General features: G+C 49.8%; 54 protein-coding genes and 1 pseudogene (1 of these 55 running past the window's edge). 30 read left to right on the forward strand and 25 right to left on the reverse strand.

Annotated features, from left to right (window positions below; translation table 11 throughout):
- A partial coding sequence (locus NH568_RS00005; protein ID WP_253043494.1) for an IS4 family transposase occupies positions 1-566 on the forward strand: 566 nt, incomplete at its 5' end.
- Positions 567-678: 112 nt separating this feature from the next.
- On the opposite strand, the gene NH568_RS00010 is transcribed toward NH568_RS00005, so the two are convergent.
- Complete coding sequence (locus NH568_RS00010; protein ID WP_253043496.1) at positions 679-1,062, reverse strand: ribonuclease E inhibitor RraB; 384 nt, start codon at positions 1,060-1,062, stop codon at positions 679-681.
- Between the two features lie 647 nt (positions 1,063-1,709).
- Here NH568_RS00010 and NH568_RS00015 point away from each other — a divergent pair.
- A complete protein-coding gene (locus NH568_RS00015; protein WP_253043499.1) occupies positions 1,710-2,573 on the forward strand; it encodes a hypothetical protein in 864 nt (287 codons plus the stop codon).
- 158 nt (positions 2,574-2,731) lie between these two features.
- Here NH568_RS00015 and NH568_RS00020 read toward each other — a convergent pair.
- The 9 genes and pseudogenes from NH568_RS00020 to NH568_RS00060 form a co-directional block, all read right to left on the reverse strand.
- Positions 2,732-3,832 (reverse strand): annotated as a pseudogene (locus NH568_RS00020) (IS3 family transposase).
- A 156-nt stretch (positions 3,833-3,988) separates the two neighbouring features.
- Positions 3,989-6,427, reverse strand: a complete 2,439-nt coding sequence (locus NH568_RS00025) for an ABC transporter permease (RefSeq protein ID WP_253043501.1) — start codon at positions 6,425-6,427, stop codon at positions 3,989-3,991.
- A 1-nt stretch (position 6,428) separates the two neighbouring features.
- Positions 6,429-7,136: an ABC transporter ATP-binding protein gene (locus NH568_RS00030; protein WP_253043504.1), complete on the reverse strand. Its 708-nt coding sequence runs from the start codon at positions 7,134-7,136 to the stop codon at positions 6,429-6,431.
- A gap of 19 nt (positions 7,137-7,155) precedes the next feature.
- Complete coding sequence (locus NH568_RS00035) at positions 7,156-8,406, reverse strand: HlyD family efflux transporter periplasmic adaptor subunit (protein WP_253043506.1); 1,251 nt, start codon at positions 8,404-8,406, stop codon at positions 7,156-7,158.
- Positions 8,407-8,455: 49 nt separating this feature from the next.
- Positions 8,456-9,811 (reverse strand): MFS transporter, encoded by a 1,356-nt coding sequence (locus NH568_RS00040; RefSeq protein WP_138546546.1) that lies wholly within the window; start codon positions 9,809-9,811, stop codon positions 8,456-8,458.
- Between the two features lie 15 nt (positions 9,812-9,826).
- Entirely contained in the window at positions 9,827-14,470 is a 4,644-nt protein-coding gene (locus NH568_RS00045) for a non-ribosomal peptide synthetase (RefSeq protein WP_253043508.1), read from the reverse strand.
- 12 nt (positions 14,471-14,482) lie between these two features.
- Positions 14,483-20,764, reverse strand: a complete 6,282-nt coding sequence (locus NH568_RS00050; protein WP_253043510.1) for a non-ribosomal peptide synthetase — start codon at positions 20,762-20,764, stop codon at positions 14,483-14,485.
- Between the two features lies 1 nt (position 20,765).
- Positions 20,766-27,206 (reverse strand): non-ribosomal peptide synthetase, encoded by a 6,441-nt coding sequence (locus NH568_RS00055; protein WP_253043515.1) that lies wholly within the window; start codon positions 27,204-27,206, stop codon positions 20,766-20,768.
- A 41-nt stretch (positions 27,207-27,247) separates the two neighbouring features.
- The gene (locus tag NH568_RS00060; protein ID WP_253043520.1) at positions 27,248-30,583 is read right to left on the reverse strand and encodes an amino acid adenylation domain-containing protein; all 3,336 of its coding nucleotides are present in this window, start codon (positions 30,581-30,583) and stop codon (positions 27,248-27,250) included.
- A 793-nt stretch (positions 30,584-31,376) separates the two neighbouring features.
- Between NH568_RS00060 and NH568_RS00065 the strand changes: the two genes are divergently transcribed.
- Genes NH568_RS00065 through NH568_RS00075 form a run of 3 tightly spaced genes read left to right on the forward strand, consistent with a single transcriptional unit; the run spans position 31,377 to position 60,459 of the window.
- Positions 31,377-58,913, forward strand: coding sequence for a non-ribosomal peptide synthase/polyketide synthase (locus NH568_RS00065; RefSeq protein ID WP_253043524.1), 27,537 nt, complete (start codon positions 31,377-31,379; stop codon positions 58,911-58,913).
- 1 nt (position 58,914) lies between these two features.
- Entirely contained in the window at positions 58,915-59,664 is a 750-nt protein-coding gene (locus tag NH568_RS00070) for an alpha/beta fold hydrolase (RefSeq protein ID WP_253043528.1), read from the forward strand.
- A 33-nt stretch (positions 59,665-59,697) separates the two neighbouring features.
- Positions 59,698-60,459 (forward strand): hypothetical protein, encoded by a 762-nt coding sequence (locus tag NH568_RS00075; protein ID WP_253043532.1) that lies wholly within the window; start codon positions 59,698-59,700, stop codon positions 60,457-60,459.
- A gap of 102 nt (positions 60,460-60,561) precedes the next feature.
- Here NH568_RS00075 and NH568_RS00080 read toward each other — a convergent pair whose 3' ends face one another.
- Positions 60,562-60,837 (reverse strand): hypothetical protein, encoded by a 276-nt coding sequence (locus tag NH568_RS00080; protein ID WP_054016509.1) that lies wholly within the window; start codon positions 60,835-60,837, stop codon positions 60,562-60,564.
- Between the two features lie 256 nt (positions 60,838-61,093).
- On the opposite strand from NH568_RS00080, the gene NH568_RS00085 reads away from it, so the two are divergent.
- Together NH568_RS00085 and NH568_RS00090 are read left to right on the forward strand one after the other, a co-directional pair.
- Positions 61,094-61,846, forward strand: coding sequence for a transporter substrate-binding domain-containing protein (locus NH568_RS00085; protein ID WP_253043535.1), 753 nt, complete (start codon positions 61,094-61,096; stop codon positions 61,844-61,846).
- Positions 61,847-62,040: 194 nt separating this feature from the next.
- A complete protein-coding gene (locus NH568_RS00090) occupies positions 62,041-62,271 on the forward strand; it encodes a hypothetical protein (protein WP_253043537.1) in 231 nt (76 codons plus the stop codon).
- A 319-nt stretch (positions 62,272-62,590) separates the two neighbouring features.
- On the opposite strand, the gene NH568_RS00095 is transcribed toward NH568_RS00090, so the two are convergent.
- On the reverse strand, positions 62,591-64,621 hold the full coding sequence (locus tag NH568_RS00095; RefSeq protein ID WP_253043539.1) for a transcriptional regulator: 2,031 nt from the start codon (positions 64,619-64,621) through the stop codon (positions 62,591-62,593).
- Between the two features lie 262 nt (positions 64,622-64,883).
- Between NH568_RS00095 and NH568_RS00100 the strand changes: the two genes are divergently transcribed.
- From NH568_RS00100 to NH568_RS00115, 4 genes are all read left to right on the forward strand, one after another.
- Positions 64,884-67,151, forward strand: coding sequence for a DUF5916 domain-containing protein (locus tag NH568_RS00100; RefSeq protein ID WP_253043544.1), 2,268 nt, complete (start codon positions 64,884-64,886; stop codon positions 67,149-67,151).
- Positions 67,152-67,251: 100 nt separating this feature from the next.
- Entirely contained in the window at positions 67,252-68,157 is a 906-nt protein-coding gene (locus NH568_RS00105; RefSeq protein ID WP_253043548.1) for an SMP-30/gluconolactonase/LRE family protein, read from the forward strand.
- A 67-nt stretch (positions 68,158-68,224) separates the two neighbouring features.
- Positions 68,225-68,806 carry an ATP-binding cassette domain-containing protein gene (locus NH568_RS00110; RefSeq protein WP_253043552.1) on the forward strand — a complete coding sequence of 194 codons (582 nt, stop codon included), beginning with the start codon at positions 68,225-68,227 and terminating at the stop codon, positions 68,804-68,806.
- Positions 68,807-68,813: 7 nt separating this feature from the next.
- Positions 68,814-69,890: a DUF6136 family protein gene (locus NH568_RS00115; protein ID WP_253043556.1), complete on the forward strand. Its 1,077-nt coding sequence runs from the start codon at positions 68,814-68,816 to the stop codon at positions 69,888-69,890.
- A gap of 51 nt (positions 69,891-69,941) precedes the next feature.
- Here the strand turns inward: NH568_RS00115 and fadE are convergent, their stop codons facing one another.
- Positions 69,942-72,392 carry an acyl-CoA dehydrogenase FadE gene (gene fadE / locus NH568_RS00120; protein WP_253043561.1) on the reverse strand — a complete coding sequence of 817 codons (2,451 nt, stop codon included), beginning with the start codon at positions 72,390-72,392 and terminating at the stop codon, positions 69,942-69,944.
- A 209-nt stretch (positions 72,393-72,601) separates the two neighbouring features.
- Between fadE and NH568_RS00125 the strand changes: the two genes are divergently transcribed.
- From NH568_RS00125 to purF, 10 genes are all read left to right on the forward strand, one after another.
- Positions 72,602-72,892: a DUF6419 family natural product biosynthesis protein gene (locus tag NH568_RS00125; protein WP_054016517.1), complete on the forward strand. Its 291-nt coding sequence runs from the start codon at positions 72,602-72,604 to the stop codon at positions 72,890-72,892.
- A gap of 62 nt (positions 72,893-72,954) precedes the next feature.
- Positions 72,955-74,088, forward strand: a complete 1,134-nt coding sequence (locus NH568_RS00130; protein WP_253043566.1) for a 4-phosphoerythronate dehydrogenase — start codon at positions 72,955-72,957, stop codon at positions 74,086-74,088.
- Between the two features lies 1 nt (position 74,089).
- Positions 74,090-75,106 carry an aspartate-semialdehyde dehydrogenase gene (locus tag NH568_RS00135; RefSeq protein ID WP_054016519.1) on the forward strand — a complete coding sequence of 339 codons (1,017 nt, stop codon included), beginning with the start codon at positions 74,090-74,092 and terminating at the stop codon, positions 75,104-75,106.
- A gap of 326 nt (positions 75,107-75,432) precedes the next feature.
- Complete coding sequence (locus NH568_RS00140) at positions 75,433-81,438, forward strand: FimV/HubP family polar landmark protein (protein WP_253043571.1); 6,006 nt, start codon at positions 75,433-75,435, stop codon at positions 81,436-81,438.
- Between the two features lie 93 nt (positions 81,439-81,531).
- Positions 81,532-82,329, forward strand: a complete 798-nt coding sequence (gene truA, locus NH568_RS00145) for a tRNA pseudouridine(38-40) synthase TruA (protein WP_138546843.1) — start codon at positions 81,532-81,534, stop codon at positions 82,327-82,329.
- A 166-nt stretch (positions 82,330-82,495) separates the two neighbouring features.
- Positions 82,496-83,371, forward strand: coding sequence for an acetyl-CoA carboxylase, carboxyltransferase subunit beta (accD, locus tag NH568_RS00150; RefSeq protein WP_054016523.1), 876 nt, complete (start codon positions 82,496-82,498; stop codon positions 83,369-83,371).
- A gap of 22 nt (positions 83,372-83,393) precedes the next feature.
- Complete coding sequence (folC, locus tag NH568_RS00155; protein WP_253043575.1) at positions 83,394-84,656, forward strand: bifunctional tetrahydrofolate synthase/dihydrofolate synthase; 1,263 nt, start codon at positions 83,394-83,396, stop codon at positions 84,654-84,656.
- A gap of 12 nt (positions 84,657-84,668) precedes the next feature.
- Positions 84,669-85,361 (forward strand): SPOR domain-containing protein, encoded by a 693-nt coding sequence (locus NH568_RS00160; protein ID WP_253043580.1) that lies wholly within the window; start codon positions 84,669-84,671, stop codon positions 85,359-85,361.
- A gap of 61 nt (positions 85,362-85,422) precedes the next feature.
- On the forward strand, positions 85,423-85,917 hold the full coding sequence (locus tag NH568_RS00165) for a CvpA family protein (protein WP_253043584.1): 495 nt from the start codon (positions 85,423-85,425) through the stop codon (positions 85,915-85,917).
- A gap of 18 nt (positions 85,918-85,935) precedes the next feature.
- Entirely contained in the window at positions 85,936-87,462 is a 1,527-nt protein-coding gene (purF, locus tag NH568_RS00170) for an amidophosphoribosyltransferase (protein WP_253043589.1), read from the forward strand.
- Positions 87,463-87,582: 120 nt separating this feature from the next.
- Here the strand turns inward: purF and NH568_RS00175 are convergent, their stop codons facing one another.
- Positions 87,583-88,182, reverse strand: coding sequence for a Yip1 family protein (locus tag NH568_RS00175; protein ID WP_253043593.1), 600 nt, complete (start codon positions 88,180-88,182; stop codon positions 87,583-87,585).
- A gap of 505 nt (positions 88,183-88,687) precedes the next feature.
- Here NH568_RS00175 and miaE point away from each other — a divergent pair.
- Positions 88,688-89,479 carry a tRNA isopentenyl-2-thiomethyl-A-37 hydroxylase MiaE gene (gene miaE / locus NH568_RS00180; RefSeq protein WP_253043597.1) on the forward strand — a complete coding sequence of 264 codons (792 nt, stop codon included), beginning with the start codon at positions 88,688-88,690 and terminating at the stop codon, positions 89,477-89,479.
- Between the two features lie 10 nt (positions 89,480-89,489).
- On the opposite strand, the gene NH568_RS00185 is transcribed toward miaE, so the two are convergent.
- Both NH568_RS00185 and NH568_RS00190 read right to left on the reverse strand, forming a co-directional pair.
- Positions 89,490-90,212: a UDP-2,3-diacylglucosamine diphosphatase gene (locus NH568_RS00185; RefSeq protein ID WP_253043601.1), complete on the reverse strand. Its 723-nt coding sequence runs from the start codon at positions 90,210-90,212 to the stop codon at positions 89,490-89,492.
- Positions 90,213-90,310: 98 nt separating this feature from the next.
- On the reverse strand, positions 90,311-90,805 hold the full coding sequence (locus NH568_RS00190) for a peptidylprolyl isomerase (protein WP_054016531.1): 495 nt from the start codon (positions 90,803-90,805) through the stop codon (positions 90,311-90,313).
- 206 nt (positions 90,806-91,011) lie between these two features.
- Here NH568_RS00190 and cysS point away from each other — a divergent pair, with 206 nt between their 5' ends.
- The 3 genes from cysS (at position 91,012) to NH568_RS00205 (ending at position 97,846) form a co-directional block, all read left to right on the forward strand.
- Positions 91,012-92,391: a cysteine--tRNA ligase gene (cysS, locus tag NH568_RS00195; protein WP_253043603.1), complete on the forward strand. Its 1,380-nt coding sequence runs from the start codon at positions 91,012-91,014 to the stop codon at positions 92,389-92,391.
- Positions 92,392-92,552: 161 nt separating this feature from the next.
- A complete protein-coding gene (locus NH568_RS00200) occupies positions 92,553-93,017 on the forward strand; it encodes a hypothetical protein (protein WP_253043605.1) in 465 nt (154 codons plus the stop codon).
- A 2-nt stretch (positions 93,018-93,019) separates the two neighbouring features.
- Positions 93,020-97,846, forward strand: a complete 4,827-nt coding sequence (locus NH568_RS00205) for an RHS repeat-associated core domain-containing protein (RefSeq protein WP_253043607.1) — start codon at positions 93,020-93,022, stop codon at positions 97,844-97,846.
- 895 nt (positions 97,847-98,741) lie between these two features.
- Here the strand turns inward: NH568_RS00205 and NH568_RS00210 are convergent.
- The 5 genes from NH568_RS00210 to NH568_RS00230 all read right to left on the reverse strand — a co-directional run bounded on the left by NH568_RS00210 (position 98,742) and on the right by NH568_RS00230 (position 106,914).
- Complete coding sequence (locus NH568_RS00210; protein WP_253043609.1) at positions 98,742-101,135, reverse strand: hypothetical protein; 2,394 nt, start codon at positions 101,133-101,135, stop codon at positions 98,742-98,744.
- 295 nt (positions 101,136-101,430) lie between these two features.
- A complete protein-coding gene (locus NH568_RS00215) occupies positions 101,431-102,690 on the reverse strand; it encodes a hypothetical protein (protein ID WP_253043611.1) in 1,260 nt (419 codons plus the stop codon).
- Between the two features lie 3 nt (positions 102,691-102,693).
- Positions 102,694-103,521, reverse strand: a complete 828-nt coding sequence (locus tag NH568_RS00220) for an outer membrane lipoprotein-sorting protein (RefSeq protein ID WP_253043613.1) — start codon at positions 103,519-103,521, stop codon at positions 102,694-102,696.
- A gap of 93 nt (positions 103,522-103,614) precedes the next feature.
- The gene (locus NH568_RS00225; RefSeq protein WP_253043615.1) at positions 103,615-105,966 is read right to left on the reverse strand and encodes an MMPL family transporter; all 2,352 of its coding nucleotides are present in this window, start codon (positions 105,964-105,966) and stop codon (positions 103,615-103,617) included.
- 192 nt (positions 105,967-106,158) lie between these two features.
- Positions 106,159-106,914, reverse strand: coding sequence for a TetR/AcrR family transcriptional regulator (locus NH568_RS00230; RefSeq protein WP_253043617.1), 756 nt, complete (start codon positions 106,912-106,914; stop codon positions 106,159-106,161).
- Between the two features lie 219 nt (positions 106,915-107,133).
- On the opposite strand from NH568_RS00230, the gene NH568_RS00235 reads away from it, so the two are divergent.
- The gene (locus NH568_RS00235; RefSeq protein WP_253043621.1) at positions 107,134-108,000 is read left to right on the forward strand and encodes a DUF45 domain-containing protein; all 867 of its coding nucleotides are present in this window, start codon (positions 107,134-107,136) and stop codon (positions 107,998-108,000) included.
- Positions 108,001-108,029: 29 nt separating this feature from the next.
- On the opposite strand, the gene phaC is transcribed toward NH568_RS00235, so the two are convergent.
- The 3 genes from phaC to NH568_RS00250 form a co-directional block, all read right to left on the reverse strand.
- A complete protein-coding gene (gene phaC, locus NH568_RS00240; RefSeq protein ID WP_253043626.1) occupies positions 108,030-109,799 on the reverse strand; it encodes a class I poly(R)-hydroxyalkanoic acid synthase in 1,770 nt (589 codons plus the stop codon).
- Between the two features lie 125 nt (positions 109,800-109,924).
- Positions 109,925-110,272, reverse strand: coding sequence for a phasin family protein (locus tag NH568_RS00245; protein WP_046006440.1), 348 nt, complete (start codon positions 110,270-110,272; stop codon positions 109,925-109,927).
- 90 nt (positions 110,273-110,362) lie between these two features.
- Entirely contained in the window at positions 110,363-111,112 is a 750-nt protein-coding gene (locus NH568_RS00250; RefSeq protein ID WP_253043629.1) for an SDR family oxidoreductase, read from the reverse strand.
- A gap of 598 nt (positions 111,113-111,710) precedes the next feature.
- Here NH568_RS00250 and NH568_RS00255 point away from each other — a divergent pair.
- The gene (locus NH568_RS00255; RefSeq protein ID WP_253043631.1) at positions 111,711-112,106 is read left to right on the forward strand and encodes a rhodanese-like domain-containing protein; all 396 of its coding nucleotides are present in this window, start codon (positions 111,711-111,713) and stop codon (positions 112,104-112,106) included.
- Between the two features lie 55 nt (positions 112,107-112,161).
- On the opposite strand, the gene NH568_RS00260 is transcribed toward NH568_RS00255, so the two are convergent.
- Positions 112,162-113,205, reverse strand: coding sequence for an alkene reductase (locus tag NH568_RS00260; protein WP_253043635.1), 1,044 nt, complete (start codon positions 113,203-113,205; stop codon positions 112,162-112,164).
- A gap of 127 nt (positions 113,206-113,332) precedes the next feature.
- Between NH568_RS00260 and NH568_RS00265 the strand changes: the two genes are divergently transcribed.
- From NH568_RS00265 to NH568_RS00275, 3 genes are all read left to right on the forward strand, one after another.
- Positions 113,333-113,914, forward strand: a complete 582-nt coding sequence (locus tag NH568_RS00265; RefSeq protein WP_253044492.1) for a TetR/AcrR family transcriptional regulator — start codon at positions 113,333-113,335, stop codon at positions 113,912-113,914.
- 142 nt (positions 113,915-114,056) lie between these two features.
- Positions 114,057-114,746, forward strand: coding sequence for a DUF4336 domain-containing protein (locus NH568_RS00270; protein WP_253043637.1), 690 nt, complete (start codon positions 114,057-114,059; stop codon positions 114,744-114,746).
- Positions 114,747-114,904: 158 nt separating this feature from the next.
- Positions 114,905-115,343, forward strand: the 5' end (the start) of a protein-coding gene (locus tag NH568_RS00275; protein ID WP_253043639.1) for a winged helix-turn-helix domain-containing protein. It continues 470 nt past the right edge of the window; 439 of the gene's 909 nt are visible here — the first part of the coding sequence; the start codon lies at positions 114,905-114,907; its stop codon lies beyond the right edge, outside the window.

Consider the following 115,343-nt stretch of genomic DNA (forward strand, 5'->3'; position numbering starts at 1 on the left):
ATATTGGTGAGGTAAAACTTGGCCGAAAAAGCCCTATCAACTGCCACCTTCATTTATATAAAGCCAAACCAAAAGGCCGCACTGACAAACGTTCTTCAAAAGCTGGCAGGCGTCATACCGCCCAAAAAAGTTATCGAACTGGTAGTAAAGAGCCCTGGCTATTGGTCACCAACCTGCCCGCAGACTTGTTCAAACCGAAACGTGTTGTCTCACTTTACGCCAAGCGCATGCAAATCGAAGAGAGCTTTCGAGACCTGAAAAGCCCCCAATACGGTATGGGTCTGCGGCATAGTAAAAGTCGATGCCCCAACCGGCTCGATATATTGTTATTACTCTCTTTGCTGGCGACCATTATTCTCTGGTGGATAGGCCTGTATGCCCAACACTCAAATTGGCAACGAAAGTTCCAGGCTAATACCATCAGAGAGCGTGCTGTGCTGTCGACTGTCAGACTTGGCAAAGAGGTTAGACGACGAAACGATTATGTTATGACAGGAAAGCAACTGCGCTGGGCTATACGTGAATACGTGCGCTTGATACATCTGCTCGGGAGGCCTCAATTATGAGGGGATCCCCCAGCGCCGCAAATAAACGGCAAAAATTAGTTGGCTAAACTTGTGAGGAACGAACAAAGCCAACTGGTTTTTGTCCGCCCTTTTTGATTTGCCTTGTTAGGTTTTATACTATTTCAACCATTGGTTCATCAGGGTCAAGGATATCAATCCAACCGTACTTACCCTCATGCTTTTCTGCTGCATTTATCAATTTAGTTTCTAAATCAATGTAATAGTTAGAAACAGGTCTATCTTTCATTGAAAACCTTGCCCACCATTTAGCTTTGTTTTGTGATTGAGTAACTTCAACGTCAACATTTTCCAATTGTAGAGAAGATACAAGTGCTTCAGCTTGCGTTTTAGAATCAAAGACAAATACGTAAGTGAATGTATATAACTTATTTGGATCAAGTTTCTTTTCTTTGGAGGTGCTTTGTTTTCTTAGATATATAAATACACCGATCACTACAGCGACAATAACACCACTCAAAAGTATGGAAAAATCCATCAATACTCCCCATGAAACCTAACAATTTATTCTACCCCAACATGTCGGAACATAAACCGACAAAACGGACTGTATTACATAACCTTATGATCCCACGGAATAAACTCAAAGTAAACAATCTGTTGCAACTGTCAAAGTCACATCTGTGTGGAATTTGGACAAATTGGGGCGTAATAATGTTATTGGACAACAGCCCTAAAATGTTTAGGCATCCGGCATCGAACTTGCCGGGTAAAGCACTTATAAAAACCGCAGGTACCCAACTGGAACCTGTTAATAACCGCAGACACCCAACCGAAAAATAGTGCAGGTTCAATTCGAAAGTGGAGATTTACTCAAGGGTAGCTTTGGAGAAGAAAAAGCTCAGCTCTGACATGGTTAATTCAAGTAATAGTGCGTGTCTACCAAACACACCTTAACTGGGCGTTATAAATAAAAAGAAAGATAATTGCAAAGACACCCAAGCTAATTACAAAGACATCCAGCCAAATTTATCGATATTTTTTGGGCAGTTTCAAGTTGAAACTGCTTTTGAGTGAGTGTCCGAACAAAACTCCGCACTTCGAGCTAAGCTTTCGCTGATGGTGCAGGTGCAAAATCTGATAAAATTACAAATTAAGTTAGCCCTGCAGAAGGGAGGAATGTTGATGAGTGAAAGTAATGTAAAATATAAACTTTTACATGATGACTCAGTAAACGGAGTCAAGATGCAATTATTCAGCGATTTTGATGGTGAAATTGCTGACGTGATCAACCGTGAAAATGTAACTTCTCTGATGCTAAATCAATGGCTGGGTTGGAAGTGTGAGCCTTTGGATTTTTTGACAGAGCTCACGCAACTTAAAGCGTTGTATATCTTTGATTCGACAATCACAGATATCTCAAAAGTATCCCATTTAGTGAATCTGGAAGTGCTATATTTGGAGTGCCCCAAATTAAAGGTTGGATTTGATGTTTCACAACTTTGTAACTTAAAAGATGTGCGGATCGACTGGAAACCTTGCTTAAAAAATATTTCTGAGAGCACTTCAGTTAAGGTTTTATTGTTGAATGGATTTAAGGAGGAATCGCTAAGTTGTTTATTACCATTAACCATCCGCAGATTAGATCTCATAAAGCCAAGTAAGTTGAAGACCTTAGATGGGTTAGAAAAATTAAGTGAGCTAAATTCTATTTCGTTATATCAATGTAGAAAGTTGGAGAGCATTGATGCCATAACTTCGTTAGGCCTTGCTAGTGTTGAAATAGAAGGATGTAAACAGGTCAGAGGGTTATCAAAACTACTCACTCTATCTGGGTTAGAAGGTTTAGTAATTGAAAATTGCTCGACCATTGAATCTATTTCTGGCATTTCTAAGCTGCGTAAACTGCAAAAACTACGAATAGCTTCAACTACGATATTGGACGGTGACTTGTCTGAACTGGTCGGCATGAGGCTTAACAGTCTGTTTTTAGAAAGAAAAAAATCGTACTCTCATAGCCTGGAAGAAATTAGAAAATCTTTGATTTAAAGAAATATTGTTACGAACAAATACAACCCAATAATTTTTGAATCCAAAGCCTCACACTTGCGGGGCTTTGCTTTTCCTGGCTTTGGAGAAGAAAAAGCTCAGCTCTGACATGGCAAAAAAAGGACAAGAGCGTGTGTCTATTTGTAACTCCACCCAACCTAGTACAGCTCATTAGTAGAATTATGCAGCCTCAAGGTAGCCAACTGGAGTCATGTCTTCCAGTGCATCGTGAGGCCTTTCATAATTGTAAATTTCTAGCCATTCATCTGTGATTTCGCGCACTTGTTGTAGTGAATCGAACAGATATAAATCTAATACTTCTTCTCGATAACTGCGATTAAAGCGCTCCACAAAACCGTTTTGATAAGGGCTACCAGGCTGAATAAACTCTAGCTTTATGTTTTTCTCCTGCGCCCAACTTTCTAACAGGCTGGATGTAAATTCAGGTCCATTATCAACCCTTATTTGCGACGGCTTTCCTCGCCAGGCAATCACTCGTTCAAGCGTTCTAATAACTCGCTCTGTGGTCAAGCAGGTGTCAACTTCGATGGCCAGTGCTTGCCGATTATAATCATCAATAATATTTAATGTTCTGAAGCGATGTCCAAAGCTTAAAGCGTCGCTCATGAAATCCATAGACCAAGAATCATTGTGCTTTTCCGGCGTACTCAATGGCTCTGGGTTACGTGTAGGAACACGGCGCTTTCCTTTTCGCCTCAAGTTGAGCTTTAGCATATTGTAAACGCGTTCAACACGCTTCTTGTTCCATTTTTTACCCTGATGCCTAAGCCGTTTAAACAGCTTAGGTAAACCCCAGCGAGGATGACGCTCCACAAGCAACAGCAACGCATCGATTACCTCATCATCTGGTGGCCGTTTATGCGTGTAGTAATAGACACTTCGATTTAGTCCTGCAACCTCACAAGCAAGTGCCACACTTACCTCATACTGCTCTAGGAAGTGCTCAACCCACGCTCTACGCCTGCTTGTGCTTACAGCTTTTTTGCAACGATTTCCTCAAGCATAGTGTGTTTCAGACTCAGTGTTGCAAACATGTCCTTGAGCTTGCGATTTTCTTCTTCAAGCTCTTTCAGACGCTTTACATCCGACACTTCCATGCCGCCATATTTGGAGCGCCATTTATAAAATGTGCTCTGTCCAATTCCATGTTTTCGGCAAAGATCTGGAACCGATATACCCGATTCAGCTTCTTTGATCATGGCAACAATTTGTGACTCGGTGAACTTGCTTTTTCTCATCGTAAAACTTCCTTCTTTTGTTAATGGAAATTCTACTCAAGAACTGTTGCAGTTTATGGGGGAGTTACATATTGAGTACAGATTAACTGGGTGTTGGATAACAAAGGTAAGTTCAAGAAGATAAAGCCACCTGTCACACAGGTGGCTTTTTTGTGGTTAGTCGCTGCCGCGTAGTGAATAGATCACTCGGTTGCGGATCAGCGGGCTGCTTGCATAGATAGCAGACAACACAGATGTGCCTACAATCACCAGCAATGACAGCAGTACGCTGACTATATCCAGCTCTACAAAGTAAGTGCTGTGGTTGCTCAGGTAATAGTAAATCCCAACCAGGCCAAGCAGTGCTATCACGATACCACTCAGCAGAGGTGTCATCGCATCTTTAAGCAGTAAAGAGATGATACGATTTGGCGCCGCACCAATGGCCATACGCACGCCCAGTTCAAACTTTCTGAGTGTCACACTGTAGCTGAACATACCGTACAGACCAATGGCTGCGAGCAGGATAGACAAGACACCCAGCGAAGCTGAGATCCAGGCAAAGATGCGATCCAGTGCCAGTTTCTGGTCATGGATACTGGTCATGTCATAGGCGTCGTACAGATATACCTGAGAGTGTACTTGCTCTGCCAGCTGGTTGTACTCCAGAATGCTGACTCGGTTGTTCGGCTTATACTTCACCATAAAGCTGGCCGCCGAGATGCTTGGAATATAAAAGCGTGGACTATTTTCCTGTGCAGGTACCTGCATATCTTCAACGATACCTACGATAATGTAAGGGTCTTTTTGACGAGGTAAATACACAGGGCGGTCAAGCACGTTACCACTTGGGTCAATTTGCTCGGCCATGGTGCGGTTGATGATCGCAACCTTCTGGCGATTGGCAACATCTTCAGCGGTAAAGTTACGGCCCTGATGCATTGGCAAACCAATCAAAGGTACGTATTGCTCATCGATGAGTGCCACCCCCGGGCTGATGCGGTCACCACCGCCTTGCTCCGTGGTCACCGCTATGGTCCATTCCATGTTTTTAGTACGGGCCATAGGTGCATTGGATCCTATGCTGACTTCAGCAACTGACGGATGCGTGGCAATTTTATCTTTCAGGTCCTGTACCAGGCTCATCCATTGCTCACGGGTTTGCAGGTCGACTCCACCCAGCTCCATAGACACATAGGCAACCTGTTCAGATTCAAATCCAAGCGGGCGCTGGATATTGTCTAACGCTTTGCTCAGGACATAGGCATTACAGGTTACCAGCAGGGCGCTGAGGGCTACCTGGCTGGCCATCAGGGTCGTGCGCAGGCTTCTTGAAATTTGCAGGCCGCTGCCTTTACCACTGGTTTGAATGGCACCCGCCAGAGCACGGTACTTGATCTGTTGTGTGGTAATGGTGGCAAACGCAAACGCAAGTAACCAGGCAACCGCAAATGAGAAGACCACAGTTGCTACATTCAGGTGTAGCTCTGCGACGCGCGGAATATGATTTTGTGCAAAGCTGACCAGCAGATTGTTTGCAATCAAAGTGATCACGACAGAGAAAACCGCCGCGGCTGTCATTACCAGGCCAATTTCAGCCAGAATCGCAGAGAAAATATGACGCTTGTTGGCGCCCAGTGCGGCCTGAATACTGAATTTACGATGGTTGTTGGCAGCACGGGCAAGTACCAGGTTGGTCACGTTAACCGCCGCAATCAACAGCAGGATGATCATACCCGCCAGCATCAGTAAGGTTTGAGAGCGGGTATCACCCAAAATGACCGTTTCAAACTTTTCTAAAGTAACGTCAATTTTGCGCGATTCAAAGTAAGCCACGCCTGCGTTCTCGGCGCGGAATTTGGTATTAATAGCGTTGCTCAGTACCAGTTCAGCCTGTTTAGGCGATTGATCTGCTTGCAACTTAGCAACCATAAAGATATCGATGAAGAACAGTCCCCAGTCGGTATCGTCTTTTTCACTGACCGGGTTGAAGTCCCATGGCATCCACACCTGCGTTTTATTGTCTACCGACATTAACTGCGGCTCAACGAATTGAGGGCTGGTCACACCAATTACCGAGAACTTAGTTCCCTGAATTTCCAGAGTCTGGCCCAGCACATCCTGGCTGCCGGCATAAAAGTCCTGCCAGAAATCATAGCTTATCACGGCAACCGGGTTGTGGCTGTCTTTGCGTTCAGTGTCCTGAAAGCCACGACCCAGCGCATATTCAGCCGCCAGCAATTGCATGAACTCCGGGCCCGTGTATGCCGCTTTGAGTTTGCTCTTGCTCGGGTCATTTTGCAGTATCTCTTCACCATATTTAATAAAGGTGTGTTGCTCAAAGAGCTCTGCGGAGTTGGCCATTTCGCGCAATCCCGGGTAGTTCTGGGCATTGGCGAATTTAAGCTTGCCATCGTCGGTATGACGCCAGTTACTGATCACCAGTCGTGACTGATCCGGGTAGGGCAAAGGTTCGAAGCTTAACAGGTAATTGAGGTTAAAAATGGACGACAGGGCACCTAAGGTGATCCCTAAGGTCAGCACTATGGTGATAAAATAACCTGGTGCACGCAGCAGGTTATTCAGCGCGTTGCGCAGATTCTTTTTGAATAACATATCACACAGCCTCCGCAACCTGCTCAATGTGCTGCTCAATGAGGCCTTCACTTAAGCGGAATTGCTTGTTGGCGTGATCTGCATACCGAGGGTCGTGCGTAACCAGACAAATTGTGGTGCCATTGTCGTTGAGTGATTTCAGCATCGCCATCACCGCATCACCATTTTTGGAATCCAGGTTACCGGTGGCCTCATCAACCAGTAGCAGAGCTGGTTCACATACCAGTGCCCGGGCAATCGCCACACGCTGTTGCTGACCGCCCGAAAGCTGGTTTGGCTTGTGACCAGCGCGGTTCAGCATATCAACCGTCGCCAGACATTTTTCAACGCGGGTGCGGATCTCTTCGTCGCTATATTGTGTATTCGCATAATCCAGTGGTAATGCAACATTGTCGTATACACTCAGCTCATCGATCAGGTTAAATGACTGGAAGATAAAGCCGATTTTCTGGTTACGAATGGCTGCCGCTTCTTTAATCGAAAGGCTGCTGACGTCCATGCCATCGAGCATATAGGTGCCCTCTGAAGGAATATCCAGCAGACCCAAAATAGACAGTAAGGTTGATTTACCGCAGCCAGAAGGGCCACAGATTGAAACAAACTCACCTTCTTTGATTTCTATATTCACGCCACGCAGTGCATGGGTTTCCATTTCTTCCGTCGCGTAGACTTTTTTGATCCCGTTAAGGGTGATAATTGACTTGGACATAAAATGCTTCTCCCGGCTCCTAGTTGATGATGCCTATTGTTTTTGATTCTTTAAAACTGGCCATATCCGATAAAATAAAGATGTCGCCCAGTTTGGCTCCTGAGGTAATTTGTAAATAGCGTCCGGCGTCTTCGCCAAACGTGACCTGCGCCCGATAGGCCGCATCGCCACTGTCATCCAGTTTGAACAGGGTTTGTGTCGACTGGGTTCTGACGTTGACCGGACGTTCGATATAAAGGGTATTTTCTAGTGCTTTAGTGAAGATTTTTGCATCGACACTGAGTTCAGGCCGCGCTGAGCTGGATAGCTCTGCAACAAATGCAACTTCGACCTCAACCATGCCATCCTGTACTTCTGGGGTAATGCGCTGTACTTTCGCAGCAACCTGATCGTTGCGAATTTTAACGGTTGCAGCCTGACCAATCTGAACGCGTTCAGCCTGCGACTGGGACACTTTGATCAGACCAACCAGGTCATCCTCACTGCCTACCAGCGCCAACTCCTGGCCTGCGATAACACTTTGACCCAGCTCAACAGGTGAGCGCTGCAAAATACCGCTCATGCCCGCTTTGACGGTTAGCCTGTTGACCCGATCCTGGATTGCCTGATGCTGGGCTTTTTGCTGTTCCATCTGACCTTCCTGAATGGCATAGGCCTGTTCGTGAACCAGTTTGAGCTGCGCCATCCGATTCTCCTGAATATCGATGGACTCTTGCAACTGCTCATATTCAAGTACAGTGGTGTTGTAGCTCAGTCGCGATACTATCCCTTTCTCTACCAGCTCAGTTTCGGCGGTTTTTTTCAGTGCCAGTTTTTTATACTCAGCACGTAGTTCGCTCAGCTTAGAGGATTCGGTAAGTAACTCTCGTTTATTGTCCAGTGCCAGGCGTTTGAGATTGGCTTCTTCTTTTGATAATGCCATCAAAGAGCGCTCTAACTCTTGCTCCATTTCCGGGTTGCTCATCCGTAAAATAACGGATTCCGGGGTGACCCGGGCGCCGGGCTTGAGTACCACTTCGTCAATGGTGGCAGGGTAGCGGGCTGTGATCAGCTTTTGACTGTTTGATCTGAGTACACCAAAGCCGGTGATTTCAGCTTGCAGCGTGCCCCGTTGCACTTGTGCTGTCACTATGTCGTTGCGTTGGATCTTGCGTTCGCCATCGGGTTTTAAGGCAACCCAGCCCAGGATCGAAACACACAGTAATGCGGCACCTGTCATCAGATACTTTTTATTCGATTGCTTTTTAGCTTTGTGTTTGACTACATCCATCTCTATTCCTTAAATGACGTTCCCGGGCCCTGTCGGGCCCGGCATTACGTTATGCGGTTTGCGCTTTAGTATCGTCAGCTTCCTGGTCAGGGCTGGCATCATCGTCATCATTGGCTTCGTCAATGTTGCGAATGTGCTTGTTCATAAAGCCCAGAACAGCAAATAGTACTGGCAGTGCCGCGAGCAGGATCAGCATTAAGCCAATACCACGACCCGGGCCGGTGCCAATGAGTGGTCCGAAGAAGTTTGATACCGCATTCTCACTACGCATAACCGGCTCAAACACATAGTCGGCCAGAGGTCCGGCGAGGAAATCACCCAGCGGAATGGTAAATTGTGCAAACATCCTTCTCAGAGCAAACACACGTCCTTGCATTTTTGGCGGGATACGTGTTTGCCAGATAACCTGGCTACTGCCGTTAATGGTAGGAACACAAAACTGGAACAGAAACAGGCCGATCATAACGACCCAGATCATATTGCTCATACCCATGATGAACAGACAAATGCCCATGGCCAGACCGCCGAACAGAATACCGTTGATCTTGCGTTGTGGACCGCCACTCCATGCCAGGTAGCTGGCACCAACCAGCGAGCCGATACCGCCAACGGATAACACCAGGCCTGTTTGCCAGTTTTCGGCAGTGAAGTTCACCATAGGAACAATGGAAATTGTGCCCATACTTACTACGAAGTTAACAAGGCAGAAAAATAATAGCAAATAGACGAGATCTTTTTGCTGGAACAGGTAGTTCCAGGCCACTTTGATCTCCTGCCACATGTTAGATTCTTCTTCTGCGCCCTCGTAAGGTTCTGGTTTAGGGATTTTCACCAGTAGCAGGGTGCACAGGGCAAATACAAAGGTCACTAAATCAATGATGAAGATAGTGAACAGATCCACAAAGGCAAGGAGAGCACCTGCTAATAGCGGGCCTGCAATCAGAGAGATAGAACCAATCATCTGCATCAGGCCCGATACCCGGCCATAATCCTTACGTTCAATCAGGGTAGTAATGGCTGCGATATTCGCCGGTCCCTGGAAGGCTGTGGCGATGGCAGAGATACCAACACCGATAAAGATGATCCACATGTTCAGCATGTCGAAGTAGAAACACGCAGCTAAGCCAAGCGTGACCAATGCGCTGAGGGTGTCAGCAAAAATCAAAATCAGCTTACGATCGTAGCGGTCAACCAGCGCACCGATAATGGGAGAAAAAATAATGGCCGGCAGGCCGGTTATCACGGCAACCATAGTAAAGCTGGTTACTGAGTCGGTTTCGCCCAGTAGCCAGATACCGACGGCAAAGCTGGTGATCCCTGAGCCCAGTACAGATACCATCTGTCCCAGCCACATAAGGTAGTAGGTTTTCATCCCACTACTGGAGTTTTTGATTGTCTCAAACATGGAAAAATCTCTTCATTATAATTGGTTATAGGTTGCAAGGATCTCTTTTAAACACGCTTCACAATGCTCAGCAAGGCGCGCTATTTTGGCTTCTTCAAACTGATTACTACTGAATTCCCAGCGCACACTCAGTTGGTTCTGCTTGATATAAACACCCACGGCAAGAGGACGCAGACGCTTGGTTTCTTTATCCAGACCATAACCGCCGAAGCCATCTTCACGTTGTAACACGCGCAGATCGGCGACATTGTCATGGCCGAAGTAGTTAAAGAACACCTGAGGTTCAGGGACGGTATTAAAGTGGTCGATTAGCTCCTTATCTTTTGCCAGATAGCGCAGTACGCCATAGCCGATACCGCCGTTAGGAATGGCTCTGAGTTGTTCATTGATATATTTCATGGCACCAACCGGACTGCGGTTGTCGCCATAGCTGAGAAAAGCGGGGTAAATGGTATTGAACCAGCCCACGGTGCGAGACAAGTCGACGTCATCAAACAAAGGTTCACGACCATGACCGAGCAGGTCGATCATCAGACAGTTTGAGTCACACTCACGCATAAAGGCGTAAACGATACTGGTCAGCAGAACACTGTCTATCTGTGCGCCCGTAACCTTAGTCACTTCTGTTGTCAGCAAGGTGGTTTCGGCTTCATCGAACTGCACATAAACACTTTGCGACGAGGCCATGCTGTTGACGCCATCCGGGTAGTCCTTTGGCAAATCGGCGGCATGTTTACGCTCTTCGAGCATCCAGTAATCACGCTGCTTCAGGGCGTCCTCCGACTGGCTCCACTGGGTCAGTTTCTCCACCCACTGAGCAAAGGAAGTGCCTTTTTTGGGCAGCTCCAGAGGCTCGTCGCGACTGATCTGACGATAACAGGTTTCAAAGTCATCTATGATGGTATGCCAGCTGCCAATGTCCGCCAGCATAAAGTGGCCGATCAGGAACAGCATAGGTTTTTCACCTGGGCTTGCCGGGTAAAGGATGGCGCGAAATAGCGGGCCATTGGCCAGGTCCATGGCGGTTGCCGTATCGAATATATGATAGTTAACCTGCTGTGCCAGCGTACGCTCTTGGGTTTCTTCAAGGCTTGCCAGCGTCAACGGCGCCTTGGCTGGTAGTTCATCACCTATCAGCTGATGCTGACCTGTAGCATCTGTGGTCAGGCGCATTCTCAACGTGTCGTGCTGTGCCATCACATGTAGTAAAGACTGCTCAATTGCTGAAATATCAAAGTCTTTGTCTCTGGGTAGCAGGAATACACCCAGAGTGTGATATTCCGGATGAGTATGAGACAACTCCAGGAAGTGCTTTTGTGCCGGTGTCATGGCAACCGGGCCAACCACAGGCTCGACCTGACGCAGGATCTGCGTGGTCAATGATGCTTCGGCCAGGGCACGTACGGTTTTATGCTGGAACACTTGCTTTGGCGTGATCTCGATATCAAACGGTTTGGCTTTGGCAACCAGGCGGATCACCAGTAGTGAGTCACCTCCCAGACTGAAAAAGTCGTCGTCTATGCCTACTTGCGGCGTTTTAAGAATTTCGCTGTACAAGCGGCACAGCGTGGCCTGCAAGTCATTTTCCGGGGCACAGTAGGGCACTTTACTGCTCATCGCGCTCATGTCTGGCACCGGTAATGCACGACGGTTCAGTTTACCGTTGGGCGTCAGTGGGATCTGCTTAAGGTATACAAATAAGCTGGGTACCATGTATTCGGGCAGCTTTTTCTTAAGGTGACGAACCAGCTGTTCCTGCTCCAGTTCACCTGCGGCACTGCTGTAATAAGCGATGAGTTTTTTATCACTGCCAAATGTGTGCACCTGACAAACCGCTTGCTCTATGTCGTTGTGGCTGTTCAGTGTGCTTTCAATTTCGCCCAACTCGATACGATAACCGCGCACTTTTACCTGATCATCGGCACGGCCCAGGAAGATGATCTTGCCGCTCGGGTCGTACTTGGCCAGGTCTTTGGTACGATACAGTCGCAGGGTCTGGCCTTTATAGTCATGGCTGATAAATGCCTCGTCAGTCAGGTCATCACGATTGAGGTAACCACGGGCAAGACAGTCACCAGTCACGTACAGTTCGCCGGGCACGCCAGGCGGTACGGCCTGCATCTGGCTGTCGAGCAGCAACATAGTGACATTTTCTATCGGTTTACCTATGGTCACTGCACCGGTTTCTCCGTCACCACTTTCAATACGGTGGCGTGAACACCACACGGTGGCTTCGGTAGGGCCATAAAGGTTCCAGAATGACGAGGATTTAAGCAACAGGTCTTCTGCCAGCTCAGGCGGGAGAGCTTCACCGCCACAGAGGATCCGCATGTCGCGTTTACCCTGCCAGCCCAGTTCCAGCATCATACGCCAGGTCGACGGGGTGGCCTGCATCACGTCGATATCGTGGCGGTCAATCAATGCGATAAGCTGGGTTGGATCCAGCACTTGCTCTCGTTGTGCCAGTACCACAGTGGCGCCGCTGATCAGGGGCATAAAGATCTCAAGCACCGCAATGTCAAAACAAATAGTGGTACAGGCCAGCAGCTTCTCGCCTGTGCGCATGCCGGGTGCCTGCTGCATAGCAAACAGGAAGTTACTGACACTGTGATGTGGGATCATCACCCCTTTGGGGTTACCGGTCGAGCCGGATGTGAAAATCACATATGCCAGCAGGTCTAGTTCATTGGCCACATCAAAGCTCAGCGCGATATCCGCATCAGGCTGCGGTGCAGCTGTGCTCAACAAGCCATCGGGGGTGATCAGAGTCAGCTGACTATACTGGCTGAATTTCTCACTGAGCGAGTCATTGGTGATAACAAACTCAGTCTGAGCATTGTCCAGCATATAGCTGACCCGTTCTTTCGGATAGTCGGTATCAAGTGGAATGTACGCGGCGCCGGTTTTCAAAATCGCCAGCATGGCGACTATCATAGACGCATTGCGGTGCGTGGCCATGGCCACAAAGTCACCCGCACGCACACCTTGCTGATAAAGGTGGTTCGCCAGGGCATTAGCACGGTTTTCTAACGCCTGATAGCTCAGGGTGAGGTCGCCATCGATGATGGCACTGGCATTGTGGGTACGGTTAACCTGCGCACTGACCAGCTGGTGTAGCGGCTGATGGTCAAAGGTGTGTTGTGGCCCATCCTGCCATTGCTCTGTGATGGTCTGTTGCTGCTCCTGAGAGAGCAATGAAAACTGCTCAATTTTTTGTTCAGGCGCGGCTATCACGCGCTCCAGCAATAATGCAAAGTGACCGGCAAGTCGCTCAATTGACGCCATATCAAACAGATCAGTGTTGAACTCGATAAAGCCACTCAATGTATCTGACTGACTAAAGTAGAAGGTCAGATCAAGTTTGGACGTTTTGTTCTCCGAGCTCATGGGCGCAAACAGGGGTTGCTGCCCTGACGATGCCGGATTACCCATTGATGAGGTGGTGTTATCGAGGATCAGCATGACCTGGAAAATAGCGGCGCGGCTTAAATCCCGGGTCGGGTTTAACTCATCCACCAGTTTTTCAAATGACACGTCCTGATTAGCATAAGCATCAAGCAGCGTTTGCTTTTCCAGATCCAGCATCTGAGTGAAGCTTAGCTCGGGCTCCACCTGGGTGCGAAAGGCCAGAGTGTTGGTAAAAAAGCCCAGAGCCTGCGCCAGGGTGGGTTTTTCACGGTTGGCAATCAAGGTACCGATGGCAAAGTCGCTCTGACGCGTGTATTTGTGCAATAAAATGCGCAGTACACACAGCAGCAGGTTATAGGTCGTGATACCACGTTGCTCGCAAAACGCACGTACCCGTGCAGCCAGGTGTTCTTCCAGTGGCAGTCCGCAGGCATCGCCGTTAAAAGTGCGCTCGGCCGGGCGAGGGCGGTCGCAATAGAGTTCAATCGGCGGAACGGCTTCGAGCTGTTTCAGCCAGTACTGCAGTTTGCTTTTCAGTGCTTCCTCTTGCTCAGGCATACGTTGCCAGCAGGCATAGTCAATATAGCTGGCCTGCGGTTTAGCAGGCTGCTCGCCTTTGCCCGACAGTGCGGCATAGGTTTGGTTGACATAGCGAATAAACAGATTGTGCGACCAGGCGTCAAATCCGATGTGGTGCACATTGACATACCAGATGTAGTGATCGCCGGCGAGCTTGAACAGGCGAGTGCGGAAGATGCCTTCGCGAGTAAGATCGAATGCGCGTTCGCAATCTTCTTCAATTTCTCTGAGTGCATCCTGTTTACCTTGCTCCAGAGTACGCTCAGAGAAATCGACAATGGGCAGCACCCGGTATTTGTCCTGTGCTTTAAGCTCATCCATGCTAAGGATGACCTGATGCGCTTCGCCCTGATCTTCGTCAAACCGACAGCGCAGAATGTCGTGATCTGCCAGAGTTTGCTCAACGGCCTGAGTAAAACTGTCCAGATCCAGCGGTTGTGTGCTCTGGTATAGCTGAGGAATGCTGTATTCCGGGCTCTCTGGTTCGTAGCGAGACAAGAACCAGATCCTTTGTTGTTCATGCGAGAGTGGAAAACGTTGCTGCGCTGCTTTAGCCACGACGGGAATGTCGTTGGCCACCGCTTTGGCTGCTTTGTTTTTTTCCGCAAGTTGTTGCAGTAACTTAGCCCGTTTTTCGGGGCTAAGTGCACTGAGTTTCTGTTGAATATCCATAATGCCTCATTGTTATTCTTGTTCTAGTTCCATCAGTAATGCAGCTAAATCGGCGTCATCCACCTGACTTAACTGTACTTGCTCAATGTGACTGCTTAGCTGGCTTACGCTCTGATAGGCCAGCACATCAGCAATCGTCAGGCTGCTCAGGCCAAATGCCTCGTTCAGTCCTGCGACCAGTTGCATGGCCAAAATAGAGTTGCCCCCGAGTTTAAAGAAGTTGTCACTGAGCCCGACTTTGTCCTGGCCGAGAATGTTCTGCCATAAGTCACAAATGGTTCGCTCTGTCTCACTTTGTGGTGCCTGGTAGGGCATTAACTGGGTGAGCTGATAGCGACCCAGTGCCTTTTTATCGACTTTACCGCTGGGCGTCAGTGGCAGCGCGTCCAGTGCTATCAGATGAGTCGGAACCATAAAGTGAGGGAGCTGTGCTGATAAACCGGTGACCAGCTGCGTCTCTTCCAGTGCGCTCTGGGCGACATAAAACGCCGCCAGCACAGGCTCGGTCTGGGTCTGGTTGATGACCACAGCACACTGACTGACACCACTTTGACCTTCAAGTACCGCTTCAATTTCCTGAAGCTCGATACGGTAGCCACGCAGCTTCACCTGATCATCCAGGCGCTGCAGGTAAGCCAGTTCACCATTGCCAAGCTGACGAACTAAATCTCCGGTCAGATAGGCATCGACAGATTGACCGTCAATATCCAGAGTAACGAACTTTTCGGCATTCAGCTCTGGGCGGTCACGGTAACCCATGGCCACGCCCTGGCCCGCGATAGCCAGTTGTCCCATTGCACCAAAGCGTGCCAGCTGATTATGCTCATTAAGCACATACAACTGGGTATTGTGGATCGGGCAACCTATGGTTACGCGCTCACCGGGCAGGATCTGTTTGATGCTGGACCAGACGGTGGTTTCAGTCGGGCCATACATGTTCCACAGTGCCTGATTATCCTGTGCCAATTGTTGTGCCAGCGCATCGGGCAGAGCTTCACCACCAACCAGACAAGTGAGGTTAGATTTGCCTTGCCAGTTTGCGCTATACAGCAGACGCCAGGTGGCGGGCGTGCCCTGCATCAGGGTAATATCCTGCTGTGTGATCAGGGCACAAAGTTGTGCGCCATCTTTGCTTTGTACATCGTTCGCCAGTACCAAAGTGGCACCACAGTACAGTGGCAAGAAAAGTTCCAGCACAGAAATATCAAAGGAGTAGGGGGTAATGGCCAGCAGCTTGTCTGTGGCGGTGCACCCTGGTTTTTCAGCCATTGCGTACAAGAAGTTATTCATGTTGGCACGGCTGATATCAACCCCCTTAGGCAGACCCGTTGAACCCGAAGTGTAGATACAATAGGCCTGATTTTCAGGGCGATACTCAGGTGTTGTTAATGCACAGTTGGCCGCATCGAGCTGATTGATGTCAACAAGCTGGCAGTCTGCGCCAAGGCTAAAGCCGGACTCTGTACTATCGCTGAGTACAAATCTGACTCCCGCATCTGTTGCAATAAAGCTCAGACGCTCGCTGGGATAGTCTGGGTCCAGTGGCAGATAGGCTGCACCACAATGAAGAATGGCAAGCAGGCTGATCAGTAAGTCTCCCTGGCGTGGCAGTGAGACTGCGATAAGGTCGCCCGGTTGTATGCCAAGCTGGTGGAGTTGCATGGCACGCGTTTCAACCGCCTGCTGTAATGCTTCATAACTCCATTGTGCTTCGCCACAGATAAGCGCCGTCTGCTGCGGGTGCTGCGCGGTGTGGTGCGCCAGCTGTGCCAGTAAGTCAGGGATCTGCGCGGGGGCGATTGCAGTTCCTTGCGGCAGATTTGCCAAAGTGTCTGACTGAGCTGTGCTTTCTAATGTCTCTACCGAGCCGTCAAGGCTGCTCGCCAGCTGCGTCATGATCGCAATATAGCGTGCACGTAGCAAAGCGATAGTATCGGCAGAGAATAACTCTTCGCTGTATTCCAGGTGTCCTTTTATCCCCGCAGGAGAGGCGACCAGAGTTAAGGTCAGGTCAAATCTGGCGGTGTCATTGGGCGTATCCGGCAAAGACAGTGTCAGCGTATCCGTGATGGGGTGTGACTGCTCCCCGGTGCTGCTTAAAAAGTTAAAGAACACCTGAAATAGCGGGTTGTAATTTAAAGCCCGGTCGACGTCCAGTAACTGGACTAACGATTGTAACGGCAGGCTTTGGTTGTCAAACCCAGACAAGATACGTTCCTGCGTTTGCGCAAGCAGCTCAGTCAGAGTTTGCCCTGGCGTCAGTGTCATGCGAATTGGCAGGGAGTTAACAAACAACCCCACAACCTGATCCAGCTGATGGCCCGGGCGTCCGGAAACCGGAATGCCAATGGCGAAATCCTGCTGCCTCGATTGCTCTTGCAATAAGAGTGCATAAGCACACAGAGACAGGGTATATAAAGAGACACCAGCGCGGCTTGCCTGCTGTTCCAGCTGCTGACTTTGCGCCGCTGGCAGCGTCAACTCTAGACGACTTCCCCGGAAGCTGGGACGGGCCGGGCGAGGTGCATCGAGCGGCAAGTCCAGAGTATGCGGCATTCCGTTTAACGCATCGAGCCAGTATTGCTGGCTGTGTGCTAAAAATGTCTGGCCCTGCTCTGTGTGCTGCCAGTGGGCGTAATCCAGTAACTGCACCGTCAGATGTTCTGGCTGCCAGTGATTACCCTGTAGCTGCTGATAATAACAGGCGGTCAGTTCTTTGATCAGCACATCCATTGAGGCGCCATCGCAGAGAATATGGTGGATCACTAACCCCAGCCAGTGACGGCCATCCTCTAGCTGATACAAGACCCAGCAGTAGGCTGGTTTGGCCAAATCGAACTTCTGCTTGAGCAGAGTATGAAAGTGCGCTTTTGCCTCTGTTTCACCCAGTTGCAGCGTTTGTACAGGCAGTTCAACGGTGTTGAGCACTTGCTGACGGGCCTCGCCCTGATGCTCAACAAAACAGGTGCGCAGTGCTTCGTGCCTGGCTGTCAGGGCTTGCAGTGTGCTGATGAGCACGGTTTTATCCAGCGGGCCATCAAGCTGCACTAACAGCGGCATATTGTACAGTCCGGCTTCACCGGCATACGCATCCAGCACATACATCTGCTGCTGGCTGTGAGTCAGTGTGCCTGCTTCTGTGCGAGAAACCGGTTGCAATGCACTCATACGCTGCTCGGTTTGCTGCTGCTCTAGTAATTGCGCTTGCTGTGCAATACTTGGCGCTGCGAAAAACTGCTTCAGTGTGAGTTCTTTATCTAACTGCTGCGTGATCTGACTGAGCACCTTGAGTGCTGCCAGTGAGTGACCCCCTTGCAGGAAAAAACTGGTTTCACAACAGAGCCCTGTCTTATTCAGTACCGTCTGCCAGATGGCCTGCAATGTCGCCTCAAGCTGCGAATTGGGCGCAGCACGCTGAGTCAGTGCGTTAACCACATCGGCTTTAGGCAGGGCTTTTTTATCAATTTTCCCCCGTGCGGTCAGCGGTAGCGCATCTAGTTGAATAATGTGCTCAGGGAGCATATAAGCGGGTAAAGTCTGAGCCAGCACATAGTTGAGCTTGTCTTGCTGTAACTGTGCCTGACTGACGACATACGCAACCAGGGTTGGCTGAGGTGTTTGTTGCACTACGCAAATACTGGCGGTCACGCCTGTGATGTTGTTTAGCTGACGGCTGATTTCTTCCAGCTCAATCCGGTAGCCCCGGAATTTCACTTGCTCGTCAATGCGGCCTTTGAAATAGAGCAGCCCCTGTTGATCGTAATATGCCTGATCGCCCGTTGCATACAAACGTTGCTCGAGCAGAGGGTGGACAGCAAATTTTTCGGCGCTTACCTCTGGCAGGTTTTGATAACCTTGCGCCAGGTTGTCACCACCAATATAGAGCTGGCCAAGCACATAAGGTGCAACTGCATGACCTTGCTGATCCAGCACATAGATCTGGCTGTGTGGTAGCGCAGAGCCAATTGGTACTGGCGAGCGGTGAATATCAAGCTGATTGACTTCGTGGGCACTGCAGCTGATAGTGGCTTCACTCGGTCCGTAGGCATTGATAAAGCGCTGGGTTTTGGGGTTGGCCAGCGCGAACCAGTTGGCAACGGTGCGATTTTGCAGTTGTTCAGTGCCGGTTACGACCAGTTTGATCTCACTCGGCAGCGGCTGATCTGCATGACGTAGTTGCTCCATCCAGGCATGCAAATAGCCTGTCGGCAGGCTCAGATGATTGAGTGCGTAGCGCGCAATCAGGTCACCCAAATCGGCAAAAGAGGGGGTGTCCTTTGCCGGACGCAGCACGACCTGACCACCGTGATACAGGATCGGGAAAAACTCTTCCAGTGCCAGGTCGAATGACAACACCGAAAATTGCAGCGCTTTGGTATGCGCCCCCAGGTGATAGAGCCCGGCCACCGCCTGACAGTGGTTGTTGAGCGCTTGTCTGGTTACGCGTACCCCTTTGGGCGTGCCCGTAGAGCCTGAGGTATATACCAGATAACCCAGCTCAGGATCTGTGCTCGCCTGTGTATTAAGCACGGTCAGTGCAAGTTGGTTCGTATCATCAGTTAACATTACGCTTGCCTGAGCATCCCGGGCAATAAACTCACGTCGTGACTGAGGTAAAGCAGGGTCAATGACAACGAAGGCACAATGAGCAAACTGGGCCGCCAGCATGGCTATCACGCAATGGTAGCTTTGCTCACAGCTAATGGCGACGGTCTGTCCGGTCTGTGCAACAGAGCGCAGCTCACTGCTGACGCTGCGCACCACCTGGAGTAACTGGGTATAAGTAAGACTGGTATCCTGATCCGGTTGTACGCCGGGCGCAACCAGTGCAATGGACTCTCCCTGATGCTCAGATAACGCAATGAGTCGCTCACTGAAGCAGGGCACCAGATGCGATGGCTGAGGTTGATTCAGCAGCGCCGACTGTTGTGCGTAATCGAAGCTGTTAAGCTCACCAATAGTGCACTCAGAGCGGCTCAGCATCACATTGATGATAGTGGCGAGCTGGTGCTGCCACTGACGTACCTGCTCTTTCGTAAACAGCGCCGTGCGGAATTCAAAGTAGCCGCTAAACGTGTCACTGCTTTGCTGAATTTCCAGCGTAACATCCAGTTTGCTGTAGTGTCTTTGTACCGGGTAGGGCTGCCAAATTGGCGCTTCCTCAGAGTTTGATGGCGTGCTGCTGCCCAGGTTATTAAATGAAAACATCACCTGGAACAGCGGATTCGTGCCACTGTCACGATCTGCCCCGAGCAAATCGACCAGTCGCTCAACCGTGACCTGATTACATTGCAGATCCTGATAGAAATGCTGCTGCAACTGGGAAATAAAAGCGCTAATCGGTGTGTTTGCGCTCACGCCTGCGGGGATCAGTAAGGTGTTGGCAAAGTTGCCCACCATAGCCCGTTGCTGCTGATTGGCTCGTGCCAGCTCAGGCATGCCTACGATAAAATTATGCTGACCGGTCAGCTTATGTAGTAACAACTGATACGCAGCAAGAAAGAACACACATGGCGTGATAGCAAGTTGTTGGCAGCAAACAGTAATTTGCTTGCTGAGCGCGTTATCAAAGCTGAAGTTGACATAACTGCCTTGCTGTAAATCCTGCTCCGGTGATGCCGGGTTGAGCGCCAGAGACAAAGTATGCTCAGTGTCTGCAAGGCGGCTCAGCCAATATTGTTCCATTGCACTGCGGTCGCCGCTTTGGGTGGCGAGTAACTGAGTCAGCGTGTAGGCGGGCTCTGTCGGTACACTTACAGCACCCGAGTACAGAGCCATAATGGCGCGTTCAACCATCACCACCGAATAACCGTCCAGCGCAATATGGTGGAAACACAAGGTCAGCACGTATTCGTCTGCGGCCTCAGTGTTATGGAATAACCGGAACCGACACGGGTACTGACGACTGAGCTCAAACGGCACTTTTGCCTCGGCTTCAATCGCGTGTTTCATTTCGCTTGCTGAGTTCACCGGCACCTGCTCAAACGGGACCTTTTCCAGAGGCTGACTGAACTGTCTGGGCTCGTCTTTAACCATCACAAATTTACTGGTCAGGGCCGGGTGTTGGTGCATGACAGCGGCAATTGCCTGTTGCAATGCCGCAGTATCTGGTCTTTCAGCAAAGCGGTAGGCACGAAAAATATTATTCATGCCGCTGGTGGCATCCAGCTGATGACTGAACCAGAAGCGTTGCTGCTTATCGCTCAGTCCCAACAGGGTCAGACCCGCCTTTTGCTGTTGCAGTTGTTTCAGCCGCGCGAGTTTTTCCGCGCGGCTCAGAGTCGAGGCTGTCATCCTAGCTTTCCTCGCCATCCATCGCAGCAAGCAAGGCATCCAGTTCCTGATCGGACAGTTGCTCGTCGATTTCAGCCTGTTCCGGTGCATTGACAGGATCCACTGCCTGAGGTGCGTGCTGCTGCTCGTCCAGTTTGCGGACCAGCTGAGCGACCGTAGGGGCAGTGAACAGGTCTACCAGGGTAAGGTGTGCCTGTAGCTGCTCTTCGATGTTGGCAATGACTTTGACTGCGACCAGCGAGTGGCCACCCAGCATAAAGAAGTTGTCGTTACAGCCAACCTGCTCCAGCCCCAGGGCTTGTGCAAAGATAGCGCACAGTGTCTGCTCACGTTCAGTCTGAGGTGCCACAAACTGCGCCAGCTTACTGCGTACATCAATCGGGTTCGCCTCAATAATGGCATTGCGATCCAGTTTACCATTGCTGGTTAACGGGAACTGCTCCGCTTTAACGAAGAAATCCGGGATCTGGAAGCCCATCAGCGCAGACTGACAGTGATCCAGCAATGCGTCGTCCAGGTTCTTGTCTGCCTGATAATACGCGGCCAGATGTTGATTATCTTCACCAGTTACAGCCACACATACGGCTTGTACGTCTGGATGCTGACCTATCACCTCTTCAATTTCATTGAGTTCAACCCTGAAACCACGCACCTTGACCTGGTTGTCGTTACGGCCGATAAACTCAAGCTGTCCCTGGGCATTTTCGCGCACCATATCGCCACTGCGATACAAGCGAACGGTGCGTTCAATCCCATGCAGTTTAAAGGTATGAGTGACAAAGCGTTGTGCGTTGAGCTCATTATCCAGATATCCCTGAGACAGTCCCAGTCCGGCCAGATACAACTCACCAATGCCACCTTGTGGTACACACTGGCCTTGCGCATCCAGCACAAACCCTTCGCTACCTTTGATGGCTGTACCAATGGGCACTGAGCGTGACAGCGCAGTGGCTTCCAGGACGTCGGCTGTGAGTTGCTGACAGTATGAGAAAGTGGTGTTTTCTGTCGGTCCATAGCCATTGATCAGGATGCAGTGCGGATTGTGCTCCACAAACTTTTGCACTTTGTCCCGAGACAGCACGTCACCACCAGCCAGCAAATAACGCAGCGATGCAGGCAGGGCAGTTTGTTGTGCTTCAGCCAACTGATGGAACAGGCCTGCGGTTAACCACATATGGCTGATGTTGTGGGTGTTCAGGTAATCCTGATACTGGGCCAGAGACAGACGCTTCTGTGCTGGCACAACCAAAGTACCGCCATTGAGTAGTGGGGCATAGATTTCAAGTGTGGAAGCATCAAAGTACTGAGAGGAGTGCTGCAGCCATACGTCTTCACTGCCCAGGGCAATGAAATCAGGCTGTTCTACCAGGCGCAGTATCCCCGCTTGCGGGATGCGAACCCCTTTGGGTTTACCCGTAGAGCCAGAGGTGTACATGATGTATGCCGTCGAGTCCTGAGTACCTAAATCCAGCAATGGCACATCAGACATATCGGCAATTTCGCTGACATGTACCAGGTTGAAGCGCTCAGCCAGCGTCAGTGCCTGCTGATCGGTAACAATCACCGGGCTGGCATTTAGCTGTGCCAGGTCATCAAGCATTGTTTGGGTACGGATTTCACCGCTGTCCAGGTCGATAGGCATATAACTCGCACCCAGACGAGCCGCCGCCAGCATGGCAGCATAGAGTTCAAAGCCGGGTTTAAGTACCAGGCCCAGAGTATCACCCGCAGTAACATGTGCCTGCAGTGCTGCGGCTATGCTGGCAGAACGCTGTTGCAATGCCAGATAGCTGTACTCGGTTGAGTCTGCATCAATAACAGCTGTGTTATTCGGGTATTGCGCAACCTGATGGTCGAACAGGGCTGCAACCGAAGGTGACAGCTGTGATGCGAGTTCATCTTCGTTCATCAGCAGCTGACTGGCAGAGCTGGCATTGATGGCCGTCAGCTGGTCAATAGGCTGATCCGGGTTTTGGGTCAGGTTAGCCAGCAGATGCATGAAGTTAGCCACCATTTCCTGCATGGTTTCTTTGGCAAACAGATCGGTACTGTATTCCCAGGTCATAACTGCTGCCGCGCGTCGTGATGTAGTTTGTCCTACGCGTTGCTCTGCATGCGGCGCGACTATGATGTTCAGGTCCAGCTTGGCCGATTTGTTGGTGTTAACCAGGCCATTGACCTGTAAGCCACCAAAGTCTGGCTCAGGGACTTCTGCATCATGGAAACTGAACATAGTCTGGAACAAGGGGTTGGCCTGTCCCATACGCTCAGGGCTGAGTTTCTGAACCAGTTGTTCAAATGGCATGTCCTGATAAGCATAGGCATCTAGACAGGTCTTACGCACGCGCTGCAGCAACTCAAGGAAGCTTGGGTTACCTTCCAGGCTGGTACGTAGCACGATGCTGTTAACCATCATACCCATGATAGGGTGCAGCTCGGGTGCGGTACGTGACGCCGTACCGGCACCGATATTAATGTCAGTCTGGCCACTATATTTGTGCAGTAACACATAGTACGCGGCGATCATGGTCATATATAAGGTGAAGCCATTTTCGCGCGCAAACGTACGCAGTGATTCATACAGTTCAAAGTCCAGGTTGAACATGAGTGAGTCACCTCTAAACGACGGCTCCAGCGGGCGTGGATAGTCATAAGGCAACTCCAGTGCTGGCGGTAAATCTGCCAGCTTGTCCAGCCAGTATTGCTCCATTTCTTCGTAGTAGGCACCAGACATCACTTCACGTTGCCACAAACAGAAGTCGGCATAAGTGAATTTAAGCGGCGCCATTGAATGGGCTTTACCTGCCAGTTTGGCCTCGTAGATGGCGTGCAGTTCTTTGGTGAAAATACCCACAGACCAGCCATCGTGGATCAGGTGGTGCTCAACCTGCAGCAGGCAGTGAGAATCTTCAGCCAGTTTGATCAGTTTCCAGCGGATCAGTGGCAGCTGAGTAATGTCGAATGGCTTCTGAGTCAGTTTAGGAAGTAACTCATCCAATTCTGCTCGTTGTTGTTCTTCGCTCAGGTGACTCATGTCCAGCGGGGTCAGGTCGACTTTGAACGGACTTTCGATGCGCTGATAAGGCACACCATCGTCATCGTGGAAGGTGCTGAACCACAGCGCATGACGGGCAACGATCTCTTCCAGCGTTTCTTCCAGGTAAGTGATGTTCAATGGACCGTCGAGATAGAAGGTCATCTGGAAGTTATAGGCCGTATTGGTTTTCTGTAATTGCTGCAGGAACCATACGCGTTCCTGCTGGAACGACAAGGGGTAGCGGTCCAGCTCCGGACGATGTGTCAGGCTGGGTAGCAGTTGCTGGCTGCTCTCGCTGTTACGGGCTTTCTGGGCGATCAGCTGAGCCTGTGCTGCCAGTGTTGGATAATCAAAGATCTCGCTGAAATTCAGTTTTACGTGGAAAACATCTTTAATTTTTGCCAGCAGTTTAATGGTCAGAATTGAGTGACCTCCCAAACGGAAGAAGTGGCTGTCTTCGCTCAGTGTTTCCGGAGAAAGTAACTGCTGCCAGATCACCGCCAGTGAGTTTAGGTAGTGATCCTCGAAATCGATTGTGACTGCTTTGCGCTCCAGTGCAGGCAGTTTTTTCCGGTCATATTTACCGGTAATGGTTTTGGGGATATGTGGCAACTGCATCCAGTGACTGGGCACCATATAATCAGGCAGTCGCTCTGTCAGTGCATCACGTAGCGCCGCAGAGTCACACTCCACCGCCGCGGTGTAGTAAGCCGCCAGTTCCTGAGCACCCTGGTCGTTATCGACAACAACCAGGACCACTTCTGAAATGTCCTCCAGCTGCGCCAGGGCATGTTCAATTTCACCCAGCTCAACGCGATAGCCGCGGATTTTGACCTGGTGGTCTTTACGGCCAGCATAGTAGAGCACGCCCTTTTTGATATAACCCAGATCGCCACTGAGGTAGCAGCGGCCAAGTTGTGGGTGCGCAACAAACGCGGCGTCGGTCAGCTCACGCTGGTTCAGATATTCCCGTGCCAGACCGGCACCCGATATGGCAATCTCACCTAAAAAACCTTCCGGCAGACAGTGCAGAGACTGGCTCAGGATATGACAGGCGGCGTTGTCGATGGCACGACCGATAGGCAAACGGGCGAGGGTCAGATGTGACTCATCCAGCTTGATTCGAGTGGTGACGACGGTCGCTTCTGTCGGGCCGTAGGTGTTGAATAAGTCAATGTTCAGCTGATGTTGCTGGCAGAAGGTGTGCCAGGCGCTGAAGCTTTGCTGGGTGAGCTCTTCGCCGCCGACAATTACTGTCTTCACTGATGCAGGCAGTGGCTGCTCAAGGGTGTTACTCCAGGCAATAAAGAATGCGGTTGGGAAGTTAAGGATACTCAGGTTATGGGCAGTAATAAAGTCGATGAATGCCTGTGGATCAGCCATGATAGCATCGTTTCGTAACACCAGTTTGGCACCCGCAAATAAGGTGGGGTAGATCTCTTCAACGGCGGTATCAAAGCTCACAGAAGCAAACTGCAAAGCGCTGCTTTGAGGCGTAATTTCGTAGCACTCTATCGCTGACAAAGTGTGGTTTAGCAATGCGCTGCGTGGCACACTTACCCCTTTCGGGTTACCGGTAGAGCCAGAGGTATAAATGACGTAGGCTTCTGCCGTGTCTTCAACGTCTGCTGCCAGCAGTGTATCGGCATGTATGGATGTGACTTGCTCTGCACTCAGACAAGGTAGCTGACTATCGATGGCGACATTGGTGATCAACAGGGCCGGTTTCGCATCATCACAAATGAATGCCTGTCGGCTTGCAGGCATTTTAGGGTCTAGCGGAATATAGCTGGCACCAATGCGCAGGGTTGCCAGTGTTGCGACGATAAAAGGTAATCCTCTGTCGAGTGCAATGGCGACGCGCTGACCTGCTGTAATACCTTGTGCCTGCAATTGTTGAGCGCAGCCATTGATAAGTGTATTCAGTTCGCGATATGAGACTGACTGTTCTCCATCCACGATTGCAATGGATTCGCCCGGTTCACCCAGCTTGGCCAAATGTGCGTGCAGATGGTTGTTTTCCCACTGAATGCTAAGATCCGCCGCCGGCATAGCCGTCAGCACATTCTGGCTGTAAGGGTCCAACTGGGCCAGCGACTGCTGAGCTTGTTCAACACAGTTCAGCAGGAAAGTCTTGTAGAAGTCCAGCAACGCCTGAATATGCGCAGCGCTGTAATGCTTGGACTGATAACTGGCGTGCACACTGAGCGCGCCCGATGCCATGACATACAGCGTCAGTGGATAGTGGCTTTGTTCATAACCCACCACTTGCTGCATTGGAGCTTGCTGCGCATCTGATTGTTCATCATTGACCAGACGCTTAGGGAAGTTTTGAAAAATAAACAAAGTAGAAAACAAATGCTCAGTGATCGGCATTTTGACCGCTTGTTTAATTTGTTCCAAAGAGACATGGGCATGATCCCATGATGCCACTAAAGTGTTCTGGAATTGTTTCAGCCAGCTGGTGAAGTCGCTGTTGTGCTGTGCATCAATACGGATTGGCAGGGCATTACTGAAAAAGCCAGCAATGCTTTCCATGTTTGGCACCTGGTGCGGACGACCTGCGACAACCGAGCCAATGACTGCATCTTCACGTCTGCTGACCTGAGCTTCAAACAAGCCAAATGCGCCCAGCATCAGGGCATTTAATGTAACCCCCTGGCGTTGACAAAAATCGTTGAGCGTTGAAAATTCCTGCTCGCTGAAACTGAGCTTGGCCTGAGAGTTTTGCTCACTAACCTGCTCGGCCGCAAACCCCTGCAATTTGAGCGGAGCACTTGATTGCGGCTCTCCCAGATGAGTATACCAGTGGCCTAAAGATTGTTTGGTGTCCTGAGCCAGCAGCCATTTCACATAGTCTTTGTACTGGCCTCCCTGAGGGAGTGCCACAGCTGAACCCTGAAGCAGCTGGGATACGGCCAGTTCAAGCTGATTGGTGATCAGCGCCATGGACCATCCATCCAGTTGCAGGTGGGTGAAGTTAAAGGTCATCAGGTTATGCTCGGGGAGCAAATAATAGTCGACCCAGACTGGGGGCACTTTGCCTAACTCAAGCGGTTTGCGGCGACTCTGCGCACTATTTTCTAAGACACTTTGCTCGGCCTGCTGTTCGCTCATTGCACTGAAATCGTGCTGATGCCACGGCAGGGTGTACTGACCCAGCACGGCTTGTAATGGCTGAGATTTATTTTCCCAGCTGTACACTGAACGCAGTACAGGGTTATGGTCAATGACGGCCTGCCAGGCCTGTTGCAAGATCTCTACCCGGGTCTCCTTTGCAACGATGAGGTTGAGCTGCTCTCGGTAGTTCTCGTCTGACTCTGTTGCATTAACCAGGTAAAACAACATGCCTCGTTGGGTTGCCGAAAGCGGGTACACAGCTTGTATTTCTTTGACAGAACTCATGGGTATTCCTTGTTTTCTTATATTTTTTATATTTTTAAAAATCAGGACTCGAACTCATCGAATAAGGACTGCAGATCCGCTTCTGATACGGCATCACCAATCACCTCAACGCCATGCAGTTGCTGCTCGCTGGCAAGTACAGTGTTGGGTGTTGAGTTCGGGATCAGGCTCTGAGCCAGATCCTTAATGGTTTGATGTTGAAAAATATGGCCACTGTTTGCATTGAAACCCAGTGTCTGTAATTGGCTCACCAGCTTTATCGCGGTGATTGAATCTCCGCCCAGTGCAAAGAAGTTACAATTAGTGCCAATGTCAGACAGGTTGAGCAGGCTTTTCCAAAGCTCCAGCAATTGCTGTTCCTGATCATTTGCCGGGGGAACGAGCTGATTGTATTCCGGGCTGGGCTCCAGTGAAGCCAGATGGTTTCGATCTATCTTGCCACTGGGGGTGAGTGGTAATTTGTCCATCGCGATGATGAAATCTGGCACCATATAGGCTGGTAGTACCTGACGGAGCTGAAATTGCAATTGCTCGCAATCTTGCGTTTGCGTCGGATCGGCAAAATAGGCGATGAGTTTTTGACTGCCGTTTGGCATGGCGTGCACGACGACACACACTTTTTCCAGTGCCGCCAGTTGCTGAAGTTGACGCTCGATTTCTTGTAATTCTATCCGGAAGCCACGAATTTTAACCTGATGGTCATTTCGGCCTAAACAGTAAAGCTCACCTTCGCAATTGATGTAGCCCAGATCGCCCGTACGGTATGCATTGACTGGACCTTGTGGGCTATCCAGCGTGATGAAACGTTCAGCGGTCTGAGATGCTAATCCGACATAGCCCTGACCTACACACGCGCCAGCAATGACAATTTCCCCGCGCATCTGAGGCGGACAGGGGTTGCCCTGTTCGTCGAGGATGTGGATAGCGCAATCATTGATTGGCTGGCCAAGCGGTATATCCTGACTGATATTGGGGTCAACTAACTGGCAGGTTGCCCAAACGGTTGCTTCGGTTGGGCCATACATATTCCACAGGCATGCGACTTTGCCATTGAGTGCCTGAGCCAATGTAGTCGGCAGGCGCTCACCGCCAGAGAGGGCGCGCACAGTCGGTTTGCCTTCCCAGCCTGCATCAAGCAACGATTGCCAGCCTGCAGGCGTTGCCTGCATCACGGTAATAGGCAGCGTATTGAGCTGTTGCTTGAGACTCAGACCATCCCTTTGCTGCTGTGGCGCAATGACCACTTCACCGCCAGCCATCAATGGGGCAAACAACTCCAAAACCGAAATATCGAACGAAATGGGTGTAACCGCCAGCAAGGTATCGTGGCGAGTCAGTGACAATTGAGTGACCATACTGGTCAGGAAGTTATCCAGATTCCCATGGTTGATCTTGACCCCTTTGGGTTGCCCGGTCGAGCCTGAGGTAAAAATGATATAGGCAAGCTGATCCGACTCTGGGAGCAGATCCAAGTCCGTCGGTGCCACAGGCTGTGCTCTCAGCTCCTCTAAGGTCATCTGAGTAAAAGTGCCACTAAGCTGCTGCGTGTGTTCACACAAGATAAGCTTACACTGGCCTTGTTGTGCAATGTATTCAAGGCGCTGCTGCGGATAATCAGGATCCATTGGAATGTAAATCAGGCCAAGGCGCAGGGCTGCAAGCATCGCGATAACCATATCGCAATGGCGCTCAAGCATGAGTCCCAGATGATCGCCTTGTTTGAGTCCCTGGTTTAGCAGGTTTTGTGCCAGTAAATTAATCTGATTATTAAGAGATTCATAACTTATCTGCTGCTGATGACATCGCAGTGCAATGGCATGAGGTTGGTGCTGCGAGTGCTCAGCGAGGGCGCCAAGCAGGGTGCGTTTTGGTGCAATTTGTGTCGATGTAAGCTGAGCCAGAGTTGGATACTTAATCTCTGTCAGGGCGCGTTTTAATGTTTGCTCCCGGGTATTCATTAATTGTGTGAGCAAGGGCACCAGGCTGTCGCTCATCATGGTCATCAACTCGCTGCTGAACAGGTCTTCCCGATATTGCCAAAGGATCCGTGCTTCATTTGGTGCGGTGACAATCTTAAGGGTCAAATCGTATTTCGAGGTTGCCTGTGCTGCGCTGACAAACGACCAGCTTTGCGCATCTGAATCTGCTTGGTCGGTACTGGTATGGTTAGATACCAGGATCTGAAATAGTGGATTCACGTATGGCTGGCGAGCCGGTTTTAATTGCTCCAGTACGTACTCAAAGGGCACATCCTGATAGCGCATCATCGCGTTCTGCTTACCCTTAATGTACTCAATGAGTTCAGCAAAAGACCAGTTATAGTCAAGCTGATGGCGCAGTGGTAACAGGTTTAAAAAGCAGCCAAGTACCTGATCCATATTCGCAGTCGGGCGATGGATCACGGGTGTACCGAACATCACATCATCCACTTTACTCCAGTGGCCCAGTAGTATTGCCAGGACGGTATGATAAAACGAAAACTCGGTGATCCGAGCTTCCTGACAAAGATGCTTTACTGAGCCTGCCAGCGCATCGGGAATGGTGACGGGAATGGTTTGCGCTGTGCTGCGGGTGTTCTGTGCGTGCGGTGCCTTAAGCGGTAAGCGATGTAGCTGAGGTGCACCGCGCAAGGTCTCAATGAACGAAGTAGCATGGCGCTGAAAAGCCGGGCTTGTCAGGTGTTGCTTTTGCCACAACGCATAATCGCGATATTGCCCCGTACTGGATGGTGTGGTGTGTTGCTGGTGTGAAGCAAACAGTTGAGCAACAAACGTCTGACAGGCGGTCTCGTCCAACGCAATGTGGTGGAACAACAAACACAAGTCGCAGCCCGTGGCAGTATGGAAAAAGGCAACGCGCACCGGCATATCCGTCTCCAGCTCAAACGAGTAAGCAGAGAAGGTTTGTACCTGCTCCGCCAAATCTTGTTCGCTGCTTTGAGTACATTGGTGATGCTCTACAGTGAGTACCAAATCAGATTGTACTCGCTGATAAACTTCATCGTCTTTTTCGTAGTAGCAGGTATTAAATATTTCATGACTGGAAATCAAGCTTCGGATCGTAGTTTCCAGCTCATGTGTATCCCAGCTGTTATCGAACCTGATCCACATTGGAATATTGAAGTCTGTAGTGCCGGGTTGAAGCTGTTGTGTCAGCCAAATACGTTTTTGGCTCAGCGATGCGGGCGCATCACCTGACAAACGAGCAGCCTGCTGTCCCTCAAGGTAGGCAATGATATGTGATTTCCGGCCCGAAATTCTGGACAGAATGGAACGATCTTTAAGCCGCCTGTTCGTCTTGTAACCCAGTTTTCCATCTTCAATAAACAGCGAAACACCTGCTGAATCTGCTTCCTGGATCAAGCTCTGGATATCCATGTCGCCTCCTTGGATATAGAGAATTGGTTATCTTTGTTTGTTGTTTTTGTTACAGCAATTAACAGCGTTGTTTTCATTTTATTGCAATTCGGATTTAGAGTACCTAAGGCTTGGAAATTGTCAAGATTAAAAAAATTCAAATTTAGTTTGATTTGTGCTCATCTTGTGTGTTTATTAGGTATTAAGTGACTTTTAGTGCTTGCAAATTAATTAATTCATGTTTGTTTGTGTGCACTTACAAACCAAATTGTGTTTTTGTGGTTAATTTTAAGTATTGAAATTGTAAGTTTTATTTTGTTGCGTAAATTGGGATGAAAAGTGAACTTTTTGTGCGATGTATGAACAGTCTTGTGCAAAGTTAATAACATCTGAGTTTACTGTCTTGCTGTATGTCATCTTGTATGTTTTGTGTGATTTTTAAGCATGCATAAAAAAGCAGGCAGGGGATTCAGTGCCTTTGTGTGAGTCCTGTCCATGGTAATAAAACTTCGCATTGAGTATGCCTTTGATTAAGCAACCACTAACTTAGGTCTGTGAAGAACGGGTAATGGTGAGGCCACCGTGATGGTGTCCGTTATCTCATTCTGCAGTGCCGTTAAACCGAGTCAGGCATCTTGTTTTAAGTTGCTTTGCGCATCGCAAAACGAGAGGTATGACGCTTAGTGCAACAATGGTTTGGCCAATCACGGACAGCATAAACAGAGTTACACAGATTCACACTGGTTTGCACGACAACAAGTGCAAGCCCTTATGTACTGAATTTTATAAATATAATAATACCGGGAGAGATACAGTGATTGTCGACAGAGCTAATCCAGGCATGGCTAAGGAAATAACCAGTTTGGCTCAATCCAGCCTAGATGCTGCAACAGTGACCCAGGCAGCAACCAGGCTGAATACAGACAAAGCGCAGATGTTGTTTAGCTGCTTCGCACTGGTGTATGCCAGATATTACCAGATGTCACCAGCGAGGATGCGATATGTAGATAATGCTGACGCTGATTTAGCAGGTAATACCGAAAGAGTATGTGATTTACACCTTGACCCCATGATGACTGTGCAGCAATGGCACGATTATGTGTGTACACAGACAACAGGCGCACTTCCCGTGCCAACAGGCGCGTCAGAGAGTACAGATGCACTGTTGCCGGTTTTTCTTGTGACAGAGTCTGCCAAAGCAGACATTGAACGTCTGTCATTTACTTTGCTGTTAAACATGGCATCTGACACACACCTTGAGTGGTTTTATGATGCCCGGCAGATAGACCATCAAACTGTGGAGACGCTTGCTGACTGGCTAAGCTTTGTGGTTACAGAGGTCGCGATTGACCCAAATCAGTCTCTGAACGCTTTGGCTTATTATCATAAGACTTTGTCTCCCCCGGTTGCACAAACACCTCAAAGCATTGTCGATGTACTCGACCAAGTTTCTGAACACGCTCCCCGGACCCTTGCTGTGTGTGACAGTGATGAGCAAATCGATTATCGCACTTTAGTGACTCGCTCCTGTCACCTGGCGGCACAACTTAATGAGCAGGTTGATCCGGGTACTCGGGTCGGTGTGATGCTGCCCGGCTCAGTGTCTGCACTGGTGACACAGCTTGCGTTATGGCGCTTAGGCGCCACCTTTGTACCGCTTGACCCTGGTTATCCGGCACAAAGACTGGCACACATTATGACGGATGCAGACCTCAAATGTGTGCTCACAGATGCTACCAATGAGCACAAAGGTGCGCGCGATGGTGTGAAGTGCTATCGGTATGATGCTCTGATGGCACAGACGCATAGTAAGGTCTGGCATCCACCCGAGATAGACACCAGTTTGTCTGCTTATATTATTTATACTTCCGGGTCGACCGGTTTGCCCAAGGGCGTGCCGATAAGCTATGAAGCTTTTGCTGCGCACATTCATGCCATGTCTGAGCATTTGGCGTTATCGGATAAGGATGCCGTGTTGTCATTTGCATCTTTGAACGTAGATACCGCACTGGAGCAGATCTGGGTGGGACTGTGTGCCGGCGCAGCGGTGCATATTAAGGGCGAGCGGTTGTGGCGTCATCAGGAGTTGACCGATTACTTGTTGCAACAACAGATCACCTGTACCGACTTGCCGCCGGCGCTGGTCGCTGAACTGCTCAGTGAGCAAACGAACGAGATGGCGTTTTGGCAGCAAACCCGGTTGCATACTTTAGTACTGGGCGGAGAAACCCTGAACCCTCAGATTGTCCGTCGCTGGGAAGAGTTGGCGCTTTTCTCACGCTGTCGATTATTTAATGCCTATGGACCCACTGAAGCAACCATTACCTCCACCTGGCACCAGGTAACACCGGCTGATTTGTCGCGTGCCAGTATTCCCATTGGTAAGTTATGTGGGCCCAGAATTGCGTTAGTGGTTGACAGTGAAGGCCATGAACAGCCCCCTGGTGCCGTTGGGGAATTGTTATTGGCAGGACCCTGCCTGAGTTCAGGTTATCTGAATCGCGAAGCAGAAAACCACAGTAAGTTTATTCAATATCGTGGCATACGTTGGTACCGCAGTGGGGATTTAGTCAGACAAGGTCCCGATGGCGAGTTCTATTTCCTGGGACGTGCCGATGAGCAGGTCAAAGTACGGGGCTTTCGTGTCGAGCTGGGTGAGATTGACAGTCAACTGGCACGTCATGATCAGATCAGAAGCATTGCGGTGGTTGATGTTGTACAAGGGCAGAGTCAACAACTGGTTGCCTTCTATGTTGCGCAGGGAGAGCCGTCCACTGGCGAGGAACTCAGTGAATTTGCCGCATCTCGTCTGCCCGGGCACATGGTACCAAACCAGTTTGTCGCCCTGAGTGAATTACCTCTGCTGCCTAATGGGAAGGTCAATCGTCGTGCACTGCGAGATCATCGCTTGCCTGAACCTGTGGCCAGCGAAATCGTTGAGCCTCAGTCGCCATTACAAACACAACTTAGGAAAATCTGGGCGCAGGCATTTGAATTGCCTGAAGAAGCACTCAGTTGTGCTGCACACTTTTTTGCGCTGGGCGGACACTCCCTGATTGGTCTGCGTATACTCGGCGCCATTAGCGAACAGTTGATGGTAGACGTTGAGTTTCAAACCTTGCTTACTCATCCCACCATAGTGGATTTGGCAAACTACATTGAGCTCGACACTGCGTCATTGGCAAAGGAAGCGAACCCATTGCCCGCCATCTCGGTGCAACCTGATGCAGCAGCTGGTCCGGTGGTATCCTTTGCGCAGCAACAGATGTGGCTGGCCAGTCAGCACGAAGGCTTGGAGGAAAATGGACAACACAGCTATTTAGTGCCTCTGACACTGTCGCTTAGCGGCCCGCTGGAGATCCCGCGTTTGCAAGCTGCATTGGATCTGTGGCTGGCACATAACCCAATCTTACGCACTCGCCTGGTGATGGACGAAGACGGCCAGTTGCAGCCCCAGCTCGCAGACACTACGCAGCTGCCATTGCAACACATTGAACTGAGCCAGCTGGATGAAGCACAGCAGTCACAGCGCATTGCGCAGGTCCGTGCTGAGTTGGGCCGCGGACTGACACCAGCCAGTTCGCTGATGGTGAACGCCTGTTTGATTAGCGTGTCTGAGCAGCGCCACCTTTTATGTTGTGTGTTTCATCACATCGCAGTTGATGACTGGTCGGTCAATTTACTGTGCCAGCAACTCAGTGAGTTTTATCAGCATGCGGTTGAGCCTGGTGAGCGGGCAGGTTATGGGGATTATGCTCGCTGGCAAAAGCAACACTGGGAGGGCAGTGAGCAGGCGCAGGCCATGAGTCAGTATTGGCAGACGCAGTTAGAGTCGTTGCCGGCTCTGCATGGTATTGCCCTGGATAAACCACGCAGTCATTTGTCACTCAATGAGGAGCAATCACCCGCGGCAGGTATGGCACGAGTTGTGCTCCCACAGACTGTTGGGCAGCAATTGGCTGAATTTGCCAAGCGCCATGGCACCTCTGAATTTGTGGTATTGCAGAGTATGTTTGCGCTGGTGGTAAGCCTGTTTAGCCGTGAAGAAGACGTTGTGATTGGGTCACCCATGGCGAATCGTCAACAGCGCGCCACCCAGGATATGGTCGGATATTTTGTTAATCCGGTGGCTATTCGCAGTCAGGTCAATCGCCAGCAAACTCTGGCGCAGTTTATCGCCGGTCAGCACGACACCATCATGGCGGCAATGGCGCATCAGGCGTTTCCTTTTTCTCATTTGGTCGATACGCTTAATCCGCCACGCCAGGAACATGTTCATCCAATTTTTCAGATTCTATTTAACTTTCTGGGTAAGAACCCACATCGTGAACACTTTACACTGGGCGAGGTTGAAGCTCAGGTATTGACTGAGCAAGACACTCAGGCGAAGTTTGATCTGACCCTGGATATCTGGCAAAGCATGGATGACCAGCTCACCACCAGCCTTTACTATAACAGTGCTTTGTTTGACAGCACGACCGCGGAGTCAATTCTGTCGCAATTCTGTGAGGCCCTGAATCACTGGCTGACAGAGTCCGCCCAACCTCTGCATCAGTTAACAAACGCCCCTGTTCAGTCTGCCCGGGAAGTGCTGCTGACACTTGGTAAAGGGGTAGAATGTGAGCTGGATGAGTCTTTTGTGCAACGTCTGAATCGCCTCAGTGAACAGTGTGACGGCCGCCCGGCGCTGATTGACGATAATCGTTCTCTCAGTTACCGGGAGTTGGCACAACAGGCCCGTGCATTGGCTGGTTATCTGCAAAACAACGGGGTGGAGCAAGGTGATGCCATTGCCGTGATGATGCCTCGTTGTGTTGAGTATATTGTTGCTGTGTATGCCTGCCATTTATGTGGCGCAGCGTTTGTCCCTGTCGATACTCATTTCCCGGTTGAACGGATTAATAATATCGCCAGCCAGGCCGGTATCCGTTGGTTGTTGAGTGTATCGGAAGTTGCCAAGGCTCCGGATCTGGCATGTGAATTTATCGATGTACGAGTTGCGATGGCACAAGGGTTGAGCTGTCAGCCGGTAGTCAACCGTCCACAAGATACGGCCTATATGCTGTTTACGTCCGGTTCAACCGGCACGCCCAAAGGGGTTATCGTCACCCAGCGTAACTTAAGCTACTTTTTAACTACCAATGATACGGATACATTTGCGGCGCATGATCCTCGTAATGTACGGTGGGGCTGGCGCCTGGCGTTTGTCTTTGACGGCTCCATGCTGGGGCTGGGTGCTGTTGCCTCTGGTGCAACTGTGGTGCTGGCAGACGAAGCAACCTGTCAGGATCCTGAGCGTTATGCAGAGTTTTGTCGTCAGCATCAGTTGACTCACTGTTGTGTCACCCCTTCATTTTGTGAGCTATTTATCGAGCAATGGCCGGATGCTGCACAGATGCCAAATCTGGGGATGGGAGGGGAGTCGATTTCGCCGTCATTATGGGCGCGCCTCAATCAGATTGCCGCTCAAACCGGGTTGAGCATCATCAATTACTACGGTCCGACAGAAATTACGGTACATGCCACAAGTTGTGATATCAGCACATCGGCTTTGCCGAGCATCGGCAAGGTGGCAAGCAATGCGCAGATTTATCTGGTCGATGACTGCGGTGCCTTGTTACCTCGTGGCGCGATTGGTGAAATATGGGTTGCTGGTAGTGGTGTCACTGCCGGTTATCTCGACCAGCCGGCATTGACTGCGGAAAAATTCATTGAAAACCCCTTTGGTCCTGGCTTGGTTTATAAAACAGGCGATCTGGGGCGCTGGAATACACAAGGGCAGCTTACTTTTCAGGGACGCGCAGATACGCAATTAAAACTGCGTGGCTATCGAATTGAGCCCGGTGAAGTCGAATCAGTTATTGCTCAGCATGAGGCCGTGCAGCAAGCGTTTGTAACAGCGCACCGCCAGCAGCTGGTTGCTTATGTGGCAGTGGGTGACGTCGCTGAGGACGCACATGCTGAGCTGCAGCGTGCTTTACAGGTGAACCTGAATGCGCAGCTCCCTGCCTATATGGTGCCTACCCACTTTGTTTTTATACCTCAGCTGCCCTTGACTCTGAACGGCAAGGTCAACAAAAAAGCATTGCCGCTTCCTCAGGCGAGTGGCGCTGATGAGTATGTTGCACCGGGCAATGTTACTGAGGTGAAGCTCTGCGAAATGTGGGCAGAGGTTTTAACGCTGGACGCCTCGCAGATCAGTGTGCACAGCAACTTCTTTACGCTGGGTGGCCACTCCTTACTGGCAACCAAGCTGATCAGCATGATCAAGAAAGTGTTTGGCTATCCGCTGACAATGACACAGCTGTTTGCCAATCCAAACATTGCCGCGCTGGCAGCCCTGCTGCCAGCGCCTCAGGCAGCCGACAGTGCAGTACGCAGTGAAATACAATTTGACCCCAATGCAGACGTCGTATTGTCATTTGCGCAGCAACAGATGTGGCTGGCCTGTGAAATGAGTGACAATCAGGCTGGGTACTTACTGCCACTACACCTGGCATTGCACGGCACAGTTGATGCTGCCCGACTTGATACAGCACTGGTTAGCCTGCTCACTCGCCATACCGTGTTGCGTACTTCCATTGAGCGCACCGGGCAGGGGATTGCTGCTCGGGTAAACCCGGTACCGGACAGGGTTTTAAGTCAGGTTGACTTGCGTGAGTACAATACCGCGCAACAGCAAGAGGCCATTGCTAAAGTGGCAGAGCAAGTGGTAACCACATTGACACCTGCCAGCGATCTTATGCTGCATGCCGTCTTGTTTACGCTGGGCACTGAACTGTATGAGCTGAGATTATGGTGCCATCATATCGCAGCGGATGGCTGGTCTGTCGAGCTGCTGGGTAATGAATTATCCGCTTTGTATATTGACCCCACAGCACAGCATGACGTGACGTTACAATACAGTGACTTTGCACGTTGGCAGCGTGAGCACTTTGCTGAGCAAGATGTGCTGCCGTCACTGCGTGAATACTGGCAGACGCAGCTCACCGATTTACCGAGTTTACACAGTTTGCCTATAGATGGCGCACCTGAGGGGGATCTGCATACCGCGCATACCTGTCGGGTGACACTTGATGAAAAGCAAAACCAGCAGCTGAAAGCATTTTCGGGTGCTCATGATGTTACCTCGTTTGCGACATTACAGAGCGCATTTGCGTTACTGCTGGCACAATTTGGCGCCGAGCAAGACGTGGTAATGGGTACGCCGATGGCGAATCGTCGTCATGAAGAAACTCAGGCACTGATTGGCTATTTCGTCAATTCAGTGGTGCTGCGCAGCGAGGTAGACTGGACAGACAGCTTCAGTACTATGCTTGTCCGACAAAAAGCCATGATCCTCGATGCGTATGAGCATCAGGAACTGCCATTTGAACAGCTGGTTGAACTCTTACAGCCGCAACGCGTGCATGGTCGTCATCCGCTTTTCCAGATCATGTTCAATTATTTATCCAGTGATGAACGTCTGACGTCGTTTGCCTTGCCGGGTGTCCGGGTGAGTACATTGCCCCCAGAGCAAAGCGCCGCTAAGTTTGATCTGTCACTGAACATCATAGAGCGCGACTCTGGTGCGTTGAGCATTGAAGTGGATTACGCCACGGATCTGTTCAGTGAGGCGATGATAAACAGCTTGCTGTCTCAGTTCGTGCATATTATCTCGGTATGTTGCGCCGCGCCTTCTGAGCCGCTCAATGCACTTGATTTACTGGCACCAGAGCAGATTCCAGTAGTGCGCGAGCAGCTGGGTCACGGGCCTGAGCAGACTGTGCAGTCGGTATTCATGCCACAGCGCTTGTCTGATCTGGCTGCCGCTCGTCCGGCGCACATTGCCGTGCACGATGCGCATGCTCAACTGAGTTATGCTGAACTGGATCATCAGGCCAGGCAGTATGCTGCGGGTCTTCAGCAGCTGGGTGTAAAGCCGGGTGATGCGCTGGCATTGTTGCTACCCAAAGATGTGCATTTGGTGGCATTGCTACAGGCAATTCATCTGTGTGGCGGCGTCTATATCCCGTTGGATGAAAGCTATCCGACTGAGCGGATAGACAACATCTGTCAGCAAGCCGATGTGCGCTTTATTATCAGTTGTGAGTCGTTGCAAACACTGTATCGGGGTGAACGTGTGGTCCACCAGCTGAAAACCCTCAGTGCTGATTATAACCGCTATCAGAGTGTGGATGTCTGTGCGCAAGATACCGCGTATATATTATTTACATCTGGCTCAACCGGTGAGCCAAAAGGGGTGCAGGTGAGCCATGGCAACCTGGCTCACTTTATTGGGGTGATGCAAGATACTGTACTCAATGGTCGTGATGTCAGTGACGTGTGCTGGGGCTGGCGTGCGCCGCTGGTCTTTGATGCCTCGGTGGTTGGCCTTGCTGCACTGGCACTGGGCGGACAGCTATGGATATGTGACAGAGAAACCAGCCGGGATCCAGTTAAATATGCGGCGTTCGTTCAGCAACAGGGTATCAATCTGACCTTTGCAACCCCCTCGTTTGCTCAGCTGATGCTCGATGCCTGGCCACAGGATAAGCCTATCCCGGATCTTGTGTTAGGCGGAGAGGCACTGGAGCAGCCCCTTTGGTCACAACTGGTCACTCTACGTGAACAGGGGCACCGGGCTTATAACGTCTATGGACCAACGGAAACAACGGTTTATGTGACCTGTACTGAGGTAACTGGCGACACAACGCATTTGGGACAAATCGTAGCCAGCACTCAGCTATATGTGCTCGACCCTTATCAACGTCTGCAGCCATTTGGTGCGAAAGGCGAACTTTACATCGCCGGTAGCGGCGTATCACAGGGATATTTGAATCGTGGTCAGCAAACCCGGGACAGCTTCCTCAGCAACCCGTTTGGGGCTGGAAAACTTTACCGCAGTGGCGATCTGGTGCGCTGGGATGAGGCTCACCGACTGGCGTACATGGGTCGGGCGGATGACCAAATCAAATTGCGCGGTTTGCGAATCGAATTGGGAGAGATCACTCGCTTGATGAGTAACAGCGGCCTGGTCAAACAGGCTTGCGTACAGGTTGTTGAACAGCATTTGGTTGCCTACTTTACGGCATCTGAAACAGCGGCAGGCGACCTTACTCGTCAACTTACACAACATCTGAGCGAAAAGTTGCCGGATTATATGGTGCCTTCACAATGTATTTTGCTGGATGAAATGCCATTGACCGTGAACGGTAAAGTGGATAAGCGCAGGTTACCCGCGCCAAATATCGTTGAGCATGTGTACCAGGGGCCGGCTAATGAAACAGAGCAACAACTGGTTGAGCTGTGGGGTCAGGTATTGGGCCGTAAAGCCGGTGAAATCAGTACAACGGCCAATTTCTTTGCGCTGGGCGGACATTCTTTACTGGCAGCAAAGTTGATCACCCTGATCAATGGGGCATTTGGGGGCGACTGGTCACTGGCGAGTGTCTTTAAGTATGCAAGCGTTCAGGCTCAGGCAGAGATGATAGCGCAGCACACGCAGATTACCCACAGTGTTGAAATTACGCGCTCACATAATGATGAACCTGTGCTGTCTATGGCACAGCGCCAGATGTGGCTGGCCTGTGAGATGAGTGACGCTCAGGCGGGTTACTATATCCCGCTTTATCTGCGCTTTGAAACTTGTCCGGATCCTGAACGTCTGGACCGAGCCTTATGTGCTTTACTTGAGCACAATCCGGTACTGAGAACCTCAGTGGTTCAGCAAGATAATGAACTGACAGCAAAACTTAATGCCCAGCCTGATAGCCTACTGACGTTTGATGATCTGTCAGAGTGTGAGACAGAGCAACGTGACACTGCACTGGCTAACAGTTTTGCGCAACTTCATGAGGGTCTTACGCCGCAAAGTCCGCTGATGCTGCGCGCGAAACTGATCACTCTGGGCGCTCAAGAGTACGTTCTGGCGCTGTGTATTCATCATATCGCGGCGGATGGCTGGTCCATGGGACTGATCCTGGAGCAGCTGGATCACTTTTATCGTACTGGGCACGCTGATGAGTCTGACCTGCCTCTATATCATGACTATGCACGCTGGCAGCAAGCACGGTTCGAAGATCCTGTTCATATGGATAAGCTGGCGAAGTACTGGCAACAGCAGCTGGCAGACTTACCACTGCATCATGAGCTGGCACTGGATAATCCGCGTCCGGTTGATGCCAGCTATCGAGCGCAGACTCTGAACAGACGCATTCCTAAGAAGCAGGTGAGTGCAATCCGCGAATTTGCTCAGCAGCAGCAAACCACCCCATTTGTGGTGTTGCAGAGTGCTTTCTCCTGGGTTTTATCGCTGTTCAGTGGTGAACAAGATATTGTGATGGGTACGCCAATGGCAAACCGTCAGCAGGCGAGCTGTGAACACATGATTGGCTATTTTGTAAATAGTGTTGTGTTGCGTGCGCAGGTATCTCCTCAACTGAGTTTTAACGACCTGGTCAAAGCGCAAAATAGTACCTTCCTGAGCGCTTATGAACATCAGGCCTTCCCGTTTGAGACACTGGTAGAAACCTTAAATCCGGAGCGGGTTGCGCATCTTCACCCGTTGTTCCAGATTATGTTCAGCTATCTGACGGCTGAACACAGTGCGGCAATTTCTCTGGGAGAGCTTGGCTGTGAAACGCTGGAAGAGCCAAACAGCTTTGCTAAATTTGACCTGACGCTCAATGCAACAGAGCAGCAAAATGGCGATATCCTGCTGGAAATTGACTTCAGTACAGACATCTTTGAGGCCGCGACAGCACAAGCCCTGCTGACCTGTCTGAGCGATGGACTCAGCAACTTACTGGCTCACAGCAGTACGCCATTCGAATCTTTGCCCGCACTGGTTGATGACACTCAGCGGCGTGCCATTGAGGCACTGGGTAAAGGAGCGTCTTGCCAGTACGAGGCGGATTTGCGCACTATGCTCGAAGCGCGTGTTGCCCGAAGCCCTGATCATATCGTCATTGAAGAGGGCGAGTTGACGCTGACTTACAGTCAGCTACAAACGCGCGCCACACAGTTGGCAGGGTATTTACAATCTCTGGGTGTCCAGCCTGGTGATAATCTGGGACTATTATTGCCGCGTAGCGCAGATGCGCTTGTGGCTATTTATGCAACCCAGCTGTGTGGCGCGACTTTTGTGCCGCTGGCGCTGGATTACCCTCGTGCCCGGGTTGAGAAAATAGCTGAACAGGCACAGATCCGTCTGTTACTGGTTCAGCACCCGGATGCAGGGCAGGCATTTGAGGGAATAGCCGAGATTGTCAGCCTGCAAACTATTCCATCTGGCTGCGACTACCGGGTGCCAGAGCGATATGCACAGATGGCGTATTTGCTCTTTACATCCGGCTCTACCGGCGAGCCCAAAGGCGTGTGTATCAGTCAGCAAAATCTGGCGCATCTACTGACAAGCTGGACACAGCGGACCTTTGCAACGGCAGACATGGCCATGGTGCGCTGGGGCTGGCGTGCTCCTTTAGTGTTTGATGCGTCTATGTTTGGCCTGGCCATAGTGGCATTTGGCGGGTGTCTGGTCATTGCTGACCATGAAACGGGTCGTGACCCCTATGCCTTCATGCAGTTCTGTCAGGCTCACGATATTAACTACAGCTTTGCCACGCCTTCTTTTGCGGAGCAAATGCTGGAGTGTCATGAACAAGAGATGCCATCGCTGATGCTCGGTGGTGAAGCGCTGAATCGTAAACTCTGGTGCCAGCTCAGTGAGTACAGTGAGCAACATGGTCGCGTGTTCTTCAACGCCTATGGTCCGACGGAAACAACCGTCGAAGTAACTCAGACTGAGGTCACAGGCACCCATCCTCATCTCGGTGGTCCGATAGCCAATACCCAGCTTTACGTACTGGACGCTCAGCAGCGTTGTGTTCCTGTCGGGGCCAAAGGGGAGTTGTATATTGCCGGTGCGGGCGTTGCTGAGGGATACCTCAACAATCCGGCACAGAGTGAAAAAGCCTTTATTAACAATCCATTTGGTTCAGGTTTGCTGTATCGCAGTGGCGATTTGGTGCGCTGGGATCATGATGGCAATCTGGAATTCTTTGGTCGTATCGATCAGCAGGTCAAATTGCGTGGATTCCGTATCGAACTGGGCGAGATTGAAACGGTACTCAGTCGCAGCGAAGCTGTAGCTCAAGTGGTCTTAACGGTGCAGGGCTCGCACCTGGTTGCCTATTTTGTCTCGGCAGGCGCATTGAGCGAGCAGGACATTACGGCGCGTTTGCGGGCACTGGCTCAGCAAGCTCTGCCTGACTATATGCAGCCAAGTTACTATGTTCAGATTGAGCAGGTGCCGTATGCCGTAAGCGGAAAAATTAACCTGCGGGCACTGCCTGCGATCAGTGTCGAGCAGGCGCATTATGAGGCGCCGGCAACATATCTGGAGTCGCAGCTGCAAACGCTGTGGGCTGAAATTCTCGCACTGGATGTTGGCCAGATAAGCGTTGAGGCCAATTTCTTCGCGCTGGGGGGCCACTCTCTGGCGGCGAGCAAACTGGTTGCCCGGGTGAAGCAAACCCAGCCATGCACATTGAACGTATCTGATGTGTTTAAAATGCCGACCATTCGGGCACTGGCACGTGCGCTGACGTCGCAACGGCAGCTGCCTCAGGATCAGCCTTTGGTGAAGACGCTGCGTCCGGAGCGACTGCCATTAAGCGATGCGCAGCAGCGATTGTGGTTGGTTGATCAGATGGAAGGGCGCAGTGCTCAGTACAACATGCCATTCGCATTTGATTATCATGGTGTGCTTGATTTAACGACGCTGACACAGGCATTGACGGCGCTGGTCGAGCGCCATGAAGTGCTGCGCACCTGCTTGCGTCGGGACGAGCTGGGGCCTTACCAGTATATCCAGGAGGTCAGTGCATTTGAGCCACAAGTACTCGATGCCAGTGATTACAGTACAGAGGAATTTGCCGGTCTGCTTGAGCAGTTGGCGGTGACCCCGTTTGACTTGGAGCAGGATGTGCTGCTGCGTGCACATGTCTTTATCCGTGGTGATGATCATTACACCCTGCTACTCAACTTCCATCATGTGGCGATGGATGGTTCGGGCATGGAGATATTCATTGCTGAGCTGGATGCGCTGTATAGCCACAGGGGAGACAGCGAACGCCTGAAGCCGCTGGCACTGCAATATGCCGATTATGCGCTGTGGGAGCATCAGGGTCGTCACCCCGAAAATCTGGCCGCACAGCGGACCTACTGGCATCAGCAGCTGGCACAGTTACCGCCTGTGCATGAGCTGCCGCTGGATAAGCCGCGCCCTCAGGAAATGACCCACAGTGGTCAGGTGGTGTTCAATCAGCTTAGCGAACAATGCAGCGAGACATTAAAAGCCTACTGCGAACGTCAGGGGGTCAGTACTTTTATGGCGATGCATGGCTTACTCAGCGCACTATTGAGTAAGTTCAGTGGCAGTCGCGACATTGTTATCGGTACGCCTGTGGCCAATCGTGAACAGTTGGAAACGCAGCGCATGTTAGGCTTCTTTGCCAATACTCTGGTCCTGCGTATGGACACAGATCTGTCCATGTCATTTGCACAATTGCTGGCACAAAGCCGCGACACTGCACTGGCTGCGTTTGATAATCAAAGCGTGTCTTTTGAAACCCTGGTGGCAGATTTGCAAGAGGCGCGTCACAATCGTTATAACCCTCTGTTCCAGATCCTGTTGGTGGTTCAGAGTCAGCACAATAGTGCCTGGTTACTGGATGGGGTCGAGCTGCGTGAGCACCCGGTTAACTTTGATCAGAGTAAATTTGACCTGACACTGTCGGTGGTTGAGCAAGCAGGACAGATCCGTCTCGACTGGGAATATAACAGTGACTTGTTCCACAAAGCGACCATAGAATCACTGGCACAGGCGTTTGTGGCTCTATGTGAACAAGCTTTGGCGACACCAGATGCACAGCTACTGTCTCTGCCGCTGAACGCTGAGGACACCTGTGACGCTGCAGACGTGGCGCACTTACCTCAGTCTGTCGCCGATGTCTTGCAGTTAAGCGCCCAGACTCAGCCCGGTGCCCTGGCGTTAGAATCAAGCGAGGTACAGCTAACTTATGGTGAGTTTGTGGCTCAATCCAGCCAGCTGGCGCGTTTACTGGCACAGCACGGGGTCAGGCAACATCAGGTTGTGGCGTTGACTTATGCGCGCACACCTGCCAGCTATCTGGCCATTGCGGCCCTGCTACAATTGGGCGCGGCGTATCTGCCTCTGGACCCTAAACTGCCAGAGCAGCGTCTGCGCTATATTCTGCAGCAAAGTGGCGTTGAACATGTGATAGACACCCGAGGCGACGCCAGCCTCGCAGAGCTAATCAACACGCTTGAATTAAACTGTCTGTCACTCACCTGGCCGGCGCTGCAGTCGCGACTGAAGGGGCTGGACGACAGCGTCTATCACAGTGAAGAGCCCATTCAGGGTGAAGACGCGGCCTATGTGATTTATACCTCAGGGACAACCGGTGAGCCTAAAGGGGTGGTGCAAACGCATCGTACTTTATGTCATCTGGCGGTTGCCCAGCAAAGCACGCATGGGCTCACTGGTGCGAAGCGAACTTTGCAGTTTACGCCTCTCACCTTTGACGTGTCAGTGCAGGAACTGATCACCAGCTGGTTCACACTCAGTCCGCTGGTACTGATGAACGAAGAAGAAAAAGACAATCTGGCGCAGCTGCCTCAGCTACTGAGTGCACGCAAAATCGAGCGTTTGTTCTGTCCACCAGCGGTACTTCAAATTCTGGCTGAAGAAGTGCTGGGTAACGACTATGATGCGGTGCCGGATGAGATCATTGTTGCCGGTGAAGCCTTGTATATCTCAGAGGCCATTGCGGCGCTGTTTACCCGCTACCCCAGCAAGCTCTGGAACCATTATGGTCCGACAGAGACCCATGTAGCCTGTGCGGAGTTTGTCGACGACTTTAGCCAGCCCGGTTTTGCCTTTATTGGTCTCCCTGTGGGCCAGTGTGGGCTGCATATTCTGGATCCCCATGGTCAGCCGGTGCCGCGAGGTGCCATCGGTGAGTTGCATGTCAGTGGCGCGCAGGTTGCTCTGGGTTACCTGGGCCGCGATGAGTTAACTGCGGAGCGTTTTTATACGCACGCCAGCGGGCAGCCTTGCTATAACACGGGCGACCGTGTCCGCTTCAATGGTAACGGTAAGCTGGAATATCTGGGTCGTAGTGACGATCAGGTTAAGATCCGTGGTTTCCGTGTTGAGCTGACTGAAATTGACCTGGCATTGCAGCAATGTAAGGGAGTTACTCAGGCACGTTGCTTTACCTTTACAGATAGTCAGGGGCAACAGCAGCTTGCCGCAGCCGTGGTGAGTGAGTCCGGTGAGGCAAATGAAGCGCTGCAAAGTACCCTGGTTCAGACGTTGGGCACGCAGTTGCCTGCCTATATGGTGCCAGAGCGCTATGCCTTTGTAGCGAGCCTGCCACTGACCCGCAATGGTAAGCTGGACAAGGCTCGCGTGCTCGAGCAACTGCAAAGCTCAGTCACTATGAATGAAGTGATTGTACCGGCCAGTACGCCGACAGAGACTTTCCTGGTCACTGTGTGGGCCGAATTGCTGAAACTGCGCGAAGCGCAGATCAGTATCGACAGTAACTTCTTTAAACTGGGCGGACATTCACTGCTGGCGACACGCTTGTTAATTGCCATTGAAAAAGCGTTCTCGCTTCAGCTGCCGTTGAAAGTCATTTTCAGTCACAGCACCATCAACAAACTGGCCGCACTGATTGATGATTCGCAGGCGACGGAGCAGTCCCTGAAACTGACTGCTGCAACTCAGGAAGGCCAGTGGTGTGCGCTGAGCTTTGCACAGGAAAGGCTGTGGTTTATGCAGCAACTTAACCCGGATGCTACCAGTTACCATATGCCGGCAGCCTATGTGTTTAAGGGGGAACTGGATGTCGTTGCGATGGAACAAGCGCTACACTGGCTTGTCGCCAGACAGGCCAGCCTGCGTACTCAGTTCCGGGTGTTTGCAGATGAAGGGGAACAACAGGTTGTACGTCAGCGCAGCCTGAGCCCGGCGCAGTTATCCTTTACCCTGACTCAGTGCACACTGAGCGACACAGAGACAGAAGCACACTTTAATGCCTTTAACGCCCGGCCGTTTGATTTGCAGGCGGGCGAGGTGATCCGTGCTGAGTTGTGTAAAGTGGCTGAGCAGCATCATATTTTGATGATTTGTATGCACCACATAGCAACCGATGGCGGATCGTTCGCGATTTTTGAGCAGGAACTGTTCAGCGCCTACAATGCTCATCGTGCCCAGACACCGCTTGAAGTTGCAGAGCCGGACCTTCAGTATCGTGATTTTGCTGCCTGGCAACGCGCGCCTGAGAATCTGGCCGCGCTGGAGCACAGCGAGCAGTACTGGCAAACACAGTTACAAGGTTTGCCAACTGTTCACAGCATTCCACTGGATAAGCCGCGCGACAGCACACAGTCATTTAAGGGTGGGTTCCACCATCACCAGCTTGACGGGGGACTCAGTGCACAAATTGATGCGCTGTCTGCAAATGAGCAGGCGTCGTCGTTTATGCTGTTGCATAGCGTGTTTGCCGCGCTGCTGGCTCGCTGGAGTAATGAGACGGATATTGTGGTTGGCACTCCGGTGTCTAACCGCAACGATGCCGCGTTGCAAAATGTGATTGGTTTGTTCTTAAATTCAGTGGTGTTGCGTCTGGATTTAAGTGACTCGCCGAGTTTGACGAACCTGCTGCAACAGGCAAAAACGCACCACCTGTCGGCGCATGAGCATGCCAACCTGCCATTTGAGCGGCTGGTGGAAGTGCTCAATCCGGAGCGTAACCTGCAACATGCACCACTATTCCAGGTGATGATTAATTTCGATGGTCATGACCAACCCGAACTGGCACTGGACGGACTGGACGTATCAGGGCTTGCGCTGGGCGAGTTCGATAACAAATATGATCTGACCCTGTATTTGTCGCGCCGTGAACGGGGATATGAACTGACCTGGGCGTACGATGCAAGGTTGTTTAAAGCCAGCACAATCAGCATGATTGCCGCTGAATTTGAACACCTGCTGGCTCTGGGCTGCAATAACCCGGAACAGCCGCTGCTGAGCCATGCCTGGAGCGACAACGCGGTGCTGCCGCAGCCTCTGGCTCTGCCATCGCAAAGTGACACCATACTGACTCAGTGGCAGCAGGTGGTGGCGATGTGTGCCGATAAGCCCGCGCTGATATCCGGTGAGCATCGCCTCACTTACCAGCAGCTGGATGCACAGGCCACACAAGTGGCGAACTTCCTTAGTACGCTGGGGGTTGAGCAGGGTGATCGGGTCGCTGTGTGTATGGCCCGGGCGTTGCCAAGGATTGTCGCCATTATGGCGGTGATTAAACTGGGTGCAATCTATGTCCCGGTTTCTACTGAGCTCCCTCAACAGCGCTGCGAATTTATGATTGATGAAGTTGGCTGTAAATGGGTACTCAGCAATGCGGGCAGTGAGGTCTTGGATTGGCAGATTGAAGCGCAGATTTGTGCCCTGGATGATAAGGAGTCTGCCAGCGCGATTGCTGCTCAACCAACAACGCCTTGCTATCAGGTTAGCCTGACACCCAATGATGGCGCCCATATCATCTTTACTTCTGGCTCAACGGGTAATCCAAAAGGGGTGCTGGGAACCCATGGCGCCACCCTGAACCGGGTTAACTGGATGGCACAAGCCTATCCATATCAGGATGATGAGCAGGCCTGTCATATTACATCGATGGCCTTTATCCGGGCGGTATGGGAATTGTTCACGCCGTTACTGCAAGGCGTTACGCTGCACCTGATAGACCGCGAACTGGTTAAGCAGGTACCTCAGTTGCTGCAGGCTCTGAGTGAGCAAGGGATCACCCGTATTGTTACGGCGCCGTCGTTGCTGAATATAGCCAATGAATATATGGCGCAAACGGGTTTCAGATTACCGGCGCTGAACTACTGGTTTGTCAGCGGTGAGCCGCTGGCGACGGCACTGGCCCGTCAGGTATTGCCTACACTGGGCGATACTCAGCTGGTGAATCTCTATGGCTCCACTGAGGTGATGTCAGATGTCACTCATTACGTTGTCACTGATACTTCGCTTACCGATACCTTATATGCGCCTATTGGGGCTGCGATAGCCAATACCCAGGTGGTATTGTTGGATGCCAACCACAATCCGGTGCCACAGGGCGCGGTGGGTGAAATTGTGATCACAGGCCACGGTCTGGCAACTGGCTATTTTAATCGTCCGGAGCAAACAGCTGGTGCCTTTATTGAAACTCCAATTGGCCGGGCTTATGCGACGGGCGATCTGGGTCGGGTTGATGAGGCAGGTCGTTTGCATTGTCTTGGCCGTAAAGATTATCAGATTAAGATCCGGGGTTACCGTATTGAAATCGGTGAGATAGAAGCGCAGCTTGCGCGTCACAGTGATGTCCAGAATGCCATTGTCATTTATGTGCCAGAGCAGCAGAGCCTGCAGGCGTATCTGCTGACCCAGGTACCTGCCTGTCAGCAATCGGCTCTGCTGCAGGCAATCAAAGTGCAGCTGGCTCAGACCCTGCCTGATTACATGCTGCCAGATGCCTTTATGTGTGTCAGCAGCTTTGCCTATCGACCCAATGGTAAGGTTGACCGCAGCCGCTTACCGGCATTTGATGTGGCTGTGAAGGATGAGTATGTCGCTCCGGCTACGCCAACAGAGCAACGGCTGCAGGCTGTCTGGCAACGTTTGCTGGACAAAGAGTCGATTAGTACCGAAGCCAACTTCTTCCACCTTGGAGGTCATTCATTACTGGCTACGCGTCTGGTGACGGCCATCATTGCTGAGTTTAACGTGGAGCTGGCGGTTAAATCCGTATTCAGTGCCAACACCATTGCCAAGCAGGCCCTGCTGATAGACAGCAGTGAGCAGCTTTCAGTGGGTGCTCAGTTGAGCGTTCAGGCGCGTCCTGCTGAAGGGGCTCCGCTGTCTTATGCGCAGCAGCGCATGTGGTTTATCAACCAGCTGGAAGGCAACAGCGGCAACTACAATATCCCGATGGTGTATGCGATCCGCGGTGAGGTGGATGTCAGTCTCATGGAGCTGGCTTTTGCTCAGCTGCTGACGCGTCACGAAGTGTTGCGCAGCCAATTTGTCAACCATGACGGAGAGGCGCGACAAATTGCCCATGATGGCAGTCATTTCAGGTTGGATTATCGTGACCTGAGTGCCTTGCCTGATGCACAGAAACAGCAGCAGCTGGCCCTGGCAACAACGCAGGCAGCCACTCTGGCGATTGAATTAAGTTGTGACCCTATGTTGCATGTCACCTTGATCAAAGAGCAGGAATGTTGCTTTAAACTGTTGCTGACGGTACATCATATTGTAGCTGACGGTTGGTCTATGGGCCTGATCACCAATGAGTTTATTCGTCTTTACGAAGCGCTGGTTGAAGGGCGTGAGGCCGTATTGCCAACACTGAGTGTGCAGTACGCTGACTTTGCAATGTGGCAGCGAAGCTGGTTGCAGGGGGCACAGCTGGAACAACAGGTTGGCTTCTGGCAACAGGCTCTGGCAGGGATCCCCGCGGTGCATGAGTTGCCGACCGACCAGCCTCGTCCGGCAAAACAGAGTTATCGCGGTGCCTGGCATGAGTCTCAGCTCAGTCATGCACAGCTTGATCAGTTACAGTCTCTGGCTCAGCAAACAGACAGCACACTGTACATGGTGTTGCAGTCTATGTTCAGCGTACTACTGCACAAACTGAGTCATCAGGATGACATTGTGCTGGGTACACCGGTGGCGAACCGCCGTCGTGAAGAGCTGGTGGACCTGGTGGGCTTTTTCGTGAACACTCTGGTCATGCGTACTCAGTTTGAGGCGCAGGATGGCTTTATGGATGTGCTGGCTCGTTCCAAGGCTTATATGCTTGAGGCGCAGACCCATCAGGATGTGCCTTTCGAAGCACTGGTTGAAAGTCTGGCACCGGAGCGTAGTCTGGCGTACAGCCCGCTGTTCCAGATCATGTTTGTACTGCACAACAACCAGGCGGTTGAGCTGGACAACAGCGCCTTCGAAATTGATATTGAGCGTAGCAAAGCGGCACTGGCTAAGTTCGACCTTACCTTGACGGCGATGGAAAATGAGTCGGGTCTGGGCCTGTCCTGGGAGTACAATACCGATCTGTTCAGCGCGCAGCGGATCGCCCGGTTTGATGCGGCGCTGCACCGTTTAATTGACTTGCTACTGGATACGCCACAACAACGTATTGCGGATATCTCGCTGGCTACCCCAGCGCAAGGTCAGCTGACAACTGCCGCTGTTGAAGTGACGCCGCAGTCACAGGTTATACCTTTATTTATGGCCGCTGCGGAGCAATATGCGCAACACGGTGCGCTGAGTTTCCAGGGGACACACCTGACCTATCAGCAACTTGCTGAGCGGGTTGAGCATCTCAGCGGCACTTTGTTCGAGCAAGGGGTTGAGCCTGGCAGTGAAGTCATAGTGATGGTCCCTCGGGGGATCAATGCGGTGCTGGCGATGCTGGCAGTCTGGCGTCTGGGCGCAGTATACATGCCCGTTGACAGTCAATGGCCTCAGGCTCGTATCGACACCATTTGCCACGACAATGAGGTGACTTTTGCGCTGATCAGCAACAGCACGCCATCAGCGCAGCACCCTGACGTCGCCCGGGTACTGGAAATTGAAGCCTTATTGACCAGTACAGTGGCAGCAAGCGCACCTCACTGGCAGGGGGATGTGGATGATGCGGCGTATGTGATCCATACCTCGGGCTCAACGGGTAAGCCCAAAGGGGTCGTGGTGCCTCATCGTACACTGGCAAACCTGCTGGCGTTCCAGCGCCGCGACAACAGTGTGCTGTCTGCACCGGCAAAAACGCTGCAGTTTGCTTCACTGAACTTTGATGTGTCTGTGCAGGAGATCTGCACGGCACTGACCACAGGCGTTGAGCTGGTGGTAGTCGATCAGCATACCCGTACCGATATGGCGGCATTGCTGGATGTGATTGCCACACAGCAAGTCGCCCGGATATTTGTGCCATTTGCCGTTTTGCAGGTGATGTGCAGTGAGGCGCTGGCATCTGGTGTCTCACTGGATGCGCTGCGTGAGATTGTGACAGCCGGTGAGCAGCTGCAGATCAGTGCTGATATTACCCGCTTCTTCAATCAGTATCCGAATTGCACGCTGATTAACCATTACGGTCCGTCTGAAACCCATGTTGTGACCGAGTATGTACTCCGGGGAGACCCGGCTCAGTGGCCGCAGCTGCCACCAATTGGTCAGCTACTGCCGGGTAATGAAGCATGCCTGCTGGATAAGCATCTTCAGCCTGTGTTGCCCGGGTGCGTGGGTGAGTTATTTATCAGCGGTGTGAACGTGGCGCTGGGTTATCTGAATAATCCGGTACTGACCAATGAGCGCTTTGTCGAGATGGCAGAGGGCAAACGCTGGTATCGCACCGGAGATCTGGTGCAGCTCGATGAGCAGGGCCAGTTGCGCTATGTTGGCCGCAGCGACACCCAGGTTAAGCTGCGCGGGTTCCGTATTGAGTTGGGCGAAATTGAAACCCTGCTGAACCAATGCCCGGGCGTGAGTGAAGCCCTGGTGACGGTACACCAGCAAAGCCGTTTAATTGCTTACTATGTGACGGATAAGCCTTGTGATGAAGCACTAAAGGCGGCATTGCAAGGTGCTTTACCAGATTATATGTGCCCGGAGCTTTACTATCACCTTGAGCGACTGCCGCTTACCGATAATGGTAAAGTCGACAGACGTGCGCTACCACAGCCTGATGCTCAGCAGCAGGCGCAGTATACGCCACCCCAGACGCCAACCGAGCAAACACTGGCGCAGATCTGGCAACAGTTGCTGTCAGTAGAGCAAGTGGGCAAAGGGGACAACTTCTTTACTCTGGGCGGGCATTCTCTGCTGGCAATGCGCCTGGTGACTCAGGTTAAGCAGAGCTTTGCCATCGAGTTTGGGGTTAAGCAGGTATTCGAGACTCCGACTCTGGACAGCATGGCATTGGCCATAGATGCGGCTGCACACAGTGAGCTGGGGCAGATAAATGCAGTATCCAACCCGGATGCCTGTTATCCCTTGTCCTATGCGCAAAGTCGCCTATGGTTTATCGACCAGCTGGAGCAGGGCAGCAGCAACTACAATGTACCGGCGAATTATCGCCTTCGTGGTGCCCTTAAAGTGACCGCACTGCAAGCCGCTTTTGCCGCCCTGAGTGACCGTCATCATATCCTGCGTACAGTTTACGAGCAGGGCACAGACGGGCCTGTCCAGCGCATTACACAGCGACAAGCTCAGCTCACCCTGCGTGATTTGAGTGGTCTGTCTGATCCGCAACAGGCACTGGACACTGCGCTTCGCGAGTTGTCTGCGACCTGCTTTGACCTGGCTGCAGATCTGCCCGTACAGGCGGTGTTATATAAAGTGGCCACACAGGAGTATGTTCTGGCGCTGGTGATCCACCATATTGCCGTTGATGGCTGGTCATTTGCAGTGATTGAGCGCGAGTTGTTCGCTCATTATGAGCAGCTGTGTGCCGATCAGATGCCGGATGCAGAGCCATTAGCCATTCAGTATAAAGACTTTGCCCAATGGCAACATCAGGATGCGCAGCAACAGGCGCTGAGTCGCTCAGAGCAGTACTGGAAAGAGGCGCTTAACGGCGCACCTAAACTGCACAGCTTGCCGCTGGATAAGCCTCGACCTCAGGTACAGAGCTTTAGCGGGGCACGGTTTATTACCGAGTTGGATAGTGATGTCAGTGCGATGCTCAATACGCTGGCACTGGATCAGGGGTGCTCATTATTTATGGTGCTGGAGTCGCTCTTTGCGGCGTTGCTGGCCCGTTACAGTGGCACGGACGACATCATGATAGGCACACCCGTTGCCGGACGTGAACGACCTGAAATCGAACCTTTGGTTGGCTTTTTCGTCAATACTGTGGTGCTGCGTAACCGTCTGGCATTATCACAGGGCTTTGTTGAGAACCTCAGAGGTACCAGCACGATGATCCTGGATGCCTTTGAGCATCAGGCCATGCCGTTTGAGCGCCTGGTGGAAGTGCTTCAGCCAGAACGTAGCCTGAGTCACTCGCCGCTTTTCCAGATCCTGTTTGCACTTCAGAACAATGAATTTGACGAATTGCAGGTCGCTGATCTGGCGGTTGAACCTATGGGATATGACAGGGACACCAGTAAGTTTGACCTTAAGTTGTCGACCATAGAGCAACCCGAGGGCGGCGTAGTGCTGGCCTGGGAATATAACCTGGACTTGTTCAGCGAGCAGAGCATACAACGTATGGCACGCAGTTTTGCCACGCTGGCCCGGGCGGTTGTGAACCAGCCCCATACTCCGTTGGCACAACTGGACGTGATCGACCCGCTGGCACATGCAGAGCTTGCCGCTTGGAATGATACCCGCCATCAGTTTACTGAGCAGGTGCCCTTCCATGACTGGTTCAGTGCCCAGACTAAGGCGACACCTAATGCGATTGCTATTCGTCAGGGCGCTGCGCAGATAGACTATCAGCAACTGGATGCTTTGGTTAATCAATGGGCACATTTGTTGATTGCACAGGGCGTGAAACCGGGTGATGTGGTTGCGCTGAGTCTGGATAAATCGATTACGCTGATTGCCTGCATGCTGGCGGTATTAAAAGCCGGCGGTGCCTATCTGCCCGTTGACCCTGAGTATCCGCAGTCACGGATTGACTACCTGGTTGCTGATTCCGGGGCTGTTTGTGTGATCACATCACACTCTGACAGCGAGAAGTTCCCGGCACTGGCAACACGCTGCTTAGTTGACTGTCCGCACTGGCAGGCTCAGCTGAACGCCTGTGAGACTGTCGCACCTGATGTCGTCGTGTCGTCACTGATGCCTGCCTATGTCATTTATACCTCAGGTTCTACCGGTCAGCCAAAGGGCGTCATGATCAGTCACGCCAATATTGCCAATTATCTGGCTCAGGCGTTAGACACTTATTTTGTGTCGGAACTGGAAGGGTCAGTACTGATGAGCTCGGTCAGTTTCGACGGTACTATCCCGAATATTTACCTGCCGTTACTGCGGGGTAAAACAGTCCATATCGCTGACAATGATAACCTGTATCTCAGTGCCGCGCAGATCCTGACAGACAGTGACGTGCCGCTGTACATTAAGGTGACGCCGACTCAGATAGAGGTTTTGCTGTCTCAGTTAAGTGCGCCAGTAGCTCAGCCACACACACTGATGATGGGGGGTGAGGAGTTCACGGTGCAAACCTATGAACGGATCCGTGCTTTATTACCTGAGGCCCGCATCTACAACCACTATGGTCCGACTGAAACCACCATTGGCTGTACCTTTAACTTTGTTGCAGAGCCGCCACAGGGGGCCGCGATTGCCCTGGGTAAACCTATTCACAATACTCGTTTGTATGTACTGGATGAGCAACAGGCGCTTGCACCTGTTGGCGCTGTGGGCGAATTGTATATTGCGGGTGAAGGGGTCACGCTGGGCTACCTTGGTGCTGCCGCTGAGCAGACCGGGAGTCGTTACCTGCCAGAATATGGTAATCCGGGTGGACGTATGTACCGCACGGGCGACCAGGTGCGCTGGCTCAATGACGGTACGATCCTGTACTTTGGTCGTAATGACGGACAGGTGAAACTCAACGGTTACCGGATTGAAACTGCAGAGATTGAATCCTGTCTGCAGCGCCTTGATGGGGTTGAACAAAGCTGTGTGGTGATTAGGCAAGATGCGCAGCAGCAGGCTATTTTGGTGGCATATTATTGTGCATCGCAGACGCTCGACAGTCAGACACTACAGACTCAGCTCAGTGCTTTGTTGCCTGAATACATGGTGCCTAAAGCCTGGATGCAGCTTGATGCCTTGCCACTGAATATGAGTGGTAAAGTCGACCGTAAAGCACTGCCTCAGCCTAGCTGGCAATCAGAGGTGGCTTATCGCTCACCTGAAACGCCATTGCAGCAGCAGCTAGCAAAGATCTGGCAGTCATTGCTGGGCCAGGCACAAGTTGGCCTTGACGATAGCTTCTTTGCACTGGGCGGGCATTCATTGTTGGCCATTCAGCTGGTCTCGCGGATCCGGGATGAGCTGACGCTGGAAGTGCCGGTCAGGACCATTTTTGAAGCACCAAAACTGGCGCAGTTCTGCGAGCGACTCAGTGCAATGAGTGCAGTTTCAGGCATGACCGAGATCCAGGTGCTGGCAGATAACAGCCCGTCTGTGGTGTCTTATGCACAGCAGCGTCTGTTGTTTATTGCCAAGTCCAACCCTGAGTCCGGGCTGTATAATATGCCTTATCCGTATGACATCTCAGGGCCGCTGGATCTGACTATGTTCAGGGCTGCGCTAGATATAATCGTGACACGTCAGCACAGCTTACGTACACGTTTTGTGCTGGGCGAGACACTATTACAGTATTGCACGGAACATACTCAGGTTGTCCTTGAGCTGGCAGAGTTGGAAGGGGATGCACAAAGTATCGCTGACTGGGTGAACGAAACTTCGACCCGCGCGTTTGACCTGCAAGGAGACAGCTTGTTCCGGGTACATGTCGCTACCCTGGGGGCTGAGCGCCACATGGTGAACTTTGTTTTCCATCATGTGATTTGTGATGGCTGGTCAATCGGACGCTTCTGGCAGGAGCTCAGTTATCTCTATACCGCGCTGGTACGTGGTGAACAACTGCAGTTACCTGAACTAAAAGTGCAGTATCGGGATTATGCCGCCTGGCAGCGCGGCTGGTTCAGTGGTGAAGTGCTTGAACAGCAAAGTGGCTATTGGCAACAACAGCTGCAGGATATCCCGGCGGTACACAGTTTGCCGCTGGATTTTGCCAGACCGAAAACCCAGTCGCACCGTGGGCACTTTATTGGTACTGAACTGGATCAGCAGACCCTGACAGGGCTTAAAGCGCTTACGCAACGTCATGGTGCAACCTTGTTTATGACGTTACAAACCGCCTTTGCAGCACTGCTAAGCAGCTGGAGCAATGAAACTGATATTGTGATGGGAACCGTGGTGGCAAACCGCACCCAGCGAGATGTTGAAGCTCTGATCGGGTTCTTCGTCAATACCCTGGTGCTGCGCAACCGCTTTGATGACAACCCGAGTTTTGAGCAGGCGTTGCGCGACTCCAAGCAAATGCACCTGGATGCTCAGTCGCATCAGGATATGCCGTTTGAATTGCTGGTAGAACAACTGCAGCCAGAACGCAGCACGGCTTATCATCCGTTGTTCCAGGTGCTCTTTGTGCTACAAAACAACCAGTCGGCGGATTATAGTCTGGACCAGCTGGTGGTAGAGGACTATCAACGCTCGGCTGAGTCAGATGTGAAGTTTGATTTGTCACTGACAGCCCATGAATCTGATACCGGTCTGTACTTCACCTGGGGTTACTGCCGTGATTTGTTTGCTCAGCAGAGCATAGAAATCGCCGCTGAGGCCTTCAACCGCTTACTTAAAGGGATAGTCGATGCGCCACAGCTGGCATTGTCACAGCATACGCTCAGCGATGAGCCGATTGCTGAGGCAATTTGTCACTCGTCGCAAGGACCACAATCCATCGCAGCGGCGATCCGCGCCTTTGCGCTGGAGGATGCCGGACATACTGCGGTGTTCTATGCACAGGAGCAGCTCAGTTATGGCGCACTTATCGAGCAGGCCGACGCACTGATGCAACGCCTGGCGGCGCAAGGCGTGAGTCATGGCGACAAGGTAGCGGTGATGTTTGACCGCTCGCTTGAGCTGGTGGTCGCGCAGCTGGCCATTATGCAGCTGGGCGCAGCGTATGTGCCACTTGACCCGAACGCCCCCATGGACCGGCTGAGCTACATTGTAGACAACGCACAATGTTGTATGTTGCTGAAAGCCTCACACTTTGAGGTTGAACTGCCGTGTCCGGCTTACACTGCGGCACAACTTCCAGAGGCCCACGGCCCGGCTGTATCTGTGGTCGAAAACCACCCGGATGATCTCGCTTATATTATCTATACCTCAGGTACCACAGGGCGTCCGAAAGGGGTGAAGATCAGCCAGGGATCGATTTTCTCTATGCTGACCCAGCTGGAATTCTGCCCGTTCAATCGTGATACCCGGGTATTGCAGTTGTTGTCACTGGCATTTGATGCGGCTGTTTTCGATATCTGGGGACCTTTGGTCCATGGCGGTGCAGTGGTGTTCTATCCGGGCCGACATGTTGAGATAGATAAGCTGGAGCAGGTGGTGAAGCAAAGTGGTGCGAATACCGCGTTGATCACCCCGGCACTGTTCGAACCCTGGTGCGAGCAGCTCACAGGCACTTGTGGCTTTAGTCACTTGTTGATCGGGGGAGATGTTTTCCCGACTCAGTCGGTGCAACGCTTATTTGAGCTCGACCCTGAGGTTGAGGTTTACAATGTTTACGGTCCGACCGAGAACAGCGTTTTGTCGAGTTACTATCCGGTTCCGCGCACATTGCAGCTGAGCGATGATATTCCTATTGGCCTGTCTCTGGGTGGTACCCAGTATACAATCCGTAATGCACAGGGGCAGCGTCTGCCATCTGGATTTGTGGGCGAGCTGTGCTGGCATGGTCCGAGTGTGGGTATTGGCTATCAGAACAACCCTGAAGCCACTGAAGCGGCCTTTATCACAGATCCGCAGTCGCAACAGCGATACTATCGCAGTGGTGATATGGCACGGATTGGTATGGATGGCATGTGTTACTTCAAGGGACGCAAAGATCATCAGGTTAAACTGCGGGGCTTCCGTATCGAGTTACAGGAGATTGAACAACAGTTTGAACTGCATCCTGCGGTGCGTCAGGCCGCGGTCTTGGTCAATAAAACGGACTTTGCGGTCCCTACCTTGTGTGTTTATGTATGCCTGGCCCAGGGCGCCGACGAGACGCAACTTGGCGATATCTGGCAACAGGTTCGAACAGGGTTACCCGGATATATGGTGCCAGGGCATTATGCCTTGGTGACAGAAATGCCGGTGAATCTCAATGGTAAGCGCGACGATAAAGCCCTGCAGGCGCTGACCCTCAGCGAGTGTGCAGTGGATAACTATGTCGCACCGGAAACAGACACGGAGCAACAACTGGCCGAGCTCTGGTCGCAGATGCTTCGCCTGGAGCAGATCAGTATCCGCAGCAACTTCTTCGAACTTGGAGGCCACTCCTTGTTAGCGATGCAGCTGATTTCGAAGATCAATGATGCCTTTGAGTTAGAGCTGAATGTGGCTGATTTGTTTGAGCTGGGTGACATTGCGTCGATGGCCGAAGAAATCGACATAATGCTGGATGAACAAGAAAGTGGGTGGTTATAAGATGACAAAGTCTCCGTATTACTTTGCACCTAAGCCACTTCTAAACCCTCGTGCACGGATCTTTTGCTTTCCGTACGCGGGGGGCACCAGCAGTATTTACTTTGACTGGCCAGACTATTTTTTCAGTCGGCAGATTGAGGTAGTGGCAGTCAGTCTGCCTGGGCGCGGTGCGCGCTTTGGTGAGCCATTTGATGTCAGCATTGAGGCGGCCATAACCAATATGGTTGACGAGTTTGTGCCCTATCTGGACAGGCCCTTCTATCTGTATGGTCACAGTAATGGTGCGTTATACAGTTATGAATTTGCTCGTCAGTTACTTAATCGCGGACAGTTGCTAAATTGTCGGCGGGTCTTTTTGGGCGCGAAAGCCGCGCCCCGAAGGACCTATCGGCGTGACCCACTTCACTTGCTGAATGAAACGGATTTCAGGCAGGCATTGGCTGAGCTGGGCGGCACACCTCAGGCACTGCTGGCAGATGAGCAGTTACTGGCGTTACTGTCACCTATGCTACGCAGCGATTTTAAGCTGGGATTCGATTATATGTCCACAGAGCCTCAGCAGCGCTTGCAGCAGCTTCCCACAACGCTGATTTATGGTACGGAGGATTTGGATGTGGGCGCCCTAGCGATGTCAGCATGGCGCGAGTTGCTGCCACAGGCTGAGCTGGAATCAGTTGCCGGCGGACACTTTTTTATCCATCACCAACAGGCCTTACTGGTCGATCTGCTCTTGACGCGGATCCCAATGTAGCCGATAAACGGAACTAGAAAAGGATAGACAACAATGAAAACACTTTATTCACTGGTTTCTGCCGTGTCGCTGCTGGTCAGCACACAGGCAGGGGCCGCAGTAGTCACGGATAGCGGAGTTAAAAAACACGCAATGGAAACATCAACACTGAACATATTATACATGGGCAACAGTCACACCAAACGTCACAGTGTGCCCGAATTTGTTAAAGCCATCATTGAGGCATCCGAGCCGGGGGTTCAGGTTAGTTATCAAATGGCGCCCGGGATCTTGTTTCTGGATCAGCGCTGGGATCATGGTCCGAGCCGTAAGATGTTAAAAGACACCTCATTAAGCCATGTGGTATTGCAGGCGCAAAAATACTCACAAAGCCGCAGAAAGCTCTACTCAACCAAAGAGGCGAAAAAGCTGGTTGCGCTGGCGAAGGAGCATGGCACCCAGGCCGTTATGTTCCCTGAGTGGGGGCAAAGAGGCCGTCAGTGGGAAGGCCAGTATGTGCATGATATTTATGCGGGCATAGCGAAAGAGTCGGGCGCGTGTATTGCACCCGTTGGCTTGGTGTGGGATAAGTTTTTATCAGAGCACCGTATGAACTTACATGCAATGGACGGTAACCACGCCAATGACAAAGGGGCGTTTCTGGCCGCGCTGGTATTATCGCAAAGTATTCTCGGTCGTCCGGCAGATCAGCTTGCAGTCACCACCACCGCACCTGTTGACGCTAAGTTACAACAGCAAATGCAACAGGCAGCGGCCAGTTTGTTTAAAGCTGAAGCTACCGCCTGTACGTCATAGCATGTTTAGATCCGATGGCTGTATGCCATCGGATTTGCCCCGCTGCCCTTTGTTAGACACTTCAGCCAGAGGTTTTAACTTTGCAAGGAGCTCGGCTATTAGTTAGCTGATAACCCATGCTTCGTAGTAGTGGCTACCGTCTTTGAGAGCGTAAGTAAATAAGTTGTCATTCGAGTTCCATTGACTTCTATAACCTCCACCCCAGTCTTCAAGTGTAGTGATTAGGTGGCTAAACTCATACGGTTCCAGATGGACTATTAACTTTTCATAGAATTGACTGATTTGATCATCATTACTGCCATGAGCTGCTGCCGCAGCATCGGTCACTGCATTCGTCCAATACTCCTGACTCATATCTGAAAGTGGTAACTTTGCCATAATTAATTTCCTTTAATGTTGAGACGAGTCTACGACTCGTGTTTGTGAAAAAAACGTACTAATTATGTTGCATTGAAAGGTATAGCAGTCTAGGTGTTAGGCAGCAATTACACTGGATTACACATCGAGTGTGCCGGACACCCAACCCATACCTGTAAACACGCTACCCCGGCGCAAAGTTAGCGCAAGCGACCACACGCTTCTATAGTTTAACTAAATTCCTTGTACTGCATATTGCATCATGTTCAGGATCATATTGCTGTTATCTTTTCTAGCCTGGCAGCTGCACGCTAAGGGCACTAATCCCGTAAGTATTGCAACTGGTGAGTATCCGCCGTTTACCGGCAGTAAGTTGCAGGACGATGGGTTCGTGAACCAGGTTATCCGCTTGGCACTGGCGAATGAAGGATATCTGGCGCAGTTTGAATACTTACCCTGGAAGCGTAGTTTTCAGGCGGCTCGGCAGGGGCTGTATGCGATGGCGTCATACTGGGTCTGTGAGGCTGAATATCAGCAACACTTCTATTGCAGCGATGAGCTCTATCGTGGTCAGCTGTTACTGTATTTCCGTGCCGACACACCGTTGCCAGATTGGCGTAGTATTGACGATCTGAAACCCTATCGGATAGGCGCGATTTTAGGCTACGAATATGTGCCAGAGTTTCGCAAGGCGATTGAGGAGGGCGAGCTGGATGTGATTATGGTCAGTAATGACCGGCTTAATCTGAATATGCTACTCAATGACCGCGTGGACCTGCTCCTGCTCAGTGACACGGCAATGCAAAGCCTGATGACCAACCATTTTCCCTCCTTACAAAAAGATAAGATCCGGGCACACCCCAGACCATTTTTAAATTACCGTGCCCATGTCTTATTTCCAAAATCTAGAAAAGAGAGTGTTGTGCTACGCGACCAGTTTAATCGGGGGCTGCAAACACTCAAAGCGTCAGGTGAATTTGAACGCCAGTGGCAGCGGTTACTGAATGGGGAGTTTGTGCCTGAGCGTTAGTTGTTATGAAAAGTGAACAGGCTTCAGCAGTCCGTCTCATGAAGTGTCAGAGGTCATGTCACGGCAAAACATAACTGTTTGTTTATTATTGTATTTTTGTTTTTATGAATTAATTCATGAATTTTCAGATGGTGTTGTAATTTGTTTATAGTGTGTTAACTTGGAGCGGCTTTAACAAACATAAGGAAATTAAAATGAAGTTAAATCTAAAGAAGAAAAGCATCAAATCGTTGAGTTCGGACAACAAAAAACTCCCTAATGCAGCAACGCCCGCGGTTGCTGGTGGAACACATTCTGATTATGTATGCGAAACTGCTGCATACTGCAATACTAATCATTGCTTCACTAAAAAATGGAATGAAGGTTGTAACCCTCAGCTTTATACCTACCAGGGAACAGGGTGCTGCAGAACCACCCTGTGCTAAGTTCAGTTGAGTAACGCCGTGTGTGTAAGCCATGATGTAAAGGGACACTCTTTCAACAAGTGTCAATCCCGAAATGGCTTTATCGACACGTGGCAAACGCTGCAGGCTCATCATTCGGTGTAAGCCTGCCGCTATCATTTTTCTCAATACACTACAGTGATGCGCTACTTTTCAGGAGCAGCCAAATACGCTCGCGTTTGCACTGGGCGTTGACCTTGGCTGGATTTCTCGACCCCCTACCTGAGGGGCCTCGTTAACTTTTGGGTGAGAAAGGTCTACCGCTATTAGGGTTAAACTTCGACAAACCTGGTTCGATTTTTTATTTGGCGCTTAATCGCTTGATATCACCCTCAACCGATTCCATTTTGGCGATCACTAAGGTGCCATCGGCAGCAATATCGTAGTGCCAGAGCAGGTGTTGTGTTTTCAGAAGCTCAGGCTTTGCGACACCATCCAATGCCAGTCGCCAGATATGATCCGTTTTTGACCAGGCGCTTTGCCAGTACAAATAACCATCTTTGAGCCTGGGATTGGTTATCTGATGATATGCTCTGGGCTCCAGGGAAGTCAGTTTAGTTTCCTTCATGCGCGCAGCGTTTATTTCCGTGCTGTGATAAAGTGCGGCGTCTTTAAAGATGAGCCAACTTTGAGCCCGGTAGTCATACATCAACATATCTGATGCCAGTGCAAAGCGGCGCTGCAATTGACCTGCTTTGTCATAAATCAAAACGTCATGTCCGTCTGTTGCCCACAGCGTATCTGCATCTATCCAACCAAAGTGGCGAAGTGAACGCGATAGGGCAGGAGTGAAGGTGTGCATTACCCCAGAGCGGTCTAGCAGCAGTAACCGAGTCTCCCGGTTAGCCAGAATATGAGCATTGTCCGGGCTCCAGGTGACAAAGTTGACGTAATCACTGCCCTTGTGATGGGTCAGCTGAACTACCTTGTCATTGCTATGCAGGTATATTTCACACGCGCCGGTGCGGCGTGACATAAATGCCGTTTCACCCAGGCTGTTGGTGACTGGCAGATAATCATGGCTGGAACTGGAAAAAATAGGCAGGTCGTCTTTGTCGCGAATATTCACCTGCCAGCTTTCGGCGGCACTGAAAATATAACCCTGTTTGTCAACACTGAGACTGCTAAATATCCCCTGCGGTGTCGAGATGACCTGATATTGATGTCCATCACGCGTTGTGGCGATCAGGTTATGGTGCTTGCTGCCATCGTTAGTGATCATGCTGTGTTGTTTTGGATCATAGGCAATCAGCCAGACTGGGAAGTTCCAGTGCAGCTGCACTTTGCCATCTAGCGTGATTAAGCGTGAATGCTGAAAGGCATTTTTCACCAGGTAATAGATTTGATTGTCCCAGCCGCGCAATGTGCTGATGAGCTTATCGTCTTCATCAAGCTTAAGAGGAATAGGAATATATTTATTATTATCAGTATGATACTGATATGCTTGCATGCCCGTTTTGCCTAATACAGAGACAATAAGCTGATTGTCTGATTGCCAGCTTGGCGCCTGAATACGATAACAAGGCAGACCTTGAGCACGGTTCAGCTGCTGACCTTGCGCGTTCACAATCAATAGTTCACAACGGTCGCCCTGATAACGCCAAACTGCCAGCCAGTCTTTTTCAGGATGCCAGGTTGGTTTGGCAACTCGGCTGTCAAATTGTAAACGCTGTATCGGGTTGCCCTGCTTATCGGAAATAACCAGAGTTTTGAAATCGTCGATATACGCCAAAAGCGATTTACTGGCGTGGGCGGCGACATCAAATTCTAACCCCAATTCATAGGTGATATCCGCGACCTCATACTGGGGAGCAGCAAAGGGAGCCGGTGCTGAAGAAAAGTAAGCGATTGCACTGAAGCAGGCTGTGACGACGGGGAGTGCCATCATTAGTAAACGCTTTTTACCGGCCATGCCTGGCTTTGCAACCGCATCGTTTTGTAAAGTCGTGATAGTGTGCCCGTTATATTGTGGTGCCCGTTCTAGCGGGGAGGCTTGCAGAACTGTCACTGGCGCAATAAATACATAGCCTCGTTTGGGTACGGTTTTAATAAAGCGAGGGGTTTTGGCACTGTCATTGAGTACACGGCGCAATTTGGTCAGCAGCTGGTACAGGCTATTGGACTCGACAATGGTGTCTGGCCACAGCGTGGTGTTTAATGCTTCGCGGGACAGGACCTTATCAGGAGACGTAACAAAGAGTTCAAGGAGTCTGGCAACTTGTGGCTCAAGCTTGATAGCGACTTGGCTTTCGGGGGCGCGCAATTCATCCTGACTGGCATCAAAATGCCAGGATAAAAAGTGGTATTGCTGAGCGCCAGTCGATATCGCCATGATGGTTGTTTCCTTAGTTCTTGTTGTAGCCTGTTGCCGCTGCAATGCGGTGCCCGCACCTGAGTCTGGAACGTTTGGTCAGATGACTGACTCAGAGGCCGACTTATCCGGTGTCACGCATTCTGTCTGCTGAAACTAACCTAGTTCAGAACAAAGTCAATAATCTTCAGGGGTTGATCACCTTTATTCAGGAAACTTTCAGCTTTTTAAAGGCCCATTTCTGCTGCAATGAACGGCAATCAGTCATATCGGAAGCAGTCATATGAAACAGCACTATTTAACTTTGTGTATCACGGCGGTATTGGGCAGCCAGTCACTCTGGGCAAACGAAATTTACAATACAGAGGTAAACCTCGACGGTCGTCTGGATGAACAACAATGGCAATCAGCTCAGCAGTTTAAGCAATTTTATCAGGTGGTACCGGCGACACTGACAACACATTCAGACAAGCTCCATGCAAAAGCATTCAGCAACGCAGCGGGGGTCTATATTGGTATTGTTAACTTTCAGGGCAGAGCAAGCAGGCAGAAGCAGTTTAATATTCAGGATGCCTTTATGCAGGCTGAATTCAACCGCATCGTGGTGGATTTCGCGGGTGATGGCAGCGGCGCGTACGAGTTTGCCGTGACTCTGGGTGGTGGCACGCAAGATGCCGTATTGACGCCACAGCTGACCAAAGACGGTGACTGGGATGGCGATTGGCAGTCTGCAACGTTTGAGGCGGATGATTACTGGTCTACAGAAGTCTTTATCCCCTGGCATACCGTATCTTTCTACAACCCGGCTCAAGGCACGGAAAGTGCGCTTGGGGATATTGGTGTGTCAATACAGCTTTATGACCTGGGGAAAAATTATATCTATTCAAATCAAAAACAAACAACCAGCAATAGCGATTTTTATCTGGGTATGCCAAAGCTCAAATCGGCCATTCCAAACCATAGCCAACTGAGTTTTGTGCCGTATTTTAGTCATCAGCAGCATTTTGCCGAGCAGGCCAAGAATAATAGTCAAAGCGATGTGGGTTTTGATCTGTTTTATAAACCTAGTCATCACCAGAAACTGTCGGTGGCGGTTAATCCGGACTTCGGCCAGGTCGATAGTGACGAAGTCGACATTAACTACAGTGCGGTTGAAACACTGCGTAGCGACAAGCGGCCTTTCTTTACTCAGGATATTGCAGTGTTTAGCGTACAGTCTTTGCAAGACACCAAGCTGATCCATACCCGGCGTATTGGGGCTGGCAGCGACGATGGGCGGGAATTTATCACCCCTATCGATTTGGCGACCCGTTTTGTTCATCAGGGAGAGACCATGCAGGTCGGTGCCTTTGCGGTAAAAGAGGATGACCTGGACAGTAACGCCGGAAAGCACTTTTATGCGGCCCGTGCTAAGTATCGGCAAAAGTACTGGCAAACAGGTGTACTGGCCACACATACAGAACGGCCATGGCTGGACCGTCAAGCCACGACGATGGCCTGGGATAGTCAGTATCAAAGTGCCACTTGGTCATTTCAGGGCGCTTTGCTCGCCAGCGAGGTCGAGCAGCAGCAAAAGCAAACGGGTAATGGGGCATCATTGCAATTGGGGTATCAGTTTTCTCCCAATACAAATCTGGAAGGGCGATATCTTAAGCTTAATAAAAGTTTTGATAACAGTGATTTAGGATATGCACAGCGCAATAATTGGCAGTATAGTGAAGCCAAATTCAGTCATGCGATTAACACCCAAAGCGAATGGCTAGCGCGTATCAAGCACTCTTTGACACTCAGTTATGAGGCTGATAACCAGGGTCTGAAACTGCCGGCCCGGCAGGCCTATCTGAGCCAGTGGCTGCTGGCAAGTGGTGGCCAGATTGATCTGCATCTGGACAGGGTCAGTGGTGGATGGCAGGACAACCTGGGTCGTCAGAGTCAGGCCTTTGAAGTACCCGGTAACTGGGAAACCCGGGTAATGTATGTGAGTCCTTACATTGGCAAGTTCTCATGGGCCGCCAGTTTTGAGTACGATCAGGAGGGGTTTGATGGACGGGCTCAGCAATATGCGATTGATATGACCTGGTTACCACACCCAAACTGGACTTTAAAATTCAACAATTTTTATCGCACCGGAGATGGCTGGCTGGTGGCAAGTGACACAGATCAGGTCACTCAATATCAGCGTGATTTCTTCGTAAATAAGATTCAGGTTAGCGGATTGATAACCGATAAACTGGAATTTTCTTCAACGCTTGAATGGGCCGTACTGGAAGCCCGCAGTGACGATGTGTACTCCATACAGGCGCATCACAGACATCGCCTGAACAATGTGGATACCAGCTTTGAAGATCGTCGCTTGTCCAGCCAGTTTAAGTTGCGCTATCGGATGGGGGCACTGTCTGATGTGTTTTTGGTATATCGGCGTGGCGGGGCTGTGGGAGAAAGTGTACCTGGCAGTCAGATTGGCTCAGAGCCCTGGCTTGAACGCGCAAAACAGCTTTGGCAATCACCTTCACAGGATTCCGTGCTGCTGAAGGTCAGGTATAAGTTTTAACGGCGCAGCTGCAGCTGTCCGGTATCTGTGTGAATATTTCTCAATTCACACTCTTGGGACAACACAGCATACTCAAACTTTTAAGTTTAGGGACAAAGCTATGCAAATAAGACATGCTGTTGTACTGGGCGCTGCGTTGAGCTTGGTTACCTCCTGCGCATCCCTGCAGTCGGCTACTGAGCTGTATCAGTCTCAGGATTGGGTTACGGACGGGGTATTTACTCAGGGAGTAGAAGGCCCGGCCGTAAACCGAGATGGTGACCTGTTTGCGGTCAACTTCGCCCGACAAGGCACCATTGGTCAGGTGAGCGGACAAGGTGAGGCGGGTTTATATCTGAATTTGCCTCAAGGTAGCACAGGCAATGGGATCCGCTTTGATGCGCAGGGCACTATGTATATTGCGGATTATACCGGTCACAATGTACTGAAAGTGACGCCTGATAAAACAATTTCTGTGCTGGCTCATAACCCCAAAATGCATCAGCCCAATGATTTAGCCATCAGTGATAAAGGCATACTGTATGCCAGTGATCCGGATTGGCAAAACAACACGGGACAGCTTTGGCGCATTTTACCTGATGGGCAAACTGAATTGTTGCGTGCAAATATGGGCACCACAAATGGTATAGAGGTCAGCCCCGACAATCGTACTTTGTATGTGAATGAGAGTGTGCAGCGCCGGATCTGGGCGTTTGAGCTTGATGAGCAGGGGATGATAGGTGACCCAGAGCTGTTTTATGAGTTTAACGATCATGGCCTGGATGGTATGCGTTGTGACGAAAATGGCAATCTGTACGTTGCCCGCTACGGAGCCGGGGAAGTGGTGATACTGTCACCAAAAGGCCAGCTACTGAGAAAAGTGGTGTTGAAAGGCCAATATCCGACGAATATTGCGTTTGGTGGCAAGCAGGGCAAACAGGTGTTTGTGACCATGCAAAAGCGAGGCGCCATCGAAACCTTCACCTCAGAATACGCCGGGCGTTCGTTTAACCGACATACTTTGTAACCACACACAGATACTTTGTATTGAGGTGTTTTGTTAATATCGGAACGGGTAAATATCAAGGACCTGTATGATAGAAATAAAACACCTCACAAAAGTGTATTTGCATGACCCTGTTTTTTCTGACTATTGTGCTGTGCTGAGTGAGCAGAAGCTCTGCATCGAAGCGCCAAATGGACTGGGGAAAAGCACGCTGTTCAGGATCATTGCCGGCCTGGATGACGCGTTTCATGGTGATGTACTGTTTGACGGTAAGCAGCACTCTGCCATGCAGATAATCGTGGCACTGGCCAGTGACTCTATAGCCTTTCCTGATTTTTTGACGGCCAGACAATTACTGCAATTGACAGCTAAAAGCTGGGCATGTCCCTGGCCTGAGCTAATGATCCGGCAAATGGAGTTTGAGCCCTTTTTGGATACTCGTTACGGCGCACTGTCGTCCGGTAATCAGAAAAAGTGCCAACTAATCAATGCTATGATGAGAAATACGCCTTATCTGGTGCTGGATGAACCGAGCGCTGCATTAGATCATGCCAGCGTTGATGTGTTATTAAGCTGGCTTATTCATCACCCTGCACAAGTGATCATTAGTTGCCATGAACCTCAGCCCTTTATTGATATTGGCTTTGTAACTCAGTCACTGTTTGAGTGAGGTGCTGATGCTACATTATTACCAGTATCGCTTCCGTGCGTTTCGTGTTGCGCTGACCGCGTTGTTGCGCCAGCTTCAGCAGTTCTCACTCATGTTTGTGACCTTATTCTTCATTTTCATCCCTCAGTTGATCATTGGGGTGTTTTTTGGTCTGGGTAAGTTGGTGTCGTTCGACTCGCACGGTGTTGCCATGAAAGTGGCATTTGGTTTCCTGTTGCTACAAAGTTTGCTGTTACAGGCGGTAAAGCCCGCAATTACTGATATCAGGCACAGGGCTTATCACCTTACCCTGTTGCGAACCCGGTTTCATCAGTTTGTGGCTGACTGGCTGCTGTTACTGGTGTGCCATGTGCTATTTGGTGCAGCTTTGCTCCTCGCGGTGAGCATGGGCACAGCGACACTCTGGGAGGCTCCGCAGTTGCCTGGGTTTATGCTGGCACAGTGGCTGTTTGCGCTGGCATTGCTGTACCGCCCGCAAACATTGGTTTCATCATTGTGTGTTGCTTTCGTTGCCGTCTGGCTGGCTCCGAGTATTCAGGCATATCTGGCTGTGAGTGTGCTGTGGCTCGCTCTGGATTGGGTCAGGCCGAGACTAAAGCTAGCAGCACCTCAACCTCAGCTTAGTTCTGTCAGCTTTTGGTACTATGTCATCAAAGAGTATCCCTGGATGGTGTTGTGGCGAGCAGGCGCATCATTTCTGGCTTTGTGGGCAGGCATGATCATGGCACATGAGCGGCCCGATCTGCTGCATTACTACACTTTGATGATACTTCTGGTGAACCAGTTGTGGTGGTCCAGCTTGTATTTGGATACCAGTAAACAAGTTATGGGGCGCAGAGGGTTTTGGCGTAGTCTGGGTCTTGACAGTCAAATTGAGTTTAGCCAAAGCGTTTTGATTTACGGATTATGCCTGATCAGCTGGCTTGCAGGGGTTGTGCTGCTAAACGGCGAGTTGTTTACCGTGTCGGTAATCGCTACTTGTCCGGCACTTGTATGGACTCTAAAGCACTATCCGCAGCGTTTTGCTGTTGTCTGGGGCTGTGCCAGTGTGACGCTGATGATGATTAAAGTGCTGTTTATTTAGGACAGGAAAACAAAAAAGGCCAGCATGGCTGGCCTTTACATTAGAGACAAGTTACGCGGCGTCCGCGTCTTTTGCAACCACTCTGGCCTTACCAGCCAGCAGGTCGGCCGGGTCAAAGTCATCAACATTGATAACGGCCAGTCGCTTCTCTTCAACGGCTGCCAATTTGTTGGCTTCGTCGTTATTAAGTGCACCACATTCGCGGCCCATTTCGGCCACTTTATCCAATCGCATAAATGGCAGTTTTTCACCTTTGGCACGACATACTTTGTCGAACAGAGGCTCTACTTCCAGAATGTCTTTCAGTGTTTGCTCTTGTTTGCCGATCAGGTTAAGCGGTTCATCACGCATATAAATGTGTGAGGCAAGGCGGTCACGGGCGGCACTTGGTGTTTGTAGCAGTTGTGCCAGTTTGTGCTCCATTTGGTCTGTAGGCTTGCGCACAGGACGACCAAACGGGAACAATACGAGCTTGAGCAAACCACGTAGCGCCATTGACGGCATGTTGTTAATTAGATCCGCCAATGCACGTTGACACAGGTACAAATGCTCCTGACAAGCCCACTGAACGTAAGGCAGATCTTCTTTACGACGGCCTTCATCGTTGTAACGTTTCAGTGTTGCAGACACCAGATACAGGTAGCTTAGCAAGTCACCAAGGCGCGCAGAAATACGCTCTTTGCGTTTCAAAGAGCCACCAAATACGGCCATACAGATGTCAGACATCAGCGCCAGTGACGCACTAAAGCGCGCTGCGGCACGATAGTAATCGGCTGTTTCATCGTTAAATGGTACTTTGCTGAAACGACCACCAGTCAGAGCCAGCCACTTAGTGCGAACCAGATTAGAAATGGTAAAGCCAATGTGGCCCATTAGTGCCTGGTCAAAGCTGTTAAGCGCTTCTTCTTTGTCTTTGATAGTACAGGCGTTAAGTTCAGCCAGAACAAAAGGATGACAGCGAATTGCGCCCTGACCGTAGATGATCATATTACGAGTCAGAATGTTTGCACCTTCTACCGTAATCGCAATTGGGGCGCCCTGATAGCCGCGGCCCAGGTAGTTATTTGGACCCAGACAGATACCTTTACCACCGTGAATATCCATTGCATGCTTGGTTGAATCACGCATTTGCTCTGTCAGGTGATATTTCAAAATAGCAGAAATAACAGATGGCTTTTCACCTAAGTCGACAGCACCCGTTGACATGCTCACTGCTGCGTCACTGCTGTAGGCGTAACCACCTAGTTTAGCCAGTGCTTCTTCAATACCTTCCATCTTACCGATAGGCAGTTTGAACTGACGGCGGATACGGCTGTATGCACCACTGGCAAGCGCCAGAGATTTAATACCACCAGTTGAGTTAGACGGTAGCGTGATTACGCGACCCACTGACAGACATTCCACCAGCATACGCCAGCCCTGACCTGCCATTTTCGCACCACCAATGATGAAATCAAGGGGTACAAAGACGTCTTCGCCCTTAGTCGGACCATTCTGGAAAGGTACATTCAGTGGGAAGTGGCGACGGCCAATTTCAACACCAGGCGTGTTGGTTGGAATAAGGGCACAGGTAATACCAATTTCTTTTTTGTCGCCCAGCAGGCCATCCGGGTCGCGCATTTTGAATGCCAGACCAAGTACAGTAGCAACGGGTGCAAGGGTGATATAACGCTTATTCCAGGTTAGGCGAATACCTAAGGTTTCTTTACCTTCCCACTCACCTTTACAGACGATACCGAAATCCGGGATAGATGAGGCATCAGAGCCCGCTTCCGGAGAGGTCAGTGCAAAACAGGGGATCTCATCGCCTTTTGCCAGACGAGGCAGGTAATGCTCTTTTTGCTCCTGAGTACCATAGTGTTGAAGCAGCTCGCCTGGACCTAGTGAATTAGGTACACCTACAATAGATGAAAGCAGAGTTGATTTACTGGTTAGCTTTTGCAACACACAAGACTGTGCATAGGCCGAAAATTCCAGACCACCGTATTGCTTTTTGATGATCATGGCAAAGAACTTATTGTCTTTGAGATATTGCCATACGTCCTGTGGTAAATCAGTCAGCTCATGAGTGGCTTCCCAGTCATCCAGCATTGCACATACTTCTTCAACAGGACCATCCATAAAGGCTTGCTCTTCGGCCGTAAGGCGTGGAGCCTGATACTGGTGAAGCTTATTCCAGTTTGGGTTACCACAGAACAAGTCGGCTTCCCACCAAGTAGTACCAGCATCTATAGCAGACTTTTCTGTTTCGGACATGCTAGGCGTGACTTTTTTGAACGCCTTAAACAACGGCGCAACAATATATTGTTGACGTACGTTAGTCATTGATAAGGGAACTGCAATGGCCAAGAAGATAAGCCAGGCAAATGCGCCAAAGGCGCCGGCGAAGGTGCCGATCAGCAGCGTCGCCGCAGCAACACCTAAGCAGGTGTTCCAGCTCGCACGGTGGTAGCAGGCAGCGCTAACCAGTGCGATTAAAGCGAGTGTAAATAAAAGTGTCATGTTGTTATTCCTTGTAAGAGGTCTGACCACATTGGCTAGGCTAGCTTGTTGGACCAGTGATTTCAAGCCTAAAAAGCATCTTATCTTCATTTTAGTTGCTATTTAGTTACCTCGCGAGTTGGTCATATTGGTGTTGTTTTTATGTAATGAGTTTGTAATTTTTAAGATTACTCCTATATTTTAAGAGATCATTCTAGGAGGGAATCGTCATGCAATATGGAACATTGTGTGTCGCATCTGCGACGTTTTTTGCTATGCTGCTTTCAGCACATCTTTATCAACCCGCTGTATTTCTTAATCTTGCCAGTTGCGTCTTGTGCGCTATCTACGGTTATCAGGGCGCCAGTATCATCGCTATGTTTTTAGCCTGGTGTAATGTTCAGGCGTTTTTGGTCAGTCCATGGATAAACCTCACCGAACAACCAAGTATCAAAGCGCTTGTTCTGTTTCTGCTTTGCCTGATGTTCGCAGCTATCAGTATCGGGGTTAGTAAACGTTAGCCTGTTGTCCGGGCCTTGGCTGCGGTACAATAAAGGGTCCGTGTATCGTTTGGGAAGTATGAATGAAGATCCTTGCAGATCAGAATATGCCCCTGGTTGAAGAGTTTTTCTCCGATCTGGGGGAGGTCAGTCGCTTTGATGGTCGCACCATAGCGCCGCACCAGCTGGCTGATGTTGACGTGTTGCTAACGCGCTCCGTCACTCAGGTTGATCAGACACTCTTGGCTGAGGCATCTAAGCTAAAGTTTGTTGGCACCGCAACAATTGGGGTCGACCACATTGACAGGTCGTTACTGGCCGGGCGAGACATTGGTTTTGCCAGTGCCCCCGGTTGTAATGCTGTCGCTGTTGCCGAATATGTGATCAGTGCTTTGTATGCCTATGCGCAGCACAAGGCGATTAATCTGCAGGGTAAAAAGCTAGGTATTGTTGGGGTTGGTAATATAGGCCAATGCTTACACGATAAACTGGCTGTCAGTGGGGTAGAGCTGCTTTTGTGTGACCCACTTCGTCATGAAGCGGGGACTTTAACGCAGCACATGCCACTTGATGAGCTGTTGGCACAAGCCGATATTGTTACTTTCCATGTGCCTTTGATTAAGACCGGTGTTCATCAGACCCGGCATATGCTTAATGCTGAACGCATAGCGACGCTTAAGCCTGATATGTTGGTGATCAATGCAAGCCGGGGAGATGTGATTGATAACCAGGCTTTGTTAGCAGCGCTTGAGAACGGCCAGGCAATCGATTTGGTGTTAGATGTATGGGAAAATGAACCCAATATTTTGATGCCTTTGTTGGATCATACATTGTTTGCCTCAGCGCACATTGCTGGCCACACACTTGAGGGGAAAGCCCGCGGAACACAAATGTTGTATCAGGCCCTGTGTGACCAACTCGGTAATGCAGCCACAAAGTCGCTTGAGTCGTTTTTGCCGATCCCGGCTCTGACATCTTGTTATGCAGAGCATACGCTTAGCGAACAGGAACTCGGCAGGTTGGTTCATCTGGTCTATGATATTCGTCGGGATGATGGCCTGTTGCGTAATAATATCACCAGTCAGGGCTTTGATATGTTGCGCAAAAATTACCCGCCTCGTCGAGAGTTTAATACCTTGACGGTGCAAAATGCACCTCAGTGTGGGAAGCAGTTACAACAGCTTGGTTTTAAAGTAATTAATTCGAATGAGGAATAATATGTCGCAGAAATATGATGTGGCGGTGCTCGGTGCAACCGGGCTGGTAGGCAAGCAAATTATTGAAACTCTGGCCGAACGAAAGTTCCCGGTTGGCAATTTGTATCCTCTGGCAAGCAGCCGCAGTGCGGGTGAAGAAATTGAGTTTAACGGTGAGACGCTCACTGTGCTGGATGTGGCAGAGTTTGATTTTAGCCAGGCGCATATAGGCTTGTTTTCGGCAGGAGGCAGCGTGTCGGAACAGTATGCGCCAATAGCGGCCGAAGCGGGCTGTGTTGTCATTGATAACACATCACATTTTAGATATGACTATGATGTGCCTTTGGTTGTACCTGAGGTAAACAGTGCCAGCCTGGCTGATTTTCGCAATCGTAATATCATCGCCAACCCAAATTGTTCGACCATTCAAATGATGGTTGCGTTGAAACCTATCTATGATGCTTATGGTATTGATCGTATCAATGTGTCTACCTATCAAGCTGTATCTGGTGCAGGTAAAGAGGCGGTTGAAGAGCTGGCTAAACAAACTGCTAATCTGATGAATGCCCGACCTATGGAAAATGAGGTCTTCACTAAGCAAATCGCCTTTAATGTCATTCCGCAAATTGATGCCTTCCAGGACAATGGCTATACCAAAGAAGAAATGAAAATGGTCTGGGAGACGCAAAAAATCCTGGGCGATAGTAGTGTTATGGTAAACCCGACGGCTGTTCGTGTTCCTGTTTTTTATGGTCATGCTGAGGCAATCCACCTAGAAACACGCATGCCTTACGATCTTGAACATATCAAGCAGTTGTTAAATGATGCTCCCGGTATCGAACTGGTTGAAGATGAACAGGATTATCCAACGCCGGTCAGTGACGCCAGCGGCAACGACACCGTGTATGTAGGTCGACTGAGAGCGGATATTTCACATCCACATGGCCTGAACCTGTGGGTTGTGTCTGACAACACCCGTAAAGGTGCTGCAACTAACAGCGTACAGATTGCCGAAGAGTTGATCGCGCACTATCTGTAATGATTGCCGGGCCCGTGAACAACGACGGGCCCAAATTCCTTTTCTGTTTGTTCCCATACGGCAGCAATTTGCCACTTTTCACTTCTCATCCGCCAAGTCTGTGTATTTCGTCTATCCTTGAGTGTATTCAGAGGCTTAAATAAAGAATTAGTAACTCACCAAAAAGCATGATAAGAATGTTAATTTTCAATACTTTGGCGATGGATATTCACCGTTATCTGGTTTATAGTTGGCAATTGGAACAGAGCTTGCACAAGCCCTATTAAGCACAATTCAGTAGTCGCGTTGCCGCCAGGGCAGCGCTAGAGAGTATACAAAGGAACAGCATGCGCGGTTTAGCCTTTATTTGTATCTTAGCAATGGCCCTAATTGCAGCGCCCGTTCATACCCAGGACGGGACCGTTCTCAAAGGTCCGAAAGGGGTTGATTTGGGACTTCAGGGACGCTCAGTTGGCCCGATAAAGTCAACAGATACCTTATGGCGCATCGCGCACAAAGTGCGGCCTAATGACTCCGTTTCTATCTACCAGGTAATGCAGGCTCTATATGAGAAAAACCCACAGGCTTTTCTCGACAACAACCTGAACCATATGCGCGATGGCGCTTATCTGAAAATTCCAACTTTAGCTGAAATACGTCGCATTAATGCGCAGTTAGCGCGTCAAAAATCTGATCAAGACGATGAGCTATGGGAGCTGAAAAAAAGTGGAAAGCTTGACCAGGCTACCATAGATGCTGCCGATAAGCGGGTAACGCAAGCGCGTAAAGTTGATGTTGAAGAAGCCCGTGAAGCGTTAACCAACGAGCTAAAATCACTCAAAATGGAGCAAGACTCGCGTCTACTCGATTTACAAACTCAGTTTAAAACCTCCGTACGTAGTGTTGAAGAGATCCTTCAGGAAAACAACGAACTTGAGAAAAAACTAAATAATATTTCTGAAGAGCTCAAAAATGTTCAGGAGCAGCTGGGCAGAGATAGCGAAATTCAGCAGCAGCTTAAAGCTGTGATTGATATGCAAAGTGAAATGATTGCGCAGCAGCAGATGCAGGCACAAGCAGAAGCTGAATTTAGCATTGCTAAGCTGTTTTCCAACCCTCTGGTTGTTGCCTTACTGGCGACCATTCCTGCCTTACTGATCATTGGTGCGGTTGTGATGCGTATGCGCAAAGGCAAGGCAAAACAAGCGGAGGAAGACGATGAATTTTTACCACAGTCACCAGCACCTGCCGCCGCTGCAGCAACGGCTACGGCAACAGCGGCAGCAGTCGATCCGCTCGATCTGGATATGCCACATGACAGTGGCGAAGATGCTTTAAACGAAGGCGTGCAGCTCGATGACGATATTTTACCTGATGATGAAATCGTCTTTGATAGCCTGGAAGATGATGCATTTGAAGAGGGTAATGACACGCTTGAGCAGGATGAACTGGACAGCTTACTGAACGATGACATCGTGTTTGACGATGAGTCGGATGTCAATGCTGAGCAGTCAGATGCTGACGACCTTGATGAGTTTCTGCAACAAAACTTCGATGAAGCGGACGACAGTCTGGGTGATGAAATTACTCTGGATGTCGACGCTGATGCAGCGTCGGGCGATAACGACATATTGAGTGCCGATGACATTGATGATTTGTTCAACGAAGTCAGCGAAGGGGCTGATGACGATACTCTGGATGTCAGTGACGACGCTCTTGCTGCACTAAGCGAAGAATTAGCCGAAGAGAGTCTCGAAGAAGTTGATACCGCGGAATCTGACGTAGCTGCGGATGAAGACTTTGATCTGGACGACATTGATAGCTTGATAGATGAAGTCGGTGAGTCGCCCCCAAAGTCCCCAGCGGCTGATGGAACAGCGACAGACGACGGTATTCTGAGTGCTGATGATATTGATGACTTACTCGATGGCGCACTTGATGATGAGCCCGATATCGCAGAAGACGATTTTGACGTTGACGATATAGACAGCTTGCTTGATCAGGCCCAGGATACTGGTGACAACGATGCCCTCCCTGAAGAATCCGATATTGACTCTGATGATATCGACAGCCTGCTGGAAGAAGCGGTCGATGAGGCCCCGGACGAAGATCTACTGGCAGAAGAGCCGGAAGATATCGACAGCCTGCTTGAAGAAGCCTCTGATGCAGTACCTGATGAAGATTTACTGGCAGAAGAGCCGGATGATATCGACAACCTGCTGGAAGAAGCCTCTGAAGCAGTACCTGATGAAGATTTACTGGCAGAAGAGCCGGAAGATATCGACAGTCTGCTTGAAGAAGCCTCTGATGCAGTCCCTGATGAAGATTTACTGGCAGAAGAGCCGGAAGATATCGACGGCCTGCTTGAAGAAGCCTCTGATGCAGTACCTGATGAAGATTTACTGGCAGAAGAGCCGGGTGATATCGACAACCTGCTGGAAGAAGCCTCTGATGCAGTCCCTGATGAAGATCTACTGGCAGAAGAGCCGGATGATATCGACAGTCTGCTGGAAGAAGCCTCTGATGTAGCGCCTGATGAAGATTTACTGGCAGAAGAGCCGGATGATATCGACAGCCTGCTGGAAGAAGCGGCCGATGCGATCCCTGACGAGGATTTACTGGCAGAAGAACCGGATGATATCGACAGCCTGCTGGCAGGTGCCTCTGATGCAGTACCTGATGAAGATTTACTGGCAGAAGAGCCGGAAGATATCGACAGTTTGCTGGAAGAAGCCTCTGATTTAGCGCCTGACGAAGATTTATTGGCAGAAGAGCCGGAAGATATCGACAGCCTGCTTGAAGAGGCCTCTGATGCAGTACCTGATGAAGATCTACTGGCAGAAGAGCCGGACGAGCTGGATGGCTTGTTAGAAGAAGAGCCTGAGGCTGAGCTCACAGAAGACATGCTGGCGGAAGAGCCGGACGAGCTGGATGGCTTGTTAGAAGAAGAGCCTGAGGCTGAGCCCGCAGAGGACATGCTGACGGAAGAGCCGGACGATCTGGATGGCTTGTTAGAAGAAGAGCCTGAGGCGGAACCCGCAGAAGACATGCTGACGGAAGAGCCGGACGATCTGGATGGCTTGTTAGAAGAAGAGCCTGAGGCTGAGCCCGCAGAGGACATGCTGGCGGAAGAGCCGGACGATCTGGATGGCTTGTTAGAAGAAGAGCCTGAGGCGGAACCCGCAGAAGACATGCTGACGGAAGAGCCGGACGAGCTGGATGGGTTATTAGAAGAAGAGCCTGAGGCCGAACCAGCAGAGGACATGCTGGCGGAAGAGTCGGACGATCTGGATGGCTTGTTAGAAGAAGAGCCTGAGGCGGAACCTGCAGAAGACATGCTGACGGAAGAGCCGGACGATCTGGATGGGTTATTAGAAGAAGAGCCTGAGGCGGAACTCGCAGAAGACATGCTGTCGGAAGAGCCGGACGAACTGGGTGATTTGCTTGAAGAAGAGCCTGAGGCCGAGCTCACAGAAGACATGCTGGCGGAAGAGCCGGACGATCTGGATGGGTTGCTTGAAGAAGAGCCAGGTGCAGAAGAATTTATGTCCGGTTCGGACGCTGTCTCTAAGACAGAGTCTGGTCATCTTGATGGCATGCTGGAAGAAGAATCCGACTTGCAGTCTTTGCATGATAAAGCTGAACCATCAGTTGAACTGGAGCTCGATGTACAAGAGTCTGCGCAGGCAGGATCTGAACTGTCTGAAACCGAGGATGAGTTACTCGACGAATTTGCAGAGCAATTAACTCACCCGTCCGAAGAAGCCAAAATGCCCGAGCCCACTCAACTGCAAAATGTGGATGAGTTACTGGAGGCGCTGGAAGCTGAAGGAGATGAGTTTGACGCGGATGTGGAAGAGGATGTTGAGATAGACCTTGGTGACGATCCCTTAGCGGATGAAGACATAGATCTGTCCGAAGAGGAAGAGCTGACCGAAATAGACCTCGTTACCCCCAGTGAAGAACTGAGCAGTTATCCTGAGTTACAAATGGATGAATCTGAAGCAGAAGAGATTTCTCTCGATGATGAGCCAGAATCGGCAATCAGTGAAACAGAAAGGGCACTGGCAGAGAGCTTGGGACAAGATGATGCGTCCGGTCTGCTAGATGAACTGGATGATGATGGCGAAGACTTGCTGGATTTTGAGGGAGATTTTGACGATCTGGATGGTCCTGACTTTGAAATTGAACTGGATGAAGACGCGAGTCTTGACAGTGCAACAGCGGAGGAACCGGCAGCCGGGCAAGCTCCAGAAGAAGCAACATTAAGCGATGAAACGCTGGCCGACGAAGACTTCCCTGAGTTTGACGAAGAAGACGCGCTATCGGCGATGGACGCCGAGCCCGAAATCGAAGAACCTGCAGCTGAGCAAGCTGAAGAAGCAACATTAAGCGATGAAACGCTGGCCGACGAAGACTTCCCTGAGTTTGACGAAGAAGACGCACTAACGGCGATGGACGCCGAACCCGAAGCCGAAGAGCCTGCAGCTGAGCAAGCTCAAGAGGAAGCGACAGTAAGCGATGAAGCCCTGGCCGAGGAAGACTTCCCGGAGTTTGGCGAAGAAGACGCACTAACGGCGATGGACGCCGAGCCCGAAGTCGAAGAGCCTGCAGCTGAGCAAGCTCAAGAGGAAGCGACAGTAAGCGATGAAGCCCTGGCCGAGGAAGACTTCCCTGAGTTTGACGAAGAAGACGCGCTAACGGCGATGGACGCCGAGCCCGAAGCCGAAGAGCCAGCAGCTGAGCAAGCTCAAGAAGAAGCTGCATTAAGCGATGAAGCCCTGACCGACGAAACCTTGCCAGAGTTTGGTGAAGAAGACGCACTAACTGCGATGGACGCCGAGCCCGAAGTCGAAGAGCCTGCAGCTGAGCAGGCTGAAGAAGCATTAAGCGATGAAGCCCTGGCCGAGGAAGACCTCCCGGAGTTTGGCGAAGAAGACGCACTAACGGCGATGGACGCCGAGCCCGAAGTCGAAGAGCCTGCAGCTGAGCAAGCTCAAGAGGAAGCGACAGTAAGCGATGAAGCCCTGGCCGAGGAAGACTTCCCTGAGTTTGACGAAGAAGACGCGCTAACTGCGATGGACGCCGAGCCCGAAGCCGAAGAGCCAGCAGCTGAGCAAGCTCAAGAAGAAGCTGCATTAAGCGATGAAGCCCTGACCGACGAAACCTTGCCAGAGTTTGGTGAAGAAGACGCACTAACTGCGATGGACGCCGAGCCCGAAGTCGAAGAGCCAGCAGCTGAGCAGGCTGAAGAATCATTAAGCGATGAAGCCCTGGCCGAGGAAGACCTCCCGGAGTTTGGCGAAGAAGACGCACTAACGGCGATGGACGCCGAGCCCGAAGTTGAAGAGCCTGCAGCTGAGCAAGCTCAAGAGGAAGCGACAGTAAGCGATGAAGCCCTGGCCGAGGAAGACTTCCCTGAGTTTGACGAAGAAGACGCGTTGAGTACGATGGACGCAGAGCCTGAGGTCGAAGAGCCCGCAGCGGAACAAGCCCCAGAGGAAGCGACAGTAAGCGATGAAGCGCAGGCCGACGAAGACTTCCCGGAATTTGACGAAGCAGATGCGCTTGCCGCAATGGACTCAGAGCCGGATGGTGAAATAGAGCTGGAAGATCTGGAAGATGATTTATCTGATCTCATGTTGTCTGATGAAGACCTTGTCGGGCTTGATGACAACAGTCCTCAGGCAGAGGAAGACTTGTCTGAACCTGAACTTGCATTAGAACCGGACGCATTTTTGGATGAGTTAACGGACCTGGCTGAAGACGATGATGACGCTCAGGAACCAGAGATCAACATAGATGAAGCTGCCATTGAAGATGAATTTCTGGCAGAGCTGAACGAGACTGATTTCAGTGCCTTACTTGATGATTCTGCTGAGCCGGATACCTCGGAAGTCGACTTATCTGAAGACACTGAACTGGACTTTGACGCGCTGTTGAGCGAGGAACTGGCACAGGATCTTGAAATTGAAGATATTGACGAGCCAGCAGGCGAAAGTTTGTCTGGGGACGAAGCAAGTGCCGAAACTGACGCATCAGCGGGTGAAGGGGATTTCCTGGAGATAGACGACCTCCTCTCTCAAAGTGAAGATGAGTTGACCCAGGAAGAACCTTACCAGTCGCCGGATATGGACGTAGGGCTAGGTGATTTTGAGGAGTTACTTGCCGGTGAAAATGCCACGGATGTTGATCTGGAAGAAGACGGATACGCCGCCAAACTGGACCTGGTTCGTGCATATATTGAAATTGGAGACTTTGACTCGGCAGAAAATGCCGTTGAAGAAATCCTGAGTAATGGTCCTGAATCGGTACAGACAGAAGCACAGGCACTCAAACAGCAAATCAAATAGACCATAGACGCCAATGAGACAATGGTGTTGGTATTATTGGCGGTGATCGCATAAAATGCGCGGCTAAGTTCGAAATGAGAGTTTGAGTCGTTTATGCGTGTAGCTTTGGGTATTGAATACAATGGTGGTAATTACAGTGGCTGGCAACGTCAGTGTAATGTAAATAGTGTTCAGGAGGAGCTGGAAACAGCCCTGTCTAGCATCTGTAACCACAAGGTCGATGTGGTCTGTGCCGGGCGCACTGATGCGGGCGTGCATGCCACAGGTCAGGTGATTCATTTCGATACTCATTCAGATCGGGACATGAAAGCATTTACACTCGGCGTCAACTCTCAGCTGCCTGACGACATTGCTGTGCGCTACGCCACGCCTGTTCATGACGAATTCAGTGCACGTTTTAGTGCAACAGCCAGACGCTATCGTTATGTGATTTATAACAGCGTCAATCGCCCGGGTATTTTACGCAGTGGGGTAACCCATTACTACCACCCGCTGGATGCAGACCTTATGCAGGCAGCATGTCCGGTGATGATTGGCGAGCATGACTTCTCTTCTTTTCGTGCTGTACATTGCCAGTCCAATTCTCCATGTCGCAATATCCATCACTTGCAGGTTGACCGGTTCGGTGATTACATTGTCATTGATGTTAAAGCTAATGCATTTTTACACCATATGGTACGCAATATCACAGGGTGTCTAATGGACATTGGGGTGGGGAAATATCCGCCAGAGTGGATGGCTGAGCTGCTGAGTATTAAAGACCGTACGCAAGCCAGCGCTACGGCGAAGCCGAATGGTTTATACCTGGTAGATGTTGATTACCCTGAGCGTTGGCAGATTCCCACAACGCCGGCTGGTCCTCTGTTTCTACCTGAGGTAACTATTCGCTAATCATACAAAGGGATAACTAAAGCAAACCTGAGTGCGAGCGTCTTAAATTTAAGAGACAACTAAGACCAGTTTTTTATATCACTGATGTCTTAATCATGTTTTAATTGAGAAAATCTATCTGCTTTTTGCAGATCGCGACACAGAATGAGCACTAAGAGAGTTGCAAATGAGTTGGTTAGAAAAAATCTTACCTAAAACGGCTAAATCAACGGGTAAAAAAGAGATCCCTGAAGGCGTTTGGGCAAAATGTACGGACTGTGATTCAATCCTGTACAAAGCGGAATTGGAAAAGTCACTGCACGTCTGCCCTAAGTGTGATCATCACATGCGGATCAGCGCACGTAAGCGTCTGGAAAACTTTTTAGACGAGGGTGGCCGTGTTGAGTTAGGTACTCAGCACGAACCAAAGGATGTACTCAAGTTCAAAGATTCCAAAAAGTACTCTGACCGCATCACTGCTGCACAAAAAGTCAGTGGCGAGAAAGATGCGCTGGTGGCCATGAAAGGCTCACTAAAAGGGATCCCGGTTGCCGCGGTGGCGTTTGAATTCTCTTTTATGGGTGGTTCAATGGCCTCTGTGGTGGGTGCACGCTTCGTCGATGCCGTGAATGAGTGTCTTGAGCACAATATGCCGCTGGTCTGTTTCTCAGCGTCAGGTGGTGCGCGTATGCAAGAGGCTTTGATGTCATTGATGCAGATGGCTAAAACCAGTGCGGCTCTGGCTAAAATGAGCGAGCGTGGTTTGCCGTTTATCTCTGTGATGACTGACCCGACAATGGGTGGTGTATCAGCATCACTTGCTATGCTGGGTGACATTAATGTGGCTGAGCCTAAAGCCCTGATTGGCTTTGCAGGACCACGTGTTATCGAGCAAACGGTACGTGAAACTTTACCAGAAGGTTTCCAGCGTAGTGAATTCCTGCTGGAACACGGTGCCATTGATATGATCATTGACCGTCGTGAAATGCGTGACTCGTTGGCACGTATCCTGGCTAAGTTCATGAACTTGCCTTCTACCGAACAAGAGCATAGAGTAGCGTAAAATTTTCTAAATTGAGCGCACTATGTCAAAGACTACACCAAGCCAATCATCTTCTTTGAGTGATTGGCTTTGTTATTTAGAGCAGTTACACCCTGCCAACATCTCGATGGGCCTGGAGCGCGTTGCTAAGGCTGCGAACAATATCGACTTGCTTGATAGCCCCGGTAAAATCATTCTGATTGGTGGCACTAATGGTAAAGGCACCACAGCGCGTTGTTTGGAAGCCATGTTGCTGGCACAGGGTTACAGCGTCGGTACTTATGCTTCTCCGCATCTTATCCACTATAACGAACGTGTTCGCATCAATGGTAAAACCTTGCCCGATCAGTCTCATGTCGACGCTTTTTATGCCTTAGATCAGGGGCGCGGCGACGTTGAATTGACGTTTTTTGAGTATGGCACTTTGGGTGCCTTGTGGTTATTCAAACAGCATGCGGTAGATTATGTGTTACTAGAAGTGGGTCTGGGTGGCCGCTTTGATGCAACCAATATTGTGACGCCTTATGCAAGCGTGATCACCACTATCGACCTAGATCATAAAGAGTTTCTGGGTGATACCCGTGAGTTGGTAGGCTATGATAAAGCGGGAATTTTCCGCACAGACACACCTGCTATCGTAGGCGACCTGGATATTCCACATACCGTGACCGAGTATGGTGAGGAAATTAAGGCAGAATTGATCCTGTCAAAACGCGACTTCCACTTTACTCTTTTGCCTGACGGATTGCGCTGGCAATATGGTGAGCACGACCTGACATTGGCACAGCCTGCCATCCCTGCGCAGAACGTGGCAACGGCGTTAACGCTCCTTGCCAGGCTGAACTTATTACCTGATGTAGAGCAGATAAAGCAAATTCTGGCCGGGTTACAAGTGGAAGGCCGGTTTATGCAGCTCAGTCAACAGCCTTTAATTTACACCGATGTGGCACATAACCCTGAATCAGCGCGTTACCTTAGAACGCAATTATTGCGTTTGAAAAATCAGGGCTTTAAAATTCATGCCTTAGTCGCTATGCTTGCTGATAAGGATAAAGCGAGCGTGATTGATGCCCTGTCAGATGTGGTTGAGAAGTGGAGCTGTGCGTCTTTGGAAGGCCCCCGTGGCGAACGAGCAGAGCAGCTGCTGACAATGTTGCCTGCACCGCACAGTGAGCACAGTCAGGTATTCCCGAGTGTCGACTCGGCCCTGCAAAGTCTGCTTCCTCAGCAACACCAGGACACAGCACTGATTATATTCGGCTCGTTTGTGACCGTGGCCGCGGCCATGCAGTACTGGCAAAAGTAGAGAGCAATAGTTGTGAACTCAGGATTTATTAACCGACTGGTCGGCACCAGCATCGTAGTGATAGCGGCGGTGGTGTTTATACCTAATATTTTGGATGGCGAAAAAGTCCACTATAAGGAAGGGTTTAAGCCTATCCCTGACCGTCCTGAGTTCTCGACCATTGAGCTAAAAACGCGCATAGATGAACGCGCATCACTGGCAACAGAGCCAATGGAAGAGGTGGTAGAAGACATCAGTGCCGATGACGACCAACTCAGTTCTGCGCTAATATCTAACGAGCTGCAGGACGACACACAAGGCGAGCAACAAGCGGAGTCGCCTGTGGTCGAGGTTGCGGACAATAAGGGGGAAGGTAAGCCTGAATCAACTCAGCCACCCACTGAGCTGCCCGCTAAGCCCAGCGCTGCGCCTGAGGTGAAAAGTGAGCCGTTGGCACGTCCCGAGTCTTCCAACTTTACGCAGATGGCCTATGTCATTCAGCTTGGTAGTTTCTCACATAAATCAAATGTTGAAGCACTGACTAAAAAACTCACTAAGAATGGCTTTAAGACATTTACCCGCCCGGTGAAAACACCCAATGGTACCCTGACCAAAGTATTTGTCGGACCAGATTTAAATAAAGCTAAACTGGAAGCTAAGCTCCCAGAATTAAAGAAATTAACTAAGTTAAACGGCCGCCTTACTCAATTTACCGTGGTAAAATGATCTGGTAATTGATGGGCGTGTCTTATAGAATGCGCCCCAAATTAACGACTTATTGGTTTATATGATCTGGGTTGATTACGCCATCTTTGCAATTGTCGGTATCTCGACACTGTTTGGCCTGATGAGAGGTTTTGTGAAAGAAACCATGTCACTCGTGGTTTGGATCGGCGCCTTTTTCATATCTAGTTTATTCTACCAATACCTTGCAACCTTCCTGACCTTCATTTCAGAACCCCTTTTAAGAAATGCCGCCGCAATCGCCATACTTTTTATTGCGACACTTGTGTTAGGTGGGTTTGTCAATTATATCTTAGGTGAACTCGTACAGCGTACGGGCTTGTCTGGTACCGATCGCCTGGTTGGCATAGTGTTCGGTGCGATGCGGGGCGTGCTGGTCGTTAGCGCCGCGTTGTTTTTCCTGGATGCCTTCACCAAAGCCCCCGATACATCGTGGTGGCAGGCATCCCAAGTAATCCCTGAATTTGGCTTTGTAATAGAGTGGTTTTTTTCCTATCTAGAACATAACTCAAGCTTTTTGAATTCAGCAAACCGTTAATCGGCGAGGAAATTTTTAATGTGTGGTATCGTTGGGATAGTCGGAACATCTCCTGTAAATCAGGCGATTTATGACGGCTTAACTGTTTTGCAACACCGTGGCCAAGATGCAGCCGGCATCATTACCATTGACAACAATACGTTCAGCTTACGCAAGGCCAATGGCCTGGTCAAAGACGTGTTTCACACCCGTCACATGAAGCGTCTGCAGGGTAACATTGGCATCGGCCATGTGCGTTATCCGACAGCCGGTTCTTCCAGCTCAGCGGAAGCACAGCCTTTTTATGTGAATTCACCGTTTGGTATCGCCATGGCGCACAACGGTAATTTAACCAATGCGGAAGAGCTGAAAGAGCGTTTGTTCACTAAGGCACGCCGTCACGTCAACACGACGTCTGACTCAGAAGTGCTGCTGAATATCCTGGCGTATGAGCTGGGACGTAGCGACAAAATGAAGCTGGAACCTGCTGATATGTTTAACGCTATCAGCGAAGTGAACCAGCAAGTGTCGGGTGGGTACGCCACCATTGCTATGATCATCGGCCATGGTATTCTGGCGTTTCGTGACCCGCACGGTATTCGTCCTTTGGTATTCGGTAAGCGTGAAACTGAACGTGGCGTTGAATACATGTTTGCGTCTGAGAGCGTGGCATTGTCTATCGACGGGTTTGAATTCGTTCGAGATGTGGCACCAGGCGAAGCCATCTATGTGACAGAAGACGGTCAGTTCCATTCGCAGATCTGTGCCAACAAAACCATGCACGCGCCGTGTATTTTTGAGTTTGTTTACTTTGCTCGTCCGGATTCGAACATCGACAATATGTCGGTCTATGCTACCCGTGTCAATATGGGTACTAAGCTGGGTGAGAAGATCAAACGCGAATGGGCCGACAAAGACATTGACGTAGTTATCCCAATCCCGGAGACATCTTGCGATATCGCGCTCGAAATCGCATCGGTGCTTGAACTACCTTATCGTCAGGGTTTTGTTAAAAACCGCTATATCGGCCGTACTTTCATCATGCCTGGTCAGGAACAGCGTAAAAAGTCGGTACGTCGTAAGCTAAATGCCATCGACCGAGAGTTTGCCGGCAAAAATGTACTACTGGTGGACGATTCAATCGTTCGCGGTACGACATCGGCGCAAATTGTTGAAATGGCGCGTGATGCGGGTGCAAAGAATGTCTACTTCGCTTCAGCCGCACCGGAAGTGCGCTTCCCGAATGTGTACGGTATCGATATGCCATCGGCTGCAGAGCTGATTGCCCACGGCCGTGATGTAGAAGACATCAATGCCAGCATCGGCTCAGATGGCCTGATCTATCAGTCAATCTCTGATCTGAAAGACGCGGTGGCACTGGAAAACCCAGAGATCACACGCTTTGAAACCTCCGTTTTTGATGGTCAGTACATTACTGGTGATGTAAACCAGGATTACCTGAATCGTATCGATGCACTGCGTAATGACTCGGCAAAATCGACACGTGAAAAAGCCATGTCGGCAAGCCTTGAGCTGCACAATCAGGAAACGGGTGAAGGCGAGTAAATTAGCCTAACATGTTTAAAAAAAGGGCCGCGATTGCGGCCCTTTTTGTTAGATTTCTATAGGATAAAAGCAAAGGAAGCGAGCTGACCTACGCACCATTAAGGGGCATAAGCGCGCTCCCTAGGTAAATGTAGGACTGATTATCCCATTCGTCCACAATATCGCTGTTGCAGCCAAAATAATTACCAATAATACCAAACCACAAGTGACCACTGAGCTGGCATAGATAAAGCCACGCTCCTCAGGTATGTGCATCAGAATAGGAACGCCGGTGTAAAGCAGGTAGACCGAGTAGGCAAGGGCAGCCAGCCCTACTGAGACCACAAACCACAATTCCGGATAGAAAGCAGCAAAGGCAGACATAAAGACCGGTGTGGCGGTATAGGCAGAGAGCTCCAGCGTTTGTGTATAAGTGGGTTTAGCACCGAATGTCACCGCCATCCAGTGAGCCAGATAAGACAAGGCAAACACGCCGATGATCAGCGCAAAGTACATGGCAATGCCTATCAGCATGGCACTGTTATGGGTGAGAAACACATCGTCGCCAGTGCCGATTTTCCAGCCCAGATACACAGAGGAATAGTAGCCCATTAAACTGGGGATCAGGGCAATCAAGGCAATGTGAGATAAACTGTACGTAGCGCTTTCGTGGCGATTGTCTATGGTTTGCCACTCTTCGATTGGGTGGGCATATATGCCCCACAGATGATTTAAAATCATAACGAGCCCCTCAAAAAAGATTGTTGTCTGACGCGTTCAGATTACCCGGCGATCACGGGTGCAGTCCTTGTCTTATACCAGTTTGCTTAATAAATTGTCCCATTTTGAGGCAATGAAATAGGGTCGATAACAAGGCAAAAATTTTGTGATTTAGTCGTTCTAAATGAAAAATTTTTAACGCTGTTAGCGTCATATTTGCTCCCTCAAATTGGACAAATATTAAGCGTAACTGGTATCTCATAACAGCTCAGTAACATCACAGTGCGATGAGGCTAAGCTGCGTAATCACCATAAAAATGGGGCCACTGGCGACGCCTGTAAGTATGAAATTTATACAACATCATTTAAGTTATGAAAGATTGGTTAATTTTTGTCAAGAAACAATTCTGAAATCCCGGCGTCTTTGATCTGGCACAAACTTGTGGTAAACGACGGGCGTTCATAGTGCCACTTGGCACGCTTGTGGTAGAATAGGGGTAATTTTTTGCGAATGATTATCTGAGACATGTTAGAGAAGTATGCCGATCTGTTGGCACCTATTTATCAGTTTCTGGGTTGTGAAACTCCCGACAGCTGGATCGACGAAGCGAAAAAGCCGGAGCATCTGCAAGCCTTGTTGGTCGACCATATGCACTGTGAGCTCAAAGCGGCCCAGAGCGCGGCATTTTTAATCCGTAAATATGCGGTAGACAATGCCTCAGCCAAAACTCTTCTTGGCTGGATCAAGCCCTATGAAGACTTTGTCTATCGTAAAATTGGCGATGGTCAGTTTAGTGCCAGCAAGAATGAACTCATCGGTAGCCTAACCGCTAAGCCCGAATACGCCTATAACCAGGATATACTGGATAAAATGGTGCGATTGATCAAAGAAGAGTTACACCACTTCGAGCAGGTGCTGGATATCATTAACGAGAAAGGGTTACGGGTTCAGAGCCTCAATGCCTCTCGTTATGCCTCTGGCATGATCAAGCATGTGCGTACGTTTGAGCCAGCTGCGTTGATTGATAAGTTGATCATAGGTGCCTTTATCGAGGCCCGCTCCTGTGAGCGTTTTGCGAAACTGGCCCCTTACCTGGAGCCGGACATTGGGCGCTTTTATGTCTCGCTGTTGCGCTCGGAAGCACGTCATTATCAGGACTATCTGGAGCTGGCACAGCAGGTGGCCGATGCGACTGATCCGCAGCGATTTGATATCGCAGCACGTGTCGCCGAGTTCAAAGCCATTGAAAACTCGCTGATCTTAACGCCAGACAGCGACTTTAAATTTCATAGTGGTGCGCCGCTTCAGGCTGCATGAACTGACAGGTTTAGTCTGAAAAAGGATGCTGAGTGAGGGTCTGGCCTTGCTCAGTGGCCACCAGATAAGAGCTCTGACTATACCAGTCGCCCAACACGGTACGTGTTTTGTCGTTGTAGTGGTGGACATTTGGCCTATGTGTATGGCCATGGATCATATTGTTAACCTGATGGCGGTCGAACATTGCCAGCACGGCTTCTTCGGTTACATCCAAAATTTCTGGCGCTTTGCCCATTTGGCTTTGTTTGCTCTTTTCTCTGGCATTGCGCGCCACCCGGCGGCGATACCACAGCGGCATAGACAACATCAGCCTTGGCCACCACCAGCCACGGCTTTTCTTACGAAACTTCTGATAGACCTCGTCCTGGGTACACATTTCATCGCCGTGTAAAATCACGGTGGGAGTGCCATACAGATCGATCACCGCTTGCTCTGGCAACAAAGTCATACCGCAGAGGTCGGCGTAGCGCTGACCAACCAGGAAATCTCGATTGCCATGAATAAAGAACAGTTTAATACCACGCTCGGAGATCGCACGCAGTTTAGTGGCTATCTCAAGTGCCAGCGGATTACCTTCGTCGTCCCCAATCCAGACCTCGAAAAAGTCGCCTAAGATATACAAGGCATCCACTTCATCTTGCATATGCTGTTCAAGAAAACGATAAAAAGCGGCGGTGATATCAGGGCGATGTTCGGTTAAATGCAGATCAGAAATAAAGTAGCTTTTGCGCATGGAGACAACTTCAGATTAGAGCGAGGGAAAGGAACAGAGGCATGCACAGCTCATACAAGCGTTGAATGTACACACCTCACAATCAATAAAGCGGTCGCTTATTCGGCAACAAACGCTTTTTCGATCACAACGTCTTCCAGCGGAACGTCCTGATGGAAGCCTGCAGATCCCGTTGCAACACCTTTGATCTTGTTAACGATGTCCATGCCTTCTGCCACTTCACCGAATACACAGTAACCCCAGCCTTGTGCGGTTTCACTGCTGAAGTTCAAAAAGTCGTTATCGTTTACATTGATAAAGAATTGTGCCGTGGCAGAATGAGGATCTGGCGTGCGTGCCATTGCCAGCGTGCCTGTTTTATTGGCAACGCCATTGTTGGCTTCGTTTTTAACCGGCGCACCCACTTCTTTTTGGTCCATGCCCGGCTCAAAGCCGCCGCCCTGAACCATAAAGCCGTCGATAACACGGTGGAAGATAGTGCCGTTATAAAAACCAGATTCAACGTACTTTAAAAAGTTCTCAACCGTTGCCGGCGCTTTGTCAGCAAACAGGTTAATTTTGATGTCGCCAAAGTTTGTTTGTAAAACAACCATAACAGGTCCTTGATTTACATATTTCATATTAGGAGCCTATTTTATAGCACAAATTCATAACTACAAAGTCCCTCAGGGGGTGAGCGGCTAAATTGTCAACTAACTGTTACTTTTTCATTCTATTTGGACGGGATTTTCTATAGAGCCAAAGCGGTGCAAGTGATATGATTGCTGAGAATTTGGATAAATTTTAGGAATAAAGCTACATGTTGCAGATCTACAACACACTAACACGTCAAAAGACTGAGTTTAAACCGCTTGTGGAAGGCAAAGTAGACATGTACGTGTGTGGTATCACTATTTATGACTTCTGCCATGTAGGCCACGCCCGTACATATGTCTCTTTCGACGTGATGAACCGTTACCTGCGCCACTTAGGCTATCAGGTTACTTATGTACGTAATATTACGGACGTGGACGACAAAATTATCAAGCGTGCTGCTGAGAACAACGAAGAGATCGATGCGCTGACAGTACGTATGACCAAGGCCATGCACGAGGACTTCGAGGCACTGAACATTCTGCCTGCGGACATTGAGCCGACTGTAACCGGTCATATGGACGAAATCATCGTGATGATTGAACGTCTGATCGAAAAAGGCCATGCCTATGTGGCAAAAAATGGCGATGTATTATTTGATGTGTCGACCTTTGAAGCATATGGTCAGCTGTCTCAGCAGGACCTGGATATGCTTCAGGCGGGCGCGCGCGTTGAAGTGGCTGAAGGCAAAGATGATCCGCTCGACTTTGTGCTGTGGAAAAAAGCCAAAGCTGGCGAGCCCAGCTGGACATCACCTTGGGGTGAAGGCCGTCCGGGCTGGCACATTGAATGTAGCGCGATGAGCTCTAAGCATTTGGGCGAGTTCTTTGATATTCACGGTGGCGGATCGGATTTGCAGTTCCCGCACCATGAAAATGAAATTGCCCAGTCATGCTGTGCCAACAATGGTCGCTACGTCAACACCTGGATCCACACCGGTATGGTGCAGGTCAATAAAGAGAAGATGTCTAAATCACTGGGCAACTTCTTTACTGTGCGTGAAGTGCTTAAAGCGTATGACCGTGAAACCGTGCGTTATTTCCTGATCAACGGTCACTACCGTAGTCAGCTAAACTACTCACAGGAGAACCTGGAGCAGGCACGTTCGTCATTAGAGCGTATTTACACGGCTCTGCGTGGTGTTGAACTGGTTGAGACAGAACTGGCGGGCAACCCGTTTGTGGCACGTTTTGAAGCGGCTATGAACGATGACTTCAATACCCCGGAAGCGCTGCCAGTAATTTTTGAACTGGCCAAAGAAGTAAACCTACTGAAAGACTCAGATGCCAAAGCCGCGGGTGAACATGCCTTTATTCTGGTGAAACTGGCCGAAGTACTGGGTATTGCCCAGCAAGATCCGGAGGCTTTCTTGCACGGTGACCAGGACGAAGACGAAGTAGCAAAAATCGAGGCCCTGATCGAACAGCGTAAAACCGCCCGTGCCAACAAAGACTGGGCCGCAGCCGATGCCGCCCGCGACGCCCTGACCGCCATGGGCGTGGTACTGGAAGACAGCGCCGGTAAAACCACCTGGCGTAAAGCCTAACCTCTATTCGCGCTTTATAGCGTATCTAACAAAGGCATATGTGTTTTGCATATGCCTTTTTATGTTGCCAGAAAACCCTGTGTTAACCTCTTGGCCGTTTGTATGAGCCGGGCTTTTTAGGATTTTCGGCTAGCCTTTTTAAATATAAATCAGGAAGAAATGTGAAAAAAGTAGTACTCCTCAGCGCATTGTTGTTTATCAACTCTGCAATGGCCAGTACAACGTGGATCCCCATTAGTAATGGTCGTATCTCTGTTGTAATCCCTTATATTCCCAAAGATAAATTTCCAGCACCAAAGAATATCAGGATCACAGATTCGAATGGCGGAAAAACCATTGCCTGGGATGATATGAAGCATGCCAGTCAATATAAAATCCAGGTACTCAATGAGGCAGGCGATTGGGTAGATGTCGCCATCACCGATAATACATTCTTCGAATTGCACAGTGGCTATACAGGAAAAAATGCTGAGTATTTTCAGGTACGTGTCGTGGCCTGTAATTATAGTACATGTGTTAACACCGGCACTTATTCCCTCGGTTATTCTTTTAGAAAGAAAGTGGTATTTATTCACACTGACTTACTAGGTAGCCCGGTTGCCGAGTCTTATATGGAGGAGCAATAAGCATGGAACAAACACTTAAGAAGCATTTTTCTTCGTTGCTTTTATCTGTCAGTCTCTCGATCTCTTCTGTTTATGCTGATGAGTATATCCTGGAGAAGGACACTAAGTCGCGCGCACTCAGTGTCAATGCTGCCAGCTCCGAAGGCGATGCCTATGATCCTGTATCAGGCACCATTAGTTTTGCGGTTACAGATATCTCAATACCCGGAAACTCATCGCTTCCGGTTGAGCTTAAGCGTGTACACAGTCCTTTTTCCTATATGAATGCGTTTGACGATGTTAGCAATACGGGGTTGGGTACCTGGTTATTGGATGTGCCTTATATCCGTGCTACGTATGTTGATTCAAGTGACCTTACTCACAGCTTTCGTATTGAAGGCAATGGGCGCGGCTGGGAAAACGGATATGAGTGTAGCGATAGTTCAAGGTGGTACACTTCTGCCTATGGCAGCGCTAGCCACAGAGAGTTAGGAGGTTACTGGAGTGGTGTGAAGCTGCATATTCCGGGGCAAGTAACGGAAGATATCCGTGAAGGCAGTGGTGAATTTAGCGGTATGAAGCTCACTAAGAGCCTGTATAAAGTGACTGACTGTTATCAGCGAAAGGATGGTCAGGGGCAAGGTTTCGAAGTGACTTCTCCTGATGGAACTAAATATTACTTTGACCATAAAGTGGTTCGACCAAACGGTCTGCCCTTTCCGATTGGTAATATGGGTCGCAGAGCGATGATGTTGGCCACTAAGGTGGAAGATAAGTTTGGTAACATTGTTCAGTATCGATACTCAGGAGGTAATCTTGTAAGAGTATTCAGTAATGATGGCCGAAATATTGATCTCTTTTACTCAAATAAAATGCTCACTAAAGCTAGGGCAAATGGCAAGATATGGCAATATATCTATTCAGGTGATAATAAGTTGGAAAAGGTTGTTTTGCCAAATAAAACTGAGTGGCAATATCCTTCTGAGTTTTATACCGCACAATTCCGTGCGACAACTAAATTTAAAAGTCGCATTGGTGAAAGCCCAGGTAAATGCGAAATTAGCGATCTGGATGATAAAAAAACAAAGTACTTTACCGTTACCACTCCAACTGGATTAAATGTCAGGTACGGAATAAAGACAATATATCATGGACGTGAAGATGTAAGGGTTTCTATTGAGCAAAAGTATTCACCTGGAAGGTTGGAGTCCTATTTTAGTCCTGCCAATTGTTCTGCTAAGAGAAACCTAGTTTATAAAAGAGTATCAGGTGATAAAATTAACGCAATGACATGGAGGTACAGTTACTCTGAGAATGCGGGTTTATATCGTGATTATGGAAGCGATATGATTAAAGAAGTAAATCGTCGCATAACCAGGCCACTGGAAGTTGCTTTTCCTTACGGGAAACCTGCGTCAGTTTCGAAAAGTCGGGATGTTAAAACCACGACTATCTCAGGGCAAAATGAAAAAGTCATATATTACATAGATCGCAATTCAAACTCTTATTCAGAAAACAAGATTAAAGCCATATATTCTATTGATGAGTCTAGCAATAAGCTGAAGAAGAAAGAGCTTAGTTACTTTGCTAAAGGTCGGAAAATACTAAATACCTGTGACAGGATGTCTGGCTTTAGAAATGGTGATTCACCCCCTTGCGCGCTAATTAATAACTTAAATGTTGAAGATTTTAGAGTGAATCTATCTAAAGTTGTAGAAGTACTATCCAGTGATGAATCACAGGGAGATACGACGTATACAACTGAATATAAATCATATGATAAGTTTGGTTCTTACACAAAAAAAGTTGAGAGTAATAGTTATGGTGGAGATAAGGAGTATCGTGCATACAGTTACCAGAACGACCTTGATTTATGGGATTTGGGAAAATTAAGAACTGAAAAAGTCTCAAATTCAGACTATGGATATAAGACTGTACGAGAAATTAAATACTATGGCAGTGGAGCCAAACAGCCCTATGAAGAGCTGGCTTATGGGCGATGGATAAAACGTTATACGGAATATCATGAAAGAGGGAATGTTAAGCGCGTTGAATATAACAGCAATGGCCACGGTGTTCAGTATGTAGAGTATGACGGTTACAAACGCGGTATACCAAGGAGGACTAACAAGAAAAATCGCTATGATTCAGGCGAAATGCTAAAAGTACAAAATGTTGACAATGACGGTAATATTTATAGGGTTGAGGATTATAACGGTGTAAAATCTTATTATTCTTTTGATAAGGCAGGTAGGATTTCGGCAATACACTTTGAGAATGATCCGATTCTGGGGAGCTGGTATGGTTATCAGGTGTCCTGGGATGATAGCGCGAATAAGCGTACAGTTGTTCGGTGCCAATTGAATATCGATCGTAAAACATGTGACGGACCTGCAAAGTCTCGTGAAGTACACTATTTTGATGCTCTGAATCGCTTGAAGCAAGTGACCTTTACGGATCTTTCAGAGCACGCAGTCTCTGGACATTCAGTGGTACATCAGCTGTTTAGCTATAACCATAGAAATCAAATTGTGTTTCAATCATATAAGTCGGCATCTTCGACAGAAACAAAAGGTGTTCGTTATACATATGATACGCTCGGACGTTTGAAGTCTGTGTCAAAAAGCAATTTAGGTACTACTAATTTTAGCTATTTGGCGAATAATAAGGTGAAAAAAACTGACGCCAACGGCAATGTCACGGTTATAAGTTATGATGCCAAAGGGACACCAAATCACGACAAGCCAACAGAAATAGATTCACCGGAAGGGGTTGTTACTGAGTTTACTTATAATATATTCGATAAACTCACCCACATCACGCAAAAAGGAGCTGGAAAGTCACTGACAGAGACTCGCTTATATGATGCACACCAGGGCTTGTGCCTGATTAAACGTAAAGACGTAGGCAATACTTTAGTCAGTACAGATGCACAGGGAGCACTCGATTGGCACCTCCAGGGAGCCTCGAACACTTCTTGTGTGTCATCTCGGCCCGGTAACGCAACCATATTTACCTATGACAATTTAGGTGATTTGCATAAAGTTAACTACCCGGAAGGTACGCCAGATTTAGAAATTACCCGTGACAAGCTCGGAAATGTACTCACCCAGACTGCGGGTAATGTAGAACACAGGTACAGCTATAACAGCCGTGGTTTGCTGGAAGATGAACAGCTCTACATAGAAGACCATGCGCCATTAATGTTGGATTATGGCTATGACAAGTTTGGCCATATCAGCCGAGTGGTGTATCCAGATGGCACAAACGTGTCTTACAAGCCAAATGCTTTTGGGCAACCAACGCAGGTAAGGTCTTATAATCAGGATGGTTCCTTGGAGCAGACATTCGCCAGGTCTGTTAAGTACCACCCTAACGGGATCCTTAGCAGCTTTTACTACGGCAATGGTGTAAAGCACGATACTATACTTGATGCATATTCCCTTTTGCCTGAGTGGGTGAGAGATGAAGGCAATATGGGTAAAGTGGTATCACTACAGTATGGCTTTGATAACAATGAAAATGTCACCTCAATCAGGAATCTTATAAATTCTAGCTACAGCTTGAACGACCTGGTTTATGATGGATTAGACAGACTGGTAGAGGTGAGCGGCGGCGCTTCAATTGGCAGCAGTACCATGCGTTATGATGCGCTAGGCAATATTAGGTACTATAAGAATCGTAAGAGAACGCTTAACTATACCTACAATGGCACAACTAACCGCTTAACGAGTGTGTCAGGTTATAGCGGCAAGTATGGTGCTTTTCAGTATGACAGCAGAGGAAATATTACCCACAATGGTCAATTCTCTCTGGCACATAATCGTGCCAACCAGATGACCTCAGCAAATGGCAATCATTTTGTTTACGATGGCCATAACCGACGCGTTAAACAGGTAGAGCAGAAGGGTACCAGTTACAGCATGTATAGTCAGGCTGGCCAGCTGATGTATCGTGAAAATCACCATGTAAGTGGCGAAGGTGTAAATTATATCTATTTAGGCAAGAAACTGATTGCCAAGTATGGCAGCGTAACACCGAAGGGAGTGCTCGCTGATGAGCAAAACTATTTGCCGTACGGTGAGACGCTAGAGAGCAATAACGATGACGTAGGCTATACCGGGCACAAGTTCGATAAAGAGCTTGGTCTGAGTTATATGCAAGCTCGATACTATGATCCAGCGATAGGTCGTTTTTATTCTAATGATCCTGTTGATGTGATGGGGCATATCGGGCGAGGCAATCCTGTTCATGGGTTTAACCGTTATACCTATGCCAATAATAACCCATATAAGTATGTCGATCCGGATGGTGAGTTTGCTGTCCAGATCGCTGCCACAGTTATTGGCGCTGTGATCGGTGGAGCAACGGAATACTTTACAAATGATCAATGGACAATTGGCTCGCTGGGGCGTGCATCGGCAGTAGGAGGCCTTGTAGGGCTGGGGTCTTCACTGGGCACCGGGGTTGCTTCTTCCGCATTCTTAGGGGGCTCAGCCAATGCGATTGGCGAGATGGCAAACCAGACTATGACAGGGACTTATGAGCCGGTTAAGGTATTGACCGCCGGTGCTTCGGGACTGGCAGGGGGGGCGCTGGCCAAGTATACAGGGGAAGCCGTTAAAAAAGCGGTTACGAAAAACCTGCCTAATAACTCGGTCACCAATGCGTCACACAATATTACACCGTCGACCTCACAGCGGGTACTGTCAGATTCGCAGTCTTTGACCAATGCAACAACTAAGTCCGCTGTGGCAGACTTACAAGTTGGGGCGGGTTATAGCTCGGGGGCTGCAGCAGGTGTCACCGCTGCGGATAAAATATGTAGAGATCATTCAGAGTGCCAATAATGAACTCATTAAAAATTTCAGATGCCAGAACTGAAGGGGGAAAAAGGCTTCGGGCCTTATTTCATATAATTAATGGCAGTGCCATAACCTATGTGTCTATTATTTTGATCCATAAAATTGCGATAGCATTTGGGGTTGATCCAAATACACCCGGAAGTGAACACCCGGGAGAGTTGGTTTTGGGTGTGCTGGGATGTGCCTTTGTCTTATTCATCTCGCTTTACGCGTTATCCTTTAGAATTCTGCTTTGGATTTTTAAGCGCTTAAGGATATAGGCTGCTAGCTTGCCAGGTCGCCCATTACGGTGACTTGCTTGGTATTTAAAATTGAGCCCCACGCTGTGGGGCTTATTTATATCAAGGTGTGTATATGGGTGGTTGTTTGAGCGCATTATTTTCAGGGCATAGGCATCATCTGCATATAAGCGATATGTTACTTGAACAGTGCTCGGAGCCAACAGCGACGAGTATTTCATTGTAATCGTACCTTTAACCTAAGCTTGGTGAATTTTGTATGTATTGTCGATTTAATGACAAGACGGACGTCCCATTTGCGGCTGTTTTAGTATGAAAAAGGGATTGCTCGTTCAAAGCCAAAAAACCAGGAACGAGCCGTATCGATTAGCACTATCTTGGGGTATAAGTTGATAAAGCTTTTAAAGTCATGGCGATGGAAGAGATAGTCGCTGCCTGCCATGATTAGTGTATCGTCCGGCTGTGTGACTTCTTTAGTAAAAAATTTGAAAAAATGTCAGATTGATGACAAACCAATCAATAAGGTGTTGTTTTGGGTGGTTTGTTTTGGCTGGTGTGGCTGATTTAGGTAGTTAAAGCGCAAAAAACGAGGCTTTGCTCGCTGGTACAGACTGCCAGTTGATACTGGCAGTCTGCGTATATTACTGAATAATCAGGGTGCCGACAGGCGAAGCATCTGATTGATTGCCAGCCAGGTCGACGGCGATAACCTGATAGCTGACTTCACCTTTGGGCGGCCAGGGGTCCTCAAAGCGTGCCTCATTACTCAGGGTATAGGGCTGGCCGTTGCGGATAATCTTGTAAAAGCGAATGCCTTGATTATCCGCGCTTGGTTGCCATTGTAATGTTGCGCCATAAGCGCCATCCGACTGCACACTGAACTGAGTGGGTGTCGTAGGTGGCTCGCTGTCACCGGCTTTGGTATTCAGGCTTGCCTCTGCCACCAGTGTGCCCGTGTCGCTGTGTATAGCACGAACTTGGTAGTGGTAGGCCTGATTAAGCGGGAGCCAGTGATCTTCGTAGCTGTTGGCGGTGGTATGCCAGATCAGTTGCGTATCGCGATAGACCTGAAACTTCACCGGTATCTCGGGAACATCAATGAATTGCCAGCTCAGACCAACGCCATTGCTGCCAAACAAGGCTGACGAGCTCAGGCTCAACATCTCGGCTTGAGGAGAGCCCTCACCTGCGGGGACGCTCTGTGTATTACCACTTTGTATGCTTTGCTCGCACCCAGTCCACCAGCAGGGCGTCTGCTCGATAAAGTTCAGCACGGCATCGTATTTATGTGCCTGCTCACGGGTCTGAGTCTGATATTCCTTAAGCGGAAATGCACCCCAGCTGTCCCAGCGCCCTATGCTTTCAAACACCACATACAAACCTGCACCGGAGTTTCGCCAGTCATTCAGGTGACTGGTAAAGGCTGTAGCCATGCGCGGATCGCGATTGGCACTTAGGAATAATGCCTCGCTGATGGTATCGCGGCCATCGCGAATATCCCCGGCATAGGTGAGGTGCTGGCCGCCCTCATAGGCTGCCAGCATCAGGCCATCCTGCTGGGCCAGTGCCAGGTTGCCCTGAATATTGTCTCTGGCCTGTGCCAGCGCGCCATGCTCAGGTGCCTGCCACCAGGGTGGCTCATCGGGGTTATAGGTCAGGCCATACAGTACCCCCGAGTCCATTTCCTCAAACAGCTTGTTGAGACCTTCAGCCCCTTCAGTGGCCCAGCTCTGTAAAATGGGCAGGTACTTTTGATCGGCAAAGTATCCGCCAAAGTAACTGCCCACCGCCAGCACATCCATGTTATCAGCACAGCGTTGACCGACACCTGCTGCATGGATAGGGCAGTTCAGTGCCTGCTCGCTGATCCAGGGCACACCGGTCTGGCCGCCCATCACGCATTGTATCCGGCCCGCTTCCTCGGCAAACTCTGCTTTGATGATGTCGCACATCTGCGTGCTGCGCAGCCCGTAATAGTTCATGCGATATTCAATATCGTGGTAACTGGTGTCGGGCCAAAGGGCTTTACCTTGCTCTTCGAGATACAGGCCATCGAAAATATACGGCCAGGCGTTGTTCCACAACTCGTTTCCAAACTCCACATAAATTGCAGAATCGCCGTCGCTTTGCGTTTTCAGCAACCGGGCAAACTGGCGCATATAGTCGTCATCTACCCGAACCGGGAGCGTGTACCAGGGCTCGGCACCCAGCTTGTTACTCATGGCAATGGCCACTTCATAGGGGCTGCCACCATTGAGGGCCCAGCTGGCGTAATCGTACTGATTTCTCTGCGCCCAGTGCTGAACCGGGTTATCTATGGTGCTCAGCAGCTGCATAAAACGCAAAGTACGGAACTGGCGCATGTCATCCAAAAAGAGTGGATGGAATATCCGTTCCTGATAGCTGTGCTCGAACGAGACAAACTGCTCGGGGCTGGCGCAGTCCGCCGCGCTGGCGGCGTAATCAGTAGCCGCGTCACTACAACTGCCGCCTGGGGCTATGATACGGATATTGCGCAGATAGTTGCCGGTATTGTTTGGGTCGGTGGCGTGGATCTGCAAATGGAAGAAACTGTTTGCAGTCATGCGTACCACGTCGCGTCCGGGCGCGGAGCTGATAAGTTCCGGGCCGGAGTAATAGAGCTCACCTTCACCCTCGTACAAGATCACAAACTCGCCGACCGGATGGTGCGGGTTATCGTGATAGATAATGGTGGTGACATAGTGAAATGGCGAGTCGGGTGAATCCGCAGGTAAAGACCGCGGCCAGCCTTGCTCGTCCAAGTCCAGAAGTGCCTGATCGCCGGTGTTAAATTCCCAGGTGTGAGCATTACTGGTTGCCCACAGCTGGCCACTGCCGTTAGAGGCATGCTTCATCACATCCAGCGTGGTCCACTGGCTTGACCAGTAATTAATACCAGTGAGATTAATCCCCACGCCTGAGTTGGCGTTATCGCTGCTTGCTGCCAGCAGAGGAAATGATAAACCGAGCGCCATCGCCCCGGCAGTGAGAGTTGCGTAAATAGGTGTTTTCATAAGCTTGACCATTCCAATTGACCAAAAAGTCGTCATCCATTTTGTTGCAGTGTACTGTACAGTGCTGTGTGTCTTTGAGTAAAGCGCACAGCACTGAGTGACACAGCCTACTGCAGCCCTGTAAAAGGCGGTGCCCTGAACAGCCGTCTTTCACTCAGTAATAAATTAGCAATGATGGTAAATAAAAAGGATACGAAAAAGGCATGGTTTGGGACGTTTTTTGCGTGGATAGCTATTAAGAAGAACCAGCCTCCCTGCCAGTTATTCATCAACCTAATAAGAGGGGTTGCCCCGTTCAGAAATACCACTCCAGGGATAGCTGTACGTGGTCATCTTCCTTTATCGCGTTTAAAAAGTCAGTTGGTTCAGAACTTTGGATCAATCTTACATCGACGCTAACTTTTACATCTTCACCTAAACGGCGATTAGCTTCCAGGATAAAGTTCACTGCACTGTGATCTAGGTCTGAGCCGAAGCCCATCAACAGTTCACTGCTTTGAATATCATTCAATGCTAACCTGGCCCCCATGAAGATGTCGTTTTGCATTGCAGCCCCGGGATCGTTATTGTCACCTGCTCCCCGGGAGTCCCAGGCATATTCAACTAGCAACCCCAGATCAGCTGCAGAGTTGAAAACACCCACATAGGTATATTCAAATCCAGCCTGAGTTGCTACAAAGTCTTCTTCACTGGTACTGCGATAAATGGTCTCGAATTTCCATAACCAGTCATCTACCGTTGCCTGAACGTCCACACCCAGCTGGTCCATCTGTAAATAATAAGGGGAGAGTCCGATGGGCTCATTCCCATTACTAGTATCAGGCGAACTGACAAAACGCGGTGTTAAAATTGGCTCGCGGTTAGTACCGTGAAACCAGTAAACCCCCAGGTCAAACACATCTATGCTATGGCTCCAGCGCGTTGCAAAATCGAGGTGGTTTTCTTCTGCTGAGGATTCATAGCGCACACTGTCAGTGTCTACAACCAGATCTGAGCGTAAACGAGCGTGTTTGTCACTGAACGTGCGCTCCCTAAATCCAGGCAAGAAATACAAGTCCACAATCCCCCAGTCCTTCACCAGAGACAGGTTTAGCATTTGCTGGCCGAGCTTGTCTTCGCCATCAAAGTCTTCAACGCTATCGGTTTGATTGATCACATCGACGAGGTGTTGAAATTCAGTGACGCCCCAAAACTCCTTGCGAATACCTGCGCGCAACTCCCAGTCATCACCGACATACACATATGACAATTCGCGAATGTCGCCATGGTCTCGTTCACTGTCGCGCTCATCAAATCGGTAGTAAGGCTTAAAGGTGACGGACTGAACCCCGTCGTCCCAGCTCCAGTATAGTTCTGGTTCCACATAGATTGAGCCCTGTGTGTTCCCTAACTGGTCTTTATGCTGGCCTTTATTAAAAAAGTAGCGCTGCTCCGCGCCCACTTTGCCGGACAGTTCGAACTCAGCTGCGTGCAAAGTGGACGTGGCCAGCGCGCAGCTCAGCACGGCGGCACTCAATAACGTCTTTGTGGTCAAAGAGATCGCTGACTTTAACATGGCTTAGCGTGCTCTTTTCAAAGAGTTGCGGTTAAAGTCGCCGTCTGTTAAGCCGGTTTTAAAGGCGTAGTTTTGCCATTTTAATGTAGTGCTTTTACCACTTTGATGGTTGGTCATCTCTGCACTGTCGGCGCGCCAGTATTTGCCCAGATACTGCTGATACCCCTGATATGACAGGGTTTTAAGCAACGTGTTTTTGCGGTCATAAAAGTCGACTTTTTGTAAGCGGTATTCGGATTTGTCTATCCAGACCAGGCGACGGGTATAGCCTGAGTTCTCATCAACAGGAAACTGCTCCACGACAAAGTTATCCAGGCCGTTCAGTTGTTCATCACCGATGTAATTGTAGCGATACTTTTCAATTTCAAAGGAGCTGAGGTCCTCAAAAGAAAACTCTGATCCCATGAAAGGACCTGACTTGTTGCGCGACGCGATGCGTTTAACGCGCTTCAAAGACGGTAGATACAGCCACTGATCGTCATTGCCAACCGGGTGTGAAAAGCTTAAAAAAGACGTGCCTTTAACATCTCTGGGTTTGTTAAAGATCGTCAGGCTTTTATCGCCATCATCCAGTAACTCCAGGGTTTTAGTGGATATTTCCCTGATACTTTCCTGACCCTGTTTGTTACGCAGGATCATCAGCATATCTGCGGTTGAGTCCCCCCAACCGGTATCACGGGCTTTAGCTTCTTGTGAGATCGCAAGGCCTTTAGCCTCTGCTGCTGCACTGCCCTCAGTGGATGCTGACGCAGAAAAAGCTGCGAAAGTCAGTAAGCTGGTAAAGAACATGCCATTCAGGGTTTGTGATTTAAAAGCGGGTTTGTTGAACATAGGGTACTCCAGATTATTTGTTTCTTTGTTAAGCTACACTCTGCCTGCATCTGAGCTGTGGCAGAGTGTCATCATTGTTTGCGTGTAAGTGGCTTAGCCGGTGGTATTTGCCAATGGCGTGTCGGTTTGTTGTGTTTCCTCGCTTTGTGCAGATGACTGCGTATTTTTACGCTTGTCGAGCATCATCAGCAGAGGAGGAAGGAACAGGAAGTCGACAACTAAAGCCACAAAAATGGTGATTGCCGTCATCAGGCCCATATCAGCATTGAGGCTAAAGGAGGACTGAGCTAACACAATAAACCCGGCAACCAGTACAAATGTGGTGGTCCATAAGGCTGTACCAACATGTCCAAAGGCATATTTAACCGCGGTGTGCGTGTCGGCCTTTTGCTCGCGACGGGCATGTAGGTATTTACTCAGGAAGTGAACGGTATCATCGACCACAATACCCAGTGTCATGCCTATCACAACGGAAATACTCATACCGACCTGACCCACGCTCAGTCCCCAGATACCAAAAGCCACGCCTGCTGGAATTAAGTTTGGCAACAGGCTGATTGCGCCAAAGCGCCAGCTCTTTAAGGCCACACCTAGAATCACAGAGATCAGTAGCAGTGCCAGTACAGTACCGAGCAACATGCTGTTGATACTGCGCTGACCAATATGGGCAAACATCAGGCTTGGGCTGGCTATGTCGACCTTGTACTGAGCTGCATGAGCGCCGAACCAGTCCTGGATCTTGGTTTCTAGTGCGATAAGCTCATTGCTGGTCATGTTTTTGAACGTCCCCACGATTTTTGACGACGATTTGTCTACGTTTAGCTGGTTGTTTAAGTCGAGACCATAGGGCAGCGACATTTCGTACAGCAACAGATACTGTGCAGCCATTTCCTGATCGGTTGGTAACTTGTACCAGGCGGGGTCGTCGCCATGCATGTTTTTATTCAGGCGCTTCAACGTATCTGTGATCGTGTTTACGTGGTCGGTTTCCGGTTGATCGCGCAACCAGTCACTAAAATCAGAGACGGTACGCAGATACTCGGGTTTATTGATGCCACTGGACTCGTTAGTCTGAACAGAGATCTCAAGTAGGGTCATGCCTGACAGGTGTGTCTGCATGAAGTCTGTTGCAACGCGATAAGGCACGGACGTATCAAAGTACTTGACGAAATCATCGTTCAGTTCATTTTTAGGAATGAACAAAGCTGAAGCAATGATGATAGCGCTGGTGACGGGCAGCAGTAAGCGACGTTTTTTAATAACGAACTCGGCCAGTTTCTCCATCTTGTCGTGCTTTTTTGTGCTCACTTGTTTTACTTTTATCGGTAGTACACTCAGCAACGCTGGGAAAATTGTGATAGCAAAAACAAACGCCAGCATCACACCTATGGCCACCATGTTGCCCAGATCATGGAAAGGCGGTGAATCGGAAAAGTTCATGCTCAGGAAGCCAATCGCGGTTGTTACACTGGTGAGTAATATAGGCTGGAAGTTCAGGCGCAGGCTGCGCGCGATGGCGGTTTTCTTGTCGACGCCACGGCGCATTTCGTAAAACATGCTCGACAGAATATGGATACAGTCCGCCACTGCGAGCGTCAGGATCATGGTTGGTGCAGATGAAGAGGGGCCGGTTAAGAAAATTCCCATCCAGCCTGCAATGCCCATTGTGGCTGAAATGCTCAGAATAATCACGACGACGGTTGCAAAAGTACCTGATATGGTGCGTAACAGGACGCCGATAAATACAATCACTATCAGGAACATGAGTGGTACCAGCGTAGCGCTATCGCTCATTGCAACATCGGTAAACGCGCCATTCATCATAACCATGCCAGACAGATGTACTTCAACGCCAGGGTTATTAGCCAAAAAGGCATCGGTCATGTTTTTTACGAATGCGGAGACCTCAGGTACTTCCGCGTTGAGGTCAATGCCAGGGAACTGAATACTGACGTTTACAACAGAGACATGGCCTTGCGGTGATACAATTTTGTTTACCAGCAGTGGCTCCCTGGTCGCAATTGATTTGATTTTGTCAAGATCCGCCTGACTCAGAGCTCGCGTATCACCGACCAAATCTTCAACGATCAGGTCGTCTTCCTCTGCGTAGGTGTATTGAAAATTAGTAACCGAATCTACCCGTGTTGAATAGGGGATTTGCCAGCTTTGTTTGGTCAGTTCTTTCAACGATTGCAGGTGCTGTGCAGTAAATACATTGCCATCTTTGGGCACCACAACAAAGGATACGTTGTCACTCTTGGAGTAAATGTTTTGCATCGACTCATAAGCGACAAGCTGCGGGTTGTCTTTGCCAAAGAACACCCTATAGTCACTCTTAAACACCAGATTCTGCGCCCCAGAAGCGGCGAGAAATGCTAAAGTCAGGCTCACAAGGATGACCCAGAAAGGGTGCTTTCCAACAAAGCCAAATAGCTTGTCTTTCATATGCTCTCCATTGTGACGAATCGTCACTATAGTATTCTAAAAAAGGGTACAAATGCCCAATTAACTATTTGTTTTTAGGTCAATAGTTTTCTTTTATAGTGACGAATCGTCACTATTGGTTTTAAAAAAAACGGCAAAAAGCCGCTCAATTATGTGTGTAAAGCGCATCCATACATAAACGCGCTTTATACTTTATTCAAAACACAGTTCTCTTCCCATGGCCTTCATCAATGCCAGTTCACTCGGGAAGACCTTTTGTAACGCCAGTTCAATTTGCTGGCGATAGTTATGCTCTCGGGTTGTGGGCAGCCACTGCAAGCCATCAAATAGCAGATTTGCCTGGTTAAGTAATTCGCGCTCCACAACCATACCTGATGCGCCGCTGCATTGTTCCACTTCGTTTGACAGCAGTGAAATGGTGCCAAAATTCTGTGACCAGATAGCAAAGCACACCTGGTGCATTGTCATGTGCGCAGGTAAAATCAGTTGCTTTTTCGCTATTGCATCCTCAATTATCCCCATCGTGGCACTCATCACCTGGGCCTCCAGGCGTTCCTGCTCCTGGAGACGCTTTTCACTCGATTTACCATACACATTGGGGCTTCTTGCACATTGAACACTTTTAAATAAAGCCGGATGTAATATGGCATAAATTAGGTACGATATATTTAATAACAGCATACGTTCACGCGGGCAGCCCTTGTGTTGTGCTGCTCGGCTGAATAAATCGTACATGATGGCAATTGCTTGGTTTCCAATCGCTAAAAACAAGTCTTCTTTGCCAAGAAAGTGTTTATATACAGTACCTTTCGAATAAGAAACGGCAGCCACAACCTTATCCATGGTAATGTTCTCCACGCCGAGTTTGTCAATCAGCGCAATTGTAGTGTCAATAATTTCTTGCTCTCGTGCTCTGAGGCTGAATTCATCTAATACTTTGGGTGCCATGTTTACCTGGATAGTCTGCTCACATTTATATATGTGACGATTCGTCACATATGGTTGTATGGTAGTGAAATTTTGTCTATTGTCAATAACAATTAAATTCTCAACATTGTTAATTTACTCGCGATACGGTGTGTTGCCCGCTGAATGATAGACTATTACAGCACGTCACAAATACCTCGTGTATGTTATGGTGAGAGACAGAGGCGGACAGGAGGCATAATGCGTGGATTGATAGTGGCGATATTACTGTGCTCGCAGAGCTGGGCCACGGAAGTGGTTTACCAGGATTTGCATGTACTGGATGCGAAGCAGCAAGCCATTGTCAAGAATTGGCTGAGTCAGGGGCTAAAAACGACCGAGCAGACTTTAGGCCCCCTGGCACAATCTCATCTGCCAGTGAAGTTACAAAACGTGTATTTGAGTAGTGAGCCGGTCCCCTGGGGGGCCGTAAACCGCTCGGAAGTGGATGGAATTGAGTTGCATATCAGCTATTTCGCGACGCAGCAGCAGCTGATCAGCGACTGGACCCTGTATCATGAGCTGGCCCACTTATATCATCCTTTGCTCGATTATCCGGACTTCTGGTTAGCAGAAGGGCTTGCCACCTATTTACAAAACGTCATTATGCTGCACGGCGGTGTGATCACCACTGATGAGTACGTACAGCGGATCATGGCTGGCCTGGAGCGGGGTCGATTGGGCACCTGGGAGACACCAGGTCCGCTTGCCCGGGTCAGTGAGGATATGTGGCGGCTCAGGGCTCACGCGCGTGTTTACTGGAGTGGCGCGGCATTTTTTATAGAAGCAGATCTGGCATTGCGGCAAAAAGATCCGGCGCTGACTTTGGTGAGTTTGTTAAAGCGTTATCAGACCTGTTGCAGAGCGAAGGCTCCAGCAGGGCAGCCAGACAGCGCAAAGGCGTTTCTGGGTCAGCTGGACAGGCTTTCTCGCAGCAGTATATTTAGTAATCTTTATCACAGTTATAAGCTACGCCAGGATTTTCCAAGATTAAGTAAGCAGGCTGTCAGGCTGAGTGGTTTACATATGATGTCAGCCAGACACAGTGAGCTGCTCCGGCAAAAATAAAGGCTGCCAATTGGCAGCCTCTTAGTTGGTTAGATTTTAACTTTAACGTACTCACCGGGCGCAGCATAAATGCCTGGATTGGTTTTGCTGCTGGTAACGCGCTTGGGCACTTTCTCGTCGGTATACTGGCTTAACCATTTACCCCAGTGTGGCCACCATGAGCCACTCTGATGCTTGGCTTTGTCCAGCCAGGCATTGGCTTCACCAGTTGCTTCCGGGCCATACCAGAAACCATATTTCTCGGCGGCTGGTGGGTTGATCACACCGGCAATGTGGCCTGATTCACCCAATACAAACGTGGTTTTTGCGCTGGTGTGCTGAATACCCTGGAAAGTAGCTTGCCACAGGGCGATATGGTCGTCTCGCGTGGATAACATATACACCGGCTGTTTGACTTTACTGAGGTCTATCTTAGTGCCTCTGACTTCAATTTCGCGAGGTTGTACGAGGCGATTTTCCAGATACAGGTCGCGCAGCATAAAGTTATGACATTTTGCAGTGAGGTTGGTGCTGTCGCCGTTCCAGTACAGCAGGTCCAGATCCATGGGGGCCTCACCTTTAAGGTAGTTATTAACGTAGTAATTCCAGTACAGGCTGTTTTCGCGCAGCATGCTGAATGAAACACCCAGCAAATGGCCATGCATGATGCCATTTTGCAGGTTGTATTTTTCCAGCGCAGAAATCGTTGGTTCATTAACAAATACGCCAATCTCACCAGGCTGCGAGAAATCCAGCAGGGTCGTCAATAAGGTGGCGCTTTTAATACGATGTTTCATGCGCTTTGAGACAAAGTAAGCCATAGCTGTGGTTACCAAAGTGCCTGCAATACAGTAACCTACTGCATTGACATAGGCTTCACCGGTTTGTTTCTCAATGGCATCCAGAGCCGCAATGACCCCATCTACGATGTAGTCTTCAAAACCCACATCAGCCATGCTGGCATCCGGGTTTTTCCATGAGATCATAAACACGGTATGGCCCTGATCTATCGACCATTTTACCAGCGAGTTTTGTTGTTTCAGATCGAGAATATAGTACTTGTTGACATACGGCGGTACTATCAGCAGCGGTGTTTTAAACACCTCTTTAGTGGTTGCTTCGTATTGGATCAATTCGAACAGGTGATTCTGGAATACCACTCTACCCGGGGTCGTGGCAATGTCTTTACCTAACTCAAAAGCGTGTTCATCAGTCATGCTGATACGCAACATATCACCACTTTTAGCCAGATCTTTTTTAAACATTTCCAACCCTTTAATAAGGTTTTCACCTTTGGAGTCCAAAGTGAGCTTAAGCAGTTCCGGGTTGGTAGAAATAAAGTTGCTGGGGGATATCGAGTTGACGACCTGGCGGGCAAAAAACTCCAGGCGCTCTTTGAGTTTGTCGTCCAGCCCCGGTGTTTCACGGATAGACGACAGTAAAGACTGACCAAACAACAAATAGCTTTGCTTGATGTAATTAAACCAAGGGTTGTCACGCCATTCATCGGCTTTGAAACGGCGATCCCCGCGCTCTGTTTCGATGACATCTGGTTGCTCAGTGTCGAATCCCTGACCCCAGGTTTGTTGCATGATTTTGATTTGTTCCTGCCACCAGTCAAACTGATGTTGAACAAAGGTTTCTGGCTGCTTCGCTATTTCGTTCAACCAGACACCAAAATCCCGGGCACTTTGCTCGTTCAGGGCTTGTTGAACGGGGTTTTCTTTGAGCAGGTTATTACTGAATATGGTGTAGAGATCTTGATTGTACTGCCACCAGGCAGTCAGCGTTTTATTAAGATCTGTGTTATCGGTATCCATTACTCGTGTCCTAATAGGCAAATTGATTGCACGTGTCTTGTGTCGTGTTTGGTATAGCGGATCAGCCACTACAAAAAACAGGCTAAAAAAATGCCCCCGCAACAGGCAGGGGCAGACGACAGCGATTAAGCTTTAGCAGTGGCTTTAACACTGTCTTTAGAGATAGCGTCAAGGTGCTCTTTGAATTCGTTGCCAAGTTGAGTCAGCTTTTGACCGTCGTCGATCATTTGCTGGCTTAGCTTGTTCATCGCAGTAAGCTGGCTGGCATTGAAGTCGATGAAAGACTTAACATCTTTTACTTCAGCAGCAGTTTTCAGTTGCTCAACAGAGGTTTTAGTGAAGTTTTCTGTTGCATCAAGCTGGATTTGTGCCAGTTGCTCAATGTTTTTAGCAACCAGTTGGTTGAACTTGATAGCCGGAGAAAAAAACTGCTCGCTTTGCTCAGTAAAGGTTTTCATTAGATCGTTGTACATGGTGTGCTTCCTGTTTATCAAAAAAGTCCGTATAGGTAGCGTTACTGCCCAGGTACTTCAGAGCGCATGCTCAATCCTGATATACGCCGCTTAGTTCATATAAAGTCCGCCGTTGATCGCCAGCGTTTCACCTGTGATATAGCCCGCCTGATCAGACGCCAGATAAGCGACCGACTGAGCCACTTCACGTGGCGTGGCTAAGCGCTGCATCGGCACTTGTGCCTTGATGCTTTCAAGCACATCTTCGCGCATTTTTTCGACCATAGGTGTTGCCGTATAGCCCGGGGCAACTACGTTTACGGTCACGCCTGCGCGGGCGCCTTCGTAAGCCAGTGCTTTGCTAAATCCGATCATACCGGCCTTAGCTGCTGAATAGTTCGCCTGACCAAACTGACCCTTTTGGCCGTTTACGCTCGAAATGTTGATGATGCGACCTGATTTGTTACCACACATGTGTGCAAAAACAGGGTGAGTCATGTTGAACATGGAATTGAAGTTAGTGTCGATGACTTCCTGCCACTGTGCCAGAGTCATCTTTTTGAATGAGGTATCCCGTGTGATGCCTGCATTGTTGACCAGAATATCGATGCGACCAAACTGGTCAATAACATCATCGAGCTGCTGCTGGCAGGCCTGATGATCTGTGACATCCAAAAAGATGCCATGCACGGCTGCCGGGTTGATTGACTGCTCATTGAGCCAGGCGTCAATATCCGCTGAGGTACGACGCGGGCTGGCAACAGCCACAACAAAACAGTTTGCATTTACCAGCTCTTTGACGATAGCTGAACCGATGCCACCCAGTGCACCAGTGACGACTGCGATTTTTTTGCTTTCCATATTGCTCTTCCGAACTTAAGGCGGCTCAACTATCGCACTTCTAAGCCACGTTTCCGGTTGTTTTTACACTAACCGAAAGGTTTACGAACTGGCGTTATTGTCATTCGTCATTGTGACGAATTAATAACCGATATATTTAATTCTCAAGACAAATTTGCACCTGTTTATTCGTCGTTATTAGCGCGTCCCTTCAAAAGGTTCAATATTTTTCATCATCAAGCTTGATAAAAAATATAGCAAAATAGAGTAAAAGCTCAAGTTTTTAATGGCTGTTCCTTTTTTCATATAACAGGAGCGAACACTCTCACCAAAACACTAGTAATAGATGTAAACTCTGATACTGAGTATTAGACTATAGCCGTAGTTGTCTGACCAATGAGCCAGATCAAATAAATAAGTAATTGTAAAATAAATGGTAAGTTTTTAAAGTGAAAAATTGACAAGTTGAACTGTGTTTTAGATATAGGTAAGCACTTTGCTTAGGTAACTCTTATTCAGCTTTATTGGTGTTTGTGGGGTAAAATATTCTTGAGGTGAATGTATCGTTACTTTACTCTGCTTGCGGTTAGCAGAAAGTCTGAAAGACAGAAGGTGTTATATGATTAAGAAAGGTCTATTTTTGTTGTTTGGTCTGGTGAGTTTATTCGCTCAGGCTGCCACAGAGATCATCAGTCAACAGGCGTTATTACGAAATCAGATGTCGGCTCAGCCCCATGTCATTGTGGATGTCAGAAGCGAAAAAGAGTTCGAGGCCGGACACCTTAAAGGCGCGATTAACATTCCTTTTGATCAGATCACTCAGCACCAGTCTTTGTTGGAAACACTAAAATCCCAGACGCTGGTGGTTTATTGTCGCTCGGGACGCCGGGCAGCTATTTTTGAGCAAGCACTGACCGAGCAGGGGTTCAGCCTGCTGCACCTTAGCGGTGATTATCTTAGCTGGCAGGCCGAGCAACTTCCGGTGATAACACAGACAGAGTCAGCCGGGCAGTAGTGCGCACCAGAGCAAGCGTGCGGGTGTCTTTCACCCGCAGCGAATTCAGAGGGTATTACACCAGGCTTGTCAGCATCTCTTCGGAATAAGGGGTCAGCGCGTCACCCTGCCTGACTTTTTCCACATAGTCCGGGTTGGCAATGAAAGGCCTGCCAATTGCCAGCAAATCAAAGCGATCGTCACGTAGCGCCTGCTCGCCAGTTTGCGGGGTAAAGCCGCCTACGCCGACCAGGGTTTTACTGTAATTTGCTCTGACATAGTCCGAGACTCTGCCACCCAGAAAATCAAACTCCATGGCGTCGTCAAAAATACCAATGTGCACATAAGCCAGTGTGCGCTGTTCCAGTTGTGCCAGCAAATAGTCAAAGACCGGTTTGTCGCGCGGATCGGCCTGCATATTAAAATAAGCACCCGGTGTCAGTCTGACGGCTGTTCGCTCAGCGCCAATGCGGTCGCTGATGGCGTCAATAACCTCCAGCGCAAAGCGGCTCATGTTTTGCGGCGTTTCACCATACTCATCGGTACGCTTATTGCTGTCATGATGCAAAAACTGGTCAATCAGGTAACCATTGGCGGCATGAAGCTCAATACCATCAAACCCTGCGTCGATCGCGTTACTGGCCGCCTGTGCATAATCTGCGACGAGCACTGAGATCTCTTCAACCGTGGCAGGCGTGGGGGTGATATAGCTCAAATCACGCATGCGAGGCACTGTACCTTCTACTTTTTCTGCGCTGGGAGCCAACACTTTGTCACCGTCAAAGAAATGCGGGTGCGCAACCCGGCCGGTGTGCCACAACTGAGCAAATATTTTGCCGCCGTTGGCGTGAACAGCATCTGTTACTTTGCGCCATCCAGTTATTTGTTCAGGTGTAAACAGGCCCGGTGTATTTGGGTAGCCTTGCCCGTCGGGTCGAATAATTGTGGCTTCAGAAATGATTAACCCAGCCTCTGAGCGACGCGCATAATATTGTGCCATAGCGTCGGTCGGCACCAATTTTTCATCCGCCATACAACGGGTAAGTGGCGCCATTAGAATACGGTTTTTCAGTGAGATTTGCTCATTTAATGCATAACTTTCAAATAGTTTGCTCGTCATAGTAGGACCCGGTTAGTTTTTGAATGTTTATTCAAGATATGATCATTTGAACGATCGTTCAAGTATATTTTGAACATTTGTTCAAAAATGAGTAAAATGCGCTATGCCTGAACAGGAGAAGAATGAAATGCGCAGTGCAGAATTTGACAAAGAGCAGGTGCTCAGGGCCGCGATGACGGCATTTATGGAAAAGGGGTATGCAAAAACCAGTATGCAGGATCTCAAAGCTGCAACGGGTTTGCATCCAGGGTCCATTTATTGCGCGTTTCAGAATAAGCGCGGTCTGCTGCTGGCCGCTCTGGAGCAGTACAACCGGGATCGTGGTGATGAATTACAGGCGCTGTTTTCACAACATTCATCGGCCAGAGCCGGGTTGTCAGCCTATCTGACTCATGTCGTGGATGAATGTGTGAGCTGCGATCCGCAAAAGCTCTGTCTGACGCAAAAAGCGCTGAACGAACTGGCTGAGCAGGACGCGGAAGCCCAGGCTATTCTCAGTGAGCAATGTGCCATGTGGCGTAATGCTCTGTGTGCGGTGTTTGAACGTATTGCCGAGCAAGGTGAGCTGACAGGCACACGCTCTCCTTTGGACAGAGCACGCGGCCTGATTGTCAGTATTTATGGATTACGCACCTTCGCTCATACGCACCCTGAGGCTCAGGTCATGCGTGATCTGGGTGCGCAAATACTCAAAGACGTTTGTCAGTAAAGTAAAGTGTACGTGTCCGTTTTAGTTGGCTCTGTGCCATGTTGGATAAAATATCAGCAAGTATGTTAGTCTCAAATCTCATTACTTTTTCTTACTTTTTGTGAGTTAACTAAGGGGAAGTTAGATCCCCAGGGAGATGAATATGAGACAGCTGGACGACAATATTTGGATCTTCGATGGTGAAGCGGTATCTTTTTTCACCATGCCTTTCACTACCCGAATGACGATAGTGCGCCTACCTTGCGGCGGGTTGTGGGTACATAGCCCAATCCGCCTGACACCAGAGCTGCGAGAGCAGGTAGATGCACTGGGGCCTGTGACTTATCTGATCGCACCCAACCATCTCCACCATCTGTTTATGGCGCCGTGGCAGGAGGCCTATCCACAAGCGCAAACCTTTGGTACGCAGGAAGTCAAAGATAAGTGCGAGACCCTTAGCTTTGATGAGCTCCTAGACAATGACCATCATTACCCCTGGGATAATACACTGAAAACGCTGCTTTTTACTGGCTCTCCGGCCATGGAAGAAGCGGTGTTCTATCATCCACAAAGTCGCACTTTACTGGTCACCGATCTGATTGAAAATTTTGACCCACAAAGTCTGAATACCTTTCAGCGCTTTGTGGCAAAAGGCGCGGGTGTGGTCGCACCTGAAGGCCAGACACCACTAGACTGGCGGCTGAGTTTTATTTTCCATCATGATACGGCGCGGGCGCATTTGAACAAGATGTTAAGTTGGTCGCCACAACGGTTGGTGATGGCACATGGTCTGATCATCGAAGAAGACGCGGTTGCTTTTTTGAAACGTGCATTTGATTGGCTGAATAAATAAATTTAACTATTTGATTTTATTATTTATAAGTCAAAAAATCGAATCGAAATATTGCACCGGTACGACCAAAGTTGATAAGTATTCAAGTGTTTGTATCTGGTATGTGAATAAAAAATCCGCTACGCTGGTGCGATAATAACAAGAATATTGTCAGAATTATGGAATTTCAATTCGCCAATGCGCGTTTGAATATCGCGACGCAGTGCGTCATCATCAATGAGCGGTCAACGCAGCTGGATGACCGCGCCTTTTTGCTTCTCAACTACCTATTACAGCGTCGGCCTCAGGTGTGTTCGCATGCCGAGTTGGTAAAATTACTGTGGCCAAATACTGTGGTCTCAGATTGGTCACTACCTAAACTGGTTTCGGATCTGCGCAGCCAGTTAAACCGTGCAGGGCTGCAACAAAATTGCATCGTTACCGTACGTGGCCAGGGTTATCGTTTCGCACCTGCCATTGAGGTCACCGAGCATCAGGCTACAGGCTCTTTAATGGGCGCAGTGGGCAGCTCCGATACCGCAGCGATGACCGATCAGCCGGTGCAAATGATGTCCGTGCGAGAGCACAATGCCTTGCCTGCCCGATACTGGTTACCGG

The sequence above is a fragment of the Pseudoalteromonas sp. XMcav2-N genome, assembly GCF_024124545.1.
Taxonomy (GTDB): domain Bacteria; phylum Pseudomonadota; class Gammaproteobacteria; order Enterobacterales; family Alteromonadaceae; genus Pseudoalteromonas.

Coding starts and splice junctions, on each gene's coding strand:
- NH568_RS00215 (WP_253043611.1), bottom strand. CDS start 102,690: ATGTTAAAGTCAGCGATCTCTTTGACCACAAAGACGTTATTGAGTGCC.
- NH568_RS00025 (WP_253043501.1), bottom strand. CDS start 6,427: ATGTTATTCAAAAAGAATCTGCGCAACGCGCTGAATAACCTGCTGCGT.
- NH568_RS00110 (WP_253043552.1), top strand. CDS start 68,225: ATGATAGAAATAAAACACCTCACAAAAGTGTATTTGCATGACCCTGTT.
- NH568_RS00225 (WP_253043615.1), bottom strand. CDS start 105,966: ATGAAAGACAAGCTATTTGGCTTTGTTGGAAAGCACCCTTTCTGGGTC.
- NH568_RS00050 (WP_253043510.1), bottom strand. CDS start 20,764: ATGACAGCCTCGACTCTGAGCCGCGCGGAAAAACTCGCGCGGCTGAAA.
- NH568_RS00165 (WP_253043584.1), top strand. CDS start 85,423: ATGATCTGGGTTGATTACGCCATCTTTGCAATTGTCGGTATCTCGACA.
- cysS (WP_253043603.1), top strand. CDS start 91,012: ATGTTGCAGATCTACAACACACTAACACGTCAAAAGACTGAGTTTAAA.
- NH568_RS00105 (WP_253043548.1), top strand. CDS start 67,252: ATGCAAATAAGACATGCTGTTGTACTGGGCGCTGCGTTGAGCTTGGTT.
- NH568_RS00055 (WP_253043515.1), bottom strand. CDS start 27,206: ATGAGTTCTGTCAAAGAAATACAAGCTGTGTACCCGCTTTCGGCAACC.
- miaE (WP_253043597.1), top strand. CDS start 88,688: ATGTTAGAGAAGTATGCCGATCTGTTGGCACCTATTTATCAGTTTCTG.
- NH568_RS00205 (WP_253043607.1), top strand. CDS start 93,020: ATGGAACAAACACTTAAGAAGCATTTTTCTTCGTTGCTTTTATCTGTC.
- accD (WP_054016523.1), top strand. CDS start 82,496: ATGAGTTGGTTAGAAAAAATCTTACCTAAAACGGCTAAATCAACGGGT.
- NH568_RS00250 (WP_253043629.1), bottom strand. CDS start 111,112: ATGGAAAGCAAAAAAATCGCAGTCGTCACTGGTGCACTGGGTGGCATC.
- NH568_RS00100 (WP_253043544.1), top strand. CDS start 64,884: ATGAAACAGCACTATTTAACTTTGTGTATCACGGCGGTATTGGGCAGC.
- NH568_RS00220 (WP_253043613.1), bottom strand. CDS start 103,521: ATGTTCAACAAACCCGCTTTTAAATCACAAACCCTGAATGGCATGTTC.
- NH568_RS00255 (WP_253043631.1), top strand. CDS start 111,711: ATGATTAAGAAAGGTCTATTTTTGTTGTTTGGTCTGGTGAGTTTATTC.
- NH568_RS00175 (WP_253043593.1), bottom strand. CDS start 88,182: ATGATTTTAAATCATCTGTGGGGCATATATGCCCACCCAATCGAAGAG.
- NH568_RS00125 (WP_054016517.1), top strand. CDS start 72,602: ATGCAATATGGAACATTGTGTGTCGCATCTGCGACGTTTTTTGCTATG.
- NH568_RS00010 (WP_253043496.1), bottom strand. CDS start 1,062: ATGGATTTTTCCATACTTTTGAGTGGTGTTATTGTCGCTGTAGTGATC.
- NH568_RS00115 (WP_253043556.1), top strand. CDS start 68,814: ATGCTACATTATTACCAGTATCGCTTCCGTGCGTTTCGTGTTGCGCTG.
- phaC (WP_253043626.1), bottom strand. CDS start 109,799: ATGGATACCGATAACACAGATCTTAATAAAACGCTGACTGCCTGGTGG.
- NH568_RS00030 (WP_253043504.1), bottom strand. CDS start 7,136: ATGTCCAAGTCAATTATCACCCTTAACGGGATCAAAAAAGTCTACGCG.
- NH568_RS00265 (WP_253044492.1), top strand. CDS start 113,333: ATGCGCAGTGCAGAATTTGACAAAGAGCAGGTGCTCAGGGCCGCGATG.
- NH568_RS00210 (WP_253043609.1), bottom strand. CDS start 101,135: ATGAAAACACCTATTTACGCAACTCTCACTGCCGGGGCGATGGCGCTC.
- NH568_RS00260 (WP_253043635.1), bottom strand. CDS start 113,205: ATGACGAGCAAACTATTTGAAAGTTATGCATTAAATGAGCAAATCTCA.
- NH568_RS00070 (WP_253043528.1), top strand. CDS start 58,915: ATGACAAAGTCTCCGTATTACTTTGCACCTAAGCCACTTCTAAACCCT.
- NH568_RS00135 (WP_054016519.1), top strand. CDS start 74,090: ATGTCGCAGAAATATGATGTGGCGGTGCTCGGTGCAACCGGGCTGGTA.
- NH568_RS00185 (WP_253043601.1), bottom strand. CDS start 90,212: ATGCGCAAAAGCTACTTTATTTCTGATCTGCATTTAACCGAACATCGC.
- NH568_RS00045 (WP_253043508.1), bottom strand. CDS start 14,470: ATGGATATTCAACAGAAACTCAGTGCACTTAGCCCCGAAAAACGGGCT.
- purF (WP_253043589.1), top strand. CDS start 85,936: ATGTGTGGTATCGTTGGGATAGTCGGAACATCTCCTGTAAATCAGGCG.
- NH568_RS00075 (WP_253043532.1), top strand. CDS start 59,698: ATGAAAACACTTTATTCACTGGTTTCTGCCGTGTCGCTGCTGGTCAGC.
- NH568_RS00190 (WP_054016531.1), bottom strand. CDS start 90,805: ATGGTTGTTTTACAAACAAACTTTGGCGACATCAAAATTAACCTGTTT.
- NH568_RS00130 (WP_253043566.1), top strand. CDS start 72,955: ATGAAGATCCTTGCAGATCAGAATATGCCCCTGGTTGAAGAGTTTTTC.
- NH568_RS00060 (WP_253043520.1), bottom strand. CDS start 30,583: ATGGATATCCAGAGCTTGATCCAGGAAGCAGATTCAGCAGGTGTTTCG.
- NH568_RS00035 (WP_253043506.1), bottom strand. CDS start 8,406: ATGGATGTAGTCAAACACAAAGCTAAAAAGCAATCGAATAAAAAGTAT.
- NH568_RS00235 (WP_253043621.1), top strand. CDS start 107,134: ATGCGTGGATTGATAGTGGCGATATTACTGTGCTCGCAGAGCTGGGCC.
- NH568_RS00090 (WP_253043537.1), top strand. CDS start 62,041: ATGAAGTTAAATCTAAAGAAGAAAAGCATCAAATCGTTGAGTTCGGAC.
- folC (WP_253043575.1), top strand. CDS start 83,394: ATGTCAAAGACTACACCAAGCCAATCATCTTCTTTGAGTGATTGGCTT.
- NH568_RS00040 (WP_138546546.1), bottom strand. CDS start 9,811: ATGTTTGAGACAATCAAAAACTCCAGTAGTGGGATGAAAACCTACTAC.
- fadE (WP_253043561.1), bottom strand. CDS start 72,392: ATGACACTTTTATTTACACTCGCTTTAATCGCACTGGTTAGCGCTGCC.
- NH568_RS00230 (WP_253043617.1), bottom strand. CDS start 106,914: ATGGCACCCAAAGTATTAGATGAATTCAGCCTCAGAGCACGAGAGCAA.
- NH568_RS00245 (WP_046006440.1), bottom strand. CDS start 110,272: ATGTACAACGATCTAATGAAAACCTTTACTGAGCAAAGCGAGCAGTTT.
- NH568_RS00140 (WP_253043571.1), top strand. CDS start 75,433: ATGCGCGGTTTAGCCTTTATTTGTATCTTAGCAATGGCCCTAATTGCA.
- NH568_RS00015 (WP_253043499.1), top strand. CDS start 1,710: ATGAGTGAAAGTAATGTAAAATATAAACTTTTACATGATGACTCAGTA.
- NH568_RS00270 (WP_253043637.1), top strand. CDS start 114,057: ATGAGACAGCTGGACGACAATATTTGGATCTTCGATGGTGAAGCGGTA.
- NH568_RS00095 (WP_253043539.1), bottom strand. CDS start 64,621: ATGGCGATATCGACTGGCGCTCAGCAATACCACTTTTTATCCTGGCAT.
- NH568_RS00080 (WP_054016509.1), bottom strand. CDS start 60,837: ATGGCAAAGTTACCACTTTCAGATATGAGTCAGGAGTATTGGACGAAT.
- truA (WP_138546843.1), top strand. CDS start 81,532: ATGCGTGTAGCTTTGGGTATTGAATACAATGGTGGTAATTACAGTGGC.